Source organism: [Clostridium] scindens ATCC 35704 (genome assembly GCF_004295125.1).
GTDB lineage: Bacteria > Bacillota > Clostridia > Lachnospirales > Lachnospiraceae > Clostridium_AP > Clostridium_AP scindens.
Window position 1 is genome coordinate 548,305 of record NZ_CP036170.1, and the last position, 115,343, is coordinate 663,647.

Annotated in this window: 108 protein-coding genes, 9 tRNA genes, 1 pseudogene and 1 other annotated feature (1 of these 119 running past the window's edge); of the genes and pseudogenes, 20 read left to right on the forward strand and 98 right to left on the reverse strand. The window is 48.4% G+C overall.

Annotated features, from left to right (window positions below):
* Both HDCHBGLK_RS02860 and HDCHBGLK_RS02865 read right to left on the reverse strand, forming a co-directional pair.
* Nucleotides 1–570, reverse strand: the start of a protein-coding gene (locus tag HDCHBGLK_RS02860) for an LTA synthase family protein (protein ID WP_004607345.1). The gene continues 1,635 nt to the left of window position 1, outside the view; only the first 570 of its 2,205 coding nucleotides appear in the window; its start codon is at nt 568–570; the stop codon falls past the left edge of the window.
* A 15-nt stretch (nt 571–585) separates the two neighbouring features.
* Nucleotides 586–3,237 (reverse strand): valine--tRNA ligase, encoded by a 2,652-nt coding sequence (locus HDCHBGLK_RS02865; RefSeq protein WP_004607346.1) that lies wholly within the window; start codon nt 3,235–3,237, stop codon nt 586–588.
* Between the two features lie 84 nt (nt 3,238–3,321).
* Nucleotides 3,322–3,571 (reverse strand) — a binding site (T-box leader).
* Between the two features lie 273 nt (nt 3,572–3,844).
* Between HDCHBGLK_RS02865 and HDCHBGLK_RS02870 the strand changes: the two genes are divergently transcribed.
* Nucleotides 3,845–4,828, forward strand: a complete 984-nt coding sequence (locus HDCHBGLK_RS02870; RefSeq protein ID WP_004607348.1) for a hypothetical protein — start codon at nt 3,845–3,847, stop codon at nt 4,826–4,828.
* Nucleotides 4,829–4,906: 78 nt separating this feature from the next.
* Here the strand turns inward: HDCHBGLK_RS02870 and HDCHBGLK_RS02875 are convergent, their stop codons facing one another.
* Both HDCHBGLK_RS02875 and HDCHBGLK_RS02880 read right to left on the reverse strand, forming a co-directional pair.
* Nucleotides 4,907–7,120, reverse strand: a complete 2,214-nt coding sequence (locus HDCHBGLK_RS02875) for a PKD domain-containing protein (RefSeq protein WP_004607349.1) — start codon at nt 7,118–7,120, stop codon at nt 4,907–4,909.
* Between the two features lie 176 nt (nt 7,121–7,296).
* A complete protein-coding gene (locus HDCHBGLK_RS02880) occupies nt 7,297–8,247 on the reverse strand; it encodes a hypothetical protein (protein WP_009248201.1) in 951 nt (316 codons plus the stop codon).
* Between the two features lie 313 nt (nt 8,248–8,560).
* Here HDCHBGLK_RS02880 and HDCHBGLK_RS02885 point away from each other — a divergent pair, with 313 nt between their 5' ends.
* Nucleotides 8,561–9,100: a flavodoxin family protein gene (locus HDCHBGLK_RS02885; RefSeq protein ID WP_004607351.1), complete on the forward strand. Its 540-nt coding sequence runs from the start codon at nt 8,561–8,563 to the stop codon at nt 9,098–9,100.
* Between the two features lie 7 nt (nt 9,101–9,107).
* Here the strand turns inward: HDCHBGLK_RS02885 and HDCHBGLK_RS02890 are convergent, their stop codons facing one another.
* Complete coding sequence (locus tag HDCHBGLK_RS02890; RefSeq protein ID WP_039909772.1) at nt 9,108–10,052, reverse strand: AEC family transporter; 945 nt, start codon at nt 10,050–10,052, stop codon at nt 9,108–9,110.
* Between the two features lie 201 nt (nt 10,053–10,253).
* On the opposite strand from HDCHBGLK_RS02890, the gene HDCHBGLK_RS02895 reads away from it, so the two are divergent.
* From HDCHBGLK_RS02895 to HDCHBGLK_RS02910, 4 genes are read left to right on the forward strand one after another with little or no spacing between them, the layout of a single operon-like run.
* Entirely contained in the window at nt 10,254–10,805 is a 552-nt protein-coding gene (locus HDCHBGLK_RS02895) for an RNA polymerase sigma factor (protein WP_004607354.1), read from the forward strand.
* On the forward strand, nt 10,783–11,544 hold the full coding sequence (locus HDCHBGLK_RS02900) for a hypothetical protein (RefSeq protein WP_004607355.1): 762 nt from the start codon (nt 10,783–10,785) through the stop codon (nt 11,542–11,544). The genes HDCHBGLK_RS02895 and HDCHBGLK_RS02900 overlap by 23 nt, the downstream gene beginning before the upstream one ends.
* Nucleotides 11,528–12,415, forward strand: a complete 888-nt coding sequence (locus HDCHBGLK_RS02905; protein ID WP_004607356.1) for an ABC transporter ATP-binding protein — start codon at nt 11,528–11,530, stop codon at nt 12,413–12,415. Before HDCHBGLK_RS02900 ends, HDCHBGLK_RS02905 begins: the two co-directional genes overlap by 17 nt.
* Nucleotides 12,402–13,613, forward strand: coding sequence for an ABC transporter permease subunit (locus HDCHBGLK_RS02910; RefSeq protein WP_039909755.1), 1,212 nt, complete (start codon nt 12,402–12,404; stop codon nt 13,611–13,613). Before HDCHBGLK_RS02905 ends, HDCHBGLK_RS02910 begins: the two co-directional genes overlap by 14 nt.
* 18 nt (nt 13,614–13,631) lie before the next feature.
* Here the strand turns inward: HDCHBGLK_RS02910 and HDCHBGLK_RS02915 are convergent, their stop codons facing one another.
* From HDCHBGLK_RS02915 to HDCHBGLK_RS02930, 4 genes are all read right to left on the reverse strand, one after another.
* Nucleotides 13,632–14,435, reverse strand: a complete 804-nt coding sequence (locus HDCHBGLK_RS02915; RefSeq protein WP_004607358.1) for a protein-ADP-ribose hydrolase — start codon at nt 14,433–14,435, stop codon at nt 13,632–13,634.
* 9 nt (nt 14,436–14,444) lie between these two features.
* Entirely contained in the window at nt 14,445–14,945 is a 501-nt protein-coding gene (locus HDCHBGLK_RS02920; RefSeq protein ID WP_004607359.1) for a DNA-deoxyinosine glycosylase, read from the reverse strand.
* Between the two features lie 14 nt (nt 14,946–14,959).
* On the reverse strand, nt 14,960–16,618 hold the full coding sequence (locus tag HDCHBGLK_RS02925; RefSeq protein ID WP_004607360.1) for a MutS-related protein: 1,659 nt from the start codon (nt 16,616–16,618) through the stop codon (nt 14,960–14,962).
* A gap of 176 nt (nt 16,619–16,794) precedes the next feature.
* A complete protein-coding gene (locus tag HDCHBGLK_RS02930; RefSeq protein ID WP_004607361.1) occupies nt 16,795–17,568 on the reverse strand; it encodes a prepilin peptidase in 774 nt (257 codons plus the stop codon).
* A 566-nt stretch (nt 17,569–18,134) separates the two neighbouring features.
* Here HDCHBGLK_RS02930 and hydE point away from each other — a divergent pair.
* From hydE to HDCHBGLK_RS02950, 4 genes are all read left to right on the forward strand, one after another.
* Nucleotides 18,135–19,184: a [FeFe] hydrogenase H-cluster radical SAM maturase HydE gene (hydE, locus tag HDCHBGLK_RS02935; protein WP_039909758.1), complete on the forward strand. Its 1,050-nt coding sequence runs from the start codon at nt 18,135–18,137 to the stop codon at nt 19,182–19,184.
* 36 nt (nt 19,185–19,220) lie between these two features.
* Nucleotides 19,221–20,642 carry a [FeFe] hydrogenase H-cluster radical SAM maturase HydG gene (hydG, locus tag HDCHBGLK_RS02940; protein ID WP_004607364.1) on the forward strand — a complete coding sequence of 474 codons (1,422 nt, stop codon included), beginning with the start codon at nt 19,221–19,223 and terminating at the stop codon, nt 20,640–20,642.
* A 39-nt stretch (nt 20,643–20,681) separates the two neighbouring features.
* Nucleotides 20,682–21,902, forward strand: coding sequence for a [FeFe] hydrogenase H-cluster maturation GTPase HydF (gene hydF / locus HDCHBGLK_RS02945; RefSeq protein WP_004607365.1), 1,221 nt, complete (start codon nt 20,682–20,684; stop codon nt 21,900–21,902).
* Nucleotides 21,903–22,002: 100 nt separating this feature from the next.
* Nucleotides 22,003–22,602, forward strand: a complete 600-nt coding sequence (locus HDCHBGLK_RS02950) for a putative ABC transporter permease (RefSeq protein WP_004607366.1) — start codon at nt 22,003–22,005, stop codon at nt 22,600–22,602.
* Between the two features lie 4 nt (nt 22,603–22,606).
* On the opposite strand, the gene HDCHBGLK_RS02955 is transcribed toward HDCHBGLK_RS02950, so the two are convergent.
* The 23 genes from HDCHBGLK_RS02955 to HDCHBGLK_RS03070 all read right to left on the reverse strand — a co-directional run bounded on the left by HDCHBGLK_RS02955 (nt 22,607) and on the right by HDCHBGLK_RS03070 (nt 43,722).
* Complete coding sequence (locus HDCHBGLK_RS02955) at nt 22,607–23,335, reverse strand: NAD-dependent protein deacylase (protein ID WP_009248209.1); 729 nt, start codon at nt 23,333–23,335, stop codon at nt 22,607–22,609.
* Between the two features lie 48 nt (nt 23,336–23,383).
* Nucleotides 23,384–24,037 (reverse strand): HAD family hydrolase, encoded by a 654-nt coding sequence (locus HDCHBGLK_RS02960; RefSeq protein WP_004607368.1) that lies wholly within the window; start codon nt 24,035–24,037, stop codon nt 23,384–23,386.
* Nucleotides 24,038–24,111: 74 nt separating this feature from the next.
* Nucleotides 24,112–24,567 carry a MarR family winged helix-turn-helix transcriptional regulator gene (locus HDCHBGLK_RS02965; protein WP_004607369.1) on the reverse strand — a complete coding sequence of 152 codons (456 nt, stop codon included), beginning with the start codon at nt 24,565–24,567 and terminating at the stop codon, nt 24,112–24,114.
* 43 nt (nt 24,568–24,610) lie between these two features.
* Complete coding sequence (locus tag HDCHBGLK_RS02970) at nt 24,611–25,678, reverse strand: NAD(P)H-dependent flavin oxidoreductase (protein ID WP_004607370.1); 1,068 nt, start codon at nt 25,676–25,678, stop codon at nt 24,611–24,613.
* Between the two features lie 10 nt (nt 25,679–25,688).
* Nucleotides 25,689–27,449, reverse strand: a complete 1,761-nt coding sequence (locus HDCHBGLK_RS02975; RefSeq protein ID WP_004607371.1) for an acetyl-CoA carboxylase carboxyltransferase subunit alpha — start codon at nt 27,447–27,449, stop codon at nt 25,689–25,691.
* A 12-nt stretch (nt 27,450–27,461) separates the two neighbouring features.
* Nucleotides 27,462–28,796, reverse strand: coding sequence for an acetyl-CoA carboxylase biotin carboxylase subunit (locus tag HDCHBGLK_RS02980; RefSeq protein ID WP_004607372.1), 1,335 nt, complete (start codon nt 28,794–28,796; stop codon nt 27,462–27,464).
* A gap of 9 nt (nt 28,797–28,805) precedes the next feature.
* Nucleotides 28,806–29,234: a 3-hydroxyacyl-ACP dehydratase FabZ gene (gene fabZ / locus HDCHBGLK_RS02985; protein ID WP_004607373.1), complete on the reverse strand. Its 429-nt coding sequence runs from the start codon at nt 29,232–29,234 to the stop codon at nt 28,806–28,808.
* Nucleotides 29,235–29,374: 140 nt separating this feature from the next.
* The gene (gene accB, locus HDCHBGLK_RS02990; protein ID WP_009248215.1) at nt 29,375–29,815 is read right to left on the reverse strand and encodes an acetyl-CoA carboxylase biotin carboxyl carrier protein; all 441 of its coding nucleotides are present in this window, start codon (nt 29,813–29,815) and stop codon (nt 29,375–29,377) included.
* Between the two features lie 29 nt (nt 29,816–29,844).
* A complete protein-coding gene (gene fabF / locus HDCHBGLK_RS02995; protein ID WP_004607375.1) occupies nt 29,845–31,083 on the reverse strand; it encodes a beta-ketoacyl-ACP synthase II in 1,239 nt (412 codons plus the stop codon).
* A 13-nt stretch (nt 31,084–31,096) separates the two neighbouring features.
* A complete protein-coding gene (gene fabG, locus HDCHBGLK_RS03000) occupies nt 31,097–31,837 on the reverse strand; it encodes a 3-oxoacyl-[acyl-carrier-protein] reductase (RefSeq protein WP_004607376.1) in 741 nt (246 codons plus the stop codon).
* On the reverse strand, nt 31,831–32,751 hold the full coding sequence (gene fabD, locus HDCHBGLK_RS03005) for an ACP S-malonyltransferase (RefSeq protein WP_004607377.1): 921 nt from the start codon (nt 32,749–32,751) through the stop codon (nt 31,831–31,833). Before fabD ends, fabG begins: the two co-directional genes overlap by 7 nt.
* Entirely contained in the window at nt 32,744–33,682 is a 939-nt protein-coding gene (gene fabK / locus HDCHBGLK_RS03010) for an enoyl-[acyl-carrier-protein] reductase FabK (protein WP_004607378.1), read from the reverse strand. The genes fabD and fabK overlap by 8 nt, the downstream gene beginning before the upstream one ends.
* A gap of 22 nt (nt 33,683–33,704) precedes the next feature.
* Nucleotides 33,705–33,932, reverse strand: a complete 228-nt coding sequence (gene acpP / locus HDCHBGLK_RS03015; protein ID WP_004607379.1) for an acyl carrier protein — start codon at nt 33,930–33,932, stop codon at nt 33,705–33,707.
* Nucleotides 33,933–33,990: 58 nt separating this feature from the next.
* Nucleotides 33,991–34,977, reverse strand: coding sequence for a beta-ketoacyl-ACP synthase III (locus HDCHBGLK_RS03020; protein ID WP_039909760.1), 987 nt, complete (start codon nt 34,975–34,977; stop codon nt 33,991–33,993).
* A 349-nt stretch (nt 34,978–35,326) separates the two neighbouring features.
* Nucleotides 35,327–36,307, reverse strand: coding sequence for an ABC transporter ATP-binding protein (locus HDCHBGLK_RS03030; RefSeq protein WP_004607382.1), 981 nt, complete (start codon nt 36,305–36,307; stop codon nt 35,327–35,329).
* Between the two features lie 15 nt (nt 36,308–36,322).
* The gene (locus HDCHBGLK_RS03035; protein ID WP_004607383.1) at nt 36,323–37,315 is read right to left on the reverse strand and encodes an ABC transporter ATP-binding protein; all 993 of its coding nucleotides are present in this window, start codon (nt 37,313–37,315) and stop codon (nt 36,323–36,325) included.
* 11 nt (nt 37,316–37,326) lie between these two features.
* The gene (locus HDCHBGLK_RS03040; protein WP_004607384.1) at nt 37,327–38,262 is read right to left on the reverse strand and encodes an ABC transporter permease; all 936 of its coding nucleotides are present in this window, start codon (nt 38,260–38,262) and stop codon (nt 37,327–37,329) included.
* Complete coding sequence (locus HDCHBGLK_RS03045) at nt 38,255–39,235, reverse strand: ABC transporter permease (protein ID WP_004607385.1); 981 nt, start codon at nt 39,233–39,235, stop codon at nt 38,255–38,257. Before HDCHBGLK_RS03045 ends, HDCHBGLK_RS03040 begins: the two co-directional genes overlap by 8 nt.
* Before the next feature lie 74 nt (nt 39,236–39,309).
* A complete protein-coding gene (locus tag HDCHBGLK_RS03050) occupies nt 39,310–40,872 on the reverse strand; it encodes an ABC transporter substrate-binding protein (protein WP_039909761.1) in 1,563 nt (520 codons plus the stop codon).
* A gap of 324 nt (nt 40,873–41,196) precedes the next feature.
* Nucleotides 41,197–41,490 (reverse strand): hypothetical protein, encoded by a 294-nt coding sequence (locus HDCHBGLK_RS03055; protein WP_004607387.1) that lies wholly within the window; start codon nt 41,488–41,490, stop codon nt 41,197–41,199.
* Between the two features lie 14 nt (nt 41,491–41,504).
* Entirely contained in the window at nt 41,505–42,275 is a 771-nt protein-coding gene (locus tag HDCHBGLK_RS03060; protein ID WP_004607388.1) for an ABC transporter permease, read from the reverse strand.
* Nucleotides 42,272–42,970 carry an ABC transporter permease gene (locus HDCHBGLK_RS03065; protein WP_004607389.1) on the reverse strand — a complete coding sequence of 233 codons (699 nt, stop codon included), beginning with the start codon at nt 42,968–42,970 and terminating at the stop codon, nt 42,272–42,274. The genes HDCHBGLK_RS03060 and HDCHBGLK_RS03065 overlap by 4 nt, the downstream gene beginning before the upstream one ends.
* Nucleotides 42,967–43,722: an ABC transporter ATP-binding protein gene (locus HDCHBGLK_RS03070; protein ID WP_009248223.1), complete on the reverse strand. Its 756-nt coding sequence runs from the start codon at nt 43,720–43,722 to the stop codon at nt 42,967–42,969. Before HDCHBGLK_RS03070 ends, HDCHBGLK_RS03065 begins: the two co-directional genes overlap by 4 nt.
* Before the next feature lie 176 nt (nt 43,723–43,898).
* On the opposite strand from HDCHBGLK_RS03070, the gene HDCHBGLK_RS03075 reads away from it, so the two are divergent.
* Nucleotides 43,899–44,600, forward strand: a complete 702-nt coding sequence (locus HDCHBGLK_RS03075) for a response regulator transcription factor (protein WP_004607392.1) — start codon at nt 43,899–43,901, stop codon at nt 44,598–44,600.
* Between the two features lie 3 nt (nt 44,601–44,603).
* Nucleotides 44,604–46,004, forward strand: coding sequence for a sensor histidine kinase (locus HDCHBGLK_RS03080; RefSeq protein ID WP_004607393.1), 1,401 nt, complete (start codon nt 44,604–44,606; stop codon nt 46,002–46,004).
* Here HDCHBGLK_RS03080 and HDCHBGLK_RS03085 read toward each other — a convergent pair.
* From HDCHBGLK_RS03085 to sdaAB, 3 genes are read right to left on the reverse strand one after another with little or no spacing between them, the layout of a single operon-like run.
* A complete protein-coding gene (locus tag HDCHBGLK_RS03085; RefSeq protein WP_082210544.1) occupies nt 46,001–46,270 on the reverse strand; it encodes a cation:dicarboxylate symporter family transporter in 270 nt (89 codons plus the stop codon). The genes HDCHBGLK_RS03080 and HDCHBGLK_RS03085 overlap by 4 nt on opposite strands.
* A gap of 30 nt (nt 46,271–46,300) precedes the next feature.
* Nucleotides 46,301–47,170: an L-serine ammonia-lyase, iron-sulfur-dependent, subunit alpha gene (sdaAA, locus tag HDCHBGLK_RS03090; RefSeq protein WP_039909763.1), complete on the reverse strand. Its 870-nt coding sequence runs from the start codon at nt 47,168–47,170 to the stop codon at nt 46,301–46,303.
* Between the two features lie 25 nt (nt 47,171–47,195).
* Entirely contained in the window at nt 47,196–47,867 is a 672-nt protein-coding gene (sdaAB, locus tag HDCHBGLK_RS03095; RefSeq protein ID WP_004607396.1) for an L-serine ammonia-lyase, iron-sulfur-dependent subunit beta, read from the reverse strand.
* A 146-nt stretch (nt 47,868–48,013) separates the two neighbouring features.
* Between sdaAB and HDCHBGLK_RS03100 the strand changes: the two genes are divergently transcribed.
* From HDCHBGLK_RS03100 to HDCHBGLK_RS03115, 4 genes and pseudogenes are all read left to right on the forward strand, one after another.
* Nucleotides 48,014–49,132, forward strand: a complete 1,119-nt coding sequence (locus HDCHBGLK_RS03100; protein ID WP_004607397.1) for a DUF4317 domain-containing protein — start codon at nt 48,014–48,016, stop codon at nt 49,130–49,132.
* Nucleotides 49,133–49,264: 132 nt separating this feature from the next.
* Nucleotides 49,265–49,347: transfer RNA gene (locus HDCHBGLK_RS03105), tRNA-Leu, on the forward strand.
* A gap of 88 nt (nt 49,348–49,435) precedes the next feature.
* Nucleotides 49,436–49,579, forward strand: a pseudogene (locus HDCHBGLK_RS19915) (tRNA (N6-threonylcarbamoyladenosine(37)-N6)-methyltransferase TrmO); the annotation flags it as partial.
* A 128-nt stretch (nt 49,580–49,707) separates the two neighbouring features.
* On the forward strand, nt 49,708–50,577 hold the full coding sequence (locus tag HDCHBGLK_RS03115; RefSeq protein WP_004607401.1) for a hypothetical protein: 870 nt from the start codon (nt 49,708–49,710) through the stop codon (nt 50,575–50,577).
* On the opposite strand, the gene HDCHBGLK_RS03120 is transcribed toward HDCHBGLK_RS03115, so the two are convergent.
* From HDCHBGLK_RS03120 to HDCHBGLK_RS03240, 25 genes are all read right to left on the reverse strand, one after another.
* On the reverse strand, nt 50,524–51,462 hold the full coding sequence (locus HDCHBGLK_RS03120) for a hypothetical protein (RefSeq protein ID WP_004607402.1): 939 nt from the start codon (nt 51,460–51,462) through the stop codon (nt 50,524–50,526). The genes HDCHBGLK_RS03115 and HDCHBGLK_RS03120 overlap by 54 nt on opposite strands.
* Before the next feature lie 24 nt (nt 51,463–51,486).
* Nucleotides 51,487–52,413 carry a SufB/SufD family protein gene (locus HDCHBGLK_RS03125; protein WP_004607403.1) on the reverse strand — a complete coding sequence of 309 codons (927 nt, stop codon included), beginning with the start codon at nt 52,411–52,413 and terminating at the stop codon, nt 51,487–51,489.
* Between the two features lie 17 nt (nt 52,414–52,430).
* Nucleotides 52,431–53,153 carry an ABC transporter ATP-binding protein gene (locus HDCHBGLK_RS03130; protein WP_004607404.1) on the reverse strand — a complete coding sequence of 241 codons (723 nt, stop codon included), beginning with the start codon at nt 53,151–53,153 and terminating at the stop codon, nt 52,431–52,433.
* Between the two features lie 324 nt (nt 53,154–53,477).
* A tRNA-Leu gene (locus tag HDCHBGLK_RS03135) sits at nt 53,478–53,557 on the reverse strand.
* Nucleotides 53,558–53,690: 133 nt separating this feature from the next.
* Nucleotides 53,691–55,817 (reverse strand): rubrerythrin, encoded by a 2,127-nt coding sequence (gene rbr, locus HDCHBGLK_RS03140; protein WP_004607406.1) that lies wholly within the window; start codon nt 55,815–55,817, stop codon nt 53,691–53,693.
* A gap of 180 nt (nt 55,818–55,997) precedes the next feature.
* Nucleotides 55,998–56,070: transfer RNA gene (locus tag HDCHBGLK_RS03145), tRNA-Lys, on the reverse strand.
* A gap of 9 nt (nt 56,071–56,079) precedes the next feature.
* Nucleotides 56,080–56,151 (reverse strand) — tRNA-Gln (locus HDCHBGLK_RS03150).
* A gap of 15 nt (nt 56,152–56,166) precedes the next feature.
* Nucleotides 56,167–56,240, reverse strand: a tRNA-His gene (locus HDCHBGLK_RS03155).
* Nucleotides 56,241–56,310: 70 nt separating this feature from the next.
* Nucleotides 56,311–56,384: transfer RNA gene (locus HDCHBGLK_RS03160), tRNA-Arg, on the reverse strand.
* A 69-nt stretch (nt 56,385–56,453) separates the two neighbouring features.
* Nucleotides 56,454–56,524: transfer RNA gene (locus HDCHBGLK_RS03165), tRNA-Gly, on the reverse strand.
* A gap of 7 nt (nt 56,525–56,531) precedes the next feature.
* Nucleotides 56,532–56,606 (reverse strand) — tRNA-Pro (locus tag HDCHBGLK_RS03170).
* Between the two features lie 110 nt (nt 56,607–56,716).
* Nucleotides 56,717–57,196 (reverse strand): metallophosphoesterase family protein, encoded by a 480-nt coding sequence (locus HDCHBGLK_RS03175; RefSeq protein WP_004607407.1) that lies wholly within the window; start codon nt 57,194–57,196, stop codon nt 56,717–56,719.
* Between the two features lie 20 nt (nt 57,197–57,216).
* Nucleotides 57,217–57,846 carry an RdgB/HAM1 family non-canonical purine NTP pyrophosphatase gene (rdgB, locus tag HDCHBGLK_RS03180; protein WP_004607408.1) on the reverse strand — a complete coding sequence of 210 codons (630 nt, stop codon included), beginning with the start codon at nt 57,844–57,846 and terminating at the stop codon, nt 57,217–57,219.
* Between the two features lie 26 nt (nt 57,847–57,872).
* Nucleotides 57,873–59,015 (reverse strand): THUMP domain-containing class I SAM-dependent RNA methyltransferase, encoded by a 1,143-nt coding sequence (locus HDCHBGLK_RS03185; RefSeq protein WP_039909766.1) that lies wholly within the window; start codon nt 59,013–59,015, stop codon nt 57,873–57,875.
* A gap of 190 nt (nt 59,016–59,205) precedes the next feature.
* Nucleotides 59,206–59,448 carry a hypothetical protein gene (locus HDCHBGLK_RS18755; protein ID WP_009248233.1) on the reverse strand — a complete coding sequence of 81 codons (243 nt, stop codon included), beginning with the start codon at nt 59,446–59,448 and terminating at the stop codon, nt 59,206–59,208.
* A gap of 265 nt (nt 59,449–59,713) precedes the next feature.
* Nucleotides 59,714–60,172, reverse strand: a complete 459-nt coding sequence (locus tag HDCHBGLK_RS03195; protein WP_009248234.1) for a DUF1700 domain-containing protein — start codon at nt 60,170–60,172, stop codon at nt 59,714–59,716.
* 149 nt (nt 60,173–60,321) lie between these two features.
* Nucleotides 60,322–62,433: a glutamine synthetase III family protein gene (locus HDCHBGLK_RS03200; RefSeq protein ID WP_004607412.1), complete on the reverse strand. Its 2,112-nt coding sequence runs from the start codon at nt 62,431–62,433 to the stop codon at nt 60,322–60,324.
* A gap of 195 nt (nt 62,434–62,628) precedes the next feature.
* The gene (gene fba / locus HDCHBGLK_RS03205) at nt 62,629–63,492 is read right to left on the reverse strand and encodes a class II fructose-1,6-bisphosphate aldolase (protein ID WP_009248236.1); all 864 of its coding nucleotides are present in this window, start codon (nt 63,490–63,492) and stop codon (nt 62,629–62,631) included.
* Between the two features lie 136 nt (nt 63,493–63,628).
* Complete coding sequence (locus HDCHBGLK_RS03210; protein ID WP_004607414.1) at nt 63,629–63,982, reverse strand: diguanylate cyclase domain-containing protein; 354 nt, start codon at nt 63,980–63,982, stop codon at nt 63,629–63,631.
* A complete protein-coding gene (locus tag HDCHBGLK_RS03215; RefSeq protein WP_004607415.1) occupies nt 63,961–64,833 on the reverse strand; it encodes an aldose 1-epimerase family protein in 873 nt (290 codons plus the stop codon). Before HDCHBGLK_RS03215 ends, HDCHBGLK_RS03210 begins: the two co-directional genes overlap by 22 nt.
* A gap of 15 nt (nt 64,834–64,848) precedes the next feature.
* Nucleotides 64,849–65,535, reverse strand: a complete 687-nt coding sequence (locus tag HDCHBGLK_RS03220) for a D-lyxose/D-mannose family sugar isomerase (RefSeq protein ID WP_004607416.1) — start codon at nt 65,533–65,535, stop codon at nt 64,849–64,851.
* A gap of 45 nt (nt 65,536–65,580) precedes the next feature.
* Nucleotides 65,581–66,438: a MurR/RpiR family transcriptional regulator gene (locus HDCHBGLK_RS03225; RefSeq protein ID WP_004607417.1), complete on the reverse strand. Its 858-nt coding sequence runs from the start codon at nt 66,436–66,438 to the stop codon at nt 65,581–65,583.
* Nucleotides 66,439–66,453: 15 nt separating this feature from the next.
* Entirely contained in the window at nt 66,454–67,314 is an 861-nt protein-coding gene (locus HDCHBGLK_RS03230) for a ketose-bisphosphate aldolase (RefSeq protein ID WP_009248240.1), read from the reverse strand.
* Nucleotides 67,315–67,442: 128 nt separating this feature from the next.
* Nucleotides 67,443–68,759, reverse strand: a complete 1,317-nt coding sequence (locus HDCHBGLK_RS03235; RefSeq protein ID WP_004607419.1) for an ADP-dependent glucokinase/phosphofructokinase — start codon at nt 68,757–68,759, stop codon at nt 67,443–67,445.
* An 18-nt stretch (nt 68,760–68,777) separates the two neighbouring features.
* The gene (locus HDCHBGLK_RS03240; RefSeq protein WP_004607420.1) at nt 68,778–69,638 is read right to left on the reverse strand and encodes a class II fructose-bisphosphate aldolase; all 861 of its coding nucleotides are present in this window, start codon (nt 69,636–69,638) and stop codon (nt 68,778–68,780) included.
* A 135-nt stretch (nt 69,639–69,773) separates the two neighbouring features.
* On the opposite strand from HDCHBGLK_RS03240, the gene HDCHBGLK_RS03245 reads away from it, so the two are divergent.
* Nucleotides 69,774–70,565, forward strand: a complete 792-nt coding sequence (locus HDCHBGLK_RS03245) for a DeoR/GlpR family DNA-binding transcription regulator (RefSeq protein ID WP_004607421.1) — start codon at nt 69,774–69,776, stop codon at nt 70,563–70,565.
* Here the strand turns inward: HDCHBGLK_RS03245 and HDCHBGLK_RS03250 are convergent.
* From HDCHBGLK_RS03250 to murB, 12 genes are all read right to left on the reverse strand, one after another.
* On the reverse strand, nt 70,555–70,953 hold the full coding sequence (locus HDCHBGLK_RS03250; protein ID WP_004607422.1) for a carbohydrate kinase family protein: 399 nt from the start codon (nt 70,951–70,953) through the stop codon (nt 70,555–70,557). The two genes, HDCHBGLK_RS03245 and HDCHBGLK_RS03250, sit on opposite strands and share 11 nt — an antisense overlap.
* A gap of 319 nt (nt 70,954–71,272) precedes the next feature.
* Nucleotides 71,273–72,109, reverse strand: coding sequence for a carbohydrate ABC transporter permease (locus HDCHBGLK_RS03255; RefSeq protein ID WP_004607423.1), 837 nt, complete (start codon nt 72,107–72,109; stop codon nt 71,273–71,275).
* Nucleotides 72,110–72,111: 2 nt separating this feature from the next.
* Nucleotides 72,112–73,038, reverse strand: a complete 927-nt coding sequence (locus HDCHBGLK_RS03260) for a carbohydrate ABC transporter permease (protein WP_330362644.1) — start codon at nt 73,036–73,038, stop codon at nt 72,112–72,114.
* Nucleotides 73,039–73,240: 202 nt separating this feature from the next.
* Complete coding sequence (locus tag HDCHBGLK_RS03265; RefSeq protein WP_330578474.1) at nt 73,241–74,995, reverse strand: IS1182 family transposase; 1,755 nt, start codon at nt 74,993–74,995, stop codon at nt 73,241–73,243.
* Between the two features lie 182 nt (nt 74,996–75,177).
* Nucleotides 75,178–76,473: an ABC transporter substrate-binding protein gene (locus HDCHBGLK_RS03270; RefSeq protein ID WP_082210549.1), complete on the reverse strand. Its 1,296-nt coding sequence runs from the start codon at nt 76,471–76,473 to the stop codon at nt 75,178–75,180.
* 386 nt (nt 76,474–76,859) lie between these two features.
* Nucleotides 76,860–76,931: transfer RNA gene (locus tag HDCHBGLK_RS03275), tRNA-Glu, on the reverse strand.
* A 77-nt stretch (nt 76,932–77,008) separates the two neighbouring features.
* Nucleotides 77,009–78,382 carry a sodium-dependent transporter gene (locus HDCHBGLK_RS03280; protein ID WP_004607520.1) on the reverse strand — a complete coding sequence of 458 codons (1,374 nt, stop codon included), beginning with the start codon at nt 78,380–78,382 and terminating at the stop codon, nt 77,009–77,011.
* 15 nt (nt 78,383–78,397) lie between these two features.
* Nucleotides 78,398–79,363 carry a diacylglycerol/lipid kinase family protein gene (locus HDCHBGLK_RS03285; protein WP_004607519.1) on the reverse strand — a complete coding sequence of 322 codons (966 nt, stop codon included), beginning with the start codon at nt 79,361–79,363 and terminating at the stop codon, nt 78,398–78,400.
* An 87-nt stretch (nt 79,364–79,450) separates the two neighbouring features.
* Nucleotides 79,451–79,696 carry an HPr family phosphocarrier protein gene (locus HDCHBGLK_RS03290; protein WP_130574555.1) on the reverse strand — a complete coding sequence of 82 codons (246 nt, stop codon included), beginning with the start codon at nt 79,694–79,696 and terminating at the stop codon, nt 79,451–79,453.
* Between the two features lie 16 nt (nt 79,697–79,712).
* On the reverse strand, nt 79,713–80,594 hold the full coding sequence (whiA, locus tag HDCHBGLK_RS03295) for a DNA-binding protein WhiA (RefSeq protein ID WP_009248247.1): 882 nt from the start codon (nt 80,592–80,594) through the stop codon (nt 79,713–79,715).
* 9 nt (nt 80,595–80,603) lie between these two features.
* Complete coding sequence (rapZ, locus tag HDCHBGLK_RS03300) at nt 80,604–81,485, reverse strand: RNase adapter RapZ (protein WP_004607515.1); 882 nt, start codon at nt 81,483–81,485, stop codon at nt 80,604–80,606.
* Between the two features lies 1 nt (nt 81,486).
* Nucleotides 81,487–82,398, reverse strand: a complete 912-nt coding sequence (gene murB / locus HDCHBGLK_RS03305; protein WP_009248248.1) for a UDP-N-acetylmuramate dehydrogenase — start codon at nt 82,396–82,398, stop codon at nt 81,487–81,489.
* Nucleotides 82,399–82,552: 154 nt separating this feature from the next.
* Between murB and HDCHBGLK_RS03310 the strand changes: the two genes are divergently transcribed.
* Nucleotides 82,553–83,833, forward strand: a complete 1,281-nt coding sequence (locus HDCHBGLK_RS03310) for an HlyC/CorC family transporter (RefSeq protein ID WP_004607513.1) — start codon at nt 82,553–82,555, stop codon at nt 83,831–83,833.
* A gap of 62 nt (nt 83,834–83,895) precedes the next feature.
* On the opposite strand, the gene HDCHBGLK_RS03315 is transcribed toward HDCHBGLK_RS03310, so the two are convergent.
* From HDCHBGLK_RS03315 to xylB (HDCHBGLK_RS03375), 13 genes are all read right to left on the reverse strand, one after another.
* Nucleotides 83,896–84,597 carry a sigma-70 domain-containing protein gene (locus HDCHBGLK_RS03315; protein WP_004607512.1) on the reverse strand — a complete coding sequence of 234 codons (702 nt, stop codon included), beginning with the start codon at nt 84,595–84,597 and terminating at the stop codon, nt 83,896–83,898.
* A gap of 132 nt (nt 84,598–84,729) precedes the next feature.
* The gene (locus HDCHBGLK_RS03320; protein ID WP_004607511.1) at nt 84,730–85,491 is read right to left on the reverse strand and encodes an N-acetylmuramoyl-L-alanine amidase; all 762 of its coding nucleotides are present in this window, start codon (nt 85,489–85,491) and stop codon (nt 84,730–84,732) included.
* A 151-nt stretch (nt 85,492–85,642) separates the two neighbouring features.
* Nucleotides 85,643–86,575 (reverse strand): 1-phosphofructokinase, encoded by a 933-nt coding sequence (pfkB, locus tag HDCHBGLK_RS03325; RefSeq protein ID WP_004607510.1) that lies wholly within the window; start codon nt 86,573–86,575, stop codon nt 85,643–85,645.
* Nucleotides 86,576–86,584: 9 nt separating this feature from the next.
* On the reverse strand, nt 86,585–87,634 hold the full coding sequence (locus HDCHBGLK_RS03330; RefSeq protein ID WP_004607509.1) for a galactitol-1-phosphate 5-dehydrogenase: 1,050 nt from the start codon (nt 87,632–87,634) through the stop codon (nt 86,585–86,587).
* Nucleotides 87,635–87,636: 2 nt separating this feature from the next.
* Nucleotides 87,637–89,157, reverse strand: a complete 1,521-nt coding sequence (xylB, locus tag HDCHBGLK_RS03335) for a xylulokinase (protein WP_009248251.1) — start codon at nt 89,155–89,157, stop codon at nt 87,637–87,639.
* Between the two features lie 17 nt (nt 89,158–89,174).
* A complete protein-coding gene (locus HDCHBGLK_RS03340; protein ID WP_039909790.1) occupies nt 89,175–90,026 on the reverse strand; it encodes a class II fructose-bisphosphate aldolase in 852 nt (283 codons plus the stop codon).
* A 28-nt stretch (nt 90,027–90,054) separates the two neighbouring features.
* Entirely contained in the window at nt 90,055–90,828 is a 774-nt protein-coding gene (locus HDCHBGLK_RS03345; protein WP_004607506.1) for a DeoR/GlpR family DNA-binding transcription regulator, read from the reverse strand.
* Nucleotides 90,829–90,862: 34 nt separating this feature from the next.
* Nucleotides 90,863–91,537 (reverse strand): class II aldolase/adducin family protein, encoded by a 675-nt coding sequence (locus HDCHBGLK_RS03350; protein ID WP_004607505.1) that lies wholly within the window; start codon nt 91,535–91,537, stop codon nt 90,863–90,865.
* 301 nt (nt 91,538–91,838) lie between these two features.
* On the reverse strand, nt 91,839–93,377 hold the full coding sequence (locus tag HDCHBGLK_RS03355; RefSeq protein ID WP_004607503.1) for an FGGY-family carbohydrate kinase: 1,539 nt from the start codon (nt 93,375–93,377) through the stop codon (nt 91,839–91,841).
* A gap of 126 nt (nt 93,378–93,503) precedes the next feature.
* Nucleotides 93,504–94,373: a D-psicose 3-epimerase gene (locus HDCHBGLK_RS03360; RefSeq protein WP_004607502.1), complete on the reverse strand. Its 870-nt coding sequence runs from the start codon at nt 94,371–94,373 to the stop codon at nt 93,504–93,506.
* 26 nt (nt 94,374–94,399) lie between these two features.
* A complete protein-coding gene (rhaB, locus tag HDCHBGLK_RS03365) occupies nt 94,400–95,797 on the reverse strand; it encodes a rhamnulokinase (protein WP_004607501.1) in 1,398 nt (465 codons plus the stop codon).
* A 34-nt stretch (nt 95,798–95,831) separates the two neighbouring features.
* Nucleotides 95,832–96,719 (reverse strand): D-psicose 3-epimerase, encoded by an 888-nt coding sequence (locus tag HDCHBGLK_RS03370; protein ID WP_004607500.1) that lies wholly within the window; start codon nt 96,717–96,719, stop codon nt 95,832–95,834.
* A 34-nt stretch (nt 96,720–96,753) separates the two neighbouring features.
* The gene (gene xylB / locus HDCHBGLK_RS03375) at nt 96,754–98,271 is read right to left on the reverse strand and encodes a xylulokinase (RefSeq protein ID WP_004607499.1); all 1,518 of its coding nucleotides are present in this window, start codon (nt 98,269–98,271) and stop codon (nt 96,754–96,756) included.
* A 187-nt stretch (nt 98,272–98,458) separates the two neighbouring features.
* Here xylB (HDCHBGLK_RS03375) and HDCHBGLK_RS03380 point away from each other — a divergent pair, with 187 nt between their 5' ends.
* Together HDCHBGLK_RS03380 and HDCHBGLK_RS03385 are read left to right on the forward strand one after the other, a co-directional pair.
* Complete coding sequence (locus HDCHBGLK_RS03380; RefSeq protein WP_009248256.1) at nt 98,459–99,205, forward strand: DeoR/GlpR family DNA-binding transcription regulator; 747 nt, start codon at nt 98,459–98,461, stop codon at nt 99,203–99,205.
* A 43-nt stretch (nt 99,206–99,248) separates the two neighbouring features.
* The gene (locus HDCHBGLK_RS03385) at nt 99,249–99,926 is read left to right on the forward strand and encodes a fructose-6-phosphate aldolase (RefSeq protein WP_004607497.1); all 678 of its coding nucleotides are present in this window, start codon (nt 99,249–99,251) and stop codon (nt 99,924–99,926) included.
* Here the strand turns inward: HDCHBGLK_RS03385 and HDCHBGLK_RS03390 are convergent.
* From HDCHBGLK_RS03390 to HDCHBGLK_RS03445, 13 genes are all read right to left on the reverse strand, one after another.
* Complete coding sequence (locus tag HDCHBGLK_RS03390) at nt 99,921–100,949, reverse strand: GntR family transcriptional regulator (protein ID WP_004607496.1); 1,029 nt, start codon at nt 100,947–100,949, stop codon at nt 99,921–99,923. The two genes, HDCHBGLK_RS03385 and HDCHBGLK_RS03390, sit on opposite strands and share 6 nt — an antisense overlap.
* 34 nt (nt 100,950–100,983) lie before the next feature.
* Complete coding sequence (locus HDCHBGLK_RS03395) at nt 100,984–103,368, reverse strand: pyruvate formate lyase family protein (protein ID WP_004607495.1); 2,385 nt, start codon at nt 103,366–103,368, stop codon at nt 100,984–100,986.
* A 17-nt stretch (nt 103,369–103,385) separates the two neighbouring features.
* A complete protein-coding gene (locus HDCHBGLK_RS03400) occupies nt 103,386–104,252 on the reverse strand; it encodes a glycyl-radical enzyme activating protein (protein WP_004607494.1) in 867 nt (288 codons plus the stop codon).
* 3 nt (nt 104,253–104,255) lie between these two features.
* Nucleotides 104,256–105,746, reverse strand: coding sequence for a xylulokinase (gene xylB / locus HDCHBGLK_RS03405; protein ID WP_004607493.1), 1,491 nt, complete (start codon nt 105,744–105,746; stop codon nt 104,256–104,258).
* A gap of 126 nt (nt 105,747–105,872) precedes the next feature.
* Nucleotides 105,873–106,892: a zinc-dependent alcohol dehydrogenase family protein gene (locus HDCHBGLK_RS03410; RefSeq protein WP_004607492.1), complete on the reverse strand. Its 1,020-nt coding sequence runs from the start codon at nt 106,890–106,892 to the stop codon at nt 105,873–105,875.
* 26 nt (nt 106,893–106,918) lie between these two features.
* Nucleotides 106,919–108,025, reverse strand: coding sequence for an ROK family protein (locus tag HDCHBGLK_RS03415; RefSeq protein ID WP_004607491.1), 1,107 nt, complete (start codon nt 108,023–108,025; stop codon nt 106,919–106,921).
* Nucleotides 108,026–108,103: 78 nt separating this feature from the next.
* Nucleotides 108,104–108,268 (reverse strand): hypothetical protein, encoded by a 165-nt coding sequence (locus HDCHBGLK_RS18885; RefSeq protein WP_004607490.1) that lies wholly within the window; start codon nt 108,266–108,268, stop codon nt 108,104–108,106.
* A gap of 91 nt (nt 108,269–108,359) precedes the next feature.
* The gene (locus tag HDCHBGLK_RS03420; RefSeq protein ID WP_004607489.1) at nt 108,360–109,307 is read right to left on the reverse strand and encodes an ABC transporter permease; all 948 of its coding nucleotides are present in this window, start codon (nt 109,305–109,307) and stop codon (nt 108,360–108,362) included.
* A 5-nt stretch (nt 109,308–109,312) separates the two neighbouring features.
* Nucleotides 109,313–110,821 carry a sugar ABC transporter ATP-binding protein gene (locus HDCHBGLK_RS03425; RefSeq protein WP_009248260.1) on the reverse strand — a complete coding sequence of 503 codons (1,509 nt, stop codon included), beginning with the start codon at nt 110,819–110,821 and terminating at the stop codon, nt 109,313–109,315.
* 86 nt (nt 110,822–110,907) lie between these two features.
* The gene (locus tag HDCHBGLK_RS03430) at nt 110,908–111,930 is read right to left on the reverse strand and encodes a sugar ABC transporter substrate-binding protein (RefSeq protein ID WP_004607487.1); all 1,023 of its coding nucleotides are present in this window, start codon (nt 111,928–111,930) and stop codon (nt 110,908–110,910) included.
* 69 nt (nt 111,931–111,999) lie between these two features.
* Nucleotides 112,000–112,776 (reverse strand): SDR family oxidoreductase, encoded by a 777-nt coding sequence (locus HDCHBGLK_RS03435; protein ID WP_039909789.1) that lies wholly within the window; start codon nt 112,774–112,776, stop codon nt 112,000–112,002.
* A gap of 192 nt (nt 112,777–112,968) precedes the next feature.
* Entirely contained in the window at nt 112,969–114,018 is a 1,050-nt protein-coding gene (locus HDCHBGLK_RS03440; protein WP_004607485.1) for an NAD(P)-dependent alcohol dehydrogenase, read from the reverse strand.
* Nucleotides 114,019–114,112: 94 nt separating this feature from the next.
* Nucleotides 114,113–115,249, reverse strand: a complete 1,137-nt coding sequence (locus HDCHBGLK_RS03445; protein WP_233440731.1) for an ROK family transcriptional regulator — start codon at nt 115,247–115,249, stop codon at nt 114,113–114,115.
* Nucleotides 115,250–115,343 lie beyond the last annotated feature (94 nt).

Consider the following 115,343-nt stretch of genomic DNA (forward strand, 5'->3'; position numbering starts at 1 on the left):
GGAGATCACCCATATGATGACGGAGACGATACCGATAATCAGGACGGTCAGTTCAAATCCATTAAAGTAGTTATTGATCAGGGTAAGCCCGTCTTTCGCTACCTTAAGATCCTGCGCGTTAAAAGGCGTAACCCGCTTCATAAGCATATATCCGTTTGCCACGCCCAGAACCATCCACAGCACGCTGATAATGATGCGGACGAATACCCTTCGCTTGAACAGATAGACGATGGAAAATGTGATGAATATCATAAAAGCATTGTACAAAAACACCATTGGCGTCCCTGTCATATAATCCCAGGCTTCGAATACCGAATGTCTGGATATGGCTTCTATGGCAAAATTAATGATACATGCCAGCAGCGCATGGAACACCAGGGAAAACCGGTTCATGAATGCATAGACCGGCTTCATCTTCCTGGCAAAGGCGCTGTTGCGGCGTTCCTCTATAATCCGGGCCCGCCGCTCTCTACCTGCCTTCCATGCTGCCTTCACATCTTCTGTCTTCAGATTTTTCAGTTTATGAAACGCCCCTTTTATATCAGGCTTCTTAATATGGATTTTCTTCATAATATCCCCTTATGACTATTTTGCTTTTAGCCCTGCAAGCCTTTCTTTGACTTGCTCCATCATCTGTTTATATGTCTCGAGCTTGTCACGTTCCTCCTGAACTTTTGCCTCCGGCGCCTTGCTTACGAATCGTTCATTGTTCAGCATTCCGGATGCACGGGCAATCTCTTTTTCAAGCCTTGCCTCTTCCTTGCTCAGCCGCTCGATCTCCTGCTCTAAATCAATCAATTCTTCCAATGGCAGATAAACGGTTGCGTCCGGTACTACGATAGATACGGCATCTTCCGCGATGCCGGCCTTATCATGCTGGATGATCAGATCGTTGACGAATGCCATGGACTGGGCAGAATTTCTTAAATATTCCAGTCCCGTGCAGAGTTTTTGATCCTCGCATACCAAATAGGCGGTAACCTTCCTGGAGTTTGGCACATTCATCTTAGCGCGCACGTTCCGGATTCCCCGGATTATCTCTTTGTAATGCTCTACAATATTTTCCGCGATCGGATAATTCCACTTCTCATCATACTTCGGCCATTCGGACATCATAAGAGACTCTTCTTCCGGCACCAGCTTGCCATAGATCTCTTCTGATACGAACGGCATATATGGATGCAGAAGCTTTAAAGACTTCTTCAGCACTTCCCGCAGCGTCCACATCGCGTCATTGGCTGACTTCTGGTCTTCCTCAACGTGATAAATGCGGTATTTGGCAATCTCGATATACCAGTCGCAGAATTCATCCCACATAAAATCATAGATCTTAGACAGCGCAATCCCCAGTTCGTACTTATCCATATTCTCGGTTACGTCTTTTACCAGGTTATTGCACTTGGACATGATCCAGCGGTCTGCCGGGCGTAATTTAAAATCTGCCGGCTCCGTGATCTCCTTATCTTCTATATTCATCATAATGAAACGGGACGCATTCCATACCTTGTTGGCAAAGTTCCGGCTCGCCTCCACCCTTTCATTGTAAAAACGCATGTCATTGCCCGGCGCGTTTCCGGTGATCAAAGTCATACGCAGGGCATCCGCGCCGTACTGCTCGATTATCTCCAGCGGATCGATGCCGTTGCCCAATGACTTGCTCATCTTGCGGCCCTGAGAGTCTCTTACCAGGCCGTGGATGAACACGGTATGGAACGGAGTTTTCCCGGTATGGGCATATCCAGAGAATACCATACGGATTACCCAGAAGAAGATGATATCGTATCCGGTTACCAGAACATCCGTAGGATAGAAGTAATCCAAATCCTCGGTCTTCTCTGGCCATCCCAATGTTGAGAACGGCCACAGCGCAGAACTGAACCAGGTATCCAGGGTATCCTCGTCCTGGGTGAAATGCGTGCATCCGCACTTCGGGCATTTCTCCGGCACGTCGCAGGATACGACAATATCGCCGCACTCATCGCAGTAGTAGGCCGGAATCCTGTGCCCCCACCAGATCTGCCTGGAGATGCACCAGTCACGGATATTCTCAAGCCAATGCAGATAGATCTTGTCAAAACGCTCCGGCACAAACTTAAGGTCGCCATTCTTGACCGCCTCGATGGCCGGCTTCGCAAGTTCTTCCATCCTTACGAACCACTGCTGCTTAACCATAGGCTCCACCGTCGTATGGCAGCGGTCATGGGTACCTACATTATGAGAATGCGGAACTACCTTTACCAGGTATCCCTGCTCCTCCAGATCCTTAACCATTACCTTTCTTGCTTCATAACGTTCCATTCCTGCGTACTTGCCGCCATTTTCATTGATGGTGGCATCGTCATTCATCACATTGATCTCCGGAAGGTTATGGCGCTTGCCCACCTCGAAGTCGTTAGGGTCATGAGCCGGCGTAATCTTAACCGCGCCTGTACCAAATTCCTTGTCTACATAATAATCCGCTACGATCGGAATCTCCCGGTTCACCAGCGGAAGGATTGCCTTCTTGCCTACCAGGTCTTTGTAACGTTCATCATCCGGATGTACCGCGATCGCGGTATCGCCCAGCATCGTCTCGGGACGGGTGGTGGCTATTTCCAGACAGGCATCGCTGCCTACGATAGGATACTTAATGTGCCAGAAGTCTCCGTCCTGCTCTTCATGCTCTACCTCCGCATCCGAGAGAGAAGTCTTGCACACCGGACACCAGTTGATGATTCTGGATCCTCTGTAAATATATCCTTCTTCGTAAAGTTTGATGAACACTTCCTCTACTGCCTTGGAGCATCCCTCATCCATGGTAAAGCGCTCTCTGTCCCAGTCGCAGGATACGCCTAATTTCTTAAGCTGATCCTCGATCGTTCCTGCATATTCCTCTTTCCACTGCCAGGTCCGCTCCAGAAACTTCTCGCGTCCCAGTTCCTTCTTATCGATACCTTCTTCTTTCAACTGGTTGGTAACCTTTACTTCTGTAGAGATCGCCGCATGGTCTGTTCCAGGAACCCACAGCGCGTTGTATCCCTGCATCCTCTTATAACGGATCAGGATATCCTGCAGCGTATTGTCAAGCGCGTGGCCCATATGCAGCTTGCCGGTAATATTCGGCGGCGGCATCACCGTAGTAAACGGCTTCCTGCTCCTGTCCACCTCGGCATGGAAATACTTGTTCTCACACCATTTCTCATATAACTTAGATTCAATCTCCTTTGGGTTGTAGGTTGTCTCTAACTTCTGACTCATAGTTTCCTCCTCATAAATCGTGTCTTACACATCTCTTCACAGTTTTTTCACATTTTACTGTAATGAAAACGCCCTTTACATTACGTAAAGGGCGATTGTAGTCGCGGTACCACCTTTATTATATAGAAAAAACTTCCTCTATACATCTCATCTTATTCTTTAACGGGAACGACTCCGGGACCATCTAGCACCATTCGGGCGCCCGTATGGATGTTCAACAGTCCGGCTCGAAAGCTACCTTCTGCATCTCTGTCATCAAGCGCCTTTCAGCCTCCGGGCCACTCTCTCTTTCGAAAACGAACTTATGCATACTCCTCTTCTTCAATGCCTTTACGTATAAACTATTGAATATCATAGCCATCGAAAAGTATTTTGTCAAGGAGTTTAAAGAATTTTCAGAAAGTCTTAAGGGTTTGCCGCTACCTTGCGCGCCTTCTTGAAACTGCCATGATTCCAGCCCTCTTGTTCCGTTGGCATTGTGCAAATTTTCCAAATGTTTGTCGAATAATATATAGACCTGTCGAATACACCCATGATACAATAGTATATAGGCAGCGAGCGTGCTGCCTGCTATATTAAGGAATGAATCATCAGGGAGGGATCAATTATGAAATGTCCACATTGTGGCGCAGACTTGACAGGCGATACCTGTGAATTCTGTGGCCAGAAAGTAATCGAAAAAGACCAGGGCAGCACGGCAAATAATACCGCCGCCGGAGGATATGCCGGATATAACCCTAATAATCCAGGCGCCTGGAAGCCATCAGGCCCGCCGCCGGAGAAATGGTACGAGAAGACCTGGGTCATCATACTCTTCTTAATCTTCTTATGGCCGATAGGGCTGTTCCTGATGTGGCGTTATAAGAAGAACTGGGGAAAGGTTGCAAAGATCAGCATCACCATCGTGGTGGCGCTCTGCGTGCTGTACTCCTGTACGTCGCCGGATAAGCCGGATACGGACAAGACAGCCGTTCCTAAGACCACTACAGTCAAGGATACGGCTAAGTCTGAGCCAAAGAAGGACGAACGAAAAGAAGAGATCGTAAAAGAACACTATGAGATCGACCTGTCCGCAGGCAATTATACTGCTGGTAAGGATATTCCGATCGGAACCTATAATATTACAGCAACTTCCGGAACCGGAAATGTATCTTCTTCCAACATGTTCTCCGGCGGACTCAATGAAGTCATGAGCCCGGACGACGACGGAATCTCCCAGCAGTCCTTTAACGGACTAAAAATGAAGAAGGACGTAGTCCTTACGGTCGGCGGGGATGTCGTCATACATCTGATCGCCGAGGATGCGCAGACAGGCACGGTCGCAGCAAGAGGCGAGGCTTCCGGAAGTCCGATAGACCTTCCGGCAGGGAACTACACGGCAGGCACGGAATTTCCTGCCGGCATCTACACCGTGATCGCCACAGGCGGCACCGGAAATGTATCTTCTTCCAATATGTTCGATGGCGGGCTCAACGAAGTCATGGGACAGGAAGGCTTTGGAGTTACACAGTTTAACAATGCCGTCTTCACCGAAGGCGTAACATTAACCGTATCAGGCACTTCCATCCAACTGGTTCCTGTAGGAGAATAATAAGCATATGAAAATCAGCCCTCGCCTTTCACGTAATGTGAAAGGCGAGGGCTGTTGTCATGCTGCCTCTATCTACTATTAAAACTGTCTTGCGCGTCTTCTTAAGACAACCACGGTTCCAGCGCCTAATGCTGCTAACAGTACCACAAGGTACAGAATGCCTTGTGCTTCATCGCCGGTCTTAACCGAGCCATTCGTTCCGGTATTGCCTTTTCCATTGCTTCCATTTCCTGCATTGCCGGATGCTGATGCCTGGTCTGAGAATGTGCATTTTACTTCCTTGCTCATTCCTTCTGCTGTCAGGCCTTCCGCATCGGTAATCATAATCTTAACGGAATAATTTCCATTTTCTGTAACTTTTAATGTAGAGCCTGTCTCTCCCTTGATCTCTTTGCCGTCTTTATACCATACATAGGTACAAGGCAGTCCTTTGATGTCATGGCTGGCAATAGCCGTCAGCGTGATCGTCTCGCCTGGCTTTGCTTCTGTCTTATCAGCCTTGATGGTGACCTCAGGAGCATTCAGCTTCCAAACTGAAGTCAAAGTCATCTCATTGGTTACCACATCATTCGCCATATCCCATTTGTTTCCATCCGGGTCTGTCCAGCCGTCCAGCGTGTAGCCCTTGCTTGTCATCTCCGGGATGCTGGCCGGGTTGATAACGCTTCCTGGAGTTGCCATAATCTTCTCCTGAGAAGAATCTTTTCCTACAAACCATATTGGAACCTCGTCTCCCCACTCAAGCACCTGAGAATTGGTCTCATCTCGTCTTATGCCCAGAGTATCCCATCCTGACACAAAAACGCTCAGATCAGGAGTAACACCGTCTACATACTTGATGATATCTCTTCCGACTATGCCATTGTCATCTGTCACTATGACCGGATCAGATGGCATGAACTCTCCTGTCACGTCTATCATCGCGCCCTTGTTAACATCCTTATGCTCCTGCAGATATACATCGCCAGAGATCGTCGGAGCGCCGCTCAGTCTTAAATTGGAATAACTTACATCGCCATTGTAATATCCTCTAAGCGCGATAGCGCTTCCATCCGATTCGGATGTATTATCTGAAATGGTTCCGCCGCTTATATCTATGATCACGCCATAGTCGTCTCCAGGAAAACTAGCAGCGTCACCGCCTCTGCAGTCCCAAGCCGAAATTGCTCCGCCAACCCAGTCGGCCTTATTATTCGTTATAGAGCCGCCGGTCATTACGAGTTTGGCGCTATGCACATCTGTTGCAGATGACCATTTATAATTGTCATTAACCATGTGGATCGCGCCGCCATTTCCAGTTGTTGCCGTATTATTCTTAATCTCCGTTCCATTCAGGTATACTGTGCCGGTGCTGATATAGATTCCGCCACCCGCTATGGCACTATTTCCTTCTATGGTTCCTCCGTTCAGGTAAGCTACGCCGCCATCATTTACACGCATTCCTCCGCCGCATTCCCAGTCGCCGCTAGGATCATACTCGTTATTTCTGATGCTGCTGCTGCCTTCCATCGTAAATTTGCCGCCAGTACCACAGTCAACTCCCCAGCAGCCGTTATTCTCTATGATTGTATCGATAATCGTCAATTCGCTGGAAGGGCCAACGTAAACCAACGGACTATATGTTGGCGCTACTTTAGCGTTCGCCTTGTTACCGTCTATGGTTACATTGGTAAACGTTACATTTCCCCAAATTTTGATAACTTCTGACCCCAGATCCATTTTGCTGGTATCATAATCTTCATCCAGCTTGATCGTCACATCACTCAGATCATGATTTACCTCGATCCAATAGGTAGTGTCGCAGATAATGATTGTTCCGCCTTTGCCTGCCAGTTCATATGCCTTGTCAAATGTTTTTACCGGCTTATCCTTTGACAATCCATCGTTGCTGTCGCTTGCTCCAGCGCTTATGGCATCATTCAGATAAATGGTGTTTCCTTCTGCTTTCGCTTCTATACTCTTGTCAGAATCCTGGTTCCCGGCATCCCCTACTGCCTTAAGCACGGCCTTATTCTGTACTTTCCCCTCATTGGAAGAATTCTTATTCTCCTCTTTAGAAGAATCCTTATTCTCTTCCTTAACGGCGTCCGATACCTTCTTATCCGTATCTTCTGCCTCTTTCTTGTCTTCTGCCTTATTTTGCCCCTCCCCTTGGGCATCTTCTACCTTAGGCTCTCCTGAGCCTTTGCTATCAATCTCTTCTGCGCGCACTCCGCTTGGCAGCATAGCTAACGACACAGTAAGAGAAAGAACAAGCGCCAGAAGGCATTTCTTGACCTTATTCCTCTGCATTTCTTTTCCTCCTGTTTCAGAAATCCCTCAAATTTTCAGACGAATTCCCTTAAATTTTACCAAATCGCTGAAACATTCTATATGTTTTTACCGAAACCGTACTGTTTTTACAGATTTTCAACAAGCGTAAAGAAAAAGCGGGCTTAAATAAGCCCGCTGTAATCTGGATATCTTCACTATTTTATTTTCTTTAATACCAGCCTTAGTAATTCCTCTGTGTCTATATCAGGATTCTCGCTTACGATATGATAGATTCCTTCTATCTCACCTGGCTTTTCTTCCAGATCCTCCGCGGTCTCCTCAAGACTCTTCCCCTTCTGGCATTTCTTCTGGATCTGGGTGATTAGTTTTAAGGCCTCGCCCTCGCTTCGGCCCTCGTTCCTTCCATCCATCTGGCCTTCTTCTCTCACCTGGCGCATATGCTTCTCTTCATCGTATTCGTATATGCTCACTTTGCTCGCCTCCGCTCTGTTTTTGCTTAGAAATTCCGACAGGATCCCTTCCGCGATGCATTCCGTCACCGCCCGCTCTACGGCCGCCGAGATCTCCATGACCCTCGCATAGCCGCGTACCCTCTGGGTGTACCTGGCATAGTCGGATAAGGTCCGGCAGGACTCCATCAGCTGCCGGTTCTTCCCTTCGTTGATGTTCAGCATGACCGCTTCCAGTTCCAGCGCCGGGGACTCCTCCGGTACCGTGTAGGCATCCGACAGCCGCAGGATCCTCCTTTCCGGCTGCTCCTGCTCTCCGTTATAGAAAATCAGGAACCTGGGGGTCGGCACCCGAACGATCCTGCTCCCGTACAAATTCGCATCCCGGATCATTGCCGAGTACAGGTCCGTTACATACATCAAATGGCGAAGGGGCAGGTTCGGGCTGTAGGTGGACTGGTGTTCATACAGCGCAAGCCTCGAGTCGATGATAAACGAGATGTCGTTATGCATGGACATGTAGATGGCATTCTCCAGAGTGTTGATCTCCAGAAGTTCCGGATCGTCATAACTGGTTCCATTGACTGCATTATAGAGTTCCAACAATTCCTTCTTCTGACTGAATATCATCTCAAACAGTCGGGCCTTATAGGTACGGTTTGGCGCTGCGGCCGGTGTCGCGTTTGTTCTGTTCATATGGGATCCTCCTTTGCGTTCTGCCAAAGAGGCCCGCCGGCACCTATCCTTAACGAAACCTCTCTGCTCTTTCATTTCCTGGGTACAAGCATTGAGATTTCTTCTTGACGCCTGACGGCTGATATGGAATCAGATGCGGCTGATACCGCTTAGAATATCAGAAATATAATGCTCTGAAGTTATTTTAGCACAGACCTGAGGTCTGTGCCATAATAATTCCAATGTTAATCTGTAATATTTTAAGTTTACTTTTGTTCCCCAAACTCTTATCATAGAAGTAACAAAAATTAAATTCATATTAAGGAGGCCCACTATGAAAATACTGATAATAAACGGAAGCCCGCACCCGCATGGAACTACTTCTCTTTTAAGGAATGCCTTTGAAGAAGGCGCTAAAAGCAAGGGACACAGCATAACCACATTTCATGCTGGACAAGAGACACTTCACTCCTGCCTTGGCTGCGACCATTGCCGCACGGCTGACGAAGGATGCGTATATAAGGATGGAATGGAGACGCTGAATCCGCTCCTGCTGGAAGCCGACTGCGTAGTCTTTGTAACGCCCCTGTATTATTTCGGGATGAGCAGCCAGTTAAAAATGGTAATCGACCGCTTCTACGCCAATAATGCGAAACTGCGCGAGCAGAATAAAAAGGCTGTTCTTCTGGCTGCCTGCGGAGACGCGGACGAGTGGACGCTGGATGCCTTGGATCATCATTATCATGCATTGTGCCATTATCTGCGCTGGGAGAACGCAGGCGAAATCAATGCCATCGGAATGTACACGCCGGATGACTTAAAAGGCAGCGATTACATAGAAAAGGCCAGAGCACTTGGAAGTTCCCTGGCTTAACTTCCTATTAGATCAGGCTAAGACTCTTCATCACATACAGCCATCCAGTTAAGGTAAATGCGCTGAACAGGGTCGTCAGCATGACCACGCTGGAAGACAGCACGCCCTCATGCCCCATATTCCTGGCCATGACAAAGCAGCTGACCGTGGTGGCTGAGCCCAGCATTACCAGGATCGCCACCAGTTCCTCCTGCCGGAATCCCATCTGGGCGGCAAGCGGCAGAAAGATGGCGGCAAACCCTATCAGTTTGATCAATGTGGCGGCCACTGCCGGCTTCACCTTGGCAAACGCTTTGCGAATGTCGAACGTGGCCCCCATCGCCATGAGTCCCATAGGCGTAGCTACTCCTGCCACGCTATTTACCGTCTTCTCCATAATGTTGGGCATTGGTATGCGAAGCGCTGACCAGGCTAGTCCAGCCACAATACCGATAATAATCGGGTTCTTGATAATCCCTATCAGCGTCCTCTTTACAACATGCCGATCCAGCCCATTCTGGCCCGGCCGAAATAAGGACAGCACCAGTACAGCCATCATATTGTAAAGCGGCACGCTTCCAATGATCATTAGCGGAGCCATGCCTGCCGTCCCGTAAATATTCTGGATAAACGCAATTCCCAGAAGCGCCGCGCTGCTTCGGTAGGAAGACTGGATAAATTCTCCTTGTATGGACTTATCCTTCCAAAGAAATGAGACTGCCGTAGAAATGGCGATGCTTATCACCGTTGCTCCAAAACAGAACAGCACGAACTTCATATTCCATACTTCTTCAAAATCCACCGTAGCCAGGTCACTGAATACCAGCACCGGCAGTGGTATCAGGAACACGAATTTATTCATCTCGTCCGCAAGCGTATCGCTGATAAATCCGATTTTCTTAAAAAAAAGCCCCAATATCATCATCAGGAACACCGGGACTGTTGCATTCAGACTAAAAACTAGATTTTCCATTTGCTGCATGATTCCCTTCCAGACAGACATATTCCTGCCTGCATTTTATTCCTTCTATTTTGCAACATGCAGTCAGCATCTGTCAATGATTCTGATTATTTCCTTTTTAATTCCATCCTATCTTTTTGCCCCCTTGATTCGTTATATATAATAGAATAAGATAAACGTTTTGAAGTTCTAGTATCAGGAAAGGAGGACTATGTGGATACCGATTTTCTTTTAATCAGAAAAATGAAGCAAGGGAAAGATGACGCTTGCGACTTATTTGTTCAAAAATATTATCCGGATATTCTAACTTATTGTAGTCATCACTGTCCTGATAAAGGATATGCCGAAGACTTGGCGCAAGAGACTTTTTTGAGATTTTTCGCGAATCTGTCATCCTATCATTATAAAGGGAAGACAAAAAATTACTTATACACGATCGCCTCTAACCTGTGTAAAGACTATCTGAAAAAGCGAAAAGATATCCCGGTTGATAAAGCCAGGCCAAACGATGAGGCCGGCCCGGACGAGCCCCAGATGGCGGAGGTCATAAATAGGCTTACTCTAGAATGGACGCTGAGGCAATTGCCGGATGAATTGCTTGAGGTGATTATCTTTTATTATTTCCAGGAACTTAAACTTAGGGAAATTGCCGGGATATTGCATATCAGTCTCCCATTAGCGAAGTATCGGCTAAGACAGGCAAAGATACAGTTAGAAAAACTTCTGGGAAAGGAGGACGAACATGAATCTGGAAGAAAAACTTAAAAACTATAAAAAAATGACACTGATTGAGCCGCAGACCGAAAAAGTGCAGGAAGTCATCCGAAAATCAAGGGAAGCCTTTTATACGTCAGAAGAAGGAAATGATTTATCTTATTTTGAGTTCTTAAGGATACAGCTCAGAGTAATACAGAAAAGATGGTGGATCCTTCAATTTGTGCTTCTGCTAATATTATGGTTCGTGCTGATGGCCGAATGGGAGGCGGTCTATATCCAAAGAAGCATGGGAGTCATAGCATCCTTATTTGTGATTCTCATTATCCCTGAATTATGGAAAAACAGGACATTCCAATGTATGGAAATAGAGGCATCCTCTTATTACTCTCTCAGACAGGTCTATGCCGCCCGCATGCTGCTGTTCGGCATTACAGACCTTGCCCTGCTAACCATATTCTGCGGATCTGCTTCTATTGGACTGCATTTTAAGCTGATGGAATTAATGATTCAATTCTTATTTCCGTTAAGCGTAACTGCCTGCATTTGTTTCGGAATACTATGCAGCAGATATTCCTTCAGTGAAACAGTAGCCATCTCCTTGTGCATTCTATGGAGCGCAGTGTGGATGTTCATGATCTTAAATGAAAATGTGTATAGACGGATCACAGTCCCTATATGGCTTTCATTATTAGGATTTGCGGTGATTTTCCTGGCTGCTTCCGTCTATCGTACGCTAAAGTACTGTAATCGATATTGGGAGGTGCCCTTTGATGAAATTAAAGTTTGAGAATTTAACAAAAGAGTTTGGAGATTTTACCGCCGTAGACCATCTGAACCTTACTACGACTAACGGCGTCTACGGGCTGCTGGGCGTAAATGGAGCTGGTAAAACTACCCTCATGCGGATGCTGTGTACCTTGCTCAAGCCCACAAGCGGAACCATTACTTGTAATGGCAGAGATATCTTTGAAATGGACGGCAATTACCGGAAACTGCTAGGCTATCTGCCACAGGAATTTGGATTCTATCCGGAATTCACGGTTCAGGAGTATCTTCTTTATATTGCGGCGTTAAAAGGGATACGGCCTGTTGTCGCCAGGAGGCGGGTTAAGGAACTGATCGCCAAAGTCGGACTTACCAAAGCGGCAGGCAAAAAGATGAAAAAATTATCCGGCGGAATGAAGCGCAGGGCTGGAATCGCGCAGGCTATGCTAAACAATCCGAAAATCCTGGTGCTTGACGAGCCCACGGCAGGGCTTGATCCGAATGAAAGGATTCGTTTCCGCAATCTCATCAGCGAACTATCCGAAGAACGCCTGGTACTGTTATCTACCCACATTGTTTCCGATATCGAATATATCGCAAACGAAATCTGGCTAATGAAGGACGGGAAACTTATGCACAAGGGCAGCGCGGATCAAATCATTAGTTCCATGCCTCAAGACGTTTGGGAGTGTCTTGTGGACAAGAGCATGGTGTCCGCTTTCATCAAAAAATATAAAATATCAAATATGAAATCCGAACCGCATGGCGTCGAGCTGAGGATCATATCCAGCGAGAAACCCTGCGCAAGCGCTAGGCATGTGGAAGCGTCATTGGAGGATGTCTTTTTATACTATTTTGGGGAAAAGGCGGGTGATGAAGATGCTGCGGTATGAATGGAAGAAAGTCTTCTCTAAATTTAAGAATAGAATAACCGTCCTTCTTTTGCTGGTCATACTCATCATAACCAGTATTCTGACGATAAACCGGGTTGAGTATGTCGACGGGAACGGAAATCATTCCAGCGGTATTTCTGCCGCAAGAAAACTCCGGGCAGAAAAAAACAAGTGGGAAGGTTATCTTACAGAAGAGGTATTCCAGGAAGTCGTCAAAACGAATGCAAAAATAGCGAATTCACAAGCAGCGCTGTCGCAAGATATTGATGAACAGAACAAAGAATATGCTAAGAAGCAGGGGTTCCAAGGTATTACGGATCTGATCAATAATGCATTCAGCGAATGGAGAGATTACAATTATTATGCGATTGACACCGTCTCCGCAGAAGACGCAAAACAAGTCTACGATAAAAGAATTTCGAATTTAAAAGAATGGCTTGATTCGGGAGAAGAAACATTTACAGAGGGGCAAAAGAATTATTTAATCCACCAATATGAAAGCCTTAAGACCCCGTTTTATTATAAATACGTAGATGGATGGAGCGCATTGCTGCAGAACATATCAACCTTTATACTAATTCTGGCATTGATCATAGGTTTTCTGGTGTCCGGCATATTCTCAGACGAGTTCCAGGCAAAAGCGGATTCGATTTTTTTCTCATCAAAATTAGGAAGAAATAAAGCGATTCTATCCAAAATGGGTGCTGGATTTTTGATTACTTCCGTTTTTTACATTATGTTCGTACTTCTATATACTTTTATTGTACTATGGGCATTAGGCGCAGATGGAGCAAATTGTCCCATCCAGCTGGATCTGTGGAGAAGCATCTACAACATAACCTTTTTCCAGGCCTATCTTCTCATTGCAGCAGGCGGCTATATAGGTACTTTATTTGCCTCTACGCTTTCTATGCTTGTATCCGCGGCAGCACGTTCTACTGCGACAGCAATTATCGTGCCTTTTATTCTATTGTGCGCCTTTCCTTTTTTGAGCAGGATCATTACATTGCCTCAGATCTGCTCGTTCTTCCCGGACCAGCTGCTAGAGGTATATATCTCCATCAAAGACTTCGCACTGGTGGAAATAGGCGGCAAGGTAATGGATATCGCAGGGGTAATCCTTCCCGCTTATCTGGCTGCCTGCCTGTTGCTCCAGCCTGTATTGTATCGTATTTATAAAAAAGCGGAAGTACGATAATCCGAATCAATCCTGGCTTTACTGTAATAACTTTTTATAGATGTTATAATCCTCTTCTTTAAACACATTGAAGATCACCCGTTCCAGCTTGGAGGAAGACAGGTAGCGATCCACCGTCTCTACGGCGATCTGGGCCGCCAGTTTGTTGGGAAAATGAAATTCTCCAGTGGAGATGCAGCAGAACGCGATGGACTTAAGCCCTTCCTTCTCTGCCAGCTTCATGCAGTTTAAATAGCAGGACTTGAGTTCCTCTTTCTGCCTCTGCGTCACCTCCAGCCCCACGATTGGGCCTACCGTATGAATTACATGGCTGGCTGGCAGATTGTATCCCTGCGTGATCTTCGCTTTTCCCGTGGGCTCTTCATGGCCCTGCTCTTCCATCATCCTGGCGCACTCGTTCCGAAGCTGTATCCCCGCCGCGGAATGGATTGCATTGTCAATACAGCCGTGGCAGGGCACAAAGCATCCAAGCATCTGGCTATTGGCGGCATTGACGATGGCATCCGCCCGAAGCCTGGTAATATCCCCTCTCCAGAGGGAGATCCTGTCCATATTCTTGATGCCGATACAGGTGTAGATGTCTCCAATGACCGGGATATCCTCATAATCCACAATGCCTTTTTCTTCTGCCTCTTCTGTCAGGAACTCGTCCTGTCCGGTCATGAATTCTTCTGAAGCCTCCCCTGGCCAGCGCACATTCATTAGGCTTCTTAGAAGCCGACGCTTCTCATCATAATTTATGGGCTCTCTGATGGATGCATATCCATCGTTTTCATTCTTCAAATATCGAATCAGGCTATCTACTCTCTCTTCTCTTATCATAGGCTCCTCCTAGTCCTGCAAGCATCCGGCAATCACCGAATACGCCCGGTAAAGTTCCTCGTAGGTTGTCCGGCAGTTAGCCGGGCTGGTGGATGGAAGTCCGATAGCCTCTACCCCTGTCTCAGGGTAGCAATATCTCTTATATAACTGGGCTGCCTTAGTCCCTGTCGTGAATATGGCCCGGATATCCGCATGATCAAGAATCCTCTTCATATCATTGGCCTTCGCGTTGCGGATACTACCGTCATCCGCTCCTTTGATCTCGCATCCGGCCAGCACGTCCCAGACAGCGATACGGTTTCGCAGCGCAAAAGCAATCTTCTCCTCCTTTGTCAGTGGAAGTTCCTCACCGCACACGTCCGATATTACCTTCCAGAAGCGATTCCTGGGATGCCCGTAATAGAATCCCACTTCCCTTGACTTCGGAGAAGGCATGGTTCCCAGCATAAGAATCCGGGACTCCTTATCATAGATTGGCTGGAAGTTATGAGTAATGTATTCTGGCTCCATCTTATCACGCTCCTTTATTCAGACGCAAGCAACCGGTAGATGCGTTCCGCGTCAGATACAATCTGCCCGGGGAATCCCACGTATTCCAGAAGGCGTATGGCATTCGTCTTTTCATTGATTCCCCTGTGGATTTTATAGTCAAATACAATGTCATCCTCCCCCTCCTGCTCGCAGAAATAATAATGCTCATACTCCCGGTCAAGCAGTTTCACCAATTCCATATCATGGGAGGCTACCAGCACCAGGCAGTTCCTCTCTTCTAAGTACCTCAGGATTGCCGCGGAGGCCGCAATCCGCTCCTTCGTATTGGTTCCCCGAAGGATCTCGTCTATCGCGCAGATCACCAATTCATTCTCCTGCATATATCCAAGCATGCGGTTCAGCGACCGGATCTCCTTCATATAATAACTTTCGCCTTCCATCAGGCTGTCCTTCACAGCCATGGATGTGGCTATGTAGGCATGAGGAATCTCTGCGATGCCTGCCATGCAGGTATGGATGGTCTGAGCCAGGATGCAGTTTACCGTTACAGCCTTGATGAAGGTGGATTTTCCGGATGCATTCGACCCTGTTACGATGCTGTTCCTAACCATCACGACATCATTTAAGACCGGCTCTTTCAGCAGGGGATGGTACAGGCCCTCCAGATGAACACAGGAATCCTGGCTGAACTTTGGCAGGCAGTAAAGCGGCAGGCTTTTTCGGAATGACACCACGCTGATCAGGGCATCCAGTTCCCCCACAAGACGGTATACCTTTTTAAAATGCTCCATCTTCCGCTTCAACTGCCTTATAGCCTGGTTATACATGGTAAAATCAATGAGCGTGGCTCCCGTGAGGTAGGTTGCGAATAGTTCCATCGCGTCTCCTTGCATCCCGGCCTGTCTGCGCACCGTTGCCTTTCGAAGCCGCTTCTCTGCCTCGCCCAGCTGCGCCACATGCATCGATATCTCGCCAAATCGTTTCTCATAGCCGCCGCTGGTTCCTTTTGTCAACTCTCGTCCAGTATAGATCAGCCCCCGGACGCTCTCCATCAGTTCCAGATGGATCTCATACTTCTGCTTCATAACCGCATAAATGCAAAGATTGCATATAAATATCATACCAAATACTGTCAATCCATATCCATTTCTAAGGATGACCGCCCCAGCCAGAGAGAGGAAAAGAAGCGCCTGCATTAGCCGGTAGAACCAGCTGTGGCCAATCTGGAAATCTTCGATCTCATCCAGGACTTGCGGCAGATAATAGCTGCTGTCCCTTTTTCCGAGCGCCATCAGCTTGACCTGGGCTTCTTCCCTTTCCCTCTCGTTATCTTCCATGTAGCGCATCTTCTCTTCCATCTTCTCAAGCGAAGCCGTATCCTGGGATACGTTCCTTAACAGCGCATAGAGGTACTGCTCTCCCGCAAAAGACTCGCATTGGTTCATGCGCTCGTAAATCTGGTTCATATCCAGATCGCCCCACGTAAGATCATCCAGGGGATGCAAGGCCTGTTCACTGACCGCGTTCCAGTACATAGATATCTCTTTATAATCATAAGCAGCAGGCTCCGGCATCCGTCCGAATTTCTTCCTGACAATCCGATATGCCCTCCTTATCCTCTCCCATCTTGCATACACGCTTCCGATAACGAATACGCAGATCAGGCCTGCAATCACAATGGCCGACTCCATAGGCAGTCCTCCTTATTACGCTTATTGGATATATCTTAACACGAAACCACTTTTTTTGCCATATAAAGACTAAAAAGGCAGACTGTAGACAAAGTCCGGAGCATCCGCTCGGGATTTTTTCGTAAAGAGCTTCTCATATAGAAAAGAGAATGATTGCATTTTATCCATACATATTTTCAATATATCATCAGAGAAAGATACCAGTCAATCAGCCGAATCCCATAAAGCAGACTGATTGCCATGCCTATGCACAGGAATGGCCCGAAAGGAAAATGGGCCTTGCGGTCAGCCTTCTGGGCAGCCAGAAGATAGCACCCGTAGATGCCGCCAAAGAGAATGGCCAATGCTGCCGATACCAGCGTGATCTTCCATCCCAGAAATAGTCCGCAGGCAGCCATCAGTTTAATATCTCCGCCCCCAAAAGCCCCGGGAATCACGATCGATAGCACAAGCATCGGAAGGCTTACACACAGCGCGCCTGCCAGACGGGCTAAAAGCGAAGTCTCGGGCATGGTGAATATGGATATGGCCGCAAGTATCACCATCGCGATCTGGCATCCATCTTCAATCTCCATTGTTTCTATATCCAGGAATGCCACCACCGTCAATATGCAAAAAAATGCAAATACCGTCAGGGCCGTTCCGTAGTTTTCGTATTTATACACGCACAGCAGCGCCAGGAGGCCTCCCAGCACTTCTATCAGCGTATCCCTGATTCCGATGGCTGCCTTGCAGTAACGGCATTTCCCATTCAGGAACAGGTAACTGAATACTGGCACCAGGTCCTTAGGTTCCAGCCTCTCCCCGCAGGAGGGGCATATAGAGAAGTACTTTACAAAGGACATCTGCCTTGGCACCCGGTAAATAATCACATTTAAAAACGAAAAAATGCAAGTTCCTGCAATGATCACCAATATGCCCATTATAATTTCACATATCAATACTCCCATACATTCCTCCTTGCATAAATTATATAGTGAAACCTTTTTGTTCTTACTTTTGTCTCCAATTCTTAATCATTAACTATTATCCTCCTATTTCTGATTATGAACCTTAGTCTTGGGCCTGCACTTGTTTTATGTAATCTGCCCTCTGGCTGGAGAAAAGTTCCTAACCCCGTCATTTCAGCATTTCATGACATCTTTATTAATAATATGTTTAATATACACTTTTCTTCAAATATTATCAATAATCAACAAACCAATCCTAATCATACATTCTTATGCATTTTCCTGAAAATTTAGTTTGATCATGGCAGATGTGTCAAAAAATAAACTTTATCCTAAAATTACATATTAAAATTGCATAAACAATTCCCCTATGCTATAATTTTTCCAACACGTACTAATCACAAAGGGTAACGCCTGCGTGAAAAGGCGCACAGATTCGTATGATATATAGGGGCAGGGGAATTCTGCCTTTTTAGGACCTGACGCCATAGGCGCCGGGTCTTTTTTATTCGGTTTCATCATGAAGAAGGCGCGGTAGAACGAATACTAATAGGATGGGGTGATCTATGAAAGATTTAAAGTATTTAATTGATAAGCTGAAGACACAAAGATCCCTGACTAGGGATGAATGGACAGCGCTGATTGTCGGAAGGACGCCGGAACTTGCCGGATATCTCTTCGAACTCGCCCGCAAGGAGCGCCACCTGCACTACGGACATGACGTGTATGTCCGGGGGCTGATCGAATTTACCAACTATTGCAGAAATGACTGCCTCTATTGCGGCATCCGCAAAAGCAATCCCCACGTCAGCCGCTACCGGCTTAGTGAGGAACATATTCTGGACTGCTGCCGGATCGGGTATGATCTGGGATTTCGCACCTTCGTGCTGCAAGGCGGGGAGGATGGCTATTACACCAGGGAGCGGATGGTACATCTGATTGAGCGCATCCGGTTCAGACATCCGGATTGCGCCATCACGCTTTCCATCGGCGAGAAATCCCGGGAGGACTACCAGGCATTCTATGAGGCAGGCGCCAACCGGTATCTCTTACGGCACGAGACATTTAACGCCAACCACTATTCCAGGCTGCATCCGCCGTCTTTAAGCGCTGCGGCCCGGCAGAAATGTCTCTGGGATCTAAAAGACATTGGCTACCAGACAGGCACTGGATTCATGGTGGGCTCGCCTTACCAGACGCCACAGGATCTGGCCGAAGATATGCTCTTTATCCGGGAACTCAATCCGCAGATGGTGGGCATCGGGCCATTTATTCCCCACCATGACACGCCGTTTTCCAACGAGGCGGTCGGAACTCTGGAACTGACTTTGTTTATGCTGGGGCTTCTTAGGCTGATGCTTCCCAAGGTCCTGCTGCCATCCACCACGGCGCTTGGCACCATCGATCCGAAGGGGCGGGAACTTGGAATTCTGGCGGGGGCTAATGTGGTCATGCCCAATCTGTCGCCTACCGGCGTGCGAAAGGACTATGCGCTGTATGACAACAAGATCTGCACCGGGGACGAGGCCGCGGAATGCCGCCAATGCCTGGAGAGGCGCATGGAATCCATCGGCTACCGCGTCGTCACAGCCAGGGGCGATTCGCTGAACCTATAAACGATTATGCTATCTGATATCAGGAGGAAATAAGTTATGTATGATGTAAATTCAAAACACGCTGAAGACTTTATCAACCACGAGGAGATTTTGGAGACTCTCGCTTACGCGGATGAGAACAAGGATAATCTGGAACTGGTGGAATCCTTGATCAATAAGGCTGCCTTAAGAAAGGGACTTTCCCACAGAGAGGCCTCCGTGCTTCTTGCCTGTCAGGACCCCGCCATGAACGAGAAGATATTCAAGCTGGCAGAACAGATTAAGAAGGATTTCTACGGAAACCGTATCGTCATGTTCGCCCCTCTGTACCTTTCCAACTACTGTATCAATGGATGCACCTACTGTCCTTATCATATGAAGAACAAGCATATCGCAAGGAAGAAACTGACCCAGGAAGAGATCCGCAAGGAAGTCATCGCGCTCCAGGATATGGGGCACAAGCGTCTGGCTCTGGAGGCCGGCGAGGATCCGGTGCACAACACCATGGATTATTACCTGGAATGCATTGACACCATATATAAAATCAAGCATAAAAATGGGGCCATCCGCAGGGTAAATATCAACATCGCAGCCACGACGGCGGACAATTACCGCCTTCTGAAAGAAGCAGGGATCGGTACATACATCCTGTTCCAGGAGACCTATCATAAGGAAAGTTATCTGCAGCTCCATCCCACGGGTCCGAAGCATGATTACGACTATCACACTGAGGCTATGGACCGCGCTATGGAAGGCGGCATTGACGATGTGGGAGTAGGCGTTCTGTTCGGCCTGGATAAGTTTCGCTATGAATTTGCAGGACTTCTGATGCATGCAGAGCATCTGGAAGCAGCATTCGGCGTTGGCCCGCATACCATCAGCGTACCCCGCCTGCGCAATGCCGACGACATCGACGCGTCCTCCTTTACCAATGGAATCGATGACGATACCTTTGCCAAGATCGTGGCCTGCATAAGAATCGCGGTTCCATACACCGGCATGATCATCTCCACCAGGGAAAGCCAGAAAACCAGAGAGCGCGTTCTTCACCTGGGCATCTCCCAGATCAGCGGAGGTTCCAGAACCAGCGTCGGCGGCTACTGCGAGCCGGAGCCGGAAGATGAGAAATCCGAGCAGTTCGATGTCATCGACAACCGTACTTTGGATGAGGTCGTTCGCTGGCTGATCGAGATGGAATACATACCAAGTTTCTGTACTGCATGCTACCGGGAAGGCAGAACCGGCGACCGCTTCATGTCCCTTTGCAAGAGCGGGCAGATCCAGAACTGCTGCCATCCCAACGCGCTGATGACGCTGGAGGAATACTTGACCGATTACGCTTCTCCTGAGACAAAAGCGCTTGGGCAGAAACTGATCGACAAGGAAGTATTCAACGTACCGAATGAAAAGGCGCGCGCGGTAGTCCTGGAGAATCTGAAACTGATCCGTGAAGACAACCGAAGAGATTTCCGTTTCTAATTATAGGTCCATCCGGGCCCAAAGGAGGTATTCGAAATTATGAGTCTAAATAACACGCCCTCTTCCGAGCGGGTACACATCGGCATCTTCGGCAGGCGCAACGCCGGGAAATCCAGCATCATCAATGCCCTGACCGGACAAAGCCTGGCAATCGTATCGGATGTCAAGGGCACCACCACCGACCCTGTGCTAAAGGCCATGGAACTGCTTCCTCTTGGCCCTGTCGTCATGATCGATACGCCAGGGCTGGATGACGAAGGAGAACTTGGAGCGCTGCGGATCCAGAAGGCATACCAGGTGCTTAACAAGACGGATATCGCCGTCCTGGTGGTTGACGGCACGGCTGGCATGACCCGCGAAGACCTTCTTATTCTTGACCGGATCAAGGATAAGAAAATCCCATATGTGATCGTCATGAACAAGGCTGACCTAGCCGGCCCGGGTGCAGCGTCTCAGGCCGCTCCTTCGGACACGCCGGATGAGCACGTCATCTGGGTCAGTGCAACCGCCAGCCGGAACATCCATGAACTGAAGGAACTGATCGCAGGCCTTGCCCCCGCCGATGACGGCGACCGTCGCATTGTAGGGGATTTGATCCATCCTTCCGATTTCGTAGTGCTGGTAGTTCCCATAGATAAGGCTGCCCCTAAGGGCCGCCTCATCCTGCCTCAGCAGCAGACGATACGGGATATCCTGGAATCGGATGCCACGGCCATCGTGGCCAAGGAAGATGAACTAAGCCGTACCCTTGAGACTCTTGGGAAAAAGCCATCTCTGGTCATCACGGACAGCCAGGTCTTTGCCAAAGTTTCGAAGGCCACCCCGCAGGACATTCCTCTGACTTCTTTTTCTATCTTATTTGCAAGGTATAAGGGGAATCTTAAGACTGTAGTAAATGGGGCCAGATACCTGGATTCTCTGAAGGAGAATGACACGGTACTGATCTCGGAAGGCTGCACCCACCACCGTCAGTGCGAAGATATCGGAACGGTAAAACTGCCACGCTGGATACAGGAGTATACCGGCAAGAAATTGAACTTTACGTTTACCAGCGGGACGGAATTCCCACTGGAACTAAATCCCTATCAGTTGATCGTCCATTGTGGCGGCTGCACGCTGAATGAGCGGGAGATGAAATACCGTCTCAAATGCGCACAGGATGCCGACGTTCCCATGACCAATTACGGAACGGCCATCGCATATATGCAGGGCATCCTGGAACGCAGTCTAGACATATTTCCATCTTTAGATTATATTTAGAAAATCTTCAGAATTATAACAAGGGATACTTAATAATTCCCCTATACAATAAGACCATAGAAAGCAAGCATTCCGGTCTTATCGTATAGGGGGGTTATTTATGAGAGCATATATTGAAGAAAGGAAAAATGAAATACTTGCCATCAGTCCATTTGCGGATCTTAACTATGAGCGTGCATATTCCGCCACATCCCTGATCTTGATGTTCTTCCTCTTTTCCTTTACCGGATGGATCTGGGAAGTCCTGATCCACATCATAGAAGACGGAATGATCATCAACCGCGGCCTTCTTCTCGGGCCATGGCTTCCCATCTACGGAACCGGCGGCGTCCTTATCCTGATGCTGTTAAAAAGATGGCGCAGCCAGCCGCTTATAACCATGGGGCTCATCATGCTCTTATGCGGAACCGTCGAATACATTACCAGCATTGGCCTGGAGTTCTTTTTCGGGCAAAGATGGTGGGATTACAGTGACATGCTCTTTAACTTCCAGGGCAGGATATGCCTGGAAGGCCTGCTGATCTTCGGCATCGGAGGGCTGTTCTTCATCTACCTGATCGCGCCCAAGATCGACAACCTGCTTCAAACCGTATCGCAGAAGGCGAAAATGTACCTGTGCGTGGCATTATCCTTCCTCTTTGTTGTAGACTTGATTCGTTCCTTCCTGTCCCCGAATATGGGATTCGGAATCACGGGGTAACGGTTTACCTTACTTCGATCCTCCCCATCACTTCTCCGATAGGCGCCGCAATCGTCAGTTCTGCTCCTACTTCTTTTGCGGTAGCGCTCTTATTGATCACCACCAGGTGCCTGCCACGGAAGTAATCGATGAATCCTGCCGCCGGATACACGATGAGAGACGTCCCGCCGATGATGAGCGTATCCGCCTCGCTGATTGCCCGGATGCTCTTATCCACCGTCCGGGAGTCCAGGCTTTCTTCATATAGCACCACATCCGGCTTGATTGTGCCTCCACAGGAGCACTTGGGAATTCCTTCGGAGTTCTTCACATAGGCCGCATCATAGGACTTGCCGCATCTCTGGCAGTAATTGCGCAGAATACTCCCGTGCAGTTCCAGCACGTTCCTGCTTCCTGCCGCCTGGTGAAGTCCGTCAATATTCTGGGTGATAACCGCCGTAAGCTTGCCAGCCGTTTCCAACTGGGCAAGCTTACAGTGGGCCGGATTGGGCTTCGCATCCAGAAACATCATCTTGTTCTTATAGAATTCATAAAAATCTTCCGTTCTGCTCACAAAGAAACTGTGGCTAACGATCTGTTCCGGGGAGTACTTATACTTCTGCAGGTAGAGCCCGTCAGCGCTCCGAAAATCCGGAATATTACTCTCCGTGGATACGCCTGCGCCCCCGAAAAACACGATGTTGCCGCTGTCGTCAATAATCCTCTGTAACCTGCTTACTTCCTCTTCATACATGGCAATTCCTCCTGACATGTCTGCTGTAATCCTTTCACATACAGCCTGCTAATTTCCGCGTTCTATCCAATCAATGACATCCCTTAGACTGCCAAGTTCAGCCGTAATTCCATCTTTGACTTCCTCCGGCACCACCACCACATCCGGAATGTGGATAATATAGCCGCCGGCCGCCTTTCCCGCCTGCACGCCGGATATACTGTCCTCCAGCACCAGGCACTCCCTCATTGGCACGCCCAGATCTTCCGCCGCTTTCTGGAAAATATCCGGAAATGGCTTGCTGCGCTTTACTTTATTCCCATAGGCGACTGCGTCAAAATACTCATAGACTCCGGCAATCTTCAGCATCTTCTCAGCCAGCGACTGCTGGGTGGAGGTAGCCACCGCCATACGGATATCCTGTCCCTTCAGATATTCCAGGAGTTCCGGCAGGCCTTCTTTTAAAGGAACGCCTTTTTCCTCGATATAGCGGTGCTGCAATTCATCTTTGCGCCCCATGCAGCCGTCAAAATCAAACTCCTGTCCAAATCTTTGAAGAAAGGCATTACGAATTGCCGCCGGATTCTGTCCCCGGAAACTGTCCAGGAATTCCTCCGTCATGTCAATCTTAAGTTCATCGCCTACCTGGTTCCACAGAACCGTTGCCAGACGTTCCGTATCAAACATCAGGCCGTCCATGTCAAATATTACGCCTCGTACCATAAGTTATGACTCCCTTTTCTTGTATACTACAATCATTTCTATTGCTCTATTCTATCGAATGTCTAACTGTCATGCTATTGTGATCGATTCTTGCTATAGCCGGTAAAGAATTCCGATAATGCATCCAAGGTCTTCACCAGCACGGGAATCTCCGCCTCGTCCAACTTATCCAGGATCGCCCGGGTCATCTGGCGGTGATAGTCTTCGTGATGCCGGTACGCCTTCACGCCCCGGTCCGTGAGCTTCACGAATACCACCCTGCGGTCTTCCTCGCTGCGCCTGCGCTCTACATATTTCTTATTCACCAGGCTGTTCATGGCCGTCGTCAGGGAGCCTACGGTAATATTCAACTTCTTGGCTATGGAGGACATGTTGTTGCCGTCGCCCAGCCCGATGGCCTCGATGACGTGCATGTCATTATTCGTAAGATCCTTAAACTCTTCTGTAATAATGGCCTTCTCCTCCAATTCCCAGATCTCGTTGATCAGGTTCACCAGAATATTGTTGATTGTTGCGTATGCGTTTTCCATTCCCTGCTACCCTTTCTGCTTGGCGATTCTTGTTATATCCACATTATACCCTCTCCGGCATCAGAGAATCAATCACTTCTTTTACCGTTTCCAGATGATCTGCCTTGTAGGCGTATGCACCGCAGAAAAGAAGGGCATCATCCACCTCTCCCCTGGCCGCATGTACGAGAGCATCCGTAATGCAGTAAGGAATCTCACTGGGATTGCATTTTTGGAGGCAGCCGTGGCAGGAACTGTGAGGAATCCGCTCCCCTGCCATGACCTTTTCCATAAATGGATTCAAGATTGCGCGCCCTGGCATTCCCACCGGACTTTTGACGATGACGATATCCGTTTCTTTCGCGTTCAGATAGGCTTCCTTGTACTTGATATGTGCATCGCACTCTTCTGTGGTTACGAATCTGGTGGCTGCCTGAATGGCATCTACTCCCAGCGAAAATGCATGCTCTGCCTGCGCCTTATTTTCTATTCCTCCGGCAAGCGCCACCGGAATCCGGCACTGGAACTCCTCTTCGTAGGACCTCACCGTGTCTAATATGTCGCTGACTTCCGCGTCATAGGCTGCCTGGTCATAGGCTTTTAACTGTTCCTTGGTAAAGCCCAGGTGCCCTCCGGCCTTCGGCCCTTCGATAACCAGAAGATCCGGCATCCTCTTATATTTCCTGCCCCAGTACTTCAGGATCACCTTGGCGGACTTATCGGTGGAGACGATGGGGGCCAGCTTCGCCCGGCTATCGCCCGCGATTCTTGGCAGATCCGTGGGAAGTCCTGCGCCGGATAGGATGAGATCCGCACCGGCATCGATGGCCGCCCTTACATACTCTTCATAATGCCGCATCGCTACCATGATATTAAATCCGATGATTCCATCCGGCGCGATTGCCCTCGCCTTGTCGTATTCCTTTTGAATGGCCCTGAGGTTCGCTTCTTTGGTATTCGTATCAAAATCCGGCTCCTTAAAACCAATCTGAGCGGCAGAGATGCTCCCTATGCCGCCCTCTTTCGCAACGGCCCCGGCAAGACGGCCCAGGCTGATCCCCACTCCCATGCCGCCTTGTATCAATGGAACCTTTGCTTCTATATTCCCCATTTTCAATGGTCTTGCTTCCATATTCTTTCTCCTACATCTTCCGAAATCTATCGTACCTATGCTCCGTCAGTTCTTCAGCCGGCAGTTTCCCATAGGCAATGAAAAACCGCTCCAGCTCCCGCTCCAGTTGCGTAACGACCTTCTTTAGATTCTGCACGGTATAGTGAGCCGGCTCCGGGAATACCTGCTCCACGATTCCCAGACGCTTAAGGTCTCCTGCCGTCAGCTTCATCACGCCTGCTGCCTCCTTTGCCATGGTGCTGTCCTTCCACAGGATGCTGGCAAATCCTTCCGGCGAGAGGATGGAATAGATGGAGTTCTCAAGCATCCATACCTCGTCTGCCGTTGCCATGGCAAGGGCGCCGCCGCTTCCGCCTTCTCCGATGATCACGGAGAGTACCGGGACTTTTAAGCCTGACATCTCATAGATGTTTCTGGCAATGGCCTCTCCCTGGCCCCTCTCCTCTGCTTCCAGGCCGCAGAATGCTCCCGGCGTGTCTACAAAGCAGATGACCGGACGGGCGAATTTCTCCGCCTGCTTCATCAGCCTCAGTGCCTTGCGGTAGCCGTCGGGAGATGGCATTCCGAAATTGCGCTCGATGTTCTCCTTGGTGTTGGTTCCTTTGGCCTGGGCGATCACCGTCACCGGCTTGCCGTGGAATCTGGCCACTCCGCCGATGATCGCCTTGTCATCGGCATAATATCTGTCTCCGTGAAATTCTATGAAATCCGTAAACAGTGCTTCGATGTAGTCGCTGCCTACCGGACGATCCTTCATACGGGAAATCTGCACCCGGTCCCAGGCATTTGCCACCTTGTTGTTCGGCAGGGCTGCGTTTGCTTCCTCTGCCTCCATCTCTATCTGCGCTTCCCCGGTTTCTTTCAATCCGATCTGAAAAATAGATGATTCCTCTTCATATTCTGTCTCATCCTCATTCTTATGCAGTTTCAGGATTCGGGACAGCGTCTCCTTTAACTGCGGACGCTCCACGATTCCGTCGATGAATCCGTGCTCCAGAAGGAACTCGGAACGCTGGAATCCCTTCGGCAGTTTCTGCCCGATGGTCTGCTCGATAACCCTGGGACCTGCGAATCCGATCAGCGCCTTCGGCTCTGCCAGTATCACGTCGCCCAGCATGGCGAAACTGGCCGTCACGCCTCCGGTCGTAGGATCCGTCAGTACGCTGATATAGAGAAGCCCTGCGTCGCTATGACGCTTGAGGGCAGCCGAAGTCTTCGCCATCTGCATCAGGGACGTTATCCCCTCCTGCATCCTGGCGCCCCCGGAGCACGCGAAGATAATCACCGGAAGTTCTTCTTCGGTGGCTCTTTCTACCGCGCGGGCAATCTTCTCGCCCACCACTTCGCCCATGCTGGCCATGAGAAAACGTCCGTCGCAGACGCCAAGGGCAACTTCGGTTCCATGAATACATGCTTTTCCTGTAATGACAGCCTCGTCAAGACCCGTCTTTTCCTTAAGTACTTCCAGTTTCTCTTTGTATCCTTTGTAATCCAGCGGATTCCTGGTGGCAAGTCCCTGATCCCACTCTTCGAACGTGTCTTCATCCGCTACCATCTCTATGCGGCGGTATGCGTGGACACGGAAATATCCTCCGCATTTTGGACAGATATAATAGTCCTTTTTCACATCCTCTGCAAAAATGGCACTGCCGCACTTATTGCATTTGCGCAGAAGCCCTTCCGGAACTTCCGGCTTCGCAGCACTCAAAGAAATATAATTTTTCCTGCCAGAAGAAAGTCTGGTCTTTTTAAACATGTTGTCTAATTTCATAGAATGTCACCTTTACATTTTCTCAATAAATTCAATGTCAATGTCCCCGGAGAGATAGTCCGGGTGGTTCAGAATCTCATACTGGTAGTCCACGTTGGTATCTATTCCTTCAATAATGATCTCCCCAAGGGCGCTCTGCATCTTGCGGATGGCCTCATTGCGGTTCTTGGCCCATACGATCAACTTCGCCACCATGGAATCATAGTAAGGCGGGATAGTATAGCCGCTGTAGATTGCCGCATCAATGCGGATTCCCTTGCCGCCCGGCAGATACATATCCGTTATGGTGCCCGGAGACGGGCGGAATCCCTTTTCCGGGTTCTCCGCGTTAATCCTGCACTCGATGGCGTGGCCGCTCAGATGCACGTCTTCCTGGGCGTAAGATAGTTTCTTACCCGAAGCGATTCGTATCTGCTCCTTGATCAGATCGATCCCGGTCACCCATTCCGTCACCGGATGCTCTACCTGGATACGAGTGTTCATTTCCATAAAATAGAAGTTCCCATTCTTCTCCAGAAGGAATTCTATGGTTCCTGCATTTACATAGCCCGCTGCCTTCGCCGCCTTGACGGCCGCATCCCCCATCTTCCTTCGAAGTTCCTCGGACAGCGCGACGGACGGGGATTCTTCGATCATCTTCTGGTGGTTCCGCTGGATGGAACAGTCCCGCTCGCCAAGATGGATGACGTTGCCGTAGCCATCCGCAAGAATCTGGAACTCGATATGCCTTGGGTGCTGGACGAAATGCTCGATATACATGGTATTGTCGCCGAAGGCCATCTGGGTCTCCTTCTGGGCCGTTTTGAAGCTCTGCTGGAATTCTTCCGGCGTATTGGCCACGCGCATGCCTTTGCCGCCTCCGCCAAGGGCAGCCTTCACGATAACCGGATATCCCACCTCATCCGCGATCCTGGCACCTTCTTTCGCGTCATAGATTGGCTCCTTGCTTCCGGGAATTACCGGAACGCCTGCGGCTACCATGGTATTCCTGGCTTCCTGCTTATTTCCAAGCCTTGCGATCACCTTGGAGTCCGGTCCGATAAAGGTGATGTTGCACTGCTCGCATAACTCCGCGAACTTTGCATTCTCCGACAGGAACCCGAATCCCGGATGAATGGCATCCGCGCCAGTCACGATGGTTGCGCTGATGATGCGGTCCATGCTGAGATAACTCTCGCTTGACGGCGCCGGCCCGATGCAGACCGCCTCGTCTGCCAGTTTCGTATGCAGGGCCTCCCGGTCTGCCTCCGAATATACCGCCACGGTCTCAATCCCCATTTCCCGGCAGGCACGGATGATACGCACTGCAATCTCGCCCCGGTTGGCAATTAATACTTTCTTTATCATGTATCTCACCTATCCAATCATAAATGTCAACTCTGCGCTTACGACCGTCTTGCCGTCCACGCTTGCTATCGCCTCGCCCACGCCTACAGGGCCTTTCTGCTTAATGATCTTCGTCTCCAGGCGCACCTTGTCGCCCGGCACGATCTTGCCCTTAAACTTGCACTTGTTGATGCCGCCGAAATAGGCGATCTTCCCCTTGTTCGCCTCCATGCTCAAGATGGCGACCGCGCCTGCCTGCGCCAGCGCCTCCACCGTCAGCACGCCCGGCATTACCGGTTCCTGCGGAAAATGGCCCGCGAAGAACTCCTCGCGGTATGATACGCATTTATACCCCACGGCATACTGGCCCGGCTCGTAGTCCTCGATGTAATCAATGAGAAGGAACGGGTGGCGGTGGGGGATGATCTGCTTAATCTGGTTGATATCTAAATGGTTCATATTGCCTCCTTACGCACGTAACATTTTTCACTTTAACACGTAACATTTTTGAAAAATGTTACGTGTTAAAGTGAAAAATGTTACGTGTCAATTTGCAAAACTGGTGTGTTAAATTGCGCAAACTGGTGCGTCAAATTAATTTATCCAATGCGAAACAGCGGCTGGCCGTATTCTACCGCCTGCCCGTTCTCGACGTAAATCTCCGCAATCGTTCCGTCATACTCGCTTTCGATTTCGTTCATCAACTTCATGGCTTCTACGATTGCGAGGGTCTGGCCTTTTTTCACGGTATCGCCTACGGATACGAATGGCGCTGCGTCTTCGGACGGTGCTGCGTAAAAGGTGCCGACCAGCGGTGATTCCACGATGTCTCCTTCCGGCTTTTGGCCGGCATCAGTATTTCCAACTGTAACTATGCCTGCCGGGGAAATCTCTGTTCCACCCGGCGCTGCGGATACTACCTGTACTTTTCCTTGTTTTTTCGTGAGATGAAGCTTCACTCCATCTACTTCATATTTCAACCCGGTCAGTTCTGACTCTGATACGGCATTGATTATTTTGATAAGATTCTCAATTTCCATCGTGTTCAAGTCCTTTCTAACCTTCATTTTTAGTCTTCATATTTCTTGACCAGCAGGGTTGCGTTGTGCCCGCCAAATCCCAGGGAATTGGTCAGGACATAGTTCACATCCTTTAAGACGGGCGCGCCGATGGCGTAATTCAGGTCGCATTCTTCGTCTGCCACTTCGCTGCCTACGGTCTGGTGAATGAATCCCTCCTGGATGGTCTTGACGCAAGTGATGAATTCCACTCCGCCTGCCGCTCCCAGCAAATGCCCGATCATGGATTTGGTGGAGTTGACCACCACGTCCTTGGCTGCTTCTCCAAGGGCGATCTTGATCGCTCTGGTCTCGAACAGGTCATTGTGATGGGTGCTGGTTCCGTGGGCGTTGATGTAATCTACCTGAGAAGGCTGGATTTGGCCTTCTTCTATAGCAAGGGACATGGCTTTGGCCGCCCCGCTTCCATCTTCCGCAGGGGAGGTGATGTGGTAGGCATCTCCCGTTGCCCCGTAGCCTGCTAATTCCGCATATATTTTCGCGCATCTGGCCTTTGCGTGTTCTAATTCTTCCAGTATTACCACGCCAGCGCCTTCGCCCAATACGAAGCCGTTCCTGTCCTTGTCAAATGGAATGGAGGCCCGCTTCGGATCCTGACTGGTGGATAATGCGGTCAGACTTGTGAATCCGGCCACTCCGGTAGGGCAGATGCAACTTTCCGTTCCGCCTGCCACCATGATATCCGCATCACCATACTGAATGGCGCGGAATGCGTCACCAATGCAGTTCGTCCCGGACGCGCACGCGGTCACCACATTGGTGCATTTCCCCTTGAATCCCAGCTGGATGGAAATGTTTCCGGCCGCCATGTTGGATATCATCAGCGGCACCATCAGCGGGTTAACGCGGGAAGGGCCCTTGGTCAGGATCTTCTCGTATTCCCGCTCCACCGTCTGCAGGCTTCCGATTCCGGAACCCACGATCACTCCTGCACGGAATGCGTCTTCCTTTTCAATCTCAAGCCCAGCGCCTTCATAAGCTTCCTTTGCGGCAGCCACCGCATACTGGGAAAATAGTTCCATCCGCTTTGCTGCTTTGAAGTCCATCCGCTCTTTTGCCACGAAGTCTTTGACCTCTGCCGCCAGTTTTACTTTATAATCTGTGGTATCGAATCTGGTAATCTCTCCGATTCCAACTTTTCCTCCTTTGATCCCATTCCAGAACTCTTCCACCGAATTGCCAATCGGCGTAATTGCTCCAAGTCCGGTTACAACAACTCTTCTTTTCATACTTGCGTCTCCTTTACATTGCCATGCCGCCGTCTACGTGAAGCACCTGTCCCGTGATATAGCTTGCATCCTCCGATACCAGAAATGCCACTGCCTGCGCCACCTGCTCAGGCTTTCCGAATGTTCCAAGAGGGATCTGGCTTACGCAGGCCTCTTTTACCTTGTCCGGAAGTACTTCCGTCATGTCCGTGGCAATGAATCCCGGCGCAATGGCATTTACCGTAATACCACGGGAAGCCAGTTCTCTGGCCGCCGCTTTGGTAAGGCCGATTACACCGGCCTTGGATGCGGCATAGTTTGCCTGGCCCGCATTTCCGCTCACGCCCACGACGGAGGACATGTTGATGATGCGCCCGCTTCTTTGCCTGAGCATCTGGCGGGATGCAAAACGAATGGTGTTAAACGCGCCTTTTAAGTTGGTGTCAATCACTTGGTCAAAATCCGCCTCCGACATCTTCATCAGAAGGCCGTCCCTCGTAATTCCCGCGTTATTAACCAGGATATCAATGCTTCCATAAGTCTTGATGACTTTCTGGATAAATGATTCGCATTTCCCGTAATCGGAAATATTGCACTGGTATACTGCCGCTTTTCCCTGGGCGTTTTCAATCTCTGCTTTTACTTCTTCTGCCTTGTCTTTGGAGCCATTATAGTTGATAATAACGGTCGCCCCCAGGGAGGCCAGCTTACATGCGATCGCTTTTCCAATCCCCCGGGAAGCCCCTGTTACCACTGCCACTTTTCCTTCTAACATAATTCACCTACTACTTTCTCTATATCCTCCCATGCGGAAATGTTACAGACTTTCACATCACGGTTAATTTTCTTCATAAATCCTGCCAGCGTGCGGCCCGGCCCTATTTCCACAAAGGTGTCCACGCCATCTGCGATCATGTTCTCCATGCTCTGCATCCAGCGCACCGGAGAACTGACCTGTTCTGCCAGAAGTTCCCGGGTCGCGGAAATGTCGTCTACCTTCTCTGCCGTCACATTCGTTACATACGGAATCTGAAGCGTATGTAATGCAGTATTCTTAAGTTCTTCAGCCAGTTCTTCTCCGGCCTTCTTAAGGAGCGGGGAATGAAACGGTCCGCTGACATTCAGCATGATCGCGCGTTTTGCTCCTGCTTCTTTCAACTTCTCTGCTGCTTCGCCAACCGCATCTGTGCGGCCTGTGATTACAATCTGGCCCGGGCAGTTATAATTAGCAATGGTCACGCCGTCGATCGCTTCAATTACCTTTTCAATGGCTGACGCATCCATTGCCATCACCGCGCACATGGCTCCCTCGCCTGCCGGCACGGTATTTTGCATCAGAATGCCTCTCTTTCTCACCAGCCGGATGGCATCCATATCGTCCATCCCGCCTGCAGCCGCGATCGCGCAGTACTCGCCAAGGCTGAGTCCTGCCGTAATATTCGGCTTAAGCCCTTTGTCTTCTGCGACCCTCGTCATGGCAAGGCAGGTAGTGACCAGCGCCGCCTGCGTATATTCTGTAACGTCAAGTTTATCATTTTCCTCAAAGCAGAGCGCCTTCATATCCAGTTGAAGGACTTCCCCCGCCTCGTCAAACATCTTTCCGGCAATCACGCTGTTCTCATAAAAATCCGCACCCATGCCGGCTTTCTGGGCGCCCTGGCCCGGATAGATAAATGCGATCTTACTCATAAAAACCTACTCCTTTAATCATTGCATCCGTCTCTTCCACTAATTTGCCAATCAGTTCCTTACAGGACATTCTTTCCTTAACCATGCCTGCAATCTGCCCTGCCATCACGCTTCCGTTCTTCACGTCACCGTCCACGACGGCCTTGCGAAGTCCGCCAAGGGTAAGATGTTCTAATTCCTCAAAACTTGCGCCTTTATTTTCAAGTTCAATATATTGGTTCGTCATTTCATTGCGAAGGGCACGGACCGGATGTCCTGTGGTTCTTCCTGTTACTCTGGAATCAATATCCTTCGCCTTTATAATTCTTTCTTTGTAGTTATCATGAACCTGTGATTCATCTGTTACTACGAAATGGGTGCCCATCTGCACTCCCTTTGCGCCCAGCATGAATGCCGCCGCCATTCCGCGTCCGTCCGCGATCCCGCCTGCGGCGATCACCGGAATGCTTACCGCGTCCACGATCTGCGGTACCAGTACCATGGTGGTATTCTCACCAATATGCCCGCCTGCCTCGCAGCCTTCCGCTACAAGAGCATCTGCTCCGCAGCGCTCCATACGTTTGGCGAGGGCGACAGAAGCAACCACGGGAATCACTTTTACTCCCGCATCTTTCCACATTTTCATGTATTTCTCAGGATTGCCGGCTCCGGTCGTCACCACTTTGATGCCTTCTTCTACGATAACCTTTGCTACCTCATCAGCGTAAGGACTCATAAGCATGATGTTCACGCCAAATGGCTTATCTGTCAGCTTCTTTGCTTCACGAACCTGCTCTCTTACCCAGTCAGCAGGCGCGCTCGCCGCTCCGATAAGGCCAAGGCCGCCAGCGTTCGACACACCTGCCGCCAGATGATATTCGGCAACCCATGCCATGCCGCCCTGAATGATCGGATATTCGATTCCTAATAATTTGGTTACTTCTGTCTGCATATTTAAAACCCCGCTTCTTTTCTTATTCTTTATGATCGTTGATGTATTTGATAACGTCTCCTACTGTCGCAATCTGCTCCAGATCTTCCGTCGGAATCTCGATTCCAAATTCTTCTTCCAACGCCATGACTAATTCAAACAAGTCCAGGGAATCTGCACCCAGATCATCTTTGAAGGAAGATTCCTCTGTGATTGTTGCTGCGTCTACTCCTAAATTTTCTGCTACCATTTCTTTGATCTTGTCTAACATAATATTCGCTCTCCTTTTTCAATGCTTAATTCATATATATAAACTGGCATTTGCCAATTTATTTCCACTTAAGAATGCTCGCGCCCCAAGTAAGCCCCGCGCCGAATCCTGCCATTACGATCTTCTGGCCTGACTTCAGAATTCCTTTCCGATTCAATTCATCCAAAAGGATCGGTATGCTGGCGGATGAGGTATTGCCGTATTCCTGAAGATTCATAGGAAACTTCTCAATCGGCTCCTTCAGCCGCTTTGCCACGGCTTCCACAATTCTTTGGTTAGCCTGGTGAAGAATGTAGTAATCCACATCCTCCTGCTCTATTTCATTTGCTTCCAGCACTTCCCGGATGACCTCCGGCACCTTCTTGACGGCAAACTTAAATACCGCCTGTCCGTCCATCTGCATAAAATGCTCATCGTCGATCATTTCCTCCAGATTGATCTCAGAAGTCAGGCCGTTGCCCTGATATCTGCTCTTGCAAGTGAGCGCGTCTCCCTTGCTCCCTTCCGAATGGGTTACCGGAAGATAATACCTCTCTCCCCCGGCCTTTACTACGGCGGCTCCGGCTCCGTCTCCGAACAGGATGCAGGTACCCCGGTCCTTCCAGTTCGTCAGGTTGGACAGGCTCTCGCTTCCAATCACCAGCGCGGTCTTATATACCCCGCCTGCGAGATAAGCCGTTGCCGTATTATAAGCAAGCACGAACCCCGTGCATGCCGCTCCGCCCAGGTCAAAGCAGGTGGCGTGGATGGCGCCCAATTCCTTTTGCACCTGGCACGCGGTACAAGGGAGAATCACATTCGATGAAATGGTCGCCACCAGAATCAAGTCTACCTCTTCCGGGGAGACGCCCGCATTCTCAAGCGCCCGGCGGCCCGCCTGCACCGCCATGGATACCGTCGTCTCCTCTGTAATGATGTGCCGCCTCGCGACCCCGGTCCGCTCCTGTATCCACTCGTCGCTGGTCTCCACCAGTTTGGCAATATCGTTGTTGTCCATTATATACGACGGCGTACATGCCCCCGTACCATAGATTATTCCAGTCATATGAGTTCCTCTGATTTATTTTGAATATAAATTATTTTGACTTTCAAAGTATATAGCCATTTTTTTCATTTGTCAAGTACTTTGACCGTCAAAACATTTCGACAAATAAATAACAGGACAGCGCAGCGTTGTATATATTGATGGCGCGCCTCTTGATCCGGACTATACGGATCAGGAATTTTCTCTGTTAAACTTAATATCTGCCCCATTTTTCCCGCACGATCCTGAGCCAGTTGCCTGCAATGGAGAAGGAGGAAGCCTTCTTCCTCCTTCTGAAAAATGATCTTCATCATTATTATGGATATGGGACAACAGCAGTCGCTGAGGCTGAACTGCAAAAAACTAACCGCTAGCCTTCCAACTCGTCATACAAGTAGCATGCCACATAATGGCCTTCTTCTACTTCCCGTAACCTTGGCGCTTCTTTCCTGCATTTGTCCTGTACATGCCGGCATCTAGCGCAGAAGCGGCATTCCTGTCCCGGATTAATGGGACTTGGGAGTTCGCCCTCCAGGCGGATGCGCTGCTTTTTCGCCTCAATTTCTGGATCTGGTATAGGGATTGCTGAAAGAAGCGCCTGTGTATACGGATGTTTGGGATTCTCATACAACGTATCCGACGCTGTTATCTCAACTATGATCCCCAGATACATAACCGCCACTCTATCAGAAATATGCCTGACCATTGAAAGATCGTGGGCAATAAACAGATAGGTAAGACCCCTGTCTTTTTGCAGTTTCATTAACAAGTTTACAATCTGTGCCTGAATCGACACATCAAGCGCGGAAATCGGCTCATCGCACACCAGAAATTCCGGCTCAACCGCAAGCGCCCTGGCAATCCCGATCCTTTGTCGCTGGCCCCCTGAGAATTCGTGCACATAGCGATTGATGTGTTCTTTCTGAAGCCCCACGATCCGCAGCAATTCCTTCACCTTTTCTTGGCATTGTTCGGAATTCTCTGCCATCCCATGGGCATACATTCCTTCCGCGATAATATCTCCGACCTTCATCCGGGGATCCAGGGAAGAATACGGATCTTGAAACACCATCTGCACTTCTTTAGTAAACGCTTTCTTATCCGCGCCTTTCAGCTGATGCACATTCTGTCCTTTATACAGCACTTCTCCCTGGGTCGCATCATTGATTCCTATGCAGGTTCTCCCGCATGTCGTTTTTCCGCATCCGGATTCCCCTACGATTCCCAGCGTTTCTCCCTTTTTAATATAGAAAGATACATCATCGACCGCTTTCAGCGTCTGATTCTTTCCCATCTTAAAATACTTCTTTAAATGTCTTACTTCTAACAAATATTCTTCCGTCTGCTTCACACAGCCACCTTCTTCCTATTCCTCAGTATAACCAGCCATCGGATGATAGAGCCAGCATTTTGCCTTGTGCCCCTGTCCAAAATCAAATGACGGCGGTTCTTCTCTTTCGCAGATGCACATGGCAAGGCTGCAGCGGTCATAAAACGGGCAGCCTTGCGGAGGATTGATGATATCCGGCGGCATTCCATCTATAGCGGACAGTTCCTGTTCCCCCATATCCAGCCTCGGAACCGCTTTGAGAAGCGCTTTCGTATATGGATGCTTCGGGTGATAAAAAATATCCGAATCTGAACCTTCTTCCATGATCTTCCCCGCATACATTACGACAATCTTCTTCGCCATATTTGCAACGATTCCCAAGTCATGCGTAATCAGAATGATCGCCATGTTCAGTTCATTCTGCAGTTTTTTCAGTAATTCTATAATGTCCGCCTGTATCGTTACATCCAAGGCAGTCGTCGGCTCATCCGCGATAACGATCTGCGGGCTGCAGGCAAGCGCGATGGCGATCATGACTCTCTGGCGCATTCCGCCGGAGAACTCATGGGGATATTGGTGCATCCGCTTTCCGGGATTTGGGATTCCTACCAGTCCAAGCATTCTCTCTGCCTCCGCCCAGGCCTGGCCTTTATCCATCTTCTGGTGCAGCAGAAGATTTTCTGCCACCTGCCTTCCTACCTTTATAGTCGGATTCAGAGACGTAAGCGCATCCTGGAATATAATCGAGCACTCTGCCCCCCGATACGCCCGCCATTCCTTTTCCTCATATTTTAAAATATCCTTTCCTTTATACCAGATATGGCTGCCTTCCTTGACTTCCCCCGGCGGTGTCTGTATCAGCCCCATAATGCTTCTTGCCGTTACGGATTTGCCGCAGCCGGACTCGCCTACGATTGCCAGCGTCTCTCCTTCATCTACTGCAAATGAAACGCCCCTGACAGACTGCACTTCTCCGGCATAACTGTGATAGGATACTCTCAAGTCCTCAACCTTTAATAATTCACCCATGATTCCCACCTCTATTTCGTTAATTTAGGGTCTAAGGCATGCTGGAGCATATCGCCTAATATGTTAAAGCATAGCACCGTCACCAAGATCAGAAGCCCTGGCACGACTGCAAGCAAAGGATTATGCAGGATATACTTCTGGGCGCTTTGAAGCATGCTGCCCCAGGATGCCATCGGCAGCTGGACCCCATATCCCAGAAAACTTAATGCGGATTCATCCAGAATCGACCTGGCTATGCTGATGCTCGCTGACACAATTATCTGAGAGGACATATTTGGTATGATATGCCTGACAATAATCTTAAAATCGCTTACGCCCAGACATTTCGCCGCTATGACAAAGTCCCTCTCCTTTAGGCTTAGGGTTTCCGCTCGGACCACTCTCGCCACGCTTGTCCACGAAAAGAAGGCAAGCATCAGAACCAGCGTGACCAGGCTGGGCTGTACAAATGCGTAGATTACAATAATAAATAGCAGATTCGGGATCGAAAGGAAGATATCTACAATACGCATCAGGATGCTGTCCACCTTTCCTCCCATGTATCCGCTTACTGTGCCCAAAAGCGTCCCGAACACAACCGATACAAGCATTGCCGCAAAGCCGATCGCCAGGGATATCCTGCCTCCGTACAAGGCTCTGGTAAATGTATCTCTTCCAAGATCATCCGTCCCCAGAATATGACCGTTTCCAGGGCCTTGTAGCGCATTCTGAATATCCAGCGCGTCCGGATCATAAGGAGATAGCGGCGCCAGCAGGGACGCGGCGATCACCAGCAGGATCATGATCATGCATGTCATCGCAAGCTTATTTTCCTTCAGCACGTATCGCAGGTTATATAACGTGCTTCTATTATAGGAAGTCTCCGTTTCTTTCCCTTTCTTTTCAACAGCAAGGAAATCCTCCTTAGACAGCCGCAGGGGCCTGTTCGTGATTATGCTCTTATCCATGCTGCGCCTCCTTTCCCTGCTTGATCCTTGGATCCGCCAGCCCATAGAGAATATCGGCCAGGAAGTTTCCAATCAGCAATATCGTGCAGGAAAGCATGATGATCCCCATTATCATAGGGTAATCCCTGTTGTTAATAGCCGTCATGCATAAAGTCCCAAGTCCTGGCCAGCCAAATACGGATTCCACGATAAAGGATCCGGTTACCAGAGTCCCAAAGTTCATGCCTACAATAGTAATAATCGGAAGCAGGCAATTTTTCAGTACATGATTCTTCAATATATAGTTTGGCGTGGCTCCTTTTGAGGCTGCTGTCAATACATATTCCTCTTCCAGCTGATTAATCGTATTCGACCGCATATAACGCACAAATACCGCCATATTATTTACGGCCAGGACGATCGTCGGCATAATGCCATGCCATATGACGTCCGCCACCGAATTCACTCCCGTCGTGCGCATGCCGGAACTGGGAAGCAGATCCAGATGCAGGGAAAATACGATAATCATCAGAAGCGCGAACCAGAATGATGGAATCGAAATTCCGATATAACTGAAGCCGCTGATAATATTATCGATCCATTTGTTCTTATGCGTGCCTGCCGCAAGTCCCATGGGAATCGCAAGTACGACGGATAGCATAAGCGATGCCGCCATAAGCCCCACCGTTCCTGGCAGCCGCTCCATAATCTGCGGGCGCACGGGGAGGAAATTATTTAAGGATATTCCCCAGTCTCCTGTCAGCGTCTTCTTGGCCCAGCTGGTATACTGATGAACCACATTGCCGGTCAGCCCCAGATCTTCACGAAGGGCATCCAGCTGCTCCTCAGACATTTTGAAACTTGATTTTCCCGGGGAAGTATACATATATAGCGGATCTCCCGGTGCAAAATAAATAATTGCGAACGCGAACATAGATACCAGTATAAATACAAATATCATCTGCAATATACGCTTTAATAGAAAATTCTTCATCCGTTCCTCCTCTACCAAAAAGAGATTCCTGCCATTACAGCAGAAATCTCTTCCCTTTCTCAATCTACCTATGCCTATTCAAGACTCAGTTTTGTATAATCTTCAAATACGGGATTCGTCTGTAACTCATCAGCGCCTTTCAGTTTGCTTGCTGTTGCAAATACATAGTTTGGATATGCGATCGGGTAGATAGACATATCTTCCATTGCTTTTTCCTGTAACTTCTTATATATCTCTGCTCTTTTAGAATCGTCTACTGCGGCGCGACCCTGTTTCCAAAGATCTAATTGCTCATCGCTGACCTCCAGGTTGATTCCCCAGGTTCCATCGAACATGCCTGCTATCACTTCATCCGGATCTCCAAAAGCTCCATAGCCATTAAAGTACATATCGTAATCGGAGGCATCTGAGAACACGCGGTCAAAGAATCCATTGGACTCTATGCCTTCCACTTCCAGATTGATTCCCACATTCTTTAACTGCTGCTGGACAATCAGCGCGGTTTCTTTCATGTAGAGCCTGTCCTGGTTATATACCAGTTTTAATGTCTTGCCATCCAGTCCTGTTTCTTTTACCAATTTTTTGGCTTTTTCCAGATCCTGTTCATATCCTTTAATGCTATCATCATAATACTGGGTCGCATTGCTGAATATCGTGTTGGCTGCTACGCCCATATCAGTTCCATATGCACCGCTTACAATCTCTTCTTTGTCCAGCGCTGCGTAAATAGCCTCTTTCACCTTTGGATCTGAGAATGTCCCGCTGAACTTATTGCATGCAAGATAGTTCACGCGGCCCTCCGGGAATGCGTGTACGGTAATGGCTTCGTCCCCTTCATACTTGTCTGCCGATGTCTGGCTCGCCACTTCCATGAAGTTGATCTCTCCCTTTTGCAGCGCTACTTCCTGGGCGCTTGAATCAGGGATCACTTTATAGATTACCTTGTCTATAGATGGCTTCTGTCCATAATAGTCATCGAATCTTTCTAATTCCAGATATTCTCCGTCCTTAAATTCTTTGACCTTATAGGGGCCTGAGCCGATTCCCTTCAGATTTGCTTCTGAGTTTGCCTTAATATCCGTATCGTTGTCAAAAACATGGGCCGGAAGAAGCGGCAAGGTGCCAAGTATCGTCACATAAGACGCAGATACTTCCGGAAGCGTAATCTTAACCGTCAGGTCATCCACTTTTTCATAAGATACTTTCTCTTCGCCAATAAATACGGTATTCGCATATCCAGCTCCATTGTCAGGATCTGCATTTACATCCATAGAGAATATTACATCGTCTGCCGTAATTGCTTCTCCGTCATGCCATTTCAAATTATCTTTTAACTTTAAGGTAACTGTCAGGCCATCTTCAGATACATCCACGCTGTCTGCAAGATAATATCTGATCTCTGAATCCGTTTTCATATAGAGTTCATCATAGACTGCGCCAAGCATAAGCCAGCCCTCTTTCATCGTCTCCAGATGCTTGTTCAGATTTGTCACTGAGGATGACACGCCCATGACCAATTCATTCGCATCAGATGTCTTTGACTTTGTGTCCGCTGACTTTTCTTTGCTGCCGCAGCCCGCAAGCATGGCCGCTATCATGGAAACACATAATAATGCACCTAATAATCTTTTTTTCATCTTCTCCTCCTTTTGTAATTGTCTTAAATTTGTACCACAAGATTGTTTCTAACTTTTTATTTAGAAAGTCCCCTGCGGTACGTGTATTATAGGAGGCGCAATTATTACTGTCAATTTATTTCATTATTAATTTAACGTGACAAATTGATCTTTTTTACATTTGTTCACATTATATTTTCTGTATATTGACAAAATAATTCCCTTTTCATCTTTATTTATTATTGATGTAATCTTATAATCAGTTATTCATAATAAATTATATCTATATGCCTTTTTTAATATCAAGATTATTTATTACAATCATTCATAATGTTTTCCAGTACTCTAGATCCTTTCCAGCCATCCGGGAATGCTTATCCCTACTATTCCCAGCACGCCCGCTGCATAGAGTCCATTCACGACCAGTCCGATGCTTGTCATTGCATCCTTATGGTTTTTCTTCGTATAGAGAATCAGGCAGTACAGGAATGCCAGAATGATCTCCACGCTGTATATGCCTATGGTAATCTCTGCCGCCGGGGACTTTAAGGCCCATTCATGCGTACGGACCAGCAGGATCGTCCAAGGCACAAAGGCCAGTAAAAGCGCAACTACTGATGCAGGTGTTATCTTTTTCATTACAATCACTCTCCTTATCTTCTTTCTGCTCTTCCAAAGAGCGTGCACGACAGTGTCAGGGCAGCCAGCGTAGCGGCGATGGCTGTGGGTATCCACGGAATCAGCCGAATGGAGAAGGTTCCCATATTTGTGGCAAGTTCATGCATCTTGGACGTGATCAGCATCATGGGATAGCACATGGGATATGCAAACCAGGCCTTCGTATTGATGGCAAGCACAATCGGCACTACGGTTGCAAGGCCCACGCCCACAGCTGCCACTGTGTTATGGAATAGAATCGCCAGCATCCAGTAGATGGCTGCCATTGGTATAGATATCAGGAATAAAAGGGCCGCGATCTGCAAGACATATCCTGGTTCTATCAGAAAGTCATACTCCCATTTCCGGGATGCGATCCATGCCGCCGGAAAATATCCGGCTGTGATAAATGCGACCTCCATCCCCATTACCAGAAGAATCGTGCAGAACTTGGATAAGCAAAGCGCAGCGCCTGACACTGGCAGGGACAGCATCTTAAGGATTCCGTTATTGCCCCGCTCCGTCTGCGTCATAAGCACCGTAATTACCACAAGGCTTGACGGCAGCATAAACCAGACATATCCCAGAAATGACTGGATGAAAAAGTTATTCTCAGGGCTGATTCCTTCTGCCTGCATCTCAAAGTTCATATCTGCATTCATAATGCCCGAGATCCACACCAGAAGAACCGGGATCAGCAGAATCAGGCCAATCTTCGATCTCTTTAATTTCCTTATTTCTATTTTCATTAATCGGATCAGGTTCATGATGTTCTCCTCCTTAGATAAGCGGCCGCGCTTCCTGCCGCCAGTAATGCTATGGTCTCTATCACTGCCGCGATCAGCATTTCCCTGCTCTTTGTCGAGGAGTAGGGCAAAAGGAACGGAAAATAAGCCATGCTTTTTTCCTGGACGAATAACTGGGCTGCAAACATTCCGATCATGCCGATTCCAAAGGACACCCACATATTCTTCAGCAGGCAGGCGATCAGCAGCATCAGTACCAGCGACGGCAGCGAATAGGCATAGGTGTATCCCATCGTCTTACACAGAGAGACAAGGATCTGCTTCCCGCCGTCAAGCCATTTCCAAGTACAGAAATACAGCGCAGCCGTCTCTATGGCAAATACCACTGCCAGTATGAGGGCCAGCAGGATTCCTTTATCAAAAAAGAGGACGGCCGGATTAACAGGTAGAGCATCCATCTTCTGGATTCCATTGTTGACGTGCTCGATATGGTACAGAATACAGGCGCCGATAATGATCACGCACAGATTCGCCATAGCCATCGTAAGCCAGTTGGCATCCATCACGATCGCTGCCGGATTACCGGGACGCCCGGTAAACATCTCGGTTCGCACGGCCAGATTGATCACCGGAAACGCGGCTGAGAATACGCCCCCTGCCAGCAGCGCGGGGATAAGCCCTGTCCTCCTTATCTTCTTGATTTCCAATCCTATCATCGTCCCATTTTCCTCCTTCTGTTATCTTCTTCCACCATCGCAAGAAATGTCTCTTCCAGATTATCCGAAGGATAGCCCATGCCTGCAGCCTCTTTCCTCAGATCTTCCAGAGAGCCTTCAAACAGCAGCCTTCCGTGATTCAGAATTCCGATGTCATCTGCCATCAATTCCACTTCCGGCAACAGATGGGAGGACACCAGGACCGTGCAGCCAATCTTATGCGGCAGGGATCGTATCAGCGTCCGTATCTCATGGATGCCTACAGGATCCAGGCCATTGGTAGGCTCATCCAGAATCAGTATCGGCGGCCTTCCAATCAGTGCGCCAGCCAGCCCCAGCCTCTGCTTCATTCCGAGAGAATACTTCTTAGCAAGTCTTTTCCTGTAAGGGGTAAGTCCTGTCAGTTCCAGCGCGTCGGCTACGGAAGACTTGGGAAGTCCCAATATCTTCCTTATAATATCTAGATTTTCTTCCCCGGTCAGGTTTCCGTAGAAGGCAGGCGCTTCGATAAATGAGCCTACCTCCCTTAATATTTTCATCCGGTCTCCCGGATGGCTCATCCCATCTATGGTAAAGGAACCGGAAGACGGGCGGGTCAGTCCCAGGAACATCTTCATCGTGGTGGATTTTCCTGCGCCGTTTGGCCCCAGGAACCCATATACTGTCCCCTTCCTTATGTGCAGATTAATATCGGATACTGCGGCAAAATCTGAATATTCCTTTGAAAGATGCATGGTTTCTATCATGTTCATTTTTTTATCTCCTCCTATCCCATTGATTCTTATCACCGTATGCGTTTATTATATAAGGCCCTCCTTACATCATCCTTCCTGCTGCCTTACATTTACCTTACATTTTCCCGGACACGGCAACGAAGCCTGTCTGCTATGCTATAATCAATTTATCAAATAAAGAAGGAGCGGTAATTATGGCTTTTGACTATCTCAAACGAAAAAAAATCCTTCTCGTCGATGACGAGCCGGAACTTCTGAATATGGTGACTTCCATTCTGGAAAATGAAGGCTATACGAATATAAAGACCGCATCGACTGCCTCCGAAGCCATCGATGCATGTAAGAATTTCAAGCCGGAACTTGCGGTTCTCGACGTAATGCTTCCTGATGGAAATGGATTTGACTTGCTGCGGGAATTAAAAAGGATCTCTGACTTCCCGGTTCTGTTCTTGACCGCAAGAGGCGAGGATGAGGATAAATGGACGGGATTCGGACGCGGGGCCGATGATTACATGGTAAAGCCCTTCCTCCCCAAAGAGCTTACCTTCCGCATAATGGCTATACTAAGAAGAAGTTATAAAAATGACGCGCCACTGGTAATTCTTGCCGAAAGCGAGATAGATTTTGACCGGGCGGAAGTCCGAAAGGCTGGCGACGTCCTGCCTCTGACTGCCAAAGAATATGAAATCTTAAGTTCCCTCTACCGCAACGCCGGAAAAATAGTGACCATTGATACGCTCTGCGAAGCCGCCTGGGGGGATAATCCCTACGGCTATGAGAACTCTTTAATGGCTCATATCCGGCGTATCCGGGAGAAGATCGAGGCAGACCCTTCCCATCCGGTTTCCCTGGTGACCATAAAAGGATTGGGATATAAACTGATTCTGGAGGAATAGATCATGAAAAGCACGCCAAAACTCATCAAGCATTTTCTGCTGATCCTTATGCTCAGCCTGTTCTTGCTTCTTGGCTTTAATCTCATCTTACTTGCCACAGTGGGGCAAAAGTTTGCATCCAGCGGAAGCCCCTGGACTTCTGCCGAAGAGGTGGCTGCATCCCTTACTCCATCCGGCAGCGGTTTTTCCTTATCGGAGGCTGGCGCCGACACTCTTTTAAAGTCCGCGGCCTGGGCAGTCCTCATTGACGACGCCAGCGGGGATGTAGTATGGAACAGCGACAATCTCCCCGGCGAAATCCCCCGCCATTATTCCGCGGCGGCCATCTCTCTTCTGACTCGCGGATATATCCAGGACTATCCGACTTCCACCTGTGGATATGGAGAGGATCTGCTGGTGCTTGGATTTCCTAAGAAAAGTTACTGGAAGCATATGTATAATACCTTCAGTTATGATATGATCGCGCACTCGCCCCAGATATTTCTGACCTTCCTCCTTTGTAATCTGGCGATCATCTTCTTCATCTACTGGGGGGTGAACATCCGGTTATTGAAGTCGCTGAAGCCGATTCTCACGGGAATACAGGCACTGCCTGAAAGCGAGAATGACATTCACCTTAAGGAAACCGGCCTGCTGTCAGAGGTAAGCGCGTCTATCAACCGGGCTTGCGAATTGATTCGTTCCCAGCACTATCAGCTTCAGAAAAAAGAAAACGCCCGGGCAAATTGGATTGCCGGCGTTTCTCATGATATACGTACTCCTCTTTCTATGGTAATGGGCTATGCCGAGACGCTTGCAGAGGATCCTTCCCTCCCTGAAGATGCCCGCAAGAAGGCGGACGTTATCTGCCGCCAGAGTCTTCGCATGAAAGACTTGATCAGCGATCTGAACCTGTCCTCCAGGCTGGAATATAATATGCAGCCACTGAACCTTAAGAAGATCCCGCTCATTCCTATGGTACGAAAAGCCGTGGCAGACTTCATCAACCTGGATATTGATAACCGGTATCCGGTTGAATGGAATGCGGATGACTCCCTGGCCGGCTGCTGCATTATGGCCGACAAGGACTTAATCTACCGGGCCATAGCCAATCTGCTTCTTAATAGCAGGAATCACAACCCAGGAGGCTGCCAGATCTGCGTACGGGTTGAATATGCCGATGGCGGAGCTTCGGATGCCGGATATGCCATTTCTATAGAAGACAATGGTACAGGCATCACCAGCAATGAACTGGATCGTCTGTACCATGCTTCATACGCTTCTCTATCCTGCGGGCAGAGCCACGGACTGGGGCTCCTGATCGTCCGCCAGATCACGGATGCCCATCATGGAAAGGTGGAACTTGGCCACAGTGCCTGCGACGGGTTCCGGGCAAGGATTATCCTGCCTTCTGCTCCTTCTTAAGTTCCATGGCATTCACACAATCCGAATACGCCAATTGGGTAGAATTTGATTATTATTCCCATGACCTTGATCGATATCTCGGACAAACTTTCGACGATAGAGCCTGCCAGTTTTCCCTTCTCTCCTGCTATGATTACGCCAAATCCAAAGAACAGGGCGATCACGTTAATCTGGAGCATGGTTGCGTCCGCCAGCGGCTGTACCGCATTGGGCGGAAATATGTTGACGATGGTATCGATAAATGACGGGCTTAAGGGGCGCGATATAGGGCTCTGCGATCTTAGGGCTTTTCTGTCTTACATATCCAGGCGTTCTACGACCTCCATAGCCGCAGGGGATCCTGCAACCCCGCCGATGCCTGTCTCGCGAAGGCTTACATCCATCTTATCGCCGACTTCCTTCATCGCGTCAATGACCTGGTCCACCGGAATCTTGCTTGTAATTCCCGCAAGGGCCATATCTGCCGCTGCCAGAGCATTTACCGCGCCGCCTACATTTCTCTTGACGCATGGCACTTCTACCAGACCGCCTACTGGATCGCATACCAGACCCATCAGATTCTTAAGCGCCATCGCGCAGGCATCTCCAATCCGGCCTGTGTCTCCGCCTCTGATATAGCAGATTGCTCCTGCCGCCATACCGGAGCCAGAACCGATCTCTGCCTGGCATCCGCCGGATGCTCCGGCCAGATATGCCCGGTTCGCAATAATCTGTCCGATGCCTGCTGCCACATACATGGCTTCGATCATCTTCTCATCCGGGACATCATATTCCCGGTAATAAGTAACAAGAACTGCCGGAAGAACTCCACATGCTCCCGCTGTTGGCGCTGCAACGATTCTCTTCATGCACGCATTGTTGCACCCCATCTTCAGGGCATTGGCCATCACCTTGGCCATAAAGTCTCCGCACAGCGTGTCCCCCTTTTGAAGATAGGCATCCATCAGGCCGCCCTCTTTTCCCACCAGACCGCTTCTGGACACCAGATTCGGATCATAAGCGTCCAGGTTCTCAAGCATAGACTGCCACATATTCGTCATCTGAGTCCAGGATTCCTCCTCTGTGACGCCTCTTTCATCCGCATCTTCCAGTTGCACTGCTTTCCAGAACGGAATCTTATCCTTATCGCATCTTAAACGCGCCTCTTCCATTGATTGATATGACATACGCTAATACTCCTCCACTTCTACTCTAGGTTGTTCCGTTCGGATTCAGGAACTTCACTCTGATGATTCCTTCCTTGCTCTCCAAGGCGTCAATCGCCTCCTGAGGAACCACCTGGTCCGTCTCTACCACCATGACCGCAAATCCGCCCCGCTTATCGCGGAATACCTGCATCGTGGCAATATTAATCTCTGCCTTGCTCAGCGCCGCCGCTACTTCCATGATCCGCCCGGGCTCGTCCACATTGCGGATGATCAGCGTATAACTTTCTCCACTGAAATTCACGTCAATGCCATCCAACTTGCAGACCTTGATTCTTCCGCCCCCGATGGAAAAAGCCTGGATCTTCATCGTCGGAACGCCATCCGCTTCCATTACGATCTGGGCCGTGTTCGGATGGGCCTCCTTAATGTCCTTGTTCTTAATCTCGAATTCCATGCCTTGCGCTTTCGCCACTTCGAAACTGTCCGGTATCCTCATGTCGTCCGGCATCATCCCCAGCAGGCCTGCGATCAGCGCTTTGTCAGTTCCATGGCCTTTCCCCGTAGCCGCAAAGGAGCCGTGCAGATAGATCGTTGCCTTCTCAGGCTGCCTGCCGAATAACTGTCTTGCGATCAGGCCGATACGCGCTGCTCCTGCCGTGTGGGAACTGGACGGGCCCACCATCACGGGTCCCAGAATGTCAAATATGTTTCCCATTTGCTTTCCCTCTCTTTTCTTATTTTGACATATATCTTCTTCTATTATACTTGGGATTTACGTAGTTTACAACGACAATTTCTGCGTTGTAAATCTGCTTCAGATATGCTAAGATTGGTTACAGTCTGAAAAAGGAAGTGTAGATAATGAACAAGAAAGAAGTACTGGAAATCCGCAAGCAATTCACACCGGAGAACTGTGCGATCACCAGGATCTGCGGCTGCTATGTGGATTATGAAAAAGAGAAAAAAGTGGAACTGAAAAAAGCATTTTTATCCCTCCCGGAAGAAGAGGCTTTCAAGTATTTCGATATCTTCAAGCACACCCTGTCCGGGACCTTGGGCAAGAACCTGATCAACATGGGATTCCCTCTTGACCAGGAATTAGAAGGCGGCACGCAGCAGACTCTGTTGAAACTGCGGGACAGCAAACTGGAAGATGACCTGCTTGTGGAGCAGTTCTACGATAATGTCATCGATAACTATGACTATGCCGAAAACTATTACATAATACTGATTCACGCTGTATACGACGTGCCGGGCAAATCCTCCGACGGACTGGAGATGTTCGATGCCTCCGATACAGTCTATGATCACATCATGTGCAGCATCTGCCCGGTAAACCTTACCAAGGCGGGTCTGACCTATAACGCGGAGACGAACAATATCGAGGACCGGATCCGCGACTGGATCGTTGAGGCCCCTGCAAAAGGATTTCTCTTCCCGGCTTTCAACGACCGGGCAAGCGATATACATAACATCCTGTATTATACCAAGAAGCCGGAAGAGATACAGCCCGATCTGATCGCCAACGTACTGGGAAGCACCATCCCTTTGACAGCCAATGACCAGAAGGCCACCTTCCAGGCCATCGTAAGCGACACCCTGGGCGAGGACTGCGGCTACGAGGTGGTGCGCAACATCCATGACAATATCTTCGAGATGCTGGAAGAATCCAAAGAAGCGCCGGAACCATTGGAACTCTCCAAGCCGGATGTAAAGCGGCTGCTTGAAAAAAGCGGCGTGCCTCAGGAAAAGATGGAATCCTTTGACCAGGAATTTGAAGAAGTGGTCGGCGAAAAGAAAACCTTCCTGGCCTCCAATATTGCCAACGCCAAGACCTTCCAGATCGAGACGCCGGATGTCATCGTCAAGGTCAACCCCGAACGCTCTGATCTGGTTGAGACCCGTGAGATCGACGGACGCCGCTGCCTGGTAATCGCGATCGACGATCACCTGGAAGTAAATGGAATTGAAGTCCGATAGACATGCCTATGGCCAGTAAGTCCATACTGCCATCGCCGGAAACTCGTAAAAAGCAATAAAATAAAATTTTTTGTAAAAAAGCGAAAAAGTATTTGCAAAATATATTATTCTGTGCTAGAATATTTTTTGCGAGCGGAGATGGCGGAATGGCAGACGCGCTAGATTCAGGTTCTAGTGGTGGCAACACTGTGAGGGTTCAAGTCCCTTTCTCCGCATCATTTATAAGTAGGAAGAAACCAACTGTTTACAAGGTTTCTTCTTATTTTTTTATAGAAACTTTCACCTCTTTTTGTTATCGTATAAGGCAGCCCGCTCCTTGATCTTAAGCCATACACGCCTAGCCTTGACAGGGTGGAAACACCGGAAGTCCCCGGCTGGTGCGGCCATTGGCCAAAGAGTCTGGAAAAACCCGCGGAATTTTCCTGGGAGAATGAATTTAATTTCTAGGGCAGCATTTGATTCTAAAGCATTTAATTCTAAAGAAAACCTTATGTCTTCCTGAACATTCTGTGATATCCCTTGAGTCTTTCTGATAAACATAATAAAATAGAAAGCGTTTCACAAGGAGGGATAACATGAGTATAAATAAAAAAGACTTTTTCGATGATGATTTCGAGGTCATTTATGAAGGCGATCTCCCTGATCTGCCCGAAGAGAGCCATGATGATTATGAGGACGTGCTTCAGAAGCTGGCCGATCTGGATAAAGAATATGAAACCTCTTATCATAGCCGGAAGCCCCAAGGAAATAATCGCAATGATCGTTTTAGCGATCACAACAATGATTATGATGATGACTATGATTATGACGACTATGATTATGATGACGACTATGATTATGATGACGACTATGACGATGATGGTTCCAGACGGAGGTCGAAGAAAGGCCAGAGCGCCGAAAGCAAAAAGAAGAAAAAGAAAAGGAGAAAGATGCCAAACCTCCTTTCTCCGGTGTCCAAAACTGCCAAAGCCGGAGGCAAGGCGGCCTTTAAGATCGCCAATCTAATTCTGCGTGCCGCGACCTTGATACTCATTGCCATTATTTTCTGCCTACTGGCTGTCAACTTCTGGAAGAACTACGGCGCGTTTGGAAGCATTGCCACCGCCGTGGCACAGAAGAATTATGCTCTGGCCGCTTATGCAGTTGTGGCCGTTTTCCTGCTGCTCTTCGAACTGATCACCTTCTTCCGGGTATTGTCCGGAAGCAAGAAAAGCGGCCGCAAGGGCCGCTACGTGGACACAGGCAGAGGCCTGTTCTCATTCCTGTTCATTTATGCCGGTTCCTTGCTGTCTGCCTTATTCTACGGACTGATCCCGGCCTCGCCGCAGCCTCTTGCCGGCGTTTCGGGCGCGCTGCTGGTATATGGTTCGCTTCGTTCTACCCTATTTGCCTTATGCGCCGCCGGGGTCATCAGCTGCCTTATCCGCAAGTTTGCCATCCGGTAGGACTGCACTCTCTGGCTTAGCATTCCCAGACTGTACAATCTCAGACCTTGCGTCTTCTTCCTCCGCCTGTTCCAGGAAATCCGCGTCTTTGGATTTCAGGCGGGGGATGAATCTTCTGGCAAACCGCCCTTTTCCCCTATTCTTCACATAAAAATATCCAATTACGGAAAATACCACGGCGCCAATGAAATTTACGAAGAGATCCTTCATGGTATCCAGAAGGCCAATATCCAGATAACCTCCCAGGCCCAGACTTTCGCCGTTCACCGTCACATCCCTGATGTTTCCAATTCCCACCGCAATGTTGCTGTTAGTAGGATCCAGCATGACTGAATGGATGCTATGTACAATGGTGTCCTTCTGCATGTCCAGATTAAATATCTGATCCATCGCGCACTCAAAAAATTCCCATATTACGCCAATGGTCATGGAAAAGCAGAATGCAACGATTGCCACGAATACCGGAGAGAGCTGGATAGAGAATTTCTTGCTGCGGTTAAGAATGTCAACCAGCGCGAACCCGATGGCCGCCATCAGGAATCCATTTATCGTATGCAGTGCCGTATCCCAGAAAGCAAACTTAATATAATACGACTGGATTTCTCCCAGTATCTCCGCCGCAAATATGAAGATCAGTATCGTTATCTCCAGAGCAGTGGGAAGTTCTATCTTCAAGTTGATCTGTACCAGGCTTGGCATGATTAGCAATATCAATGTAAGAATGCATAGGAACACGTTTTCATAATTCCGGTTAAATATCTGGAGTATCATCATCAGGATGACCAGCATACGCAGCACTACATATACGACAAAGGAACTCTTATGCTCCCTCAATTCCATATGCAGCGCCTTGTTCATTACCTTTAGTCTCTTTCTTATCTTCATCTTCTATCCTCGTATCCCGGATCGCTAGTTCAGGAAGTTGTCTATAATGATTCCTTCTGCCTCTTCTGCCGTCATTCCGAGAGTACGCAGCTTTACCAGCTGTTCGTCATTAATCCTGCCAATTGCCGCCTCATGGATGATTGCCGCATCCAGATGCCGCGCATTGATCTCCGGTATGGATGCTACTTCCGCATGGTCCATAATAATGGAATCACACTGCACATGGGCATGGCATTTGGCATTTCCTACTGCCTTCGGATGGAATACCTGCCTGGACTGTCCTTTTGCCACTGAGCGGGAGATGATCTGGGCGGAACTTCCGTCCCCATTCATCTGTATCTCCATATTGGACTCTGCGTTCTGACTGTCATGGGTCATCAGTTTCTCGATCACGAAGAGTTTGGAGTTTGCCCCCATTTCTACTTCTGTCTCCCGGACCGTGGAATCCACACCCTTAATCTGGACAGTATCCAGCGTAAATACAGCGTCCTCCTTCATATATATCTTAGTGACCGGATTCAGCACCCTGGCGCCGGTTCCTTCCCCCTCGCCATAGTGTTTCTCCTCGTACCGGACATTTGCGCCCTTGCCGACATGGAAGGAATGGATCCCGTCATGCCTGCTCTCATTGCAGCCGCTGTTGTGGATGCCACATCCTGCGATGATGGTTACGTCCGCGCCAGCATCGATGTAAAAATCATTATAGACTTCATCCTTCATGCCAGAGGCATCTACCACTACCGGAATGTGCACCTGCTCCCCTCTGGTATTCCCATCAATGTAAATATCGATTCCAGGCTTATCTTCCTTCTTTTTGATCTTAATATGCTCGCTGTCCCCATGACACAGGGCAACACCGTTGTGGCGCAGGTTGTATGCGCCTTTCTGCTGGAATCCTGATCCGTCTATCTGCTGCAATATCTTCTCCGTAATCTTATCTAATAATGCCATTTTAAAATGCTCCTCTCCTATTCTAACTCCATGCAGGCGAAACTATCGCCCTTATCAAGCAATGTGGGCAGGATCTCGTCTTTTGGACCGATCGCCCCGATCTTGCCGTCTTCTATTAACATGATCCGGTCAGCCATCTGAATAATCCGCTCCTGATGGGAAATGAGGATCAGGCTCTGTTCCTTCTTATTATGAATCTTCTCAAACTGCTGGATCAGCATGGTGAAACTCCAAAGGTCGATTCCCGCCTCCGGCTCATCAAATATACATAATTTGTGTGGCTTTGCCAGGACGGTAGCAATCTCAAGGCGCTTCATCTCGCCTCCGGACAAGGTTGCGTCAACTTCCCTCTTAATATACTCTTTTGCGCACAGCCCTACCCCGCTGAGCATTTTGCAGCATTCAGGCTCGGACAGTTCCCGGCCGGCTGCAAGAGAAAGCAGCCTGTCTACCGTCATTCCCTTGAATCTTGGCGGCTGCTGGAATGCAAATCCGATCCCGGCATTGGCCCTGTGGTTGATGTCGTAAGAAGTAATATCTTCCCCATCCAGCAAGATCTGGCCATCATCTGCTTCTTCAATCCCCATCAGTACCTTTGCAAGAGAAGACTTGCCTCCGCCATTGGGTCCGGTAATAACAAGCATCTCGCCCTCGCCAACTTGGAAGCTGATGTCTTTAACGATACTTCTTTCTATTCCATTTTCATTCACCTTGAATGTCAGATTCTTCACTTCAAGCATGTCAGATACGCTCCTTTTTTCTAATTGTAATTATCTATTATTAACATATATGGTACATTATAATCTTTTTTCACATTTGACGCAACAATCTGGGGCAGGACATTTTCATGCCCCTGCCCCGGTTATCGCCCTTCGCTTTATTTGTTTCCATACTACTTCTTCTGATAATACTCTGCCATTTTCAAAATCATCTATTGCCTCATCAAGTTTAGTAAAAATTTTATTTACGGCATCATCTATAGTGTAAGACTACTATAATAGTTCTTTATAATTGTATACAAAAAAACCGTAACCCTCCATTTTACGAAAGATTACGGTCCATGATGCGGATGACAGGAATCGAACCTGCACACCGAAGTACTAGATCCTAAGTCTAGCGCGTCTGCCAGTTCCGCCACATCCGCATGTCAACAGATTGTATTTTAATATATTATGACAGTTTTGTCAATTTTTTTCGTATTATATTTCTTTTCAATATAAAATGCGGATGATATAGGACCATCCGCATTTTTCTATCTTACTCTTCCACTCTATATTTTAGTAGTTCTCCACTTTCCGTTCGAAATACGCTTTGGGATATCCGCATGTCGGGCATACTTCCGGCGCTTCCTCTCCTTCGTGAATGTATCCGCACTGGCGACATTTCCAGCCAAGAGGCGCATTTCCCTTGAAGGTCAGTTCATTCTTAAGAGTATCCAGAATCTTTAAGTAACGCTTTTCGTGGGCTGCTTCTACTTTTGCCACATTCTCAAATTTCACTGCAAGGTCTTCAAATCCCTCTTCTCTGGCTTCTTTGGCCATGCGGGCGTACATCTGGGTCCACTCTTCGTTTTCCCCATCTGCGGCTGATTGAAGATTATCAGCTGTGTCTCCAAGCCCGTGCCATTCCGCAAACCACATCTTGGCATGCTGTCTTTCCTGTTCTGCCGTCTCCATAAAGATAGCAGCAGTCTGTTCCATGCCCTCCTGTTTTGCGATCTCAGCAAAGAAGGAATATTTATTTCTTGCCTGGGACTCTCCTGCAAATGCTTCCATTAAGTTTTTCTCTGTCTTTGTTCCTGCGTATCTTCCGGAAGCCTTTGCTGCCTCCTCCAGTTTTTCGAATTTTTCCGGTCCTACCTTGCATACCGGGCAGGCTGCCGGCGGGTTCTCCCCTTCATGAATATAGCCGCATACGGTACATCTGAATTTTGTCATTGTCTTGTTCTCCTTTTCTTCTTTCTCTTGATTTGCTTCGTTATTTTCTTTATCCTGCTCCCAGGCAGGTTTTGTAAATTCTTTTAAAACCATTCCTTCCGGTCCTAAGTCTTCTGCCCTGGAATAATAGGACGTATGCAGCATCTCTTCTGCTGCCTGGCTCAATGGCTTTCCGTAGAATTCGCTGTATACTCTCTTAATATCCGGATTCTCATGGCTATAGCGCAGCGTCATCTTGGCATCCTTTGCATAGAGCGACTCTATCCTTGCCTTACGCACTTCATCCGTCATCGGCACCTGCGTCTTTGGCTGTCCGCCCCCTCCGATGCATCCGCCCTTGCAGGTCATAACCTCTATGAAATCATAGGATTTGTCTTCCTTTTTCATCTGCTCTATGAAAGTTCTCGCATTCTCGGTACCATGAATCACTGCCAGACGGATGGGAAGCCCGCCCATCTCTACCGTGGCTTCTCTTACGCCTTCCATTCCTCGCACAGGTTCAAGACACAGATAATCGGACGGAGGATTCTCTCCCGTCACCAGGTAATAGGCTGTTCTGGCCGCTGCTTCCATGACGCCGCCGGTATTTCCGAATATGACGCCTGCTCCGGACGCCGGACCCATCAAGGAATCGTAAGCCTCATCTTCCAGAACCCCGATGTCTATTCCCTCTTCCTTAAGCCACATGGCCAATTCCCTCGTGGTGATCACGTGATCCATGTCCCGCATGCCCTCAGATCCGTTTGCTTTAGCGGAAATATTCATCTCCCCGCGGCGGATCTCGAACTTCTTCGCCGTGCAGGGCGTTACTGCCACATTGACGATTTTCTTCGGATCAATGTTGTTTTTCTTTGCAAAATATGTCTTGATAGTCGGTCCCTGCATGCCGATCGGGCTTTTTGCCGATGAAATGTTGGGAAGAAGTTCCGGATAAAAGGTTTCCGCAAACTTCACCCATGCTGGACAGCAGCTGGTAAACTGAGGCAGCGGCTTCTTTTTCTCCGTAATCCGCTCTACAAGTTCCGATGCCTCTTCCATAATCGTCAGATCCGCCGAAAAGTTCGTATCTAGAACATAGTCGGCTCCCAATGCTCTGAGGGCCGCTACCATCTTCCCTTCCACAAAACTTCCCGGAGCCATGCCGAAAGTTTCTCCAAGACCTACGCGTACAGAGGGAGAGGTGCTGAAGATTACGATCTTATCCGGATCTTTGATTGCTTCTTTTACTTCTCCGTATTCATAGACCTCGGTGATGGAATTCACCGGACAGACATTGGCGCATTGTCCGCAATGGATGCAGATTGCCGTATCCTTCGTGCTGACCAGATCATAGAGCCTGCCTACGCCAATTTCCCGCTCGCATACCTGACGGCACTGGCCGCACTTGATGCACAGGTCTTCATGCCTCTGTATGGCCGGATTATCAGCCTCAATGGGTATTCTGATCTCTGTATACTTATGGTGCATAGATTCTCCTTTCTTATGTTAAATAATAGTAACTGTTATTATAATTACATATTTTTACATTTTTTGCAATAGGAAAACAGCATTTTTTTCAATTTCTTCTAATATGGGTCAAAATGAGATAACCATGCAAAAAAAAAACGCACATCCCTTTCAGAATCTGCGTTCCTATATCTCTTCTCCTGAGCGTGCGGGGATTCGAACCCCGGACAACTTGATTAAAAGTCAAGTGCTCTACCACCTGAGCTACACGCCCATAATTAACCTGGGCTAGTTGGATTCGAACCAACGAATGCAGGAGTCAAAGTCCTGTGCCTTACCGCTTGGCGATAGCCCAATAAAAAAGAAAAAAGGTGGGTAATGGGACTCGAACCCATGATATCCAGAACCACAATCTGGCGCGCTAACCAACTGCACCATACCCACCATATATATTACTTATCGAACTATTTATGTCCAACTAAGTATCGCTTTATTCAGTTTTCTGTGGTTCTAACGAGCCTGGGGGGATTCGAACCCTCGACCTACGGCTTAGAAGGCCGTTGCTCTATCCAGCTGAGCTACAGACTCACAAGACAAACTCTTTAGAACTTATCTCTCTTAAAGCCGCCGTTACAACTACTTTCAAGGCTTTAAGAAAGCGGGTGATGGGAATCGAACCCACGTATCTAGCTTGGAAGGCTAGTGTTCTACCATTGAACTACACCCGCATGAATATCGGGGTGACAGGATTTGAACCTGCGACCTCCTGGTCCCAAACCAGGCGCTCTAGCCAAGCTGAGCCACACCCCGATGCTATATTGTCCAGTCACTTTAACCCCTGGTTCTCCGTGACACAAGAGTTATTATATATGAACGCACCCAGCTTGTCAACAACTTTTTTCATTTTTTTCCTTCTTTTTCTAAAGATAGTTTACCGTGAATTCCGCGTGCCCGCTCTGGTCAGTCTCCATCAGCATGTAGCTGGGTCTGCGCCCTTCCTGGCGCGGATAGGACAGGCTTCCCGGATTCAAGGTGATCAAGTCATCCTCCCTGGTGATTGAGGGCTTATGGGTATGGCCATACATGACAATATCCGCCCCTCTTCCCCTGGCCTCTTCCTTGAGGCGTTCTTCGCTCATAGATACATAGTAGTAATGTCCATGCGTGATAAACACATGGAAGCCTTCTATAAAGAATTCTTCCTCGCCCGGAAGGTCGCAGAAGAAATCATTATTGCCTCTTATTATATGCGCAGGACAGTCTGCCAGCGCCTGGATGTAGTCGTCTTCTCCCTCCACATCTCCAAGATGTATCAGCATATCTATGGGCTTTACTATCTCCAGCACCTTATCCAGATTCTTATGCGACTTGTGCGTATCACTTACTATCAATATCTTCATATAGCATCCCCGCAATCTTCTTATTTCTCCGGCTTCATCTTCTCCTCCAGGATTATCCGCATCTTCCTGAGCCCTTCGCCCCTATGGCTTAACTCATTCTTTTTCTCCGGCGCAAGCTGTGCGCTGGTACATCCATGCTCAGGGAGGAAGAAAATGGGATCATAGCCAAATCCGTTCTCTCCCGCAATCTCATGTCCAATGATCCCTTCCATAGTCCCTCTTACAACCTGGGTACTTCCGTCTGGAAATGCTGCTCCAATAGCGCATACGAATCTTGCTGTGCGTTTCTCATCCGGCACGCCATTCAGGCGGTCAAGCAGCGCCTGATTCTTTATATCATAGGAAGTATCCTCCCCCATATATCTGGCGGAATAGATTCCCGGCTCCTTATTCAGATAGTCGATTTCCAGTCCGGAATCATCCGCCAAGATCACCGCATCCTTGTATTGTGGTATTCCTGTCGCAATCTTTGCTATCTCCGTAGCCTTAATCATAGCGTTTTCTTCAAATGTGCTTCCGTCTTCCACTACATCCGCCTGTATCCCCGCCTCTCTCTGGGAAAGCACCTCTGCCCCCAAGTCTGCAAATATCATGCGGATTTCTGCCATCTTATGTTCATTGCCAGTGGCAAATATAATCTTCTTCATCATCAAGCCTTCCTTTCTCCATCAACTTCTTAGCGTCTCGGCGGCCTCGGGCCAAGGAACTGGTAGAAATAGGTCTTCAGCATCCCATTATATATCTTGCGGTTCTTGTCCGCCTTCCTTCCAAAATACCGCTCTGCCTCTTCATAGGAAGTAATCATATAAGCTGACCAGGAATCCAGTCTCTTGAAACTTTCCCCGAATGTCTGGTAAAGCTGGGGCAGGTTTTCCTTCTCTTCCAGACGTTCGCCATATGGGGGGTTCGTTATGATAAACCCATATTTCTTAGGATGGCTTAAGTCCTTGACATCCCTTTCCTGGAAGTGGATCAGATGCCCCACTCCCGCCTCCTGAGCGTTCTGCCTTGCGATACGGATCACTGCGCCGTCTGCGTCATATCCTTGGATATCCACATCGATATTGTCCTCTATCATGTCATTCGCTTCATTTACCGAATCATACCATAACTTACGCGGGATCAGATTGGTCCAGTCTTCGGCCGTAAAAGAGCGGTTCATGCCTGGGGCGATGTTTGCTGCCATCATGGCTGCCTCAATGGGAAACGTGCCGCTCCCGCAGAAAGGATCTACCAGAATCCGGTCCTTCCTCCAGGGCGTAAGCATGATGAGCGCTGCCGCCAAAGTCTCTGTAATCGGCGCTTTTCCTGACATCTCCCGGTAACCCCTCTTATGCAAGGATACGCCCGACGTATCAATCCCTACGGTCACCACATCCTTCATCAGGAATACGCGCACCGGATAAGAAGCCCCGTCTTCCGGAAACCACTCCAGCCGGTAGTGCTCCTGCATCCGCCTGACCATTGCCTTTTTCATAATCGACTGTATGTCAGAAGGGCTGAACAACTTGCTCTTTACAGAGGCTGCCTTTGTGACCCAGAACTTCCCGTCCTTTGGTATGTAGTCTTCCCATGGGAGACTTCTGGTCTTCTCAAAGAGTTCTTCAAAGGTCGTGGCCTTAAAACTTCCTACCTTCCACAGAATTCTCTCTGCCGTGCGAAGGAAAATATTGGAACGGCAGACGGCATCCGCATCCCCATAGAAAGTGACTCTGCCGTCTTCTACTTCTGCAATCTCATATCCCAGATCTATAATTTCTCTTTTCAGCACCGCTTCTAAGCCAAAGTGGCAGGGTGCAAACAGTTCAACTTTATTCATAAACTCTCCCAACACGAAATTTATATTCACCTTACCATCTTACTTTCTTTCCCCATATTTTGTCAATGATTCTCGTCCTATTAGGCGATTTCTTTTGCCTAAAACGAAATATTGCAAGGCCGACGGTATATCGCCTGCCTTGCAACATTCATTTTTCTTCAGTCTAATCCAATTACAATCTAATCTCTAACTAGTAGTTGTCGCTGTAGTTTGAACTGTTAGAATTCTTGTTCTGGTTAGATGCATTCTTGTTGGATGCATTCTGGTTAGATGCGTTCCTGTTGGATGCATTCTGGTTAGATGCGTTCCTGTTGGATACATTCTGGCTAGATGCGTTCCTGTTGGATACATTCTGGCTAGATGCATTCTGGTTAGATGCGTTCTGGTTAGATGCATTTGAGTTACTGTTAGATGAATTATAATTTTTAGCCATGTCAATTCCTCCTAATCTTTTTGGTTACGAGATTATTATGTCCTTGACAATTTTTTTTATGTATCAATTTTCACAAAAATGAGTTCTTAATTATATTAAGAATTTTTTAATTTTTAACTTGCTTTTCAAATCGTTCTATATTATACTAAATCATGTAGAAAAGATACTTTCTACAACCCCTTATTAATTATTTATACTCCCCTCAAAAGACCGATGGCTCCCCCATCGGTCTTTTACTTTTTTATTTTGTTCTATTTTATCGGCCTCATCGTCGGCTGCCAATGATCCTGAATACGATAATCATAAGGATCAATGGTACAAGAATCGGCGCAAGAAGACTGAATATACCTCCAATTACAGCGATAACCAGCATAAACACGCCAACAATTCCCAGAACCAGAAGCAATTTCTTCCACCAGGTATCCAGACCGAATATATGGACTTGTCCCGTCCCGCTCTGCTGCCTCTGATCATAATTCTGCCTATTGGGCTCGTATCCGTAATCTTCCTGGGTATTCCCCTGTATCTCCAAAGACTCTATGATCGTGCGGGCAATTGCCCATGGATCTCCCAGTTCCGCAACGACTTCTTCCTCGCTTCTTCCCTTCCTGACCTCATCAGCGATATAGCCGCTATAATAGTTAACATTCTCCTGTATTACCGGACCGCTCAGGTCATTTGCCAAAGCCTCCTTTAACTTATTTAAAAACTCGCTTCTTGTCATGAACATCCTCCTACATATGCATCAGACGGATTCCCGGCCGTAGCCGTACCATATCTTAATAAGTAAAAACCTTGCACTTAGAATATCACATCCCTATGTCTATTCCAAGTCCAAGGTTCTTAAATTTTTCTAATCTCTTTATTAAGATGTTATACCTCGAAGATCAGGTCGCCGTAGGATGGCATCGGCCATGCTTCTTTGTCTACGATCATTTCCAGTTCGTCTACCGGCGCACGCAGCGCTTCCATGGCTGGTACTGCGTCAGAATGATAGAACCTTGCCTGGTCTGCCCCTTCCTCCATGGAAGAAGCCTGATCCGTCACCACAATAAGCGCTTCCAAAGCCTTCTTCGTCCGAGTCAAGAGCGAGGATACTTCTGAAAGAAGATCCGCCTGCACGGATGCGTCCGCGCCGGCTTCCTTCACGCTGATCACCGTATCCGCAAGCGTCTTCGTGTATTTGATGACTGCCGGGATAATCTGCTTGCTTGCCATATCAATCATCGTGCGGGCTTCTATATTGATAGCCTTTGAATAATTCTCAAACTTGATCTCTGCGCGGGATTCCAGTTCAGCCCTGGTAAATACCTTGAATTCTTCAAACATTTTTATAGTCTTCTCCGTGGTAAGCGCCGGAATCGCCTCTACCATGGAGCGAATATTCGGAAGGCCTCTTCTTCCTGCTTCTTCGACCCATTCATCAGAATATCCGTTTCCGTTAAATATGATGCGCTGATGCTCATACGCGTATTTCTTGATCAGATCATGCACAGCCATATCAAAGTCATCCGAACTTTCCAGCACATCGCAGGCTTCTTTAAACGCCTCTGCTACGATCGTGTTGATCACCACGTTTGGTCCGGCCACAGAGTCACGGGAGCCAACCATACGAAATTCGAACTTATTGCCTGTAAATGCAAATGGAGACGTCCTGTTCCGGTCTGTGGCATCCTTTGCCAGATCCGGCAACGTTCTGACGCCCGTCTCAAGTTTTCCGCCCTTAATGCTGTGTGTGGCTTCTCCGGTAACGACCAGCTGCTCGATCACATCTTCCAACTGCTCTCCAAGGAATACAGAGATGATTGCCGGAGGCGCTTCATTTGCTCCCAGCCTGTGATCATTGCCCGGATCAGCCGCAGACTCCCGCAGAAGATCCGCATGTTCATCCACTGCTTTCAAGATACACGTAAGAACCAGCAGGAACTGGATATTCTCATGAGGCGTCTTTCCAGGCTCCAGCAGGTTCTTCCCGTCATCCGTGATAAGAGACCAGTTATTATGCTTTCCGGAACCATTCACGCCAGCAAACGGCTTCTCATGCAGCAGGCATTTCATGCCATGCTGGCAGGCTACCCTCTTCAATGTCTGCATAACCAGATGGTTGTGGTCGACTGCCACGTTAGCCTTCGCATAGATTGGAGCAAGTTCGTGCTGGGCCGGCGCTACTTCGTTATGCTGCGTCTTAGCCGTCACGCCCACCTTCCACAGTTCCATGTTGACATCTTTCATGAATCCTGCAATCCTCTGGCGGATCGTTCCGAAGTAATGGTCATCCAGTTCCTGTCCCTTTGGAGGCATGGCGCCGAACAACGTGCGTCCCGTATAGATCAGGTCTTTCCTCTCCTGGAACTTCTTGGCGTCAACCAGGAAGTATTCCTGTTCCGGTCCAACAGATGGAGTAACTTTTAGGGATGTCGTATTCCCAAATAAACGGATCAGCCGAAGTGCCTGTTCATTGATCGCTTCCATGGAACGAAGAAGCGGCGTCTTCTGGTCTAAAGCTTCTCCTGTATAGGAACAGAATGCGGTAGGAATGCAAAGCGTGGCTCCGGCAGCATCGTGCCTTACAAATGCAGGCGACGTACAATCCCATGCCGTATATCCTCTTGCCTCGAACGTGGCGCGAAGGCCGCCTGACGGGAAAGAAGATGCATCCGGCTCGCCTTTGATCAGTTCTTTTCCCGAAAAGCTCATCAGTACTTTTCCGCTCTCCAGAGGGGCGGAGATGAATGAGTCATGCTTTTCTGCTGTTACGCCGGTTAGCGGCTGAAACCAGTGAGTGTAATGAGTAGCTCCTTTTTCAATTGCCCATTCCTTCATCTCATGCGCAATTACATCTGCTGTCGCAAGGTCTAGTTCCTTGCCTTCTTCGATCGTCCTTTTCAGATCCTTATAGACTTTCTTGGGAAGCCGTTCCTGCATAACCGTATCATTAAAAACGTCTTCGCCAAAAATGTCAGCTACATTTAATGCTTCACTCATATCTTTACGTTTCCTTTCTTATCTGTCTTATCTGTCTTAGTATGAATTAATATCCGTCCCTCCGGAAATTCCAGTCCGGAGAATAATTAGAAAAAGGCACTCCAACTTCTGGTTGGAACGCCTTTGTTCTCTTTACGCCTGTCAGTATACCTCAATCAGCCGAAAAAGGCAAGTAAAAATTTCATTCTTCAGCAATTAAGCTTTTCCAACTGAACCGAATAATTCCATCTTTTCCTTTACAGTCTGCATAATCGCATCTACGCCTGGCTTAAGAAGCTTGCGTGGGTCATAGCCCTTTCCTTCAAGGTCTTTTCCAGCCTCGATGTACTTGCGTGTAGCATCCGCAAAAGATAACTGGCAATCTGTATTAACGTTAATCTTTGCTACTCCAAGATCAATCGCCTTCTTAATCATGTCATCCGGGATTCCCGTGCCTCCGTGCAGTACCAATGGCATCTTTCCTGTCAGTTTCTGGATCGCGTCCAGAGTCTCAAAACTTAATCCGGCCCAGTTCTCAGGATACTTTCCATGGATATTGCCGATTCCTGCTGCCAGCATATCAACGCCCAGATCAGCAATCATCTTGCATTCCTGAGGATCCGCGCATTCTCCCTGTCCGATAACGCCGTCCTCTTCTCCGCCGATCGCTCCAACCTCTGCTTCGATTGACATTCCTTTTTCTCTGCAGATGGCGATCAGTTCTTTTGTCTTTGCAACATTCTCTTCAATCGGATATTTGGATCCATCGAACATGATGGAAGTAAAGCCTGCCTCTATGCACTTCATGCATCCGTCATATGTGCCGTGATCCAGATGTGTCGCAACCGGTACCGTAATTCCAAGTTCTTCGATCATGGCAGCTACCATAGCGGATACCGTCTTGAATCCTGTCATATATTTGCCTGCGCCCTCGGACACGCCCAGGATAACGGGTGACTTGCACTCTTCTGCTGTAAGAAGAATAGCCTTTGTCCATTCCAGATTGTTGATATTAAACTGTCCCACTGCATAGTGGCCTTCGACTGCTTTTTCAAGCATCTCTTTTGCTGATACTAACATATAAAACTCCTCCAATTCCTCTGCCTTGACAAGATGCCTTGACACCTGCACGGCATGTATTAAGTTTCGCTTTTCTTATTATATCTCATTACCCGGGAAAAGACAAGATCAAAGACATCCTTAAGTTTCTTGGCATTTATCCTTCCAGCAGCCGGCTTTGGCCCCGGGCATATGCCACGCCGCCTGAAGCCCTGATCCTGTGGATCACATCCTGCGTGATCACTGCCTCTTCTTCTCTGAGTTTTCTCCACAATTCTTTCAGCATCATCTGGATATCCCTGACATCACTGAAGCCGCAGATAAAGATGCAGAACTCGTCGCCCGACCTTCTGGACACGAGCCAGTGCTCCTGGGGCAGCCCCTTTAGCAAAACTGCGAAACTCTCCAGATATTTATCGCCCACGTCATGTGCTTTATCCGCAAAGGCAAAAAAGCGGACAGCCAGAGCTGTCCGCTTTTCTATGCCTGCTATTCTATTGTAATGCTCCAAAAGTTCACATAAGACTTTCCCGGCCAAAGTCTTATAAGATCGCTTTTATACTGGAAGTCTTCCACGACTCCCTGCCTGGATGGAAGGGACGTCCATGGCTCGATACAGACATACGGCGCGTCTGTATTGGGCACATGCCAGAGTCCGAGATAAGGCAGATCCGGATAGGCTACCCTTACCTGCCGGCTTCCCTTATCCGACTTTAATGCGACCTCGTCTGCCATATGCGCAAGCACGATCGCGTCATCGTCAAACAGATCATGGCTCAGCCTCAGGATCTGTCCATCTTCCAATGGAAATTCTTCATTCATGCCACTTAAAAAGCAGGCCTTCGTATGCCCCACCCGGTCCGGGCGGCACTCTTTTGCGAATTCCAGGTAGTAATCTTCAAAATCCAGTCCATTCTCCAGCGGAACTCGAAACCCCGGATGCCCTCCGATTCCAAAATACATCATCTTATCTGAAAGGTTCCGTACCTGGTACTTAATCTCGATCTTATTTTTCTGCAGCGTATAAGATACCTGCAATACAAAATGATAAGGATAGGATGCATACGTCTCCTGGCTGTCCCTCAGTTCCAAAACAATCTTTTCCTTTGTCTGCTCCGTTACCTGAAATGGAAGTTTCCGGGCGAACCCATGGATATCCATCTCAAACTCCTGCCCATCCAGCCGATACTTGCCCTCCGTGAATCTTCCCACAAAGGGGAATAGAAGCGGCGCACGCTCCGGCCAGTATTCTTCATCGCCGTCCCATAGGTACTGCGCACCGTCCTTTTCAATCGCCTGTATCTGCGCGCCGCAGGAAGCCACCAGCAAGCGGAGGCATCCGTTATCCAGCTGATATTCCATGTATCCGCCTCCTGACTATTCCGCCTGCGGATATTCGTTGCACAGCAGGCGGTATGGCGCTTCGTCCTCCTCGATTGCCGGGAAGCGTCCCACTTCTTTATTATAGAAGAAATTATCATTATCATCGTCGTTGCACATGGACACTTCGCCCAGAAGGACCGGGCCGCCTGTCTCTGGCACGATAAAGTCATGGTACATATACGGCGTAATGGTAATGCTCTGTCCGGGCTTCAGAAGTACTTTTGTGCCCGCCGGGACCTGGCTGGTCTTTCCATCGGAGCATACGGTCACATCCGTATCCAGCATCCTCTCATCCGGTGTCCCGTTGTACACCGTAATATAGACATCATTGCCGCCTCTGTTGATGATGTCTTCCATCTTGCTGGCATGGAAATGCATCGCCGCCGTCTGTCCTTCATAGAGCATCAGAAGTTTCTCCGCATAAGTCTTCTTATATTTCTCCGGCATCTTCTGGTTGCCGTTACGGATCGTAAACAGTGAGAATCCGACCTCATCGAACTTGCCAAGGCCAAAGTCCGTAATATCCCATCCCAGCTTGTTGTCACGGATCTCATCGTATTCATGGCCAATGTCCTGCCACTCCTTTGCCGTCCATGCCGCAAAAGGCGGCATCTCAAACCCATGCTCCTTGATTAATTGCTCCATATCTTTTATAACCTGATTAATTCTTGAGCGTTTCATAGTAATATTTCCTCCTCCATATATGCTCAAATAGCAGAGTACGGATTATACCTTATATTCTGATAATATCATCTCTGGCTTGTCTGCCTGCGTAGTCTTGATCAATTCCTCATTCGTGACAAAGTTAAGAAGCGCGTCGATCACCGCGGTCTCATTCATATGGGCATACCCTTTATAGAAGCTGAACGGTTCTTCCTTGCCGGCTGATAGAAGCACATAATCTGCAAGATTCGATACCGGGGACTGGGCAAATGCCGTGATCGCTATGCTCTTAAGGCCTTTTTCTTTTCCCAGTTCCAGCCCCTGGATGACCTGTCTAGATGTTCCCGACTGTGATATGGCTATCAGAAGGTCATCCTGGTCCGCCAGATTCACATGATTCATGAAGTATTCGGCGGCAACATTATATGTGCTCTTGATTCCCAGCCTTCCCAGCCTGAATCCCATATACTGGGCCAGAGGGCATGTATTTCCTACGGCCATGATATGCGCCTCCTTGCAGGTCTTCAGAAGATTCACGCAGTTCCACATCACATCCGCGTCAATCCTTGAGCCGATGGCGAGCATCGTCTGCGCATACTCCTGGAACAGTTTCTCCACGGCATCCCTGCTTTCAGCCAGCGCCGAACTGCCATACTGCTTCTTCCCCAGATCCCTCGCAAGGGAAATACGGAACTGATAATATCCGGTATAGCCGATATGATGGCACATCCTGACTACGGTCGCATCGCTTACCCCGCTTTGCTTCGCCAGTTCGGATACGTTAGAATCCACCGCTTTCTGCGGATTCTGCAATACAAAGTCCGCCACTTTCCTTTCCGCCGAAAAGATATAATCATACTGCTCTTTGATGACTTCGAGCACCTCTCTGTCCAGAATGTTCTTTTTACTCAACTTTGACACCTCAAATAATATGTATTAGTACAGAGCTGCCTTTCCATCTGCCTGGAATAATTCAATCTTATGGAATGCAACTTCTTTCATTGCTGCAATGCATGGCGGCTGGATCGTATTAGGCTCTCTTAAGCCTTTGTCAGCTAGTACTTCTCTCATTTTATCATAATATGCCACTTTTATGTCACTTGAAATGTTAATTTTATTCACGCCCAGCGTTACGGACTGTCCGATCTCTGCATCCGGATTGTTAGAGCCTCCGTGAAGTACCAGCGGAATCGATACTTTTGACTTGATCTCTTTTAACAGATCCAGCTTCAGTTCCGGCTTCATTCCCTTTGGATAGATGCCATGGGATGTTCCGATGGCGATCGCCAGCGTATCAACGCCGGATGCCTCCACAAACTTTACGGCATCATCCGGGTTCGTATAGATGATCACATTCGCGCCTGCTTCCGCTTCCGCATCCGTAGAGCCGATCGTTCCAAGCTCGCCTTCTACCGATACATTTACCGCATGAGCCGCCTCTGCCACTTTCTTGCATGCCTTGATGTTCTCCTCGAACGGAAGGCTGGAGCCATCGATCATAACGGATGTAAATCCTGCCTGGATGGCGGTCATCACCTGCTCGAAAGAAGCGCCGTGATCCAGATGAATGCAAACCGGAACCGTTGCCTTGTGCGCTTTCTCAATGATCGCTTTTACCATGTCTGTACCAATATGGCTTAACTCGTCAGGGTGAATCGCAATGATTACCGGCGCATTCTTTTCCTCAGACGCTTCCATGATACCGTTAAACATAGAATAATCACTGATATTAAATGCAGGTACTGCAAAATTATTCTCGTTTGCTACCGCCAACAATTCCTTCATATTCATTAACATAATTCTCTTCCTCCATAAAATAATATTTTTTATACTTGCTATTCTAGACCTCAAAATAGGCCATGTCAACATTCTTATGAAATAAAATTTCTTTTTCTAACATTTTACAATAAAATTCTATTTCATACTCAAAAGCACATCTGCACACCGCCCACAAAGGAATCTCCAAGCCCAATGGTATACTTCGGCTTGTCAATATATTTGGATGGTACCAGCGTTACTTCCCCGGCAAACGGGCTGGCTTTCACCTTCTCATAGTTCTCTACGCCCTTTGGGCTTAGTTCAAAGCCCAGCACTTCCCGGATCTGTTCCTTTGTGCCATACCAGCCGTTCTGCGCTTTGGCTGTGGCAAGCAGATTCCCATAGATGAGTCCTCTCTCAATATCCGCCTTCAAAGGATCGCCTACATACATGGAATAATCCTTTGTATGGACGATGACTCCTTTTTGGATGCCGAATTTCCCGCGGATGAATCTCGCGCCCTCCACGCAGGAGATGATATCCTCGATGTCCACGTCAAAGTCATACATCTCCTTCAACGTATACTTCAGTTCCTCTTCATTCAGGCTTACGATGTCCACGCAGGAATACACGGTTTCCAGGCATAGTTTCCGGACGGCATAGTCATGGTAATGCGCATCCTCAAAAAATACGATTCCATCCGGATTCGCTTCTTTGTACTTCGCCACATGGCCTTTTACATATTCCAGATGCTCTTTTAGCACTTGCGGATCTAACAGCGCGTTAAAGCTGGACAGCACATTGCTGCTTATGTCCATCCCGTTGCGCTCTATCCATTCAAAATAGGGCCTTGAGAAGGGGACGAACTCATTCACGGTAATCTTCGTGATGATCAGCCTGTTTGAGCAGGGAATGACAGCCTCCTGGCCTCCCAGGCAGATCTTATCTCCTTTCTTGAACTGAATGATAAAATGAATCTCCTGCTCATTTGTCTGGATGACCTCATCCGTATGTACCAGCCTTCCATCCTGGGAAACAGCATAGATAGACGGGGATCTCAGGATCTGGCAGACTTCTTTGGAATCGTCCGTCAGATGGACGATCGACGGGCAGCCAAGCTGGGCCAGAGCCATGGCAGCCTGTACTGCCGTGCCTCCCATTCCATAGTCAAAATGAAAACTCTCCTCTACCAGCTTCGTATTCTTTACATCTGCCTCGCCCCCGATTCCGCGGATACAGTAATACACTACCGTCCCCAGAAGATCCTCCATCGTCTCTATCTCGTCCGACACCTTCATCTCGGACAGCACGCCGTCTGGCATATACCGCTCCAGAAGCTCGTTTAGCCGCTCCACTTTGAAGTCACACAGCAGATCCAGATTACTGGTGTATCCCAGCGCCGTATAGCGCCCGTTCCTCGTCCGTTGCCGCACGGTCTCCTCAAGCGCTTCATATGCCTCCTGGTACTTCTGTTCCAACACCATCTTTCTCACCTCTTTTCTTTAGTCCATTAACGCAAAGGACCTGATCTTGCTTTTTATCACCTCTTTTGCTGCCGCTTCTGCCGGCCCCCACAGGTTCTGGCAGGAATATTTGAATCCCTCCGACTGTACGGTCTTAACATAGGCTTCGCCCATGGCAACCTGGATGTCCGTGCAGATATTTACCTTGCGTATTCCCTGACGGATCGCCTCCTGCACTTGTTCCATAGGCGTACCCGAGCCTCCGTGAAGCACGATCGGACAGTCTACAGCCTTCTTAATATTACGCAGCCTGTCTATATTGAGTTTTGGTTCGAATGTATATTGTCCATGGGCAGTCCCAATCGATACTGCCAGCGCGTCTACCTGGGTCTCTAAAACGAACCTTCTTGCTTCCTCGGGATCTGTCTGTGCCGCCTCCGGCCCCTTAACGATGATATCCCCTTCTTCGCCTACCAGCCGCCCCAGTTCCCCTTCCACCGTGATTCCGTATGGGTGGGCACGCCTTGCCACCTTGCGGGTGAGGACGACATTCTCCTCATAAGGCAACGCCGACGCATCAATCATGACGGAAGAAAATCCAGCGTTGATCGCACGATTGCAGTCTTCAAACGTAGTGGCATGATCCAGATGTAGCGCCACCGGTACCTCTGCGTCTTTGCTTGCCATATATGCGGTCTGCACCGTCTCCTCCATTCCGCCCATCCGGCCAATCTCCAGCATGCCGCATTGAAGGATCACCGGAACGTCCAGTTCCTGTGCAGCCTCCACGACAGCGCGGGCCACTTCGAAAGACCAGAATTCGAATGCGCCCAGTGCGATGCCCCTTTCATCCGCTATTTTCAATGCTTCTTTCATTGGTACAAAATTGGTTTTTAACATGATTACTCTCCTTTAATGTTGTAAAATAACTGCCGTTTTATAGATATGCGGCCCTCAGTTATGCTATAATAGTACTAGTATTTGCGACATCCCTGGCATGACTTGAATTTATAATTCTATGAGAGGTACGATTCAATGATTTATGCAGAAGAACGTTATAATAACATCATGCGTCTGCTGACGGATAAGGGACGCATCAGTTCTGCGGAACTATCTTCCGCCCTGAATATTTCCAGGGAGACGATCCGCCGTGATTTAAACCGCCTGGCTCAGGAGGGCCGCCTTGTCAAGACAAGAGGCGGAGCCATCCTTCCGGATGCCAGCCTGACAAGCCTAGACTTTCCATACACTGCCCGCGAGAAGGCTAACCGAACCGAGAAATCCGACTTATGCGCCTACGCCGCCAGATTTATTCAGGAGAGGGATACCATTTTTCTGGACAACAGCTCTACTGTTACGCATTTGATACGCTTCATCCCCAAACAGTATCCGCTGAACTTTCTGGTTTACTCCATTTCTCTGCTGCTGACGCTCTCGAACATGCACAATCCCAACTGGAATGTGTTCAGCCTGGGCGGCATGCTCAGCTATACTACCATGTCTTCTACCCGGACGCTTGCCTTATCCGCCCTGGATAATTTCATGCCCACCAAGGCATTTCTTTCTTGTCACAGCATTACCAGGGACTTTTATGCCACCGACAGCTACATGGAAGACGTGGAACTTAAACGCCGCGCCCTGGATATATCAGCGGAGACCTTCCTTCTGGCGGATGCCTCCAAGCTGAACCACCCCGGAGTCATCAAGGTTGCATCCTCCGTCGAGTTTGACCATATTATCACCAACGAGAAGGCCGCGCCATTCTTTGTGAATGACTTAAGGGAAAACGGCTGCAACGTCCATCTTGCCCCTCATATCACGAAGTAAGAAGCCTTCCTTGCTTTTCTACATAATCCAGAACCATCTGAAAATCCGGCATGCCGGTGCTGGCGCCCTTCTTAGCGATTCTATAGGCGGATACCGCGCTGGCAAAGCACCCGGCTTTCTCAAGATTCCAGCCTTGAAGATAGAAGCACAGGAATCCTCCCATAAAGCAGTCCCCCGCTCCAGTGGTGTCCGTCACCCGGATTCCGGGATATAAAATCCTTAACGGAAACTTCCGGAATTCTTCTATAATCCCGTAAATGTCGGATCTCTGCGCCAGATAGGCCGCCTCCTCATAACTTGGTATGAATATATCCGTCTCCTTAAGGGTCTTCTTAAGCAGGTCCATCTTGCACCTGGGGCCGCCGGTCAGTGTAATGCTGGCATCCATTGCCGTAATCTTTCCGTAGTCATGGGCTCATTGTCGCATCCGGTACATCCCCGCTTCTTAGCGTCTGGTTTCCACCTGGTTCCTGTGAAGTTCTTCAAGCAAGAACCGGCCATTCATATCTTTGCCGACACTTCCAATCAAGGCCGAGGTATCCCAAGCCTTGACAGGACCACCGAGACCGTCAGGGCATCCCCACCGACAATACTTTCATCTCTTCATCCCCTTTTTAAAAAAGACCCGCAAAACCCAAAGCGCGACACGGGAGCCTTCCCCATCTTCTTTGCTGTTTTGCAGAGCCTTGCAATTTGCGTAATTCGTATTAATTCTTTACTGATCCTGCTGTCATACCCGCAATAAAATATCTCTGGAAGAAGAGGAATAATACTAAGATCGGGAGCGAGCCCAAGACACTCATGGCCATCATCTGGCTCCACTCATACGCATGCTGTCCCATCAGCAGGTTGATTCCTACCGGTACCGTACGCATATTGTTGGTCTTAGTCAGCGCCAGCGCGAACAGATACTCGTTCCACGCCTGCATGAATGTATACATTCCCACGGAAACCAGTCCCGGAACGGATGTGGGAACAAGGATCTTCCACAACGCCTTGAAGCGGGAGCCTCCGTCTATCATAACTGCCTCATCCAACTCCTTCGGCAAGGTATTAAAATACCCCGTCGTCATCAGAATGGCATACGGCAGCGTAAATATCAGATACGTAAGAATCAATGCCCAATATGTATTGTACAGCTTGATCGTAACGATCAGGCTTAAGTACGGTATCAGCAGCGTAATCGGCGGGATTGCCTGTACTGCGACGATAATGGTATTGATCGTGCTTTTGCCCCGGAAGTTGAACCGGCTGAATGCATAAGAAGCCAGGATTCCGATGACCAGGGTAATGACTACCACTGTAAGCGCGATCACATAACTATTTACAAAGAACCGGACCTTTTCCGGGTCGGTCAATACTGCCTTATAAGCATCCAGGCTGAAAGTCTTAGAGATCCAAGTAGGCGGCCAGGCAAATATTTCCGAATTGGGCTTAAAAGAATTCAGGATCATCCACAGGATCGGAAAACCAGCGAATAATGCCCCGATTACCAGCAATATAATAATTACGATCTTTACCCATAGTTTTTTCTTTCCAATCATATTTAATCCCTCGCTTTCTGCTGTCTGACATAGAAGATTGCTATGATTGTACATACAACAAGCAGAATTACCGCGCCGGCCGAGGCCATGGAGTACTGGTACTTCGTGAAGCCTTGTTTGTATATATACGTACTGATCGTCTCCGTCGCATTAATCGGCCCGCCTCCTGTGGTCATCCAGATTAATGCGAATTGCTGCAATGTCCATACAAAGTCCAGCATAAGAAGGCTGACTAAGATTGGCTTAAGCTGAGGGATCGTGATACGCGTGAATGTCTGTACTGCATTGGCTCCATCCAGGGCGGATGCCTCATACAGATCTGTGGATATTCCCTGAAGTCCGGCCAATATACTAATCATATAGAAAGGATATCCGGACCATATATTAATAAGCGTAACCGCGAACAGCGCAAACTGTCTGGACCCCAGCCATTCGATATTCTGGCTGATCAGCCCTCCTGCCTGCAGCAGATAGTTTATGATGCCATTCGGGTTCATCATCATTTTCCACAATATTGCAATAACGGATGCCGTAAACATCCATGGCAGCGCATAGATCACCCTGAAGATGCCCTTTGTCTTGTTCCCAAGGTAGCGCGTGTTCAGGAGCATTGCAAAGAACATGCCTATGACCAGATGCGCGATAATACTAATGATTACAAAATACAGCGTGTTCTTAATGGCAACCAGAAACGTTGGATCTGTCAATACCTTCGCAAAATTCTCTAAGCCAACGAAAGTTGGATTCTTGTTAATAATAACGTTATCAAAGAATGAATATCTGATAACCATGATAATCGGTATGATCAACAATATGAGCATAAGAATAATGGTTGGCAATAGATATACGTATGGCGTTACCTGCTTTTTAAAGATATCGGAACGTTTTCCTGCCGGTGTCGTCATAACTTTATTTTTTCCTTTCGTCAACTTATCTCAACCCCTTCATTTAGGATGTTAGGGGATGTCGGTTAATACCGATTTTTAAACTCTAAATCCTAAAATAAGAATCTCCCATAAAAATCAGTGTTTTTCATACTTGATATTCTTTGGGAGATTCTTATTGTTCTTTTTCTGTATATATTTTAGGGCGCAAAACACCCATAACTGCATTTTTGAACATGCACATTTTTTAAGCCGTCTTTTCCTCGGTTTTTCCTTCGAATTTTTTAATCTCTTCATGAAGAAAACGATGATATTTATTCATGTTCCGACCAATGGCATACAGCATGAATTCTTTATACACCTTCTCTGACGTTCGGTAGTTGAATCTTCGGAAACTATCATTTTCCTTGATATCTCCAAAATGTCCTTCTGTCTGGATGGAACGGATCTGACGATTTAGAATCCCTTTCTCACTTTGGATGTTTGCATGGGATTCCTCTTTCAATGTTTCCCATTGTTCATTGATCTTCATAACTTTGTTTTTCTCAGCATCTTTTTCTGCGTTATATTTATATAAGCATTTCGCTTTGTGTTCACAACCACTACAGTCTGCACATCCGTATACCTCAAAAGTCTGGGTATAACCCGGCTGTTTTTTGGTCTCTGTGCGGATATGATGCAATCCTCTTCCGTCATGACAAACATAATACCGTTCATCCTCAAATATCTGTGTTTTCATGTTGTAATATTTTCCAATATCTTCTCTGTAAGCGCGTGTTTTCCGTTTTTCATGATCCTGCAGCTTGATGTAACTGGATATCTTATTTTTCTTTAAATACAGAAGATTTTTCTCGCTACAATAACCGCTATCTGCGGTTACTTCTTCCAAAATCTCCCCAAATGCATTTTTATGCTTTTCTAAAACCGGAATCAGTGTGTTATAGTCTGTCCGGTCATTGCTTACATAAGCATGGACAATGAAATAATTCTCTACTGCGATCTGAACATTATATGCGGCTTTTAACTGTCCGTTCAGCATGTGATCTTCTTTCATTCTCATAAAGGTGGCTTCTAAATCTGTTTTGGAATAGCTGTTCCTGTCCTTTCCCATGATCTCAAAACATTCTTTGTATCCCATAAGGCGTTCGCCGCAGGTTTCTAATTCCTCATAAAGCTGCTGGAGCTCCGATTTCCTCTTCCCTTTTCCGTAAACAAACGCAATCTGTTCCTTCTCTGCGATCTGAGTCAGATTTTTCTGAAGTTTCAAAATCTCCAATGGGGAACAGTTGTCAATCTCGATGATCGTATTATTGGACAACTTTTTATGTTTTGTCAGTTTTCGCTTCCGGTTCTTTTCAATGACATCTCTTACCTTATCCATTCCTTCGATCACAAACATATGTGCATGGGGAATGTCATATTTTATGCCATACTCATTTTCATCTATCCATGCATTATACTTCTGATACAGTGAATCAATCATATCGAGTAAGCCTGCGAGATGATAATTGATCGTCCCTCTCCACACAAATGTATAGCGGTTTGCATTGGCCTCTATTTTTGTTCCATCAATAAAAAGGGATTTCAATGTGATCAGTCCTTCTTTTTGCAGGCGGCGGAGAAACTGGTAATTCAACTCATCCAATACATCTGCAGTCAGTCTTTTATTCTTGAACTCATAAAAAGCATCCCTTTTTGGTTTCTGACCTTTGGTAAGCCAGATAAATGCAAGGTCTCTTTCGCATAATTCCACAATACGGTCAACAGCTCTAATCCCACGCATGTTTGCGTAAGTAACTACGGCATACATCATAATTGGGTTATACCCGGTTCTTCCCTTATCTGAACAATTGGCCAACAAGCCAGAAAAATCTAATTCCTCCATCACTTTTTTCAGGGTATAGACTGGATCGTCGTCAGGTAAACACAATTCGAAGAAACTGAAGTTAATTTTCTGTTGCCCTAATTCAAAAAATTCGTTATAATACTTATTGTTTAGCATAGTTACATTATAACATGTAACGGAGAAGAGATGGTTGTCGTTAGCCATCTTTTTCTCTTTTATGGAAAAATTTCAGGGGCAGATGTGACCTGGTATGAGTCACATCTGCCCCTATTTGGAACTATCTATTTCCCGATAGCCCCATATTTCTTTGTCACTTATGTTCTATTTGCCAGTTCTTCTTACTCGAATGCAGGCTCCCAAATATCCTGGGTTGCTTTTAGCATATCTGCTGCAGAGGATGTATCTCCGTCAAGATACAGCTGTAACTGCTCGTCAAAACTTCTCATCAGGTCTTCAGATGTTGGAAGTCCCGTAAATTCGTTGATCGCGCGGCACTCCTGGAAGAGGTCGTATGCTTTCTGGAACAGTTCGTCATTCTTAGAGTAGTCTGGCTCTGCCGTAGAGTTTCCTGGGAATGCATTTGCCAGTTCAGACAGTTTTGCATTTACTTCAGGACTCATAAGATACTCAACAAACTGCATTGCTTCTTCCTTGTTCTCGCAGTTGTCTGCAATACCGATTCCCCAGTTGGCAACATCCATTCCGCTCTCTCCGTCAAAACCTTCCATTACAGGGAGCTTCATGAAGTCAAAGTTCAGATCCGGCGCGCCTTCCTTGATGGTTGTAAGGTGAGATACGCCATCCGTCATGAATGCAACACGGCCATTGGTAAACTCTTCAACCATATCGGATTCCTTCATTGCATAAGCGCCTTCTGCGATTACGCCTTTGTCGTTTAACTCTTTGACGAATTCAACCGTCTTTTCAAGGTCAGCGTTACCTGTAAGGTTCGGCTTGCCGTCTTTTAGCATGGAACCGCCGGATGCCCACAGCCAGCTCATGAACTGGTTCTGGATGCCGCTTGGAGACTCTGTTGACAATGGAATTGCCCATCCTGCGATGCTGCTGTCATATTTCTTAACAGCCTCGCATGCCGTGATGAACTCGTCCCATGTCGCAGGAACCTCATTCACGCCTGCTGCTTTGAGAATGTCCATGTTTACATACATTGGATATGCAAAATTAACTACCGGAATCATATATGTATTTCCTTCGTACTTAATCTGGTCTGACAGCTGGCTGTCATCATATCCGTCTTTTTCCATCAGTTCGGTCAAGTTCGCGATGGAACCTTGTTTCGCAAAGTCGTATACCCAGGATCCGTCAAGGCCTACTACATCTGCCATGGTCCCTGCTGCCGCGCCGGCTGCAATCTGAGTCTTGGTATCCGCATATGGGTTGCTTAAGAGTTTGATGTTGATGCCTGTATCTTTGGTGAAATCCTTACAGATATCATCCAGAGCGCCATCCGGAAGTTCAACTCCCCACCACTGCTGGAACTCAAGCGTTACGCCGTCTTTGCTGTCGCCGCCCTCGTCTTTTGAGTCTCCTTTTGAGCCGCATGCCGCAAGTGATAATACCATTGCGCCAACAAGTGCTGCCGAAAGCATTTTCTTAACTGTTTTCTTTTTCATAATTGCTCCTCCTTTAAAGAAATTTTTTTTCAGCAATTGGGCAGGCCTGTTTTGTAATCCCTTTGTGCAACCAGTTTATTTTGTCTAATATGACAATTTTTCCAAGCCTTTTTTCACAATCGCTTATGCCTTTTGTATAAATTCATTATAAAATAATATTTCATAATGTCAATAGTTTTTTGCTATTTCCACTAAAAACCATAATTTTGCACAACTTCTGCAACCCATATACATGCAAAAACACAAAAAGCCACGCTCTCGCGTAACTTTTTTTCATGTATTATCAAATTTATCATGCTTTTTGCATTGTAAATGCGAACGTCCTTTATATAAACAAAAAAATACCAAGAATCAACAACCGCCAATTCTTGGTATCCTTATTCAAGTGACTCCCAGGGGAATCGAACCCCTGATTCCAGCGTGAGAGGCTAGCGTCTTAACCGCTTGACCAGGGAGCCATCTCATATCGTACTTGCCTATTATAGCAAACAAATACAAAACAGGCAAGTACTTTTTACATATTTTTTCAATTTTTTTATCCGAATATCATGCTTGCATATCCCTGGATAAAAATGAACAGCACGATCACCGGAAGCACAAACGTAAGATAGAATCTTACTCCCCTGTTTTCCGGCACTTTCAGGCCTTTTCCCGCATTGGCTTCCTTAATAAAGTTGTCCCATCCCCAGCCATATCTGGTCACGCAGAACAATAGGTACACCAGGGAGCCCAGCGGAAGCAGGTTATTGCTTACAAGGAAATCTTCCATATCCATAATATTCTTGCCGCCGATCGTAAATCCTGCCCAGTCCGTCATTCCCAGAACGCACGGAATGCCAAGCAGAATCAGCAGCACGCCATTGATGGCAACCGACTTCTTCAAGCTCCATCCCCACAGATCACGTCCATACTGGATAATATTCTGGAACACGGCAATGATCGTAGATAATGCGGCAAATGTCATGAAGAGGAAGAACAAGGTTCCCCACAGCCTTCCCCCCGCCATCTCGCGAAATACATTGGGAAGCGTCACGAACACCAGCCCCGGCCCCTGTCCTGGATTGACGCCGAACGCAAAGCATGCTGGGAAGATAATCAGGCCTGCCACGACTGCCACAAACGTATCGAGAGCAGTTATGCTCACCGCTTCGCCCGCAAGGCTTCTCTCTTTGCCGATATAACTTCCGAATATGGCAAGAGAGCCCGCGCCTACGCTGAGGGTAAAGAAGGCCTGTCCCATGGCGGCGAATACTGCTTCTTTGATTCCCCTTTCTGCCATCTTCCCAAAATCCGGAAGGAGATAGAACTTCAGTCCATCCATCGCCCCCGGAAGCGTTACGGCTCTTACAACCAGCACGACCATAATCACAAGAAGGCTTGACATCATAATCTTCGTTATCAATTCCACGCCCTTTTGAAGCCCCATGGAGCAGATCAGAAGTCCGATCACAGAGATCAGAATCATCCAGAATAGCATCTCATTGCGGTCTCCGGTCAACCGACCGAATATATTCTCTACCTGCTTCGTATCCGCCCCCTTAAACTCTCCCTTCGCCATCTTCACAAAGTAAGCCAGCATCCAGCCTCCGATGGTGGTATAAAACATCATCAAAAGGTAGTTGGCAGCCATAGAAAAATACCGGAATATGTGCCACTTGCTTCCTTCCGGCTCCAATGCATTAAAGGACATGGCAGAACTTTTCTGGCTGCCTCTTCCTACTGAAAATTCCATAACTACTATTGGGAGTCCCAGAATCAGCAGGAAGAACAGATACATCAGCACGAATGCCCCTCCTCCATATTCTCCTGTTATGTACGGGAAACGCCATACATTTCCAAGCCCGATCGCACATCCTGCCGAGATCAATATGAACCCCAGCCTGGAAGAAAACTTCTCTCTCTTTTCCATACTCTTATCCTTTTCTTACTCTATCATTTTTACAGATTCATCTTGGGTATCTTCCAACAGTTCCGGATTAGACATCAGTTCCCTGATATGCTCCTCGGGAACCATAATCCGAAGCTGCCTGTTCAGGTTCTCAACCGTAACCTCATCGTGGGCGCCTCCAAATTCGCCGTCCAGCGTCCATGGAATCTCTTCCAGGGATTCAAAAGTAATGCGCCCGGTCTTGAAAGAATACATATGCTTGGTATCCACCTGCTCGATGAGAAGGGATGCCACGATCTCCTGCAGGGCAAGCGGATTCTTCGGCGTCTTAATCAATGTAACCTCGAACAGGCCGTCATCAAAGACCACCTGCTTGCCTATCATGTTGCGGAAGCCGCCTACCGACCGTGAGTTGGTCACCATTCCGAAGATGAATTCGTCTTCCAGCGTCTCCCCATCGTGGGTTACCTTGATTCGGTAGGACGGCACATTAAACAGACGCTTTGTTCCCTCCAGCACATACGCCAGATGCCCCAGCACATTCTTCATCTCCTGCTTCGTCTGATAGGAAACATCCGTAAAAAGGCCGAACGCCGCAATATACACGAAGATATCATCATTAAATTTTCCCACATCGCAGGGAAACAGCGTGCCATTCACCGCATTATCCGCTGCCCGAAGAAGTCCTTTCGGGATATGCAGGCTATTGGCAAAATCGTTGGTTGTGCCCGTTGGGATATAGCCGATGGGATCCCGCTTGTCTCTCTGCATCATCCCGGTTACCACTTCGTCAATGGTTCCGTCCCCGCCACTGCACACTACCAGATCATATTCGTCCGAATCGTACTCTGACACCTTCCTGTATGCGTCCCGGTATGACTGGGTGGGATAGGCCACCACTTCATAGCCCGCCTTTACGAATATGTCAATAATATCCGATAGTTTTGGCTTCAGAAGTTCCTTCCCCGCATGTGGATTATAGATAAACAGAAGACGTTTCATGATTCGTACCCCTCTTTCTTCCAAGTTCTTTTTCCTATATCATAAAAAGGGCATCCCCCTGCCCTTTTTACGTTGCTTGATTATGTATTATTTCCGGGTAGTCAGGAAACCTTCTACGCCGGCAACTGCCTCCTTTTCATCTTTTCCCTCTGCTACTACAGTAATGTCCTCGCCTTCCTGCAGGCTCAGGCTCATCATCCCCATAATACTCTTCGCATTAATCTTCTTATCCTCCATCTCAATGTATACCTGGCTTGCTTCCTGTACCAGATGCGCAACCGGACGGTCTTCCATTGCCATGTTCTTTTTAATAGTAACAGGTTTCTTAATCATAACGAATTGCTCCTCCTTACTGTTCCCTTAACTTTTCTGCTATTTCACTTAATTTCCTTAGTCGGTGGTTCACTCCGGATTTCCCTATCGGATTCTCCAGAAGCCCTCCAAGCTCCTTCAACGTTGCATCCGGATATTTCAGACGCGTAAGGGCGACGTCCTTTAATCCATCGGGCAACTTGTCAAAACCGATGTTGTCTCTTATATATATGATATCCTCCATCTGCCTGACCGAGGCAGAGACGGTTTTGTTAATGTTGGCTGTCTCACAGTTGACCTTGCGGTTGACGGTATTGCGCATCTCTTTCATGATCCTGACATTTTCCAGTTCCAGCAAGGCCACATGGGCCTCCATAATGTTCAATACGTCTACGATCTGCGATCCTTCTTTTAAATATACCACATAGGATTTCTTCCGCTTGACAATCTTGGCATCCATCTCGAAACTGTTGATCATATTTCTTAAATACTCCGCCTGCTTAAGAGTCCCGCATACAATCTCAAAATGATAGGACTTATCCGGATCGCTCATGGAGCCGGATGCAATGAATGCGCCGCGGATATATGCGCGCTTGCAGCATACGGCCTGTACAATAACATTCTCCACCGCCAGAAGTTCTTCTCCCTTGGCGCGGATATAATAACTGCAGCTTCCTTTGGCTGTATTCCTGCGAATCGCGATATCAGTACTTATATTAAATGTTTTTCCCAATAATGTAAAGCATTTTCTTGCAACTCCATCATTTTCCGTGTGAAGTTTCAATATGCAGCTCCCATAGCCATCTTTCTCAAAAGAGCCGGACATATGGACAAGCGCAGACAGTTCCGCAAGATTGCAGTGTCTTGCCTTTGCATAATGCTGTGCTAGTTCTTCCTTTATCTTTCCTGAAAATGACATTTTACGCTCCTACTTTGCCTTTGTGATCGCATCCTTCCCGATATCCCGGTGCTCGATGCGGATTCCATAATTCTCATTCTTCAGCAGGGCCTCGTACAACTCGTTTGCCAGCGTCACCGAACGGTGCTTTCCGCCGGTGCAGCCAATTCCGATCATCAGCCGGGTCTTTCCTTCCCGGATATAATTGGGGATCAGAAACTCTACCATATCCACCAGTTTCTCCATAAATTCCGAGGCATTGCCATTGTTCATGACATAATCCCTGACTTCTCTATCATTGCCGCTTTTGGGGCGTAATTCTTCTATATAATAAGGGTTTGGCAGAAAACGCACGTCAAACACCAGATCGGCCTCCGCCGGGATCCCATATTTGAATCCAAACGAAAGCACGGATATATAGAGGTTCTTATACTCTTTATTCCGGACAAATATCTTGTTCAGTTCTGCCTTAAGTTCTCTGGTCAGCATGTTGCTGGTGTCCACAAGGTAGTCAGCCCGCTTCCTTAGAAAAGCCGTCCGCTCCCTCTCCTTTTCAATGCCTTCCCTGACCGGGGCATCATTTCCTGAAAGCGGATGGCTTCTGCGCGTCTCCTTATACCGTTTGATCAATACGTCATCCACGCATTCCAGATACAATATCTCGTACTTCATGCCAGCCACATCCAGCTGGCCCAGAACCTTCTCCAGTTCCGAAAAACTCTGACCGCTCCTGATGTCCACCCCTATGGCCGCTTTATTGATCTCCGTTCCCGGTACCCTCAGCAGATCTGCCATCTTAGGAATCAGAGGCACCGGCAGATTATCCACGCAGAAATATCCCACGTCTTCCAGCATTTTAAGCGCCGTACTTTTGCCTGCCCCAGACATCCCCGTCACAATCACAAATCTCATCTTAGAACTCTCCCAGTCTCTTTACTTCCGGCTCCAGCCTTACGCCGAACTTTTCTTCTACCTGCTCTGACACCTTACGCATCAGTTCCGCCACATCCGCAGCTGTCGCATTGTCCTTGTTGATCACGAAGCCGCAATGCTTCATGGACACTTGGGCGCCGCCTACGCTAAAGCCCTGAAGTCCCGCATCCTGTATCAGTTTCCCGGCAAAATATCCCTCCGGCCTCTTGAAGGTGCTTCCGGCGCTGGGATATTCCAGCGGCTGCTTTGTGATCCGCTTCTCCTTCAGTTCATCCATCCGCGCCTTGATTTCCTCTTTTTCACCTTTTTGAAGACGAATCACCGCCTCCAGAACGATATAGCCTTTCTTTGCAATTATGCTGGTCCGGTATCCCAGTTCCAGCTTCTCATCCGGTATGGCCAGCACTTCTCCTTCTGGCGTAAGGACTGTCACTTCTCTTAGCACATCCTTCATCTCTTTGCCATAAGCCCCTGCGTTCATTACGCAGGCGCCTCCCAGCGCTCCGGGTATCCCGGCGGCAAACTCGAATCCGGCAAGCCCGGCTTCCAGAGCCTTGCTGGCAATGGCTGAAAGAAGCGCGCCTGCCTGGGCCTTTACCAGTTCTCCTTCTATCTGTATCTGGCTCATCTCTTTGAATATCTGTATGATCACTCCCCGGAATCCTTGATCGGACACCAGAAGATTGCTTCCATTTCCTACTATATAATAGGGGATCTCCCTCTCCTTGCACAGCCCGACGAGCCCCTGTACCTCCTCTGCTGTCTTCGGCTGCACGAAGAACTCTGCCGGCCCGCCTACCCGGAATGTGGTATGGTTCCTCATCGGCTCTTCAATCTGTATTTGTTCCTTCGATATAATATTTAATAATTCCTGATAAAAATCCTGATTCATATCATACTCCATCTCTAACATTATATACTACTTAATTTCTTCGTACATCATACACTAAATGACTTACAAATTCAACGCACTCTTGCAAATTCCCCATAAATGCGGTATATTAGTGCCAAGTAATTTAAAAATAAAAAAGGAGTGAACTTATCAATTGGACTCGAGTGACGTCACACAACTCATTATCCTACTAATTCTACTGGGGCTGTCTGCATTCTTTTCATCTGCAGAAACAGCGCTTACAACTGTAAACAAGATCCGCATCCGCAGTTTGGCTGAGGATGGGAACAAACGGGCAAAAACGGTGCTTAAGATTACCGACGATTCAGGCAAGATGCTCAGCGCTATCCTGATCGGCAACAACATCGTCAATCTGTCCGCCGCCTCCCTCACCACCAGCCTGGCATACAGTTTTGGCGGTTCCATGGTGGCAATTGCCAGCGGAATCCTGACCGTGCTGATCCTTCTCTTTGGAGAGATAACGCCGAAGACCATGGCAACCATCCATGCGGAAAAGATGGCACTTATCTACGCGCCGATCATCAGCATCTTCATGAAGGTCATGACGCCGGTCATCTTTATCATCAACGGACTATCCATCGGAGTGCTGTTCCTTCTGCGTGTCGATCCGAACGCAAAGAACGACCTTATGACTGAGACAGAACTGCGCACAATTGTAGATGTAAGCCATGAAGACGGAGTCATTGAATCCGATGAAAGAGAAATGATATATAACGTGTTCGATTTAGGCGATGCCAAGGCAAAGGATGTCATGGTGCCCCGCGTGCACGTGACTTTTGCAGATGTCAACAGTACCTATGAAGAACTGCTTGATATTTTCCGCGAAGACAAATTCACAAGGCTTCCTATTTTTGAAGATACTACCGACAATGTTGTTGGTACTATTAATATGAAGGACTTGCTCTTATATGACAATACAAAGGAATTTCATATCCGGGATATTTTGAGGGAGGCTTATTTTACCTATGAATACAAGAGCATCTCGGAATTGCTGGTGGAGATGCGTCAGGCTTCTTTCAACATCGCCATCGTTCTGGACGAGTACGGCGAGACCGCCGGCCTGATAACGCTGGAAGATATCCTGGAGGAAATCGTCGGCGAGATTCACGATGAATATGACGAGAATGAGGAAGACTTCGTCCAGGAAGTAACCGAGCGCGAGTATATTATCGAAGGCTCCATGAATCTGGACGACTTAAACGACCGGCTGGATCTGGATCTTAATTCGGAGGAATACGACTCCTTGGGCGGCTTTATCATCGAGAGGCTGGACCGTCTGCCAGAGGCGGGCGACAGCATCGTGACCGAGGAAGGAATCCGCATGGTCGTAGAAAAACTGGACAAGAACCGGATTGAGAAGGTACATGTCTACCTTCCAGAGCCCGTTATGGAAGAAACTCATACAGATGACTAAGAATCACAAGAACGGCATAGCCTTTTCGCTATGCCGTTCTTTTATATCCTGATATGTCCTTATTATTCTTGGTCTTTTACTTCTTCCCCGGCAAGCTTCAATATATCTTCAATCTCCGCTTCCGTGATTCCCAGCCTGTCCGCCACTTCCTCGACGCTTACTTTCCGCCCTAACTCCTCGCTCATGCCCTTGATCGTCTCGTCCAGTTCGGACACTCTCTCCACCATCTTCTTATCCTGACGCCTGGTCTCAGTCTGGGATTCCAGGAGCGCCTGCATCCCGGCGCGCACCGCTTCCATGACAGCCTCTTCATCCTCCTGCCCTTCCTTACACTCATCAAGCGCCATCATCAGGCTGATGTTGCCTTCCTGAATCATATCTCCGACAAATATCTCCACGTGATGCATCTTCAATGCCTCGTCCACGACCTTTGGAAGATAATAGGCCATCCGCGCTTCGTCAAGGCTCTTTCCCTGCATCTGGTCAATATCCTTTAAGTATTCCTCAATATAGGACTGTTCTTCATTGCTAAGGGATGCCGGTTCCTCTTTTCGTTCCTTGACTGTGCCGCTTTTGGGGACATAGCCGGTTACCGCTATCTTTTGTGCCAGAAGATACTCACATACCAAATCTATCTGCTCCTGGGAAAGGCGGTCTTCTTCAAAGTACAGTTCCACGTCCTCAAGCGCTATCTTGCCGCCCTGCTCCCGGGCCGCGCTAAGTATTCCGCTTAATTTTTCTTTAAATTCCAATCTATCAGCCATGCTTCATTCCTCCAGTACTTATTTCTATTGGAATATATTATCATAGTTATCTGCCCTACGTCAAAAAAAGAGCTGCTTTTGGCAATCCAAAAACAGCCCTGGTCTCCTGTGCATGATAGATATTCCTTAGACTTAGCGGACAATAACCGTTGGATATCCTGCCCGCTTCAGACGCCTTTCCATTTCCGCGGCTTCATTCAGATTGTTGAATCCCCCAACCTGGACCCGCAGATACGGTCCGGAGTCATCAATAAACGCCGGGTAGTCCTGCTCCAGAAGTTCATTCAGCAGCCGCTCCGCATACCTGCGGTTTCTGAAAGCGCCTACCTGGACCCGATAATAATCGTTCTGTATGACTCCCACCGATTCCAGGGTATCCAGAATCCCTGATGCGATCGCCTGCGCAATATCATCAAAGTTATCGTCAAACAGCCGGTTATCCACATTCGAGTCGATAAATCCTACTTCTACCAGCACTGCCGGCATCCGGGTCCTTCTAAGCACCACCAGATTTGGCCGGGCTTTTACTCCCAGGTTCACGAAGCCGATCGCCTCCAGCTGGTCATTGATATCCTGGGCCATCTGATATTTGATCCCTGACAGGTCGTACACCAGGCTTTCTACCCCAAAAACCTCATTGTCCGTAGGAAACGAGTTCCTGTGAATGGATATAAAAAAGTCCACTCCTGCATTGTTTGCCTTCATAGCCCTTTCATAAGGCGACGTATACACGTCGGTTGTCCTCGTATACTCCACATCCACTCCGTTATTCTGGAGAATCTCTCCAATTGCCAGAGTCAGCCGCAAAGTATCATCTTTCTCCTGCCGCCCGTTAAAGACTGCGCCCGGATCCCGCCCGCCGTGTCCTGCATCCAGCATAATTGTATATGGCATAATCTGTCTCCCTTCACAACATTCTATATTAAAGTATGCAGGCAGGGCTGTCTTGTTGAGCGCGGGGGATAAAAAGAGCCGGTATATCTTTCTTTACCGGCCTGTCCTCTATCTTTTTCACGATCAGCGTATCAATACGCGTCTTCGCTTTTTATCCGATCTTTTGAATCTCTATCTTCCCATACAAAGATTCCATATCTTCCTTTACAAAATACCCTGTCTCCTCGCGCATTGCCGCCGCAGCGGATATGGCGCTTGCCTTCCTCAAGGTATCTTCAATTCCAAGCCCCTCGCTTAATCCGAGGGCGAAGCCTGCAATCATAGAATCCCCGCAGCCAACCGTATTAACCGCGTCGATCTTAGGCACGACGGCCCGGTAAACACCGTCTTCGCATACGCACAGCGCGCCGTCCCCTCCCAGGGAGATGACCACCACTTCGATGCCTCTTCCATGGAGTTCTTTGGCAGCCTCGATGATCTCTTCGATCTGGCTGCAGTCTTTGCCGGTCAGCATCCGAATCTCATCAATGTTCGGCTTGATCATGGTCGGGCACGCCTCAATCCCGCGTTCCAGCAATTTCCCGCTGGTATCAAGAATCACCTTTTTTCCGGCATCCTTTGCAATCTTGATCAGATGCTGATAGGTATCGCTTTTCAGCCCCTTTGGCACGCTTCCTGACATGGTTACCACGTCCGCGTCTGCCACAAGGCCGGAGAAGTGTTCCAGGAATCCAGCAAACTCCTCTTCTGTCACCTGGAACCCAGGTTCCAGAAACTCCGTCTGCACCTGGTTCTTTTCATCCCAGATATTGATGCAGGAGCGGCTCTCCGCGTCCAGACGGTAGAATGCGCTCTCTACCCGGAAGTCTTTCAGGGACTCCGTGATATAATCGCCGGCATGGCCGCCTACAAATCCTGTCGCAACAACCCTGGCCCCGGCGATCGCCGCAGGCTTAGAGACATTAAGCCCTTTCCCTCCCGGCGTATAGGCGCACGCTTTCATACGGTTTACCTCGCCTACCTGGAATTCTTCTACTACATAACGCTTATCAATGGCTGCGTTTAACGTAACTGTAAGTATCATGGCGACCTCCTACTCTTCATTCACAAGCAATACTTTGCCCTTCACAAGCCCGGGCGTCTTGAACATCTGGAAGGCTTCCTGTGCCTGGCTCATGGGCATCTTCTTATAGATGAAGCCCGGATCGAATTTCAACTGTCCGGTTGCAAAATAGTGAGCCGTAAGTTCCCATTCCTTTCCCGGGAACGGAGAACTGTAAGACATCCAGGACCCCGTCAGTTTAAATTCCTTGCGGTTCATATTCTCCCACATCTCTGGCGTGAAAGCAAGGTCTACATGAGGCGTTCCGATAAAGCATACATGTGCCTTATTGGCTGCCAGTTCAAATGCCATATGCATGGTTGGAACCTGGCCTGCCGTCTCGAATACATACGCATAGCCCTTTCCCTTGGTAAGCGCAAGCGCCTGCTCCATATAAGATTCCTTCGTAGTATTGATGACTTCATCCGCTCCGAGCCTTAAGGCCAGGTCCAGCCGCTCGTCGCTGATATCGAATACTACTACCTTCTTGGCGCCAAATATCTTGGTCCACTGCATGGTGAACATTCCGATGGTTCCCCCGCCGAGCACGGCCACATATTCGCCGCCCTTGTAATCATTCTGGATCACGCCATGGAGCGCGACCGTAGATGGCTCGAACATTGCGCCCTGCTCATAGGATACAGATTCATCGAATACTACCGCATTCTGCTCCGGGATCACCACATAGTCCGCATTGCTGCCCTGCTGCCTGGAGCCGATGAAACTGTAATGCTTGCAGAGGGAGAAGTTTCCATTCTGGCAGTCATCACATTTCATGCAGGGAAGCAGCGGCGCGCCTGACACTCTGTCTCCTACCTTTACCTTGGTCACGCCTTCTCCCACTTCTACGACATCGCCGGAAAATTCATGCCCAAGCACGATCGGGTAGAAGTGTACCCCGTTATGAAGAACCCTGGGGATATCAGATCCGCAGATGCCAGAGGCCTTTACCTTGACCTTTATCATTCCCGGCCCTGCCTGCGGCTCCTCATAATCCAGATACTGCACGTCCTCATTTGCACATACGACTGCTGCTTTCATTTCTATTCTTCCCCTTTCTGTCTCATCAGATCTTTCAAATTCTCATACAGTTTCAAATATACTTTATAATTCTTGTCATAGGCTGCCCACACTTCCGGATTTGGCTCATGCTGCCGCTTTATGACTACCGTCCGATCTACCGCTTCTTCAAAATCCTTGTACATGCCTACGCCTACGCCGGCCAGGATGACTGCCCCCAGCGTGGTGGCCGTATCGGAAGAAGGAACGATGATCTTCTTGCCCGTGACATCAGACTTCATCTGGGTCCACAGAAGAGAGTTCGCGGAGCCGCCCATAGAGCGCAGCTCGCTGACTGTGGCTCCGGCTTCCAATGCCACGTCCAGGTTATGCTTTAAGGATAAGGCTACGCCTTCCATTGCCGCCCTTACGAAATGTCCCTTTGTCTTGCTGAAGTCCAGCCCATAATAGACGCCCTTGGCATATGGATCCCAGATGGGCGAACGCTCGCCTGACATGTAGGGAAGGAATACCAATCCGTCGCTTCCCGGCGCCACCTTTTCCGCCAGTTCGTTAAAAAGATCCAGGGAACTCTTTCCCAGTTCTTTTCCCTTCACCCTCTCGTAATCGGCAAATTCGTGTTCCAGCCAGCGCATAACGCCTCCTCCGCCTACGGTTCCTCCCTGCAGTATCCACTGCCCGGGCGCCGCATGGTAGCTTAGGATCAGGCGCTTGTCTGCCTTATAGGTATCCATGCAGATGCTCATTCCGCCTGCCTGGCCGCCCTGCTCCTGGGTCTCCCCCGGATGGATGACTCCGGCTCCTAACGTACCGCATGCCGCGTCCAGAGCTCCCGCGACTACGGGAATCCCCTCTATCAGCCCGCATTCTTCGGCCGCCTGCTTAGTCACCGTTCCGACTACGGCATGGCTTGCGTAGATCTCCGGCAGGATATCCGGATTAATCCCCAGTTCCTTGCACATATCCATGTCCCATTCGCCGGTCCGCATACGGAAGCAATGGTGCCCATATCCCTGGGATAATTCCTGGGTCACCTCTCCGGTCAGCTTGAATGCGATATAACTGTTGGACTGCAGGATCTTATCCATCTTCTTATATACATCCGGAAGGTTCCTCTGATACCAGAGAATCTTTGGCGTCGTATAGGATGGCTTGAACGGATTGCCGCACACTTCGAAGATACGATCCTCCCCGATACGCGCGCCTACCTCTTCGCAGATGTCAGCTGCCCTGGTATCCATCCAGATAGGCGTATTCGCCAGTACATTTCCTTCTTTGTCGATCGGTATGGCAGACCAGCTCTGCCCGTCAATCCCGATTCCGGCAATCTCGCCGGGGCGGATCCCGCCTTTTTCAAGCGCCCCTTTTACTGCGCCGCACACGGCCTGCCACCATTCTTCCGGATTCTGCTCAGCCCATCCGGGATGGGGATAATAGACCTTATAGTCGCCGCTGGCGCTGGCCTTTACCTGGCCGTCCTCATCAAATATCGCAATCTTGCATGCACTAGTCCCAATATCAATTCCTAATAAATACTGATTCATAGCACCACTCATTCTTTCTAATATGCTTTCCCGTCGCATCCGCATACCTTCATGCGGCCTTTGACCAGTTCTTTTACAGCCTCGATTCCTACCACGCCAAGTTTCTTCGGGTCAAATGTCTCCGGCTTTTCCTGGATCAGTTTCTTTCCCGCGTCCGTATAGGCTACTCGCAGCTCTGTTGCAAAATTCACCTTGCACATGCCTCTCTGTACGCATTCCCTTACGTCCTCGTCGCTTAAGCCGGAAGCCCCGTGAAGCACCAGCGGAACAGATACTACTTCTTTTACCTTGGATACGCGCTCCTTATCCAGCACCGGCGTTCCGGCGTAGAATCCGTGCGCCGTCCCGATCGCGATCGCCAGAGAGGATACGCCCGTTCTTTCTACGAATTCTCTTGCTTCTTCCGGATCCGTATTGGTATCGGCCTCTGCTTCCAGGTCATCTTCCTTGCCGCCCACTTTTCCAAGTTCCGCTTCCACCGGAATTCCGACAGCCTTTGCCACATCAACCACCTTTTTCGTTACTGCAATATTATTTTCAAAATCTTCATGGGATCCGTCGATCATTACGGATGTATATCCCACCTTCATCGCCAGAACGGCAAGTTCGAAACTGTTTCCATGATCCAGATGCAGGCATACCGGTACAGATGCCTTCTTAGCCTCTGCCGCTACCAAGGCAAAATAAGTCTCCAGGGTGCCATACTTAACGGTTGAAGGCGTCGTCTGAAGCATCACCGGCGCTTTCATCTCTTCCGCCGCCTGGATGACCGCCTTTACCATCTCCATATTCTCTACATTAAAGGCACCTACTGCATAGCTGCCTTTCTGGGCATCGAGTAACATTCGTTCTGAAGTAACTAATGACATTCTTTTCTCTCCTTTTCTTTGATCCTTTTTATGATTCTTTTCCAGGATAGATGCATTCCACCCTGTACTTCTCAAATTCCTGCATCCACTTGGCTCCCGGCTTCTTATCCGTAACGATCTTGGTAATCTGAGACCAGTCTGCCACCTTGGTAAATGCAGTCTCTCCAAACTTGGTATGGTCCGCGACCAGGATTCTTTCCTTTGCAGACTTAAGCATCATCCGCTTGCTGTTGGCGTCATGCTCATCTGAATCCGTCATCCCTATTTCCAAGTCCAGGCCTTTGCAGGATATGATCGCCTTATCCACATGGTAAGAACGGATCATGGCATCCGTATGAGGACCAACCAAGGCAAAAGACTTCTCCCTGGATATCCCCCCGGTAGAGATGACGTTCCATTCCGGCATATCGAATAGTTCTACGATAATCTCTACTGAATTGGTGATCACCGTAAGCTTCTTCATCTCTTTCAACGCCTTGGCTATGTATACATCCGTGGAACTGGCATCCAGCATCAGCGCTTCGCCGTCTCTTACCATTCCTGCAATCAGCCGGGCTATCTTTTCCTTTTCAACAATCTTCTGATTCTTCCTGATGTTAAATGGAAGATCAAAAATACTGTGCTCATTTAAGACTGCTCCTCCGTAACTTTTGATGACCAGCCCGTCATTCTCCAGTTTTTCCAGATCTCTTCGGATCGTCTCCTCAGACACCTGGTATATCGCGCTCAACTCGCTGACTACGACTCTTTTATCTGCCTGGAGGCGTTCCAATATATCATTCCGCCTTTCTATCGCAAGCATTTCCAACACCTCTCATTTCTCATCCGCCCGCTTTTTAGAGCATGTCTGCCGGATGTCTTCCTGTCAGCCCATACTGGCGTCTCATCCCGTAAAGCCTCTTCACCTGCTCGTCCGTCAGTTCCTTCGGTCCTCCCAGCATCTTCGCCTGATACAAAAGACGCGCATAGAACTCCAGGGACTCCATCTTATGATAGGCTCCCATAAGGGAATCTGCGTAACTTAAAGCGCCGTGGTTTTCAAGCAGTACCGCATCATAGTAAGGGAGGTATTCAGATACCGCATCCGGAATCTCCATGGTAGACGGAGTTCCATACTTCGCAAGCGGAACCGTCCCAAGAGAAAGAACAGCTTCCGGCATAATCGGCTCCGTAAGCGGAAGTCCGCAGACCGCAAATGTGGTAGCGTACATCGGATGGGCATGCACGACCGCCTTTACATCCTCGCGCTCCTTATATACCCGCATATGCATCTTAATCTCGGATGAAGGCTTAAACCCTTCGTTTGCCTCAATCGCATTTCCCTCTGCATCTACCTTGCATATGTATTCCGGCGTCATGAATCCTTTGCTCACTCCGGTAGGCGTGCACAAGAACTCATTTTCGCTAAGTTTCACAGAGAAGTTGCCGTCGTTTGCCGCAACCATGCCGCGATTGTAGACCCTTTTTCCAATCTCGCACATCTCAATCTTGATGTCCATTTCACTCTGCATAACCAAATCCTCCTTATTTATGACTATTTTTGTTTTCTGTCGTTTCTAAGTTGATATTAGCACACAATCCAATATAAATCAACTATTATATGTGTGGTTTCGTGTTGTTTTTCGTTAATTTTGTAACGTATGCAGATTTGTATAAGCCATTGGTCCAGGCATTGCCGAAAAGGCTCTGCATCGTGCATAGATTCTGGATCATTTCCATAAAAAAAATGCTGCCGCAGGATAGCGGAAGACTTGCTTATTGTCATTCCCATATCCTGCGGCAGCGTTTTGCCTTAATTTCTAACTATATCGACTATCTCTGTATCTTCGTCAGTTCCTTCATATCATCCTTCAGATGATTGTAGATGCTCTTGTAGAGTCTGAAGTATTCGTTATATTTCTTGTGGTTTTCTTCGTTTGGCATGATCTTGTCATCCAGAACCTGCCATTTCTTTACCTCTTCATATGTAAGGATGCCGGTTCCGATTCCCGCCAGCATGACATCTCCCATGTTCGCCTCTACATCATAGATTGGGCATACAACAGGATAGCCTGTCACATCCGCGAATATCTGGCGCCATACCTTTGACTTGGTAACGCCTCCGGCGATCAGGATATACTCTCCAAGATCCTCTCCGGTGGCTTCCATCGCATCACGCAGGCAGTATGCCACTGCCTCCAGGAATGCGCGGTAGATGTGTCCCTTCGTATGGGTCAGGGATAATCCCACGATCGTTCCTTTTGCGTCAGAATCCCACACCGGGCTTCTCTCTCCCATGAAATATGGCAGCACTACAAGTCCCTCGCTTCCTGCAGGAATCTCCTCCGCCTGGCCGTTCAGCACGTCATAGACGCTCGGCCCGCCGTTCTTCTGGTTCTCAATCTCCCACTGGCACAGCGTGTTGCGGAACCATTTGATAATGGCGCCTGCCGTATTGCCTCCCGCAAAGTAGTAGGAAAGGTTCTTGGCATCATACAGGTATGGCCATATGATCAATCCTTTTCCCTTTACCGGCTTGTCTGAGATCAGCGCCGCGCACATGGATGTACCGATCGCAGCCGCATAGACTCCGGCATCAAACACGCCAAGGCCGATGTTGGCTGCTCCGCAGTCGATACCGCTGGCGATGACCGGAAGGCCTTCCCATAATCCCAGTTCTTCTGCCATCTCTTTCTTGATTCCGCCGACAATGTCCGTGGACTCCACAATCCTCTGCGGCATCATGGAACTTGGGATTCCCATGGCATCCAGCAGTTCTTCGGACCATGTGCGGGTATTCATATCGAAGATTCCGCCGATATTTCCCGCAGACGAGTAGTCGATGGCGATCTCTCCTGTAAGTTTATAGATTACATAATCATTTGGAGGAAGGAAGAGTTTCGTCTTCGCCCAGTTCTCCGGCTCGTGGTTCTTCATCCACAGAATCTTCGTATATCCATAGTATGGGTCAGCTCCGTTGTGGGTGATCTCAAGAAGTTTCTCCTCGCCGATGTTCTGAAGCACCCAGTCCGTCTCTTCCTGCGCGCGCCTGTCCATCCAGATCATGCATGGACGGATCGGCTTCATCTCCTCATCCAGCGGAATGCCGGAACCTCCGTACAGGCCGCTGATGGCGATTCCTTTAATGTCTTCTTTGGCTACTCCGAGCTCATTCACTGCCTTCTCCACCGTCTTTCTGATGGACTCTTTTGTAGCCTCATACCAGACATCCGGCCACTGTTCTGCCCAGAGCGGCTTTGGCGTCAGCACGTCATACTCCTCCAGATCCTGTGAGATCAATTTCCCTTCTGTGTTCATCAGTATCGTCTTTGTCCCTGATGTTCCAATGTCCGTTCCCAGTAAATACTTCATTCTTTCTCCTCCTTACGCCTCGCCTATTTATATAAAATAATTTTATAAAATATATTTATATAATAAAGTGAAATCCCTTGATTGTCAATCATATTTACTGTTTCTGTTACATTTATTTTCCGGTTCTTACTTCCATTCAAGCATGTATCTCTGGAACTCTACCGCGCGCCTTGCATCCTCATCCAGCCGGTCCTCTCCCGCGCCCTTGCTGATGTCTCTCCAGACCTTGATATCAGAGCCTACCTGTCCGCCCATGCGTACAAATGGCTCCATAACCACGGTTCCGTCATACTCAATCTCGCGCAAGGCATCCCCGATCTCCCTCCATGGGGTGCGGCCCTTTCCGGGTACCATGCGGTTGCACTCGCCGGTGTGGAAGTGTCCAAGAAGTTTCCCGGCATGGCGGATCGCGTCGCCAATGCTCGATTCCTCGATGTTCATATGGAACGTATCCAGCATGACTTTCACATTATCCATGCCTACTTCCGTCACGAACTTCACGCCTTCTTCCGAAGTATTTAAGATATGGCTCTCAAAGCGGTTCAGGACTTCCATTCCCAGATTGATGCCATACTGGCTGGCGATGGGCGCCAGAATCTGCATTCCCTCCACGCTGTGCTTCCAGTCCTCTTCCTTATTGGCTGTGGCAAAGTCCACCGGCCAGTATGAATAAAGCGCTCCGCCAATCAGATGAATATCAAGGCCTGCCATCACCTCGAACAGGCGTTTATACCATTGAAGCGCCTCTTCCCTGATCTTCGGATCTGAGGAACCCATATTATGATTGAAGGCGGGACCATATCCCGCGGTCAGCTGGATACCGTTATCATCGGCGCATTTTTTCAGTTCCTTTACCTCCTGCGCAGAATAGTCCGGCAGTGGCGCCGCGCCAACCTCCAGTATATCGAATCCAAGCTTTGCCGCCTTCTCTACATACCGCTTGTAATCTGCTGCCCATTCCTGTTCCCAGTACGCGTAATAAATACCATGCTTCATATCATATCCTCCTATCTTCCTTCTTTTTAATATACCTTAATGTCAAATGAATCGTATATCATCTGCCTTGCTTCTTCCTTGCTTTTAAACTCGCCGCTGTGTATCATCTGCGCAGCCAGATTGCCGATGGCCGTGCCTTCCGTCGGTCCTACATGGACTTCCTTCTTCGTGGCCCTGGCCGTCAGCTCGTTGAGGTATTCGGCATTGCCTCCGCCTCCTACGATGTGGATTCTGCTGTAGGTCCTTCCGGTGGATTTCTCAATCCCCTTGATGGTCCGGTCATAGCATTCCGCCAGGCTTGCGTATACGCAGGTTGCAATCTCTCCCAGCGTCTCCGGGACCTTCTGCCCAGTCCTTCTGCAATAATCCTTGATCTCCTCTATCATATTCTCCGGCGCCATGAAGCAGTTATCCGTCACATCCACGCGGGATGGAAAGTCGCTTTCCCTGGCCGCCTGGGCACAGATCTCGGCAAAGCTGTACTTGTCATCCAGATTGTGCCTTACCGACTGGATCATCCACAATCCCATGATATTACGCAGATAGCAGATCTTGGAACCATACCCGCCTTCATTGGTGAAACTGTTGATTCGACTTAATTCCGAACAGTCCGGCGTATCCCGCTCCACTCCCAGCAGGGACCATGTGCCGGAACTGATGAATACATAGTCGTCATCATTGGCCGGAACCGCAAGAATTGCAGACCCTGTATCATGGGTGCATGGCAGCACCACATCCATATTGAATCCAAACTCCTCGACCAGTTCCTCTCTCAGGCTCCCCAGACTCTCTCCGGGCATAGCGATTCTCTGGAACATCTCTTTATTGAATCCCAGACGGTCGATCAACTCCATATCCCAGGTCTGGCTCGCCGCATTGACCAGCTGGGACGTGGTGGCTTCCGTATACTCGTTCACCTTCTTACCGGTCAGAAGAAAGTGGAAATAATCCGGAACGAACAGAAGGGCTTTCGCCTTCTCCATATCTTCCGGCTGCTGCTTCTTTACCGCCATCAGCTGAAAGATGGTATTGAACATCATCTTCTCGATTCCCGTCCGCTCATACAATTCCATTTCCGGGAGCCTGCGGTATACTTCCTCATCCATGCCATCCGTCCGGCTGTCCCTGTAGCCTACCATGTCCCCGATCACCTGGTCATTCTCATCCAGCAGGACATAGTCCACGCCCCAGGTGTCGATTCCCATGCTCGACGGGATCTTCCCGATCTCTTTACACTTCTTTATTCCATTTTTAATGTTTTCGAACAGCCCTTTATAATCCCAGCAAAGGCGGCCGTCCTTTTTGGTCATTCCATTTTCAAACCGATAGATCTCTTCCAGTACGATCTTTCCATTCTCTACGCTTCCTAAGATATGACGTCCGCTGGAAGCTCCGATATCCACTGCTAAATAATATGCTGACATATTCTTCTCCTGTTATCTCTGACTGGTTGACTGGTTACGCTATGCCATAGTGCTTCCGGATCATATCCTTTTCAAAATTCAGAAGGAAGCGCGCCTCCTCATCCAGCACTTCTTCTGAAGGATCTTCCACCAGATCTCTCCATACCTTGATGTCTCTTGCGACTTCCCCGCCCATCTGGACGAACGGCTCTGACACGATCCTTCCCTGATAATCGATATCATGGAGCGCTCCAAATATTTCATCCCAGTCGAGGTGCCCCTTCCCCGGAACGACCCGGTTGTTCTCTCCAGTGTGGAAGTTCTTCAGATATCCGCCTACAGATCGGATGGCGTCTCCTATAGAGCCTTCCTCGATGTTCATATGATAGGTATCCAGCAGGATTCCGATCTTATCACTGTCAATCTGCTTCACGTACTCGATGGCTTCCTTTGCCGTATTCATCACGATGCCCTCAAACCGGTTCACGACCTCCACGCAGTAAGTCACGTCATAATCTTCTGCCGTCTTAATGACCTGGCGGACGCTTTCGATGCTGTGCTCCACGATCTCGCTTTTGTCATCCACGATATAGTCCGGGCTTCCCCAGCCGGCATAGTTGACTCCGGAAAGCAGTTTTCCTTCCATGTATCCAATCCGCTCCACGATCCGCTTCAGATATTCGATTCCGCCTTCCCTGACTTTTGCATCCGGGCTTGCGACATCGTACTTAGGATTCAGCCCAAGGCTGTAGGTCAGTTCGATTCCATTGTCCTTTGCCGCCTGCCTGACCTCATCCATCCTGCTCTTATCCATCTCCAGAAGCGCCTGGGCCTGGAATTCCAGAATATCAAATCCAAGGCCGGATACCTTTTTAATATACTTGACATGATCTGCATCCCAGTTCTTAACCCAGAAATTCATAAATATTCCTATTCTGTTCATTTTATTTCCTCCTACTTTTCATTGCTTGCTTCTATTACAGGCTGCTATCCAGCCTATAGTACTCTTTCAGACACCGGTATCCTTGCTCGAACAGCTTCTTCTGTCTTTTATATACCTGGCTGTTTCCCCCGTCCGGGCAGAAGTCGTCTTCCTTCTTAACAAACTGGTGTATGACCGAAAAGTCTTTGAACACGCCCACTCCCACGCCTGCGATAACCGCCGCCGCGATGGATGTGGCGGTCTCCACATGATCCAGCCGGTGAAGCCGGACCCCCAGCACATCCGACAGGATCTGGGCTGATGCGTCTCCTCTGGCTCCGCCTCCGGTCAGCACCAGTTCCGTAATCTCTCTTTTCTCCCTCTGGGCGCTCAGGATAACATCCAGATTCATTGCAACGCCTTCCAGCACCGCCCGGACATAATCACATTTTTCATGCTCCATGCGAATTCCGAGGAAGCTTCCCGAAGTCTCCGGATTCCATCTCGGACTCCTTTCCCCCAGCATATAGGGAAGGAATATCAGTCCTTTGGCTCCTGCCGGAGACTTCCTCACGAGCCTGTCCATCTTCTCGTACACAGAAGTCCCTTCCTGCCTCGCAAGTTCTTCTTCATCCTGGCAAAGCGCCTTTTTTATGTAGGAATAGGAACTGCCTGCCGCCTGCATGGTTCCGCAGGGCATATATTTCCCCGGGATGACATGGCCGAAGCAGATCAGCGTCTTCTCCTTATCCAGGAACACCTCGTCCGATGTCCCCGCAATCCACGCGGAAGTGCCATAAGACAAAAACATCTGGCCCTCCTCAATGCTTCCGGCGCCCAGGGCGGAACACGGGCCGTCTCCGCCGCCGCATACCACCGCCGTCTCTTCCGTAAGCCCCAAGGCTTTCGCCGCGTCAGGAAGCAAGGTCCCGATCACATCTGTGGATGCGTGCAGTTCGGGCATTTTTTCGGGGCTTATGCCTGCCGCGTCCAGTATTTCCCCGGACCATTTAAGTCTCTTTAAGTCAAATGCGTCCGTCCCGGACGCTTCCGAATAATCCGTCACAAATCTCCCGGTCAGGCGGCAGATGATGTAGTCCTTTGCCAGCATCATCTTATAGGTCTTTCCATATATATCCGGTTCATTGTCCCTGATCCACATCAGTTTCTCAATGCTATAGCTGGCGCTGGGACGGTGGCCGTTCAACTCATACATCCGGTCGAATCCCACTCGTTCTACCAGCTGCTCCATTTGTTCCTCCGCCCTTTGATCCGCCCAGATCATAGCCGGACGCAGCGCTTCCCCGTTTTCATTCACCGCAATGCATGCCTGCATCTGGGAGGAAAAGGAAATACCCAGCACATTTTCCGGAGAGATGTCCTCAATAATCTTCCTGGTTGCCGTGCAGACCGCCTCCCACCAGTCTTCCGGATTCTGCTGCGCGCAGTTCTTTTGAAAGAAATGCACCTCATACGGCACCGTGTAACTCTTTACCAATTCTCCTGTCGTCGAAAACAAAGATGCCTTATTGCTTGAAGTGCCCAAATCATGGGCTATCAGATATTTCTCCACGTCTTCTCAACCTTTCTTTCACGTCTTCCGTAACTACATCCGATTATACCATACAGCATTCATTTTGTAAACTTAAGAAAGCATAAATCTTTCGTACGAAACTAATTCACTTGACATAGCACAACTTATATGATAGTATACAGATGAATCAATTCCACGATACTTAAAACGGTTAGGAGGAATGGCTATGAAAGAACGGCACGCAGCCCTTCTAGACTATGTAATGCGGAACGGGAAAACAGAAGTCAATACGCTTGCCGAGTTTCTCCAGACTTCGAAAGTAACCGTGCGCAAGGATCTGGATTATCTGTCTGAGCGCGGGCTTCTGAAGCGGGAGCGCGGCTATGCCGTGCCCAATGACCCCAGCGACATCTATTACAGGATGTCCCTGCACTATGAGACCAAGCAGCGAATCGCCCGCAAAGCCGCTACTTACGTTCAAGACGGCGAGACGCTGATCATCGAATCCGGGTCCACCTGCACCTTGTTCGCATACGAGTTGGCGAAGATCCGGCAGAATATCACCATTATCACGAACTCCATGTACCTGGCCAGCTATGTCAAGGATCATACCAATATCCAGATCATCCTGCTTGGAGGTATGCTCCAGCCTTACGGCCAGTCCCTGATAGGGCCGCTGACCAAAGAAGCGGTCAAGGCCTTCCATGTTGACAAGATCTTTACCGGAACAGATGGCTATTCCCGCACTTTTGGATTTACCGGGGACGATCTGTCCCGCTCCGATACCCTGAACGCCATGACGGATTGCGCCGACCACACTTATGTGCTTGCCGGCTCGGAGAAATTCACCCGCCCCGGCTCCGTCTCCTTCGTCGCCCTGAAGGATGTGCACGAAGTCATTACCGACGACGGCATCCCGGCGGAAGAAAAGGACTATCTGACCAAGCAGGGAATTATCGTAACCATCGCCTGATGGCGCAGTAAAATAGATTTTATTTATTCACAAGGAGGTTCTTATGAAATATTTTTTAGATACAGCCAATCTTCAGGACATCAGATACTACTGCGATGTCTTCCCAATAGCGGGCGTAACATCCAACCCTTCCATCGTAAAGAAGGAAGGAAAGATAGACTTTTTTGCCCATATGAAAGAGATCCGTTCCATCATCGGAATTGACAGGCCGCTTCACATCCAAGTGACCGCGCCGGATACAGAAGGAATGCTGGGAGACGCTGACACCCTGCTTACCAAAATCGACCCCGAGGTATACGTCAAAGTTCCTGTTACAATGGAAGGCATCAAGGCTATCAAGCAGATGAAGTCCAGAGGCATCCACGTAACGGGTACCGCGATCTATGGCAAGCAGCAAGGGTTCCTGGCCATGGAGGCCGGAGCGGACTATATCGCGCCTTATTTTAACCGCATGGAGAATATGGGGCTGGATTCCGACGATGTCATCGCATCCCTTGCCGATATGATCGACCTGTATCATTATGACACCCAGATTCTTGCCGCAAGTTTCAAGAATGCCGGGCAGATTGACCGCGCTTTCCTTGCGGGGGCGCACACGGCTACCATGGATCCAGCCATCCTCAAGGATGTCCTCACCCAGCCTTATATCACCAATGCTGTAGACACATTCGATTCCGATTGGAAGTCAGTCTTCGCAGAGAAGACCATATCCGAATTATAAAAGATGCTGCAGCAGGATTCCTTCTATCTGGTATACCTTTGCGTTCCACTTCTCCTCCTGCGTGCACTGGCTCTTAAGGCAGGAAAATATCTGCTCTACCGTGCCGCTTAAGTTCTGCTTATACATCAGCAAGTCTCTGCCGGTATTTCCCGCAATCTCATCCACCGTCGCGATCATGATATCCGCATCCATGTTCTCTGCCGCCTTGCAGGCAATCTCGCCGCAGTCCCTGTCGCTGCAGATCACGGCTGCGTTCTTATCCTGTCCATGCCGCTTCAGCAGTTCTTCTACCATCTTTCTACCCTTCTGGGTGTCCTTCCAGGGAATCTTAAGTAACATCTCCCCATCTCCCCCATTCTCAAGATAGGCTTCTTCACGGGCATTGATACTGTAGGCATTCTCAAGATCCCATCCTATATATCCGATCCGTTCATATCCCCGCCTCTTCAGTTCCCCATATAAGGCCCGGATTGCCAGGGCATTGTCAAGGGTCACGCAGTCTGCGTAAGGAATCGCCTTATCCGAGTCAAAGAATACCATATTCATGCCAAGGGCCCGAAGCCGCCTTAACTTCTCCACATCCACCGGAAGGTCCTCCAGCCAGACGACCGCATTGCGCAGCCCCCGTTTGTACAGCCGATAGAGACAGTTTTCCAGTTCTTCCAGACGCGGCTTCTCCACATACAAAAGGAGCGCATCCTGTGTCTCTGCATAATTCTGGAAGCGGGCGATGAACTCGGCAAAAAATGGGTTCCTGGCAGGCGCGATCAAAACGATCATATCCAATTTGCTCTTATTTCCGCGATTGCGCAGGGTAACCGTGGTCCCTCGTCCCACCTGCCGCACGATCAGTCCGTCATCCTCCAATATTTCCAAAGATTTGCGCACCGTCACGCGGCTGACTTCCAGCATCTCTTCCAATTCCCTCTCCGGAGGCAGTTTATCTGCGTCGCTGTAATGCCCTTTAAAGATCTCGTCACATATCCTGTTTTTTACAATCTCATACAAGTTTTCATTTCCCATGCCATGCTCCGTCTCTTATCCCGTCTTCTGCGCCTTACATGCTGGTAGATTCCATATCCAGCCGCTTAATGATGTCTTCCTGGATATCCGGCGACAGGTCCAGGAAGTTGACGAACGTGCCGTGAATCCTCATAATATACACTCCGCTGGGCGCGTATTTCTTCGGATCAGCCAGCACCTTGCGAAGCATCTCCGGCGTCGTCACATTGACATACAGATAGAACGGGGAGATTCCCTCCTTCTTCGGATTATAGAATAGCGGTCCGATAATCTTATTCTTAAACTCCAATCCCTTCTCTTCGTAGGAAGACGTCTTAAAATAATTGGGATTGATTCCCAGATGGGACGCGCAGCCGCCATTCATCTTCTCAAACGGAAGCTTCATGTTGGACATGATCCGAAAGCCCAGTCCAGAGTGCGCCTCTCCATACAGCGGATCGATTCCGTATCCCAGCTGCTCCCTTGCCATTCTTCCATCCGGCGTGGCCCCTACCCAATAGCCATACAGAAGATGGGTGGATGGGGATGCCCAGTCTGCCCGGAATGGATTGCCAAGGTAGTTCTTCTTGGAAGACACCATATCGCTGACTCTTGCTGCGATTTCAGCTGCTTCGTCATCCACGTTCGCGGTATTGTTGCCATATTTCTCGGCTTTCATCAGATACTGGCGCATCTGCTGGTCATGCTCGAAATTATCCCGGAGGGCCTCAAGCATCCGGCCTGCGTCTTTTGGCCGTTCCTCAAGCAGCCTGTCGATCGCCGCAAAGGAGTCCGCCACTACGGACAGCCCGTGAATCAGGCAGCCGCTTCCATTGTATTTTGTCCCCTGGTTCCTGGTATCCCTTGTGTCAATTCCCGTCTCGATGCCTCCCATAAGCGCAGACAGGAACGGAACCTGAAGGAGGGAGATGGCTTCTGACGCGGCATTAGCGCACTCCACCATCTGATCTACATATTCTTCCAGATTCTGATAGAAGGTGGAGCGGATATTCTTAAGCACATCCACTTCCTCCTTATATCCGTTTTCCTCGTTGCTTTTGCCGAACTTCCTGCCGGAGATCGTAGAAACTCCGCCATTCAAAGACAGTTCCAGAACCTTCGCCATATTCAGCCAGCTGTTGGTCGTATTGCCGTTGTCCTTCCCCATGATCAGAGGCTCCTGGCAGCCTGCCACAGAATAGTCCTCTAGATCCTCCGGCTCCACATGATTCTTCTCCTTCAGGATCTCGAACACGGAGTCATCATTAAAGAAGGAGGGGGTAAGGCATCCCGGCGTGAAGAGGAATCTTCCCAGACTCTCGTACAGTTCATCCGGAGTATCCTTATGAAGCTTCACAGACAGGATCGGCTGTGGCAGGTTCATATCATAATAAGCATCCAGAAGCGCATAGGAGGTGGGGTTGGTCATATCCTCTCCTGTGTTGGATTTTCCGCCGATGATCAGATCCTGGGAGATCGCCCAGCTTCTGTCAGCTACATTGTAGAACACCAGCAGATGCTTCAAAAGCGCGGCTGTCATATCCCGCCCGGTATCTTCCGCCTGACGGTATGGTTCGAAGATGCGGTCCGCGTTTCCCACGGAAAATGCATATGGATTAGGGGTCTGTTCCAGGCACATTACCTGCCACATCAAAATGAATGACTGGATGGCCTCATACAAGTTTGAAGCGCCTTGTCTTGGAACCTTCCCCAAGGCGTCCGCCATAACTTCGAACCGCTCTTTTACTGCTCCTTCAGACTTGGCTGCCTTCTCCCTTGCCAGTTCTTCATATCTGCCCGCAATCACCAGCACTGCATCCAGGGCTATATCCATAGCGTCATAGTAATCCTTCTTATCCGCATCTGCCTCTGCAGCCTTATGGCGCCTGATCTGCTCTTTCAGCCCGTCTACGCCGATCTTAAGCACCGGCCGCATGTCCGGGATCAGATGGCCGGTTACCTGTTCGATAAAGAATATGGCCTCGCTGGTATTCTCCCCCGCAATGTCATATGCTTTGCACAGCGCTTTTGCAAAATCCGTGTTCATATTATATTCCTTCAGGTCATCAATCCGTTCCTGGGTGATGTCCCCCATCGGGTCAATGTCTCCGAACACGGCAACCGGATCGCAGTATCCCGTAAAGGAGTCTACAGAAAACGCAGGGTTGATCAGTGCATATGATCTTGCAAATGCGTCGTCCTGCGTTCCGGCAAATACGTGATAGTCGCCAATCCACAGCGGAATCTTCTTCGCCACTTCCACCAGCGTTTTGGAAATGCGTATGCAGTCTTTCTCATCCTTGAACTGCTCGTCGCATTCCCGCATGATCTCCTTAGCCAAGAACCAGCCTTCCAGATGATCCGTTGCTCTTTCTTCCTGGAATCTCTCTTTTGCCAGCTGCGTAATCTCCTGCGCGTTTAATACTTCTTCGATTCTCATATCACTCTTCCTTTCCCTTAAGTCCTTCTGTAGCGGACGCCCGACTCTTCCATTGCCTTCCGGAATCTCCTGACCGACGCTTCATCCACATGGGCTTCGTCCGTCATCTTATATTCCCATCCGCACTGATGCCATTTCTTTTTGCCAAATTCGTGATAGGACAGGACTTCAAAAGTCACGTTATCTCCTTTAATCTCCCGGAAGAAATCAAGAAACTGCTCCCGTTCCAACTCGCTGTCATTGAAACCTCCGATCAGCGGAACCCGGACATGGAGTCCTGGATGCTCTTTTGCTGCCCGGCGGATATTCTCCATGATCCTCTCGTTTGATATGCCGGTATATCTTTGATGCTTGGAGGCATCACAATGCTTGCAGTCCATAATCAACTGGCCTATATAGGGAAATAGTTCCGGAAGCCTCGGGTGTGTGCCATTCGTCTCAATCGCGGTATGGATGTCCTTTTCCTTCAATCCCTTCAAGGCGTCTGTCAGTTCTTGAAATTGCACGGTGGCCTCGCCTCCCGTAAAGGTGACGCCGCCCCCGTCATAGAACATCATCTCATTTGCGCATGCTTCCCCAATGACCTCTTCTACCGTCTCCTCTTTATACGACAGGTACATTCCTTTGGTATCGTGCTGCCGGATGCATTCTTTTCCTTCGCAGCTATCGCAAATGGCCCTGTCTACCTTGTGCTCGCGGATTGCGTGATGGGGGCAGATGGATGGAAGAAGCCACTCTTCGTCCGCCACGATCACGCCCTCCATCTTCATGCCCTCTGGATTCGAGCACCACGGGCAATTCATGTTACAGCCTTGGAGATGGTAGACCAGGCGATTCCCATCTCCGTCCTGAGAATAATTAAAACCTTTCTGGAATATCTTCATCTTCTACCCTTTCAAATGGAACAAATCCTGATTGTGGCGGTACAGTTCCCGATATACCGCGAATTGCTCTTCGTAATACTTCTGGTTCTCGCGGATGGGGGATACTGCCTCGTCCTTCATATGTACCAGTTTCGCGCAGGCCTCTTCATAGTCTTTATATTCTCCGCACGCTACCGCAGCCGTGATGGCAGCGCCGATCCCCGCCTGCTCGCTTCCCTGGTTGGTATATATGTCACAGTCGAAGATATCCGCCTGCATCTGCAGAAAGAGCGGCCCTCTTGCGCCGCCTCCGGAGGCAATAATCTTGTGATACTCAATGCCAAGTCCTTTAAATATCTCGATGGAAGAGCGAAGGCCAAACACAATACCCTCCATCGTGCTGCGTATCATATGGGCCCTTGTATGCTTCAAGGTCATTCCGAAATAAATCCCCTTTGCGTCCGGGTCATTGTATGGCGTCCTCTCTCCGCTCAGATACGGAAGGAACACCATACCCTCACTCCCAGCCGGAACCGTGGCCGCCAGCGCCGTCATCTCATCGAAGGCGCCCACATCCAGGATCTGATTCATCAGCCACTTCATGGCAACCCCGCCGCTAAGATGGGCACCCATCAGCATCCACAGATCCTTCTTCACATGGCAGAACGTATTGGTGCGGAACTCTTTGTCGTATACCGGCTCATGGAATCCCCCTGATAGCTGGCAGGCCGTTCCGATATTGGCCGCCAGGGTTCCCGGCGCAATGATGCCATTGCCTACGCCCTGCATCAGCGTATCTCCTCCCCCGTACGCAATCTTGATTCCGGCCCTTAGCCCGGTGTCGGCCGCGCAGTCTTCTGTCACTTCCCCCGCAATCTCGGAAGACTCCCGGCATTCAGAGAATATCTCTTTCCTGATTCCAAGCTTCTCGATTAATTCCCAGGCCCATTGCCGATTACGGGTATCAAAGATGGCTCCGCTGGATGCATCCGACATATCCGTCCCAAGTTCCCCGCACATCCGGTAGCGGATATAATCCTTCGGAAACATGACCGTATGGATTTTTTCATAATTCTCAGGCTCATGCTCCTTCACCCACATCAGCGAGGAGATCAAAAATCCCGTGCTCAGAGAATTCAAGGCCACGCTCCGGTACGCATCCTTCCCCACAGTCTGATAGATCTTCTCAATCTCTTCCGCCGACCTCTGATCCGCCCATATGATGGCATTGCGGATCAGTCTTCCATCCTTATCCACCATGACCAGCCCATGCATCTGCCCTGAGTAACTGATTCCCTGAATCTTCGCAGATTCTTCCGGATACCTCTTTACGATATCCGCGATCGTCCTCCTTGCAGCCGCCCAAAGTTCCTCCATGTTCTGTTCCGCATGCTTAAGGCTGCTTTTTATAATATCATATCCGATCTGCGAGGTACCGGCAATGTTTCCCCTGGCATCCATAAGCAGCGATTTTACACTGGAAGTCCCAATATCTATTCCTAAATAATAATTCATAAACCGTACGCCTCCTTTTAATTGGTATTATATATCAATACCAATTTGCCGTCAATATAATTTGCGATAATCTAAGAAATACGAAGGCCGGGAAGCCCCTGCCTTCGTTTCATCCTTTATGCTCTCTTATGAAACCTGAATCATAACCTTTCCGGTTCTTCTGTATTCCGGCTTTGTAAATACATCCACAATGTCATCCAGTGGAACAATGTTGGTGATCAGGCTTTCCAAATCAATGGTCTTGGATTCCAGAACTGAGATTGCCCTCTCAAATGTATATGGATTGATATAGGAAGACGTTACCGTCAATTCCTTTTTGAAGATGTCATCCGGCTTCATCGGGAAACTCTCTCCCGGCGCGGCAAGTCCGAAGAACATTACCGTTGCCGCTTTTCCCGCGAACTGGATGGCGTCTTCCTGGGTGTGGATATTTCCAACGCACTCGATGACTACATCCACGTTCTCGCAGTACTCATCCAGGACTGCCTTCACATCCTCTTCCATCGGATTAATGACCTTTGTCGCGCCCAGTTTTAATGCCAGCTCACGCTTCTCTTCCACCGGCTCGGACAGGATCACCTTTGATGCTCCGGCGTTCTTAGCCAGCTGCAGCATGATCATTCCGATAGGGCCTCCTCCCATTACCAGCACGGTATCCCCATACTTGATGTTGCACAGGTCAATCCCATGCAGGCAGCAGGAGATAGGCTCCGCCATCGCTGCCTCTATAAAACTCAGGCTATCGGAGAACTTGTATACCTGTTTCTCTCTCATAACCACATACTCTGCAAATCCTCCGTCTACCGTAGTTCCAACTCCGATATTATTGGTGCAGAAATGCTGCTTCGCATTCTTGCAGAAATAGCACTCTGCGCACATATCATTCGGGTCGCCGCTTACCCGGTCGCCAACTTTGAATTTGGTAACGCCGCTTCCAACCTTCGCCACAACGCCGGAAAATTCATGGCCCGGAATCAGCGGAGGAGTAACAGCCGAGGATCCCCCATCCCCGTTAAAAATATGTATATCCGTTCCACATACGCCACAATACTTCACTTGAATCATGACCTCATTGTCTTTTAATTCTTTTTCCGGAACTTCTTCTACTCTTAGGTCGTGCTTTCCATGATAAACTGCTGCTTTCATATTCTAACCCTCCATAACCGTTCTCTCTAAATCGTATTAAAAAACTCATCAATATAAAAGATTGCCGCTCCCGCAGCCGCAGACTCCACTGTATACTTGCAGGGAACCAGATAATCTTTAGCCTTCTCATCAAAAGCATCCCTTTCATCCACTCTCCTGCACAGTTCATCCATATAGTTCTCTATATATGCGCCAACATACCCGCCAAGTATAATTACAGAATCAAACAGCACGCGTATGTTGTGTATGCCAAGAGACAGATCATCCAGATACTGATCCCACAACTGGGCAGCACCTTTATCCCCTGCTTCCAGCAGTTCAAAAAACTGTTCCAGATTCCCGTCCGTATACTGATCCAGATTCGTTGACCGGCAGACCGTATCAAAGCATCCCCGCCTTCCACAGTAGCATAATTCGCCGCCCTCAGGAACCACCGTCATATGTCCGATCTCTCCGCCTTTTTGCCGGTTGCCTTCGTAAATATTCTTATCCACGATAGCTGCTCCGCCGACGCTGTTGCTGAGACTGATGTAGAATGCATTGCATATATCCTTGGATATCCACACTTCTGCATACCCGGCAGCATTGGAATCGTGAAATAAGCGGTTCCTGTAAGGAATATACTTTGCAATCTCCTTCCGGGTACGGCCTGTAAAATTCAAGGTACGGCCATAGATTGCCTCCTCCCCGTCCTCAGAAACGAGGCCAGGAACCGCAATTCCCACTCCCAGAAGGTTCTCATCGCTGATGCCCGCTTCCTGTTTTACCTTCTCGACAGTCTCTCCAATCTTCCTCAGATAACCGTCATCTCCCAAATCAAATTCTCTCCGCTCTCTTACCATCCGTATCACATCGCCGGACAGATCTACCGCGACACTGTTAATATGATGCCCTGTCAGATACACTCCGATAGCCGCTCTGGCCTCTTTCAGATAGGTGTATGCCGTGGCGTTCCTTCCCCGCTCCCCAGTGCTTGGAAACTTCTTGGATGTATCGATTAGCCGTATCTGCTCCAGATACTGGAGATTCTGCGTGATTGTTGGCAGGCTGAGCCTCAATCCTATGACGATGTCTTGCTTGGATACCGACTCCTGTTCCCTTATATAGTGATATATTAACTGACTTTTCTTCAATGTTCTCTACCTTCGCTGTTCTATAATATATCTATCATTTTACTTTCTATTATACTGCCTGTCAACAAACTAACCATCTTAAAGAACAATCTCAAACCTCTCGTCATCTTTCAAGTCAAACACTGTGCAATCATTTGCATAGGTACATTCCGGCAGGATAATCAGCGCATGCAGTTCATCGGCATGTACCGGAAGCGGCGCAAGATGCCAGATTGCCTTGGCTTCTGCTTTAATCGTCTTCATGCTGGCCTCCAATCTTCTGGTGAAATCCCCTGATTTTTAAAAATCCCAGCAAATAAAAATTTACCGGGATTTTTAAACTATTTAACTGTTACTAAGTCGTCTGTCTTCTCTTCTGGATACAGTCAAATCCAACTGCAAGCGCAAGTACGACACCCATGACAATATCCTGTATAAAGGAGTTAATATTCATAAGTACCATTCCGTTCTGAAGAGCACCGATAATAAATGTACCTGCCACAACGCCTGATATCTTTCCATAACCACCTGCTACGGATACGCCGCCAAGAACTACGCAAGTGATAACATCAAATTCATATCCCAGACCTGCGTTAGGCATTCCTGAATTTGTACGTGACAGCATAACGATACCTGCAAGTCCTGCAAAGAAACCTGATATAGAAAATACCAGATATTTAATTCTTCCTACACGGATACCGGATAATCTAGCCGCCTCTACGTTACCGCCAACTGCATAAAAGTAGCGTCCAAAATATGTCTTATTCAGAATAAAGGAACCTAATGCAAAGCAGATAACCATAATAATTACAGGAACTGGAACGATGCCGATATATCCCTGCCCAAATATCTTAAATGACTCTGTAAATCCATTTACCGGAAGTCCTCCGCTCACGAGATACGCCAAACCTTGGAACGCTGTCTGGGTAGCAAAGGTAGCAATCAGGGCTGGAATGCCAACTGTAGATACCATAAATCCATTCAATGTACCAATCAGAGTTGATACTACAAGAGTAATCAGTATGGCAAGCCACATATTCATTCCCATATGTACCATAAAATAAGCACAAATAATATTTACAAATGTAATAATCGAGCCAATTGACAGATCAATATCTCCAAGCAGGATAACAAATGTCATACCGATGGAAGCAATACCGAACATAGAAACCTGACGGAGCAATGAAAATAAGTTATTAGGATTAACAAATCTTGGATTTGCAATTGTAAATGCTACAACGAGAACTGCAAGTACGACCCAAATCGCTTTATCTTTTAATTGGTATACAACTTTATCTTTCATACGGTTTAACCCTCCTCCATTCTTGCTGCGGACGCATATGCCATAATAGTCTCCTGATTGAACTCGCTTTTATTAAGTTCGCCAGTCATCACGCCTTCCGACAGCACAACAATTCTGTCTGACATACCCATCAGTTCTTCCATCTCGGAAGAAATCATCAGAATTGCCTTTCCTTCTTTTTCTACCAAGTCGTTCATCAACTTATATATCTCGTACTTCGCACCGACATCGATACCTCTCGTAGGCTCATCGAAGATGATCAGTTCTGAATCCGCCGCCAGCCATCTTGCAAGAATAACTTTCTGCTGATTGCCTCCGCTTAAGTTCTTTACAAGCTGGTTCAGAGTAGGTGTCTTGATTGCCATACTCTTCTGATATTTCTGGGCTGTCTCCATCTCCAGTTTTGAATTAATAACGCTGAGGCGTGCAGTCCTTTCATATATAGGCATATTAATATTATTTTTAATTGATATCCCAAGCATCGCGCCGTGACGCTTCCTGTCTTCCGGAACAAGCGCGATTCCAAGATCAATTGCTTCTCTTGGACTCTTTGGATTAATTTCCTTACCCTTAAATACTATCTGACCTGACGTTTTCTGAGCGGCCCCAAATATTACTTGCGCCAGTTCTGTCCGCCCGGCTCCTACCAGGCCTCCAAGGCCTACGATCTCGCCTTTGTGGATCTTCAGGCTTATATTATTGTCTCCGTTTCCAGTAACATTTTTTAACTCCAGCACCACTTCGTTGTTATCAACGCAGTTTTCACGTGGAGGATACGTCTCTGTAAGTTCACGCCCAACCATTAGTTTGATCAGTTCCTGAACCTCGCTGTCTTTTGTAATGAGAGTCTTGACATACTCGCCATCACGCAAAACCAGAATTCTATCTGATAAGCGATAGATCTCTTCCAATCTATGAGATATGTAGACAATAGAAATTCCTTCTTTACGCAGTTTTTCTACCACCCGGAACATACTCTCAACTTCCGCACTCGTAAGAGGTGCAGAAGGCTCATCCATAATCAATATCTTAGCATCCTGCTGGATCGCTTTGGCAATCTCAACCATCTGCTGATAACCTACTGTCAGATTTTTCATCAACGCTTTTGGGTCGATTTTAATCTGAAGTTGTTCAAATGCCTTCGCAGCTTCCCTCTCCATCGCCTTCTTGTCAACTACGACACCTTTTCTGATGGGCCTGCCCAGGAAGAGGTTTTCCGCCGCTGACAGTTCCTTAACGTTATTAAATTCCTGATAAATAATCGCAATTCCATTTTCTGCCGCAAGCTGTGGTGTCATGCTCGTAAATTCTTTCCCATTCACGATAATCTTACCGGAAGTCGGGATAACTGCCCCCGAGCAACACTTGATCAATGTAGATTTTCCAGCACCATTTTCTCCAATAAGTGCCAGTATCTCACCCTTCTTCAGTTCCAACGTAACATCTTTCAGTGCCACGACACCCGGGTATTCTTTTCTTATATGCTCTAACTGCAATACATATTCTTCGCTCATATTCATTCCCCCTGAGTCAAGCGGATATTACTTAGAGGCGGAGCAATCCGCCTCTATCTCATCGTCTCGCTATTTTTGTTTTGATGTTACATTCCCTTCATGATGTCGTCAATGTTGTCCAGGTTGATTTCCATCGTAGGTCTCTGAACATTATGATTGTCGCCTGAGAAATCTTCTCCATCTAAGATTCTCTCATACATTTTCATACAAGCTGTAGCTGTGTCTAAACTGGATCCTTCAAATCCGATAATAGCTCTTACAGCCTCATCTCCAGCCTTAAGGGATTCTAACTGCTGAGGAGTAACGTCTGTCGTGATAACGCCTACATTTTCCGGAATCTTGCCAGCTCCGCCGAATTTCTGAAGTAATGCTTCATTTGATCCGATCATAGCGCCTGCGCCAACTCCTACGAATACAGAGCAGTCAGGATGAGCCTGAAGAACGGTCTCAACGTTAGACTGTGCCTCGTTTGCTTCCAGTCCGTCAACCTCTGCTACGATCTCGTAGTTTCCTTTGTCGCAGTTCTTTTCCAGACCTTCTTTGATACCATTTGCTCTCTCTAACAGAACCTTTGTAGACGGCTTGCCGATTACGCAAACTTCTGCCGGCTTGTCTGCTGTGTAATGCTCGTTGATGAATGCAGCAGCTGTTTTTCCGATTTCATTACCAAGTGCAGTGTTGTCAAGAATCCAGTTTGCAGTGGTATTCTCCATTGGATCATCCCAGCACATTACCTTGATTCCTGCATCAAGAGCTTCCTGGCACACTGTCTCAAGTGCGTCTGCATCAGATGGATGAACCATGATCAGGTCGCATCCTGATGTGATGAAGTTCTCTACCTGGCTAATCTGTGTTGCGGAGTTGTTCGTACAATCCTGTAAGGTATAGTCCCATCCCTTTTCCTTCAGAAGATCCTCAAGTTTGCCCATTACACCTGCCCAGTAATCGTTTTTCAGAGACTGGATAGAGATACCAACTTTGTAACTGTCTTTCTTCTCAGTATCCTTCTTGTCGTCTCCGCCTGAGGTTGGCGCCTTGGTTGTACAACCAACAGCCATCGTTGCAATCATTGCCACGCAAAGGATTGCACTTAAGATTTTTTTCTTCATAATACTTCTCCTCCTTAAAAAGAATTTATTTTATAGCTTTCGCATTAGCTATCTATAATAATGCGGTTCCTAGAAGCAGGTAAATGCTCCGTCCACGATAATATCGGAACCTGTTGTAAATGTGCTCGTGTCGCCAGCCAGATATACTAAGATAGACTGTAATTCTTCCGGTTTTCCAAGCCTTCCCATTGGAGCCATTGCATTCCACTGCTCGATCAATGGTTTCAGATGTTCTGCATTCATGATAAGTTCTGTACCAATATATCCTGGACTGATGCAGTTTACACGCACGCCCCTCTTAGCCCACTCGACTGCCAAAGACTTTGTCAGAAGGCTTACGCCGGCTTTTGATGCATTGTATGCGCACTGTGGCTGAGGTACATTGACAATGTGGCCTGACATGGATGCCGTATTGATGATAGAGCCATATCCCTGCTTCAGCATCACTCTGCCTGCTGCCGTAGCGCAGAGGAATACGCCTGTAAGGTTGATGTCGATTACCTTCTGCCACTGCTCGAATGTCATCTCTTCTGCCGGAGCGTTTACAGCAATACCAGCATTGTTGTAGCAGGCATCCAACTTTCCATATGTATCAACAACTTTTGCAACCATGGCCTCAACTTGGTCTTTCTTCGTAACGTCGCACTGGATCGCGATTGTCTTGGAACCTGTTGCTTCTGCAATCTCCTTTGCAACATTCTCGGCGCCTTCAAGGTTGATGTCTACGATAGCGACATCAGCGCCTGCCTCTGCGAATGCAGTAGCCGCTGCCTTGCCGATTCCGCTTGCAGCACCTGTTACATAAATTGCTTTTCCGTCCAGTCTCATACTTTCAATAATTCCCATTTTGTCCTCCTCCCGGTTGCGAGCCGTTTTCATTGAATAATTTTGAATAGCAATTTTGTAAAATATTTTTACAAATATTGTTGTTGTAATTATATTCCAGAAGAATGCTTTGTGCAATATGCAATATTACACAATTATTTTTTGGTGATTTTGTATGTTTTGCATAACGTTATTTATTTGTCAATTCCGCTTTTATTCGGCAATTTTTACAACAGCCTTGACGATCTCAGCCTTTTCATTGACACTTCTGTCCATAGCCGTCTGGATGTCATCAAAATGAAAGATATGGGTAGCGATTCCCTTCAGATTTACTTTTCCCTGTGCAACTGCCTCAATTGCCATTGGATAGATGTGACGGTAGCGGAATACTGTCTTAAATGTAATCTCTTTATCCAGCGCCAGGCTCATCATCATATTCATCATGCCGGTCTTTCCATATCCCACAAGAACGATATTGGATCCCTTGCGCACTACCTGGATCGCCTGGTTCGTCGTAATCTCTGTTCCAGCCGTCTCGATTGCAAGGTCAAATCCCTCGCCGCCGGTCAGTTCCTTCGCCTTCGCTAGCACGTCCACTTCTTTTCCGTTGATCACGCCGTCAGCGCCAAGTTCCAGCGCCTTATCCAGCCGCTTCTGCATTACGTCTACTACATATACATGGGAAACGCCGCATGCTTTAAGAGCCATCATGGATACTAGTCCGATGCATCCTGCGCCAAATACGACTGCCGTCTGTCCTGCCTTCGCCTCTCCCTGCTTCGCTGCGTGGAATCCTACCGCAAGGGGCTCGATCAGCGCGCCTTCCAGCGTGCTTACATTATCCGGAAGTTTGAAGCACAGATCCGCCTCATGGGCTACATATTCCTGGAACACGCCGTCTACAGGCGGTGTAGCAAAGAAGACTACGTCCGGACAAAGATTATATTTTCCTTCACGGCAGAATTTGCATTTGCCGCAAGTCTTTCCCGGCTCCAGCGCTACACGGTCGCCGACCTTCAGATGCGTAACATTCCTGCCTGCTTCTACGACAGTGCCTCCCGGCTCATGTCCCAGCACGAACGGCGGCTCTACCACATAATCGCCGATTCTGCCCATTTCATAATAATGCATGTCGCTTCCGCAGATTCCCACATATTCCAGCTTCACCAGAACTTCATCGTCCTTCGGTACAGGAATCGGCCTCTCAGTATAGCCCATCTTTCCAATTCCTTCCATCACTGCTACCTTCATTGTTCCTTCCATAACACATCTTCCTCCCATCTTTATTTTATACTTTAATAATTTATTTAACAAAGTGTGTACAATAATTCTCTCTTACTGACCAAATTTAAAAGCCTTAAATGGTGTCAATAAATTTTTCAATTTGGAAAATAGCCGCCCCGAGTGCCGATGCCTCTTGCTGGTATTGGCATACGTATACATAATCTCCGCTGTTCTCAAATATGTCCTTTTCTGCCACCAGATTCCTGAACTCTTGTATGTAAGGCTCCATGCTGCTGCCCACGTAACCACCAAGAACTATCTCGCAGTCAAAGCACATCCGCAGATTATCCACTGCTATCGCAAGATCCTTCAGATATTCATTCCATATCTTCTTAAGATCCTGGTTTCCTGCTTCCATCTCTCTGAAAAATCTCTCCAGATCCCCATCTGTCTGATCTGCCAGCCTAAGAGCGGAGCAATATGCATCCAGGCATCCGATCTTTCCGCAGTAGCAGCGCTTTCCTTCCGGATGGATGACCATATGGCCAAACTCGCCGCTTCTCCAGTTGTTGCCTTTATACATATAGACCGATCCCCGGTCCTTCTCCTGCGCCGTGCGCACGATTCCCGTCTCATTTCCAAATATGATCGCGCCGCCCACCGTGTTGCTTAGGAACAGGTATACCAGATTGCTGCAGGTCCTGCTTCTGTTGCTCTCCGTAATGGCTGCCGCATTGGCATCATTTAGAAGTTCGCAAGGGTATGGCATGCATGCCGTCAGTTCTTCACAGGGAACATCATAGATTCCAAGCGCATGGGAGTTCGTGATATAATCCCGCTGCACATCGATAATCGCAGGCACGGAAATCCCCATTCCCAGAATCCGTTTCTTGGGAATACGGCTTTCCTCGACAAACCTTCTTACGATTGCCGCAACTTCATGAAGATAAGTCTGCGTGTATTTAAAAGGCTTGCGCACCCTCTCATGCTTGAGCGCCTTTCCTGAAAGGTCCGTGTAAACGATCCCTACATGATTCTTCGTAATATCAAGCCCGATTGCATACTTGACATCCCTCACGGCCGCAATAGCCTTGGCCTTGCGTCCGCCGGTGGATTCAAATTCGCCTACTTCCCGTATCAGCTTCTCTTCCTTCAGTTCATTCACAATCTTAAGAACAGTAGGCCCGCTGATGGAAAGCGCCGCCGATATCTCCGGCATGCTGGTTTCTTCCCTGCTATTCACATAACGAAACACTCGATTTCTATTCAACTTTTTAACTTCCTGATTGCTTGTGCTTCGCTTCATCCACCTTGTCCTACTTTATTAAGTCATTTACTAAAGATATGGTTATTATAGCACTGGT

What these genes read in the sequence shown, in the direction of transcription:
- HDCHBGLK_RS02865 (WP_004607346.1), bottom strand. Translation starts at nt 3,237, where the DNA reads ATGAGTCAGAAGTTAGAGACAACCTACAACCCAAAGGAGATTGAATCT.
- HDCHBGLK_RS02870 (WP_004607348.1), top strand. Translation starts at nt 3,845, where the DNA reads ATGAAATGTCCACATTGTGGCGCAGACTTGACAGGCGATACCTGTGAA.
- HDCHBGLK_RS02875 (WP_004607349.1), bottom strand. Translation starts at nt 7,120, where the DNA reads ATGCAGAGGAATAAGGTCAAGAAATGCCTTCTGGCGCTTGTTCTTTCT.
- HDCHBGLK_RS02880 (WP_009248201.1), bottom strand. Translation starts at nt 8,247, where the DNA reads ATGAACAGAACAAACGCGACACCGGCCGCAGCGCCAAACCGTACCTAT.
- HDCHBGLK_RS02885 (WP_004607351.1), top strand. Translation starts at nt 8,561, where the DNA reads ATGAAAATACTGATAATAAACGGAAGCCCGCACCCGCATGGAACTACT.
- HDCHBGLK_RS02890 (WP_039909772.1), bottom strand. Translation starts at nt 10,052, where the DNA reads ATGGAAAATCTAGTTTTTAGTCTGAATGCAACAGTCCCGGTGTTCCTG.
- HDCHBGLK_RS02900 (WP_004607355.1), top strand. Translation starts at nt 10,783, where the DNA reads ATGAATCTGGAAGAAAAACTTAAAAACTATAAAAAAATGACACTGATT.
- HDCHBGLK_RS02905 (WP_004607356.1), top strand. Translation starts at nt 11,528, where the DNA reads ATGAAATTAAAGTTTGAGAATTTAACAAAAGAGTTTGGAGATTTTACC.
- HDCHBGLK_RS02910 (WP_039909755.1), top strand. Translation starts at nt 12,402, where the DNA reads ATGCTGCGGTATGAATGGAAGAAAGTCTTCTCTAAATTTAAGAATAGA.
- HDCHBGLK_RS02915 (WP_004607358.1), bottom strand. Translation starts at nt 14,435, where the DNA reads ATGATAAGAGAAGAGAGAGTAGATAGCCTGATTCGATATTTGAAGAAT.
- HDCHBGLK_RS02920 (WP_004607359.1), bottom strand. Translation starts at nt 14,945, where the DNA reads ATGGAGCCAGAATACATTACTCATAACTTCCAGCCAATCTATGATAAG.
- HDCHBGLK_RS02925 (WP_004607360.1), bottom strand. Translation starts at nt 16,618, where the DNA reads ATGGAGTCGGCCATTGTGATTGCAGGCCTGATCTGCGTATTCGTTATC.
- HDCHBGLK_RS02930 (WP_004607361.1), bottom strand. Translation starts at nt 17,568, where the DNA reads ATGGGAGTATTGATATGTGAAATTATAATGGGCATATTGGTGATCATT.
- hydE (WP_039909758.1), top strand. Translation starts at nt 18,135, where the DNA reads ATGAAAGATTTAAAGTATTTAATTGATAAGCTGAAGACACAAAGATCC.
- hydG (WP_004607364.1), top strand. Translation starts at nt 19,221, where the DNA reads ATGTATGATGTAAATTCAAAACACGCTGAAGACTTTATCAACCACGAG.
- hydF (WP_004607365.1), top strand. Translation starts at nt 20,682, where the DNA reads ATGAGTCTAAATAACACGCCCTCTTCCGAGCGGGTACACATCGGCATC.
- HDCHBGLK_RS02950 (WP_004607366.1), top strand. Translation starts at nt 22,003, where the DNA reads ATGAGAGCATATATTGAAGAAAGGAAAAATGAAATACTTGCCATCAGT.
- HDCHBGLK_RS02955 (WP_009248209.1), bottom strand. Translation starts at nt 23,335, where the DNA reads ATGTATGAAGAGGAAGTAAGCAGGTTACAGAGGATTATTGACGACAGC.
- HDCHBGLK_RS02960 (WP_004607368.1), bottom strand. Translation starts at nt 24,037, where the DNA reads ATGGTACGAGGCGTAATATTTGACATGGACGGCCTGATGTTTGATACG.
- HDCHBGLK_RS02965 (WP_004607369.1), bottom strand. Translation starts at nt 24,567, where the DNA reads ATGGAAAACGCATACGCAACAATCAACAATATTCTGGTGAACCTGATC.
- HDCHBGLK_RS02970 (WP_004607370.1), bottom strand. Translation starts at nt 25,678, where the DNA reads ATGGAAGCAAGACCATTGAAAATGGGGAATATAGAAGCAAAGGTTCCA.
- HDCHBGLK_RS02975 (WP_004607371.1), bottom strand. Translation starts at nt 27,449, where the DNA reads ATGAAATTAGACAACATGTTTAAAAAGACCAGACTTTCTTCTGGCAGG.
- HDCHBGLK_RS02980 (WP_004607372.1), bottom strand. Translation starts at nt 28,796, where the DNA reads ATGATAAAGAAAGTATTAATTGCCAACCGGGGCGAGATTGCAGTGCGT.
- fabZ (WP_004607373.1), bottom strand. Translation starts at nt 29,234, where the DNA reads ATGAACCATTTAGATATCAACCAGATTAAGCAGATCATCCCCCACCGC.
- accB (WP_009248215.1), bottom strand. Translation starts at nt 29,815, where the DNA reads ATGGAAATTGAGAATCTTATCAAAATAATCAATGCCGTATCAGAGTCA.
- fabF (WP_004607375.1), bottom strand. Translation starts at nt 31,083, where the DNA reads ATGAAAAGAAGAGTTGTTGTAACCGGACTTGGAGCAATTACGCCGATT.
- fabG (WP_004607376.1), bottom strand. Translation starts at nt 31,837, where the DNA reads ATGTTAGAAGGAAAAGTGGCAGTGGTAACAGGGGCTTCCCGGGGGATT.
- fabD (WP_004607377.1), bottom strand. Translation starts at nt 32,751, where the DNA reads ATGAGTAAGATCGCATTTATCTATCCGGGCCAGGGCGCCCAGAAAGCC.
- fabK (WP_004607378.1), bottom strand. Translation starts at nt 33,682, where the DNA reads ATGCAGACAGAAGTAACCAAATTATTAGGAATCGAATATCCGATCATT.
- acpP (WP_004607379.1), bottom strand. Translation starts at nt 33,932, where the DNA reads ATGTTAGACAAGATCAAAGAAATGGTAGCAGAAAATTTAGGAGTAGAC.
- HDCHBGLK_RS03020 (WP_039909760.1), bottom strand. Translation starts at nt 34,977, where the DNA reads ATGACTGGAATAATCTATGGTACGGGGGCATGTACGCCGTCGTATATA.
- HDCHBGLK_RS03035 (WP_004607383.1), bottom strand. Translation starts at nt 37,315, where the DNA reads ATGGGTGAATTATTAAAGGTTGAGGACTTGAGAGTATCCTATCACAGT.
- HDCHBGLK_RS03040 (WP_004607384.1), bottom strand. Translation starts at nt 38,262, where the DNA reads ATGGATAAGAGCATAATCACGAACAGGCCCCTGCGGCTGTCTAAGGAG.
- HDCHBGLK_RS03045 (WP_004607385.1), bottom strand. Translation starts at nt 39,235, where the DNA reads ATGAAGAATTTTCTATTAAAGCGTATATTGCAGATGATATTTGTATTT.
- HDCHBGLK_RS03050 (WP_039909761.1), bottom strand. Translation starts at nt 40,872, where the DNA reads ATGAAAAAAAGATTATTAGGTGCATTATTATGTGTTTCCATGATAGCG.
- HDCHBGLK_RS03055 (WP_004607387.1), bottom strand. Translation starts at nt 41,490, where the DNA reads ATGAAAAAGATAACACCTGCATCAGTAGTTGCGCTTTTACTGGCCTTT.
- HDCHBGLK_RS03060 (WP_004607388.1), bottom strand. Translation starts at nt 42,275, where the DNA reads ATGAACCTGATCCGATTAATGAAAATAGAAATAAGGAAATTAAAGAGA.
- HDCHBGLK_RS03065 (WP_004607389.1), bottom strand. Translation starts at nt 42,970, where the DNA reads ATGATAGGATTGGAAATCAAGAAGATAAGGAGGACAGGGCTTATCCCC.
- HDCHBGLK_RS03070 (WP_009248223.1), bottom strand. Translation starts at nt 43,722, where the DNA reads ATGAACATGATAGAAACCATGCATCTTTCAAAGGAATATTCAGATTTT.
- HDCHBGLK_RS03075 (WP_004607392.1), top strand. Translation starts at nt 43,899, where the DNA reads ATGGCTTTTGACTATCTCAAACGAAAAAAAATCCTTCTCGTCGATGAC.
- HDCHBGLK_RS03080 (WP_004607393.1), top strand. Translation starts at nt 44,604, where the DNA reads ATGAAAAGCACGCCAAAACTCATCAAGCATTTTCTGCTGATCCTTATG.
- sdaAA (WP_039909763.1), bottom strand. Translation starts at nt 47,170, where the DNA reads ATGTCATATCAATCAATGGAAGAGGCGCGTTTAAGATGCGATAAGGAT.
- sdaAB (WP_004607396.1), bottom strand. Translation starts at nt 47,867, where the DNA reads ATGGGAAACATATTTGACATTCTGGGACCCGTGATGGTGGGCCCGTCC.
- HDCHBGLK_RS03100 (WP_004607397.1), top strand. Translation starts at nt 48,014, where the DNA reads ATGAACAAGAAAGAAGTACTGGAAATCCGCAAGCAATTCACACCGGAG.
- HDCHBGLK_RS03115 (WP_004607401.1), top strand. Translation starts at nt 49,708, where the DNA reads ATGAGTATAAATAAAAAAGACTTTTTCGATGATGATTTCGAGGTCATT.
- HDCHBGLK_RS03120 (WP_004607402.1), bottom strand. Translation starts at nt 51,462, where the DNA reads ATGAAGATAAGAAAGAGACTAAAGGTAATGAACAAGGCGCTGCATATG.
- HDCHBGLK_RS03125 (WP_004607403.1), bottom strand. Translation starts at nt 52,413, where the DNA reads ATGGCATTATTAGATAAGATTACGGAGAAGATATTGCAGCAGATAGAC.
- HDCHBGLK_RS03130 (WP_004607404.1), bottom strand. Translation starts at nt 53,153, where the DNA reads ATGCTTGAAGTGAAGAATCTGACATTCAAGGTGAATGAAAATGGAATA.
- rbr (WP_004607406.1), bottom strand. Translation starts at nt 55,817, where the DNA reads ATGCACCATAAGTATACAGAGATCAGAATACCCATTGAGGCTGATAAT.
- HDCHBGLK_RS03175 (WP_004607407.1), bottom strand. Translation starts at nt 57,196, where the DNA reads ATGAAGATATTGATAGTAAGTGATACGCACAAGTCGCATAAGAATCTG.
- rdgB (WP_004607408.1), bottom strand. Translation starts at nt 57,846, where the DNA reads ATGATGAAGAAGATTATATTTGCCACTGGCAATGAACATAAGATGGCA.
- HDCHBGLK_RS03185 (WP_039909766.1), bottom strand. Translation starts at nt 59,015, where the DNA reads ATGAATAAAGTTGAACTGTTTGCACCCTGCCACTTTGGCTTAGAAGCG.
- HDCHBGLK_RS18755 (WP_009248233.1), bottom strand. Translation starts at nt 59,448, where the DNA reads ATGGCTAAAAATTATAATTCATCTAACAGTAACTCAAATGCATCTAAC.
- HDCHBGLK_RS03195 (WP_009248234.1), bottom strand. Translation starts at nt 60,172, where the DNA reads ATGACAAGAAGCGAGTTTTTAAATAAGTTAAAGGAGGCTTTGGCAAAT.
- HDCHBGLK_RS03200 (WP_004607412.1), bottom strand. Translation starts at nt 62,433, where the DNA reads ATGAGTGAAGCATTAAATGTAGCTGACATTTTTGGCGAAGACGTTTTT.
- fba (WP_009248236.1), bottom strand. Translation starts at nt 63,492, where the DNA reads ATGTTAGTATCAGCAAAAGAGATGCTTGAAAAAGCAGTCGAAGGCCAC.
- HDCHBGLK_RS03215 (WP_004607415.1), bottom strand. Translation starts at nt 64,833, where the DNA reads ATGGAATATCAGCTGGATAACGGATGCCTCCGCTTGCTGGTGGCTTCC.
- HDCHBGLK_RS03220 (WP_004607416.1), bottom strand. Translation starts at nt 65,535, where the DNA reads ATGAAACGCTCAAGAATTAATCAGGTTATAAAAGATATGGAGCAATTA.
- HDCHBGLK_RS03230 (WP_009248240.1), bottom strand. Translation starts at nt 67,314, where the DNA reads ATGTTAATGAATATGAAGGAATTGTTGGCGGTAGCAAACGAGAATAAT.
- HDCHBGLK_RS03235 (WP_004607419.1), bottom strand. Translation starts at nt 68,759, where the DNA reads ATGGTGTTGGAACAGAAGTACCAGGAGGCATATGAAGCGCTTGAGGAG.
- HDCHBGLK_RS03240 (WP_004607420.1), bottom strand. Translation starts at nt 69,638, where the DNA reads ATGTTAAAAACCAATTTTGTACCAATGAAAGAAGCATTGAAAATAGCG.
- HDCHBGLK_RS03245 (WP_004607421.1), top strand. Translation starts at nt 69,774, where the DNA reads ATGATTTATGCAGAAGAACGTTATAATAACATCATGCGTCTGCTGACG.
- HDCHBGLK_RS03250 (WP_004607422.1), bottom strand. Translation starts at nt 70,953, where the DNA reads ATGGATGCCAGCATTACACTGACCGGCGGCCCCAGGTGCAAGATGGAC.
- HDCHBGLK_RS03255 (WP_004607423.1), bottom strand. Translation starts at nt 72,109, where the DNA reads ATGATTGGAAAGAAAAAACTATGGGTAAAGATCGTAATTATTATATTG.
- HDCHBGLK_RS03265 (WP_330578474.1), bottom strand. Translation starts at nt 74,995, where the DNA reads ATGCTAAACAATAAGTATTATAACGAATTTTTTGAATTAGGGCAACAG.
- HDCHBGLK_RS03270 (WP_082210549.1), bottom strand. Translation starts at nt 76,473, where the DNA reads ATGAAAAAGAAAACAGTTAAGAAAATGCTTTCGGCAGCACTTGTTGGC.
- HDCHBGLK_RS03280 (WP_004607520.1), bottom strand. Translation starts at nt 78,382, where the DNA reads ATGGAAAAGAGAGAGAAGTTTTCTTCCAGGCTGGGGTTCATATTGATC.
- HDCHBGLK_RS03285 (WP_004607519.1), bottom strand. Translation starts at nt 79,363, where the DNA reads ATGAAACGTCTTCTGTTTATCTATAATCCACATGCGGGGAAGGAACTT.
- HDCHBGLK_RS03290 (WP_130574555.1), bottom strand. Translation starts at nt 79,696, where the DNA reads ATGATTAAGAAACCTGTTACTATTAAAAAGAACATGGCAATGGAAGAC.
- whiA (WP_009248247.1), bottom strand. Translation starts at nt 80,594, where the DNA reads ATGTCATTTTCAGGAAAGATAAAGGAAGAACTAGCACAGCATTATGCA.
- rapZ (WP_004607515.1), bottom strand. Translation starts at nt 81,485, where the DNA reads ATGAGATTTGTGATTGTGACGGGGATGTCTGGGGCAGGCAAAAGTACG.
- murB (WP_009248248.1), bottom strand. Translation starts at nt 82,398, where the DNA reads ATGAATCAGGATTTTTATCAGGAATTATTAAATATTATATCGAAGGAA.
- HDCHBGLK_RS03315 (WP_004607512.1), bottom strand. Translation starts at nt 84,597, where the DNA reads ATGGCTGATAGATTGGAATTTAAAGAAAAATTAAGCGGAATACTTAGC.
- HDCHBGLK_RS03320 (WP_004607511.1), bottom strand. Translation starts at nt 85,491, where the DNA reads ATGCCATATACAATTATGCTGGATGCAGGACACGGCGGGCGGGATCCG.
- pfkB (WP_004607510.1), bottom strand. Translation starts at nt 86,575, where the DNA reads ATGATACTTACAGTTACGTTAAACGCAGCCATTGATAAGCGTTATGTA.
- HDCHBGLK_RS03330 (WP_004607509.1), bottom strand. Translation starts at nt 87,634, where the DNA reads ATGAAAGCAGCAGTCGTATGTGCAAATGAGGACGTGCAGTATCTGGAT.
- xylB (WP_009248251.1), bottom strand. Translation starts at nt 89,157, where the DNA reads ATGAATCAGTATTTATTAGGAATTGATATTGGGACTAGTGCATGCAAG.
- HDCHBGLK_RS03340 (WP_039909790.1), bottom strand. Translation starts at nt 90,026, where the DNA reads ATGTCATTAGTTACTTCAGAACGAATGTTACTCGATGCCCAGAAAGGC.
- HDCHBGLK_RS03345 (WP_004607506.1), bottom strand. Translation starts at nt 90,828, where the DNA reads ATGCTTGCGATAGAAAGGCGGAATGATATATTGGAACGCCTCCAGGCA.
- HDCHBGLK_RS03350 (WP_004607505.1), bottom strand. Translation starts at nt 91,537, where the DNA reads ATGCAGAGTGAAATGGACATCAAGATTGAGATGTGCGAGATTGGAAAA.
- HDCHBGLK_RS03355 (WP_004607503.1), bottom strand. Translation starts at nt 93,377, where the DNA reads ATGAAGTATTTACTGGGAACGGACATTGGAACATCAGGGACAAAGACG.
- HDCHBGLK_RS03360 (WP_004607502.1), bottom strand. Translation starts at nt 94,373, where the DNA reads ATGAAGCATGGTATTTATTACGCGTACTGGGAACAGGAATGGGCAGCA.
- rhaB (WP_004607501.1), bottom strand. Translation starts at nt 95,797, where the DNA reads ATGTCAGCATATTATTTAGCAGTGGATATCGGAGCTTCCAGCGGACGT.
- HDCHBGLK_RS03370 (WP_004607500.1), bottom strand. Translation starts at nt 96,719, where the DNA reads ATGAACAGAATAGGAATATTTATGAATTTCTGGGTTAAGAACTGGGAT.
- HDCHBGLK_RS03380 (WP_009248256.1), top strand. Translation starts at nt 98,459, where the DNA reads ATGAAAGAACGGCACGCAGCCCTTCTAGACTATGTAATGCGGAACGGG.
- HDCHBGLK_RS03385 (WP_004607497.1), top strand. Translation starts at nt 99,249, where the DNA reads ATGAAATATTTTTTAGATACAGCCAATCTTCAGGACATCAGATACTAC.
- HDCHBGLK_RS03390 (WP_004607496.1), bottom strand. Translation starts at nt 100,949, where the DNA reads ATGGGAAATGAAAACTTGTATGAGATTGTAAAAAACAGGATATGTGAC.
- HDCHBGLK_RS03395 (WP_004607495.1), bottom strand. Translation starts at nt 103,368, where the DNA reads ATGAGAATCGAAGAAGTATTAAACGCGCAGGAGATTACGCAGCTGGCA.
- HDCHBGLK_RS03400 (WP_004607494.1), bottom strand. Translation starts at nt 104,252, where the DNA reads ATGAAGATATTCCAGAAAGGTTTTAATTATTCTCAGGACGGAGATGGG.
- xylB (WP_004607493.1), bottom strand. Translation starts at nt 105,746, where the DNA reads ATGAATTATTATTTAGGAATAGATATTGGGACTTCCAGTGTAAAATCG.
- HDCHBGLK_RS03410 (WP_004607492.1), bottom strand. Translation starts at nt 106,892, where the DNA reads ATGAAAGCAGCAGTTTATCATGGAAAGCACGACCTAAGAGTAGAAGAA.
- HDCHBGLK_RS18885 (WP_004607490.1), bottom strand. Translation starts at nt 108,268, where the DNA reads ATGAAGACGATTAAAGCAGAAGCCAAGGCAATCTGGCATCTTGCGCCG.
- HDCHBGLK_RS03420 (WP_004607489.1), bottom strand. Translation starts at nt 109,307, where the DNA reads ATGAAAGATAAAGTTGTATACCAATTAAAAGATAAAGCGATTTGGGTC.
- HDCHBGLK_RS03425 (WP_009248260.1), bottom strand. Translation starts at nt 110,821, where the DNA reads ATGAGCGAAGAATATGTATTGCAGTTAGAGCATATAAGAAAAGAATAC.
- HDCHBGLK_RS03430 (WP_004607487.1), bottom strand. Translation starts at nt 111,930, where the DNA reads ATGAAGAAAAAAATCTTAAGTGCAATCCTTTGCGTGGCAATGATTGCA.
- HDCHBGLK_RS03435 (WP_039909789.1), bottom strand. Translation starts at nt 112,776, where the DNA reads ATGGGAATTATTGAAAGTATGAGACTGGACGGAAAAGCAATTTATGTA.
- HDCHBGLK_RS03440 (WP_004607485.1), bottom strand. Translation starts at nt 114,018, where the DNA reads ATGGAAGGAACAATGAAGGTAGCAGTGATGGAAGGAATTGGAAAGATG.